The sequence below is a fragment of the Acuticoccus sediminis genome (assembly GCF_003258595.1).
GTDB lineage: Bacteria > Pseudomonadota > Alphaproteobacteria > Rhizobiales > Amorphaceae > Acuticoccus > Acuticoccus sediminis.
In genome coordinates this window covers 169454-277081 of the sequence record NZ_QHHQ01000009.1, presented here as the reverse complement: position 1 = coordinate 277081, position 107628 = coordinate 169454, and the positions used below count along the sequence as shown (strand labels likewise).

Here is a 107628-nt window from a genome sequence, read left to right as displayed (position 1 = left end):
GGTCAGCTTCTTCGCCGTGGCGGCGCTCGCGGAGCGCTTCGCCATCACGTGGGAGCCGGCGGGGACGACAGCATGATCTTGCACCGCAGAATCCTGTCGATCCTTGCCGTCGCCGCCGGCCTCGTCGCGCTGTGGTGGGCGACCCTCGTCGCATTCGAGATCCCGCCGTACCTGATGCCCAGCCCCGGCTCGGTGTTCGCCGCGTTCTGGACGGACGGGTGGACCTTGATCGTCATGGCGTGGACCACCGTCAGCTCCACCGTCGTGGGGCTGCTCGTCGCCGCGCTGTGCGCTGCCGCCATGGCGGTGGTCTTTGTCCAATCGCACCTCGTCGCCCAGGCGGCGATGCCCCTCCTCATCGTCATTCGCTCCACCCCCGTTGCCGCGATCGCCCCGCTGATGATGCTGATGCTCGGCCGCGGCATGGGGACGAGCGTGTTCGTGGTCGTGCTCGTGTCGTTCTTCCCGATCCTCATCAACGTGATGCGCGGGCTGCGTTCCGCCGATGCCCAATCGCTGGAGCTTCTGCGGGTCTATGGCGCCAGCCGCTGGCAGATGATCTGCATGCTACGCGCGCCCTATGCGCTGCCGTATCTCTTCACCGGCCTGCGCATCGCGGGGGGGACGGCCATTCTCGGCGCGCTCCTGTCAGAGTGGATCACGGGGAACAGGGGGCTCGGTCTTCTCATCCTCGATAGCGCCGAGATGCGCGAGATCGACGTCCTGTGGGCCGCGATCATCGTGTCGGTGATCATCGCCCTGTCCCTGTTTGCACTGACGTCTGCCGCCGAGCGGGCCGTGCTGCACTGGAAGACGTGAATGCTCTTTCTCGGTGAACGCGACGTCGAGGCTCTTCTCGACGACGAGCTGGCGATGACGACGAGCGACGAGGCCTTCGTACTCGCCGCTGGCGGTGGCGTGCGTGCGCGGAGTGCGCTTCGCGTGCCGGGGCGTTACGGCGCGCTCCTCCTCGCGAGCGCACACGACGGGGCTGGCCTCTCCGTTAAGAGCAACATCCACGTCCACCCGGCCGGTGGAGGGCCGCGCCGCAGTGAATCGCTGCTGTCGCTCTGGAGCCTCGAAACCGGGGAGGTTGAGGCGCTCATCGCCGCGCGCATCTTCAACGACTGGCGCACGGCCGGCGGACTTGCGGCGGGCGCGCGGCGTCTGGTTCGCGGCGCACCTGCAAGGCTCGTGGTGTTCGGGACCGGCAAGATTGCCGGCCCCACGGCGCGGGCCTTCGCGCACGCCTTTCCCTCGCTCGAGCGGATCACGATCGCCGGCCGGACTGCCAGGAAGGCGGACCTGTTCGCCGCGCGCCTTTCAGGCGACAGTGCATTCGCCGGGCGCGAGGTTGTCGGCGTGGGGCCCGACGCCGCGCGGCGCGCAGTTGCGGAGGCGTCCGTAATCGTCACGGTCACGTCGGCGTCGGAGCCGGTCGTCTTTGGCGAGGATGTTCCCTCCGGATCGCTCGTCATTCTCGCCGGCGCCAATCGGCCGGACGCCCGCGAGGCGGACGACGCCCTCATCCGGCGCGCCGAGATCTACTGCGACACCGTCGAGAACGTCTTCGAGAAGGCGGGCGACCTCGGACGTGCCCGCGACAGCGGGGCGCTCGGTGCCGACATCGCTATTCGGCCCGTCGGAGCGGCGCCGGGGGAGCGCGCCCCGGCAGACTCGTCCGCGCCGTGGGCGCCGGACATCGTCGTCTTCAAGTCGATCGGCCTCGGCGAACAGGACCTCCTGCTCGCACGGGCGCTGGTCCGCCGCGCCGTCGCACGCGGGACGGGCCTCTGGATCGATGCGGAAACCGGCGTGCACCAACAACTCTCCGCTGCACGCGGCCTCGATGCCAAGGGCGAGACGAGCCACACGCCGAGCGACGTTCCAACGGAGGCCCCATGACTGCACCTCTCGTCATCCGCGGGGCTGTCGTCCTGCAGGAGGCCCGCGCACCGTTCCGGGACGCGGCGATGGACATCCTCGTCGAGGGCGGGCGGATCGTCTCCATCGCCCCGACCGGCGCCGAGCACCCGCACGGCGTACAGATCGTCGACGGCACCGGTCGGCTCGCGACGGCGGGTCTCGTCAACGCCCACACGCATTCGCAGTCAGCCGCGATGGCGGGCTTTGCCGATGCAGTCAGCCATCCGGCCTTCATGTGGCTGACTCAGGCGCACACGGCTGGACGCCCCGCCGAGGAGATCCGCGTCGCGACCTTGCTGACAGCGCTCCACATGATCCGCTCGGGATCGACCGCCGCCATCGACCACTTCCCAGGCCAGCGTTTTACGGCCGACGACATCGACGCCGTCGCGGGGGCGTGGGCGGAAAGCGGATTGCGGGTCGTCCTCGGGCTGCGCTTCTTCGACGGTGCATTCTCCGACATCATGCCGTCCGGCGCCGCCATTCCCGCGTCGCTGCGGGCAGCGGTGGAGGGGAACACGCTGCTGCAGCCACAGCCGCTCGCCGAACTTCGCGAGCTGATCCCCGCGGCCGTGGACAAGTGGGATGGGCGCGCGGACCGGATCAGAATCTTTCCCGCGCCGTCCAACCCGATGCGCTGCTCGGACGAGGCCATCCTGTTCTGCACCGAACTCGCGGAAAGCCGCGATCTCGGTATTCACACGCACCTTCTCGAGACCGCGAAGCAGGCGAGCGGCGCGCAGGCGCAGTACGGGTGCAGCATGGTCTCCCACCTCGACCGGCTGGGGGTTCTCTCCGACCGTTGGTCCTGCGCGCACACGATATGGGTCGACGAGGCGGACATCGCCGTTCTTGCCGCCCGTGGCGCGATCGTCGTCCACAACCCCGAGAGCAACAGCCGGCTCGGTGCAGGTGTGGCGCCGATCCCGGATCTGCTGAAGGCCGGTGTAACGGTCGCGCTCGGAACCGACGGCGCCGGTGCGAACGATAACATGGACATGCACCTCGCGATGCGCGCGGCGGCGGTGCTGCATCGCCCTCAGATCCCGTCGCCGGCCGACTGGATCACGGCGGCGGATGCGATGGCGATGGCGACCACCGGTGGGGCGGCCGCGATCCGTCGACCCGGCCTCGGGCGCCTGCAGCCCGGAGCAGACGCCGACATCGTCCTCTATCGGCTCGACGCCCCGTGGTGGGCGCAGATCAACGATCCCGTCGCCCAGCTCGCCTTCGCGGAGACCGGCGGATCGGTAGACACGGTGGTCGTGGGCGGCGAGGTCGTGATGGAGGCGGGCCGAGTGCTCGTCTTCGACGAGGCCAGCGTGCTCGCCGAGGCGCGCGCCATGGCGAAGCGGCTCCGCAGCCGCAACGCCGATCTCTTCCGCGTGGCCGAACTCATCGCGACAGGGGTGAACTGAATGGCCCGCCCGAGCGTCGACACCATCCTGCGCGACGCCCGGATCGTGTCCTCCGCTGCCGTGCGCGAAGGCTCGATCGCGATCGCCGAGGGCCGCATCGTGGAGATTGGGCCCGACGGTGCCATGCCCGCCGCGCGCGAGGAGATCGGGCTCGACGGCGCGACGGTCATCCCCGGTGCGATCGACGTGCACGTCCATCTCCGCGACCCCGGCTTCCCCCACAAGGAGGACTGGGCGACGGGGACGGCCGCCGCCGCATGTGGCGGCGTCACGACCGTGTTCGACATGCCGAACACGAACCCGCCAACCTCCAGCGTCGCCGCAGTCCGCGACAAGATCGCCCGCGCCGAAGAGGTCGCGCATGTCGACTTCGGTGTCTACGGCAACGTGTGCGACACGAACCTCGACGCGCTTGAACCGATGATCGCCGCCGGGGCCGTCGCCTTCAAGATCTACATGGGAAGCGAAAACACCCTCGTGCCGGCGCCAAGCGACGACACCATCCTGTCGGCGCTGGAGATCTTCGGCCGGCATGGGCTGCGGACGACCGTGCATGCGGAGAACCAGTCGATCCTGGCCGGGCGCGGCCGGCGGCTGAAGGCGGCCGGGCGCAGCGATGCCGCAGCGCACCTCGAACAGCACATCGACCTTGCCGAGGTGGAGGCGATCGGGCGCGTCGCACTCTTCTCCCGCGCGGCCGGCGCGCCCGTGCACATCGCCCACGTCAGCAGCGCGCAGTCACTGCCGGTGCTTGCCGCCGCGAAGCGCGACGGCACGGACCTCTCGTGCGAGACCTGCCCGCACTACGTCACCCTGTCGGTCGCGGACGGCGCGCGGCTCGGTGACAACTTTATGCGCGTCAAGCCGCCGGTCCGGGGGCCCGAGCATCGCGCCCCGTTGCGCCGCGCACTGTTCGGCGGGGCGATTGACGTCCTATCCACCGACCACGCGCCGCACCGTCCCGAGGAGAAGACCCGGCCGAGCATTTGGGATTGCGCGCCGGGATTTCCGGGGGTGGAGACCTCGATGCGGTTGATGCTGACGGCGGTCGCAAGCGGTGAGCTGACCCTCGGACGCTACGTCGAGATGGCCGCCGAGGCACCGGCGCGGCTATTCGGACTGGCCCCCCGCAAGGGCCATATCGATGTCGGATCGGACGCAGATATCGTCGTGCTGGACCTTGCGCGACACAACCGGATCGACGCAGCGCTCCTTCACTCACGCGGCAACGCGACCCCGTTTCATGGGATTGAGACCATCGGACTTCCGGTCCGGACCATGGTGCGCGGGCGCACGGTCATGTGTGAGGGACGGATCGTCAGTGCCGCGAGCGGCGCTTGCGTGAGGGGTCGTGACTAGCAGGGCGAAGAACGGCTTGGCTCCTGTCAGATTGGGGCAATCAATCGTGTTTGATCCCGGATCTTGAAATTGCAGAGGAGATCGACCCGTCCACAGTTTACCGTGCGGATGACCCGGTCCTGAGTCGGAAAGCCGTCGGTGAGCGGCAATCATACGGTAATTTGTCTGCAGTTTCCGGCTCGTCCCCAATATCCGGGAAAGCGGCGCAGACACCTTCGGCGAACGCTGATCGCGGGTCGACGACGGGACGGAATGATAACGCCGGCCCCGACCATGACAACACCTCGCGAGCCGCAACCCACACGCATCAAATCTGCAACATGGAACAGGCCATAAACGTCATTAAAGATAAATTACTGTCGAAAACTGCCTTTATTGCAGAAGTCGATGTCGCTATCGAAAAGATCGACATCGCCGATTGGCTGTTCAATCTTCCGGAAGCCGAGTATAAGCGCTGCTGCTCGCCCGACCACATCGGCGCCGGAACGACCGCGACCGATGGTGGCCGGCACGACAGGCCGCGGGGGACGACCAAATCTCGCGAGAGACGCCGTCTTTTGCGGCGAGTATCGTCCGCACGGCGCTAGGTCAGCCTGATCCGGTCTGACCGCACCGCGTTCCGGTGGCCGTCGGGACACCGTCCGTCCACCGGCCAGGTCCCGACCGCACACCACACGGCTACTCTTGGCACAGACCGGCGGATCAAGGCGCAGACCCTCTTCCAATTTCAGATACTCGTAGGGCCGCCGGTGCTTCCGGATCGGCAATGGCGATTCGTCAAGAGTTCATTAATTGTTTCCGCCGCCCATGCATGGGTGAACGCCGTAATTCAAATTCAACGGGCATGATCCGATTTCGCGAGACGGAGCTTTATGCGCCCGTGAAGGGCTATCTGGAGCGTCAGGGTTTCGCCGTGAAAGGCGAGATTGCTGACGCCGATGTCGTGGCCTGTCGTGGCGATGACCCTCCCGTCATTGTCGAGCTGAAGGGGGGATTTTCGCTATCGCTCCTGCAGCAGGCTGTGGCACGGCTAGTCATTACAGATGCCGTGTATGTCTGCGTTCCATGGCGATCTGGCCGTGTCGCCTGGCGCTCACTCAACGATAACCTTAAGCTCTGCCGCCGGTTAGGCCTCGGGGTAATGACGGTGCGCCTGAGCGATGGACTCGTGGAGGTGCATTGCGATCCCGGCCCCTATAAGCCCCGGAAGTCACCCGCGCGGCAAGGGCGTCTCCTCCGTGAGTTCGCCCGGCGACGAGGCGATCCGGCCCGGGGCGGTGCGACGCGGTCAGAGCAAGTCACCGCCTACCGTCAGGACGCAATTTCCATCGCGGCCTACCTGACCACGGCCGGTCCGAGTAAGGGGGCGGCTGTCGCCCGCGCGACCGGTATCCAGGCGGCAACGCGGATAATGCGCGATGACCATTACGGCTGGTTCGAGCGTGTGAGGGTGGGAACCTACACACTTTCCGAAGCCGGGCTCGCGGGGCTGGCGCGGTATGACGCCACCCCGATGCTGCCACCGGTCCATGCTGTGGGCCGACCCGAGCCTATAGCTTCTCAGAAGCCGCCCGAGCCGAGCGACTCCGGGAGTCTGCTTCGGTAACCCGAGGCCGGCGCAGCTCACGTCCGGAAATGGCTCGATCCGGTCGCTCGGGGCCGTTCGGCTAGTGATGACCCGGTCCTCACCCATAGCCGCAGCGACCGCCGACACTTAGGCTGGTGCGCCTCGACCTCGCGTTAGGGACTCGAGGAGAGTGCGGCTCACGACGACGACCCCGGCGAAGGCGGGCCTCACCACCCGTCCGCATGTCGCCGTCTCGGTGGTGGACGGCGGCTCCGTATCGAGCCGTGACAACACCTTACCGAGGTCGCGCCGCTCCTTCAGGACGGCACGGTTGTCCGCATCGTGGATCCGGTTCGCCGTTTTCACGATCTGGTTCACGTTCCGTGCGATGCCCGCGATCTGCCCCTGAAGGTCCTTGAGGACGGAGAGCGTCTCGGCATCGGCTTCCAGAAACTCGTCGATCCGACGCGCTGCGATCCCGAGCGCGCAGTTCCGCTTGAGCCCCGCGGTCATCCCGACCAACCTCTCGGTGATGGAGTACCATGAAGCAATCCGGACGCTCCAGTACGTCACAGAGGTCCACAAGGCCGCCCGGATGGACGACGCCTCTGGCCTTCTGATCAACCGCATTTCCGACCAAGACTCTCTCGCACGGAGCAGGAGAACCTCGACACCCTCTCCACGATGCCGCTCTTCGAGACGGCGCTCCCGCCGCGCCGCGCCTACGCCGATATCAAGGCGCTCGGGCGCTCCACCTTCGTCATCGCCACCTGATGACCCGGCCGGAAAAGAGGGGCATGGCCAATCACATCCGGATGGTCCTGACCGAAGCGTGCAAGTTCGCGGCAAAGCTGCTGGACGCCGCCAATGCCAGCGCCCGGGCAGCCCGAGGATGGGCATCAAGTTGCCAGGACAGGTGCCGATCCAGCCTCACATCAGAGTTCCATAATACCGCTTATACGACCGGCGAGCGTGACGAGCCGGGATCCTTGGCACGGGCGCTAGTCCAGCCGCGCCGCTCCACCGCCGAGCCGCTCCACCCGGTTCGGTGGGCCGATCCGGCGGCGTTCGCCGCGTGCCGGCCCAGAGCGCCGCGAGAGTGCGGCCTCGCCGCCGCGCGTCAGCCCTTGCCGGTGAGCCAGGCGATGGTGGCGGTCGGGCCGGCGGTCTGGGGGCCGGTGGGGAGTTCGTCGCGCTCGAACAGGTCCTCGATGACCTCGAGCGTGCGCGTATAATGCCGCGTCAGGCAGTCGCTCGCCTCCTCGGGCGTGCCGTGCAGCACCGTCTTCATCAGCGTCTCGTGCTCGGCGAGGCCGTCGCGCGGGGCCTTCCGGAAGGCGTTCGAGAACGAGATGTAGCGCGCCGCGTGGTCGGCGAGGATGTCGCAGAAGTCGAGCAGCCAGGGCGAGCCGCAATTGGCGATGAGCGCCCGGTGGAAGTTGCGGTGGGCGTCCTCCCACCCCTCCCGCATCGCCGCCGTGTCGACGTCGGCACCGGAGACCCGCGCCAGGCGGTGGAAGGCGACGACGATCGTCTCCTCCCACCGGTCGTCGCGGTTGCGCATCGATTCCTGCAGGACGTTGCCCTCCAGGAAGCAGCGCGTGCGGGCGAGGATGCGCCAGTCGTCCAGCGCCACGGGAGGCACCGTGTAGCCGCGCTGCTCGTGCCGCTCGACCAGGCGCTCGGACGACAGGCGCGACAGCGCCTCGCGGACCGCGTTGCTGCCGACGTCGTACTTGGTCGCGATCCCGTCGATCCTGAGCTTCGCACCCGGGGCATACGCGCCGTGGATGATGTCGGCGCGCAGCTTCTGGTAGATCGTCGTCGCGCGCGTGGTCTTTTCCGTCTGTGACATTCTCGGCCGGATCCCGGGTCGTTACGTCCTCGCCCGCCCGTGCGACGAGCGATGCCAGAACACGAACTTGTACTGCATCCAGGACACGATGCCGAACATCAACAGCCCCAGCAGGCTGAGGTAGATGATCAGCGAGAACACCCGGGGCGTGTCGAGCTGGGAGGCGGCGACGCGGATCAGCTCGCCGAAGCCGCGCCCGCCGCCGAGGAACTCGCCCGCGATCGCGCCGGAGACGACGCCGATGGCGGCGATCTTGAGACCGGTGAAGAAGTGCGGCAGGCCGGTCGGGATCTTGAGCTGCAGCAGCGTCTGCCAGCGCGAGGCGCCGATGCTGCGGAAGAGCATCCGGGCGTTCTCGTCCGCCGCGTGGAGGCCCGCCGCGGTGCTGACGACGATCGGGAACACGGCGATGAACGCGGCGAGCGCGACCTTCGAGGCGATGCCGAACCCCAGCCACGCGACGAACAGCGGGGCGAAGGCGAGCTTGGGCATCGTGTCGATGGCGACGATGTAGGGCATCACCGCCCGCTCGCCGATCGACGTCTCGCCCACCAGGACGCCGAGCGTCACGCCGATGCCGACGGCCCAGACGAAGCCCCAGAACACCTCCTGCGTCGTGATCCAGAGCGCCGGCAGCGTGTAGCCGCCGGAGACGAGGTTCTGGCCGACGAAGACGACGTCCTTCAAGGTCGCGACCGGGCTCGGCAGGATCAGCGGGGAGACGATGCCGATCGCCGTCACCACGAACCAGACGCCGAAGAAGGCCGCGAGCAGGAGGCTCATCGCGAGCCAGCGCGGCACACGGGAGCCGAGCGAGACGTGCTCGGTCCACACGGTGTCCTCCAGCCCCTCGGCGGCGAGGCTCTCCTCGACGACGGGCTCGGCGGGCGACAGCTCGCTCACAGGAAGGCTCCCTTGTCGAGGAGGTTGCGGATCTCGCTGACGTAGGCGCCGAACGCCGGCAGCGTCGCCATCTCGAGCGTGCGCGGGCGCGGCAGGTCGATGGCGATGGAGCGCGCGATGCGCCCCGGACGCGCAGACATCACGTGAACGACGTCCGACAGGATGACCGCCTCGGCGATGGAATGGGTCACGAGGAAGGCGGAGGCGCTGCGCTCCAGGCAGATGCGCTGAAGCTCCATGTTCATGAAGTCGCGAGTGATTTCGTCGAGGGCGCTGAACGGCTCGTCGAGCAGCAGCATCCGCGGCTCGGTGACGAGCATGCGGCAGATGGCGGCTCGCTGCGCCATGCCGCCGGAGAGCTGGGCGGGATAGGCGCTCTCGAACCCCTTGAGGCCGACCAGCTCCATCAGCGCCGCCGCGCGGCTCCGGGCGGCGGCCGCGGCACGCTTGCCCTCGCGGATCTGGATCGGCAGGAGGATGTTCTGCAGGGTCGTGCGCCAGGGAAAGAGTGTCGCCTGCTGGAACATCATGCCGATGTCCGGCCGCGCGCCCGTCACCGGCGTCCCGGAGAGGATGACCCTCCCCTTCGACGGCGGCGTCAGCCCGGCCATGATCTTCAGGAGCGTGGACTTGCCGCAGCCGGACGAACCGATGACGGAGTGAAACTCGCCTTCACGCACCGTGAGGCTCACGCCCTCCAGGGCGCGAACCTCGCCGGCGGCGTAGGTCTTGGCGACGTTGGTCAGCTCGTAGACGGGCTTTGGCCGGGTCCCTGACCCGGCCATCGCGGCAGCGGTTGGCATCAATCGGCGTTCCAGGCTTCGATGAGCTCGTTGGAGTAGGCCGCTTCGAGGTTCTCCAGCGGCGCGTCGAGGTCGCCGGCGGCGACGAGCGTGTCGTGCCACTGCTGCCAGGCCTCCGGCGCCTGGTAGCCGAACCCCTTCTCCGGATCGAGCGGGCTCGTCAGGCGGAAGTAGACGTCGAGCAGCGCGTCGGCGAATTCCATGTCCTCGAGCTGCTGCGGGTTGCCGAGCTTGGCGTTCTCGAGCGTCGCCTGACGGTTGGCGGGGTCCATGCCGAACTTCATGCCCTTCACCAGCGCACGGCCGAAGCGGGTCAGGACGTCCTTGTTGTCCTCGTAGAATCCGGTCGTCACCGCGTAGCCGTTGCCGAAGTAGGACTGGAACTTCGTCGGCGTCAGGATGCGCAGCGGCACGCCGCGCAGCTGAAGCGTCGCGACGCCCGCCGTGTCCGACGCGTAGGCGTCGATGGAGCCCTGCATGAAGCCGGCGACGGCCATGCCGCCCTCGCCGACAGTCAGGAAGGTGTAGTCGTCGCCCTCGGTCATCCCGGCGTCGTCCAGGATCGAACGGACGAAGGCGACCTCGGCGCCGTCCGCGGTCCCGACGCCGATGATCTTGCCCTTCAGGTCGCTCGGCGCCTCGTACGAGGAGGATTCCGGCACCACGAGGTTGAACTGGCTGCGGGCGAAGTAGTTGTAGATGTAGACGATGTCCGCGCCGTTCTCGACCGCGTTGAGGACCGGGCCGGGGCCGGGATGGCCGAGTTCCGCCTGCCCGGACAGCAGCGCCTGGATCACCTGCGAGGAGCCGTTGACGCTCTGCGGCGTGATCTCGAGACCTTCGGCCTCGAAGTATCCCTCACCCATCGCGTTGTAGAGGCCGAAATAACCGAGACCGCCCGGGCTCGGGAGCGCGAGTGTCAGCTTTGTCAGGTCTTGCGCGACGCCCGACGACGTCGTGCTGAAGACCAGCGGCAATGCCGCGGCGAATGCGAAAATAGTGCGACGTCCCAACATTCAGCGCCCCCTCGGCTGTCGTGCTTGCAACCAGCATGCATCGCCGGGCAGGCCTGTCAACAAAAATGCATTATCAATCCGATGGGATAAAAAAATGCAGATTATTCTGGACGCGCTCGGTTCGATGGATATTCTGTCGCCAGCTTGGACTAGGACTGACGATGACACCCGATGGTACGCTGGCCGTTGCGGCCCCCGTTCGCCCGACGCTGCCGATCGTGGGGACGAGCGACCGGTTCCCGGTGCGCCGGATCTACTGCGTCGGCCGCAACTACGTGGCGCACGTGCGCGAGATGGGCGGCGACGAGACGCGCGACTTTCCGCTGATCTTCCAGAAGCCTGCCGACGCCGTCGTCCAGGATGGCGGAACGGTCCCCTACCCGCCCGGCACCGACAACCTCCACTACGAGCTCGAGCTGATGGTGGCGATGAAATCAGGCGGGTACATGATCCCGGTCGAGGAGGCCGTGTCGCACGTCTTCGGCTACGGCATCTGCCTCGACATGACGCGCCGGACGGTCCTCGGATCGCCGGACGCCCCGCGCCTGCCGTGGGAGCTGAAGAAGTCGTTCGACCATTCCGCGCCCTGCGGCCCGGTCTACCCGGTGGAGCAGGTCGGCCATCCGAGCAGCGGCTCCATCCGCCTCGAGGTCGACGGTGCGGTCCGGCAGGACTCCGACCTCGGCCTGATGATCTGGAAGACGCCGGAAATCATCGCCACGCTGTCGCGCTTCTATTCGCTGGAGCCGGGCGACATCATCATGACGGGGACACCGTCCGGCGTCGGCCCGGTCCTGCCCGGCAACGTGCTCGTCGGAACGATCGATACGCTCGGCAGCCTCACCATCACGATCGGCGAGCCCGCGGTCGCGGCCGCCTGACGGACCGCCGCGCGGCCGGCGCCCGGCGGCGCCGGCCTCCGGAGCCGGCGTGGCGGGTCAGATGGGGACCGCGAAGGTCTGCTTGACGATCTCGCTGGGAACGTCCGTCTTCACGTTCTGGATGCCGTTCCTGCGGGTCAGGTGCGTGGACTGGAACCGGCGGTAGTCGTCGAGGTTGCCGACGACGACGCGCAGCAGCGCGTCGCTCTCGCCCAGCATGATGTAGCACTCCACCACCTCCGGCAGGCGGCGCATGGCCTCGATGAAGAGGTCGATCGTCTCCGCGTCCTGCGCCACGAGCGAGACGCGCGCGAACAGCGACAGGCCGAGGCCGACCCTGGTCTGGTCGACGACGGCGACGTAGCGGCTGATGACCCCCGCCTCCTCCAGCAACCGGACGCGGCGCAGGCATGGCGACGGCGAGAGGCCGACACGCCGGGCCAGCTCGTTGTTCTGCAGGCGCCCGTCGCGCTGCAGCTCGCGAATGATGCGCTTGTCAATATCGTCCAGCTTCATGGCATTCGCTTCAGGTTCTGCCGCTCCCGGTGGAATTTCCTGCCAATGGTAGTCGCCATGGCGGCATCAACGCAAACCGATTGCGCCCCGGCGGTGCTAGCGTCCTCGCACCAGTTCACACGAGGGCGCCATGGATCTCGGATGGCTCAGCGGTCTGCTCGGGTTTGCCTTCGCCATGGCGGTGACGCCCGGGCCGAACAACACGATCGTCACCGCCTCCGGCTCGACCCACGGAATGGCGCGAACGCTGCCGCTGGCGGGCGGCATCGCGTCCGGCGTCGCCGCGATCATGCTCGTCGCGGCGGCTTTCGGCACCTCGGTTGCCGGAGACACGCGCGTCGGGGCCGCGCTCAAATGGATCGGCGTCGCCTACCTCCTCTGGCTGGCATGGAAGATCGCCAGCGCCGAGCCATCGCCGCCCCCCGCGGGCGTTACCGCCGACGACGGGGCGAGCCGGGCCGAGGTGCGTGACGGCAGGACGGTCGGCGCCGCGCCACTCTCGTTCGCGCAGGGCGCCGCGCTGCAGTTCGTGAACCCCAAGCTGTGGGTGATGGTGAGCGGCGCGGTCGTCACCTACGGGCAGGTCAGCGGCGCGAGCGGGCATCTGACCATCGCGGTCGTCTTCGCCCTCGTCTTCGGCGCGATGACGTTCCTCGGCACGCTCGTCTGGGCCGCGCTCGGCGCGTCCGTCGGCCGCATCCTGACGTCGCGGCGCGCGCTCCGGCGCTTCAACGCCGTCATGGCGGCCTTCCTCCTCCTCTCCCTCATCCCGATCGTCTTCGAATAGCGGGCGCCGGTCCCGCGAAACGCGATGGCGAAGGGCCGGCAGGGCCTCGAAAGTCGAAGTTCGTCCAAGTCAGAAGCCCATCCTTCCATGCGAACGTGTCCGACTCCTCCGGCGCATCACGCCAGATTCGCCGTCGCTCGAAGAACATCGGGCCGTCCCTGCACCGCGCAGTGGAGGCCGCATTCAACAGGCATGCGGTGCTGGGGTCGTAGCGGAAAAGTTCGTCCGGATCGCGGCGGCATAGCAAGCGGCCCATCTCGTATCGGACCACTGACCGACGACGATGGTGGCACTGAACGACAGTACAACCCCGATGAGCGCCTTCATCTCTTCAGACAAGGCACCGCTCATCCGGGCGGCCCCGATCGTCGTTCCGGGCCAGCATGACCGCGCGCGACGGTCCGGCGCAAGGGCGCCGCCGGTGCGGCCGGCCGTCGTGACCGAGAAACCCGGTACCCGAGCTGCCGCGACCATCCCGACCGCGACGGTCATTCCTCAGTCGGGAGAGGCGCCGTCGCGGGGACGGTGACGCCCCGAGGATGCCGTTCCGGGACGGTCGTCCGAGCATCCCACGACGCCCTCGTGAGCAGCTCACGAGGGCTCGCATGTGCAACTTATGTCGCCATGAGGCGCACGCGTTGAAGGCGCTGCCGGAGAGATTGGATGCAAAGCGCTCCCGCGCTTTGAAAGAAATCGCGCATCTCTTGGGAGGAAAACGAGAGAAACCGGAAGGCGGCTTCGATGGGTAAACTTTCAGCATGGCGCGCGTCGATCCCGCCTTGAGCAGCTTACGACGGCTTACTAACCTGCTCAGAGCGCAATGCGAGGCACACCCATGGCCCCTCCCTCAGATCGCGAACGAACCGGCCGCGTGTCGGTGCTCGACGGCTCGCTGAAAGCCGACCGCGCCTACGAGGTGATCCGCCAGGATATCGTCGCCTGCCGCATCCACCCCGGCGCCACCTTCAGCGAGTCGGAGCTGATGGCGCGGTACGACATCGGCAAGGCCACGGTTCGCGTCGCCCTGCAGCGTCTCGCCCACACCGGGCTCGTCACCCCGATCCCGCGTCAGGGCTACCGCGTCGCCCCGGTCACCCTGCGGGACGTGGAGGAGGTGTTCGCCCTTCGCATCGTGCTCGAGCCGTACGCGGCGCGCTGTGCGGCGGGGAAGGTCAACCGCGGCCAGCTCGAGCGTCTGGAGCGCAACTGCCGCGTCCGCAGCTCGGACGACATCGGCAACCAGATCGACTTCTTCCTCGAGGCGAACCGCTCCTTCCACATGGCCATCGCCGTGGCGAGCGGGAACCAGCGCCTCGTCAACACCCTGTCCGGCCTGCTCGACGAGATGACCCGCCTCGTGGCGCTCGGCTTCGGCGTGCAGGGGGTGAGGCCCAACATCGAGAACGACCACACCCTCCTGATCGAGTACCTCTCGGCCGGCGACGCCGACAACGCCGAGATCATCGCCCGGCGCCACGTCGAGACGTTCCGCGAGATGACCATCGCCAAGGTGATGGCGAGCCTCGCCGAGCTGCCGGAGATCGCCACCGCCAACATCGCGCCGCTGGCCGGGCGGAGCGGCTCGTGAGCATCGCCATCTGCCTCAGCAAGGTGAGCAAGTGGTTCGCCCGGCCGAACCGCGAGCCGCTGCACGTCCTGTCCGACATCTCCTTCGAGGTGCCGAGGAACAGCTCGGTCGCGATCGTCGGCGCCTCGGGCTGCGGCAAGAGCACCCTTCTCAACATCATCGCCGGGCTGCTGCCGCCCGACGAGGGCGAGGTGCTCGTCGACGGCAGCCAGCCGCGGAACGTGCCGGCCGCCGCCGTCACCTACATGTTTCAGGACGACCGGCTGCTGCCCTGGCGCAGCACCGCCAGCAATGTCCACTTCGGCCTCGAGACCACCACGCTCGGCAAGGCCGAGCGGCAGGCGCGGGTCGCCGAGACGCTGGAACTCGTCGGCCTCGCCGACTTCGCCGACGCCTACCCGCACGAGCTGTCGGGCGGCATGCGCAGCCGCGCCGCCCTCGCCCGCAGTCTCGTCGCCCGTCCGTCGATCATGCTGATGGACGAGCCGTTCTCCAAGCTCGACCCGACCACCCGCAGCCAGATGCACAAGGAAGTCGTGCGCATCGCCCGCGAGTTCTCGATGACGGTCGTCTTCGTCACCCACGACGCCGAGGAGGCGGTCGTCCTCGCCGACAAGGTCATCGTCCTGAAGCCGCGTCCCGGCCGCAAGGAGACCGAGCTCAAGGTCGACATGCCGTTCCCGCGCGATCCCGTCGCCGCCGACGTCACCGAGACCGTCCGGTCCCTGCGCCAGATCATCTGACCCTGGCCGCTCCCAGCGTCCGCCACGAGGCCCCATGTCCGCCATCACCGCCACGTCCGACTCCAAGGCGAAGCCGCGCCTTGCGCCGCTCCTGGCCACGGAAGCGGGACGCAAAGTCGCCCGGCGTCTTCTCCTGCTCGCGCTGTTCTTCGCCGCCTGGCAGTGGGGCGCGCAGGAGATGCCGGCGTTCATCCTGCCGTCGCCCCACCGGGTGTGGGACGTCTGGCTGCGGCTGATCCAGAAACCGACCTTCTGGGACGACCTCTACACCACGTCCGCCCGCGTCGTCGTCGGCTTCCTGATCGCCGCCGGGGTCGGCACCCTGCTCGGCCTGCTGATGGGCGTCAGCCGGTTCTTCGGCGACTTCCTGGAACCGGCGGTCGTCGTCATCAACACCGTCTCGTCGACGATCTGGGCGATCTTCGCGCTGCTGTGGTTCGGTCTCTCGGAGGCGACGGTCGTCTTCGTCGTCTTCATGACCGCGATGCCGCTGATCCTCACCAGCGTGTTCGAAGGCACGCGGCAGGTGAACGCGGACTACGTCGAGCTCGCGCGTTCCTTCCGCATGACGCGCGGGCAGATCCTGAAGAAGATCTACCTCCCGACGATCCTGCCGCAGTTCTTCTCCGGCGCCCGGCTCGCCTTCGGCTTCTCGGCCCGCGTCGTCCTGATCGCCGAGACGCTGGGCGCCTCGTCCGGCATCGGCTACCGCCTGCGCCAGGCCGCCGATCTGGTCCAGACGGACCAGGTGTTCGCCTGGACCCTCACCCTCGTCGTCATCATCCTCGTCATCGAGTACGGCGTCCTCAAACCGCTCGAAACCCGCCTGTTCGCCTGGAAAAAAGCGGTCGCCGACTGACGCTCCCTGCCCGTCTCACGTCAACACCGGAGAACCGTCCGATGCATCGACTGACTACTCTTGCCGCCTCCGTTCTCGCCCTCGCGGGCGTCGCCGCCGCGCCGGCATCCGCAGAGCCCCTCAAGGTCGGCTACTGGAGCTCGGGCGTCAGCCTCGGCTTCGGCACCTTCCTGCAGACGAAGAAGTTCCTCGAGGACCAGGGCTTCGAGGTCGAGTACGTGACCTTCCCCGACGTCAACGCGCCGACGAAGGCGCTCGTCGTCGGCGGCATCGACTTCGCCATCGGCGCCAGCGCGGGCTCCTCGCTCTCCGCGACGGCCGACGGGCTGCCGGTGTCGATCATCCTCGCCACCCAGGTCGCCGACCTCTACTTCGCGGTCGCGCCGGATTCGGAGATCACCTCGCTCTCCGAGCTCGCCGGCAAGCGCGTCGGCGGGTCGCCGGCGGGCAGCGCCACGGCCTCCATCACCGCCGCGATTCTCGACCAGAACTACGACATCGCGCCGGACGACTACGAGGCGGTGCCGGGCAACGACTCCCTGCTCGCCCAGCTCCTCGTCCAGGGCGAGATCGACGCCGCGGCGCTGCGCTCGGTCAGCCTTGCCCTCGTCGCCGACGCCAACCTCAAGACCATCGGCTCCTTCCGCGAGGAGTGGGGCAAGATCACCGGCGAGGACGCGGCCCCGGTCCTCGGCATCGGCCTCATCCGCGACGAGTGGCTGGAGGAGCACGGCGAGGACGCGGCCGCGCGCATCGTGACCGCCATGCGCAGCGCCTACGAGTACGGCTCGGCCCACAAGGACGAGGTGGCGACGGCGCTGATGGAGGCGGCCAACATCTCCCAGGAGACCGCCGACGCCTACGCCGCGCTGTGGGACGACATCTACTCGGTCACCATGACGCCGGCGACCGTCGAGTCGCTCCGCACCGAGTTCGAGGTCTTCAAGAGCGTCGGGACCGTCTCCGGCGAGTTCGGCGCCGACAAGGTGCTGACCGGCCCCTTCGAGGCCTCCAAGGCCGCCGACTGAGCCGCCGGCCGCTATCCGTCCGAGCCCGATCCACGATCATCACAACCACGAAGAAGGAACACCGTGGTCAACACCATGAAAGCCCTTGTGCTCGCCGAGCACGGGGGCATCGAAAACCTCGCCGTCGTCACCGACAAGCCGGTCCCGACCGCTGACGAGGGCCATGTCGTCATCCGCGTGCGCGCCTCGTCGTTCAACTACCACGACGTGTTCACCGTGCGCGGCATGCCGGGCATCAAGGTCCCGCTGCCCGTCATTCCCGGCCTCGACATGGCCGGCGAGATCGCCGAGATCGGCGCCGGCGTCACCGGCTGGTCGGTCGGTGACCGCGTGCTCGTCAACCCCCTCAACAAGAAGAAGGGGCTGATGGGCGAGATGCTCGACGGCGGCATGGCCGAATATTGCCGCGTCGCCGCCGATCAGCTCATCAAGATGCCGGACGCCGTGACCTTCGAGGAAGCGGCCTCGCTCCCCGTCGCCTACGGCACCGCGCACCGCATGCTGATCACCCACAACACGGTGAAGGCGGGCGACAAGGTGCTGATCCTCGGCGCCTCGGGCGGCGTCGGCACCGGCTGTGTGATGCTCGCCAAGCATCTCGGCGCCGAGGTCATCGCCTGCGCCGGCTCGGCCGAGAAGATCGAGCGCCTCAAGGAGCTCGGCGCCGACGAAGGCGTCAACTACCGTGAGGAAGAGTTCCAGAAGTGGGCGATTGCCAAGTACGGCAAGCCGCAGCGCCGCAGCTACGAGGGCGGCGTCGACGTCGTCATCAACTTCACCGGCGGCGACACCTGGGTGCCCTCGCTGAAGTGCATCAAGCGCGGCGGCAAGATCCTCACCTGCGGCGCGACCGCCGGCTTCGACCCGAAGGAGGACCTGCGCTACATCTGGAGCTTCGAGCTGCAGGTGATCGGCTCCAACTCCTTCTACGACGACAACCTGTCCGCCCTCATGGACCTCATCGCCGAAGGGGCGCTGAAGGTCGTGATCGACAAGGTGCTCCCGCTCGAGGAGGCCGCCTCCGGTCTCGCGATGATCGAGAACCGCGAGGTGCTCGGCAAGATCGTGGTGACGCCGTGAGCGAGGCACTGGACAAGGGCGCCGTCGAGGCGCTGCTGCGCAAGGGGCCGTTCCACGAATGGCTCGGCCTCACCGTCGCCGACGTCGGCGAGGGGACGATCGAGATCCATGCCAGGTGGCGGCCGGAATGGGTGGTCAACACCGCCGGCGGCTACGTGCACGGCGGGATCCTGGCGACCCTCGTCGACCTCACCGCCGACTGGGCGCTGGTCTCCAAGACCGGCAAGGGCGTGCCGACCATCGACATGCGGGTGGACTACCACGCGCCGGCGATGGAGGGCGACCTCAAGGCCGTCGGCAAGGTCGTCAAGCTCGGCCGCACCTTCTCGGTGTGCGAGGCCCAGGTGTTCAACATGGACGGCAAGCTGCTCGCCTCCGGCCGCGGCACCTACATGATGCCGCAGCAGAAGTAAGCCGCGATGGACACGCTCGACCACATCGTGATCAACACGCTCATGGGGATGGACGCTGCGGCGTCCATCTTCGCGGACCTCGGCTTCCAGCTCACCGCGCGCGGTTACCACTCGCTCGGATCGATCAACCATCTCGCGATGGTGCCGGGGTCCTATCTGGAGCTGGTCGGCGTGCCCGCGAGCGGCAAGCAGCGCCAGGAGGTGCTGGAGAGCCCGCTCGGTCTCTCCGGCCTCGTCTTCAAGAGCGCAGATTCCGACGCGACCTATTACCGCCTCACGGCGGCGGGCTTCGCGCCGCAACCGCCGCTCTCCTTCTCCCGCCCGGTCGAGATCGACGGCGAGACGGTGGAGGCGAAGTTCCGCACCGTGCGCCTGACCGGCGCCGAGTTCCCCGCCGGCCGGGTCTATTTCTGCGAGCACCTGACCCCGCAGTACGTCTGGCGGGACGAGTGGCTCGTCCACGACAACGGTTTCGTCTCGATCGACGAGATCGTCGTCGAGAGCACCGACCTCGACGCCGACGCAGCCCGCTATGCCGCGCTGTGCGGCACGACCGCGAGCGTTGACGGCGAGGCGCGCGTGGTGGCGCTGCCGGGCCTGGCGATCCGCCTCGTCGCCGGCGAGCGCCCCCGCTTTGCCGGCGCGACGCTCGGCTTTACGTCGCTCGACGTGCTGAAGGCGCGGGCGTCCGCCTCCCCCGAGGTCGCGTGGAGCGACGACGGCCCCGGCCGCGCCACCCTCGGCATCGCCTCGCTCGACCTCACACTCACCGCGAGGGTCGCCGGATGACGACAAATCTCGGCATGATCTCGTGCGAGGCGGGTGCGCCCGACAAGCCCGCCTTCATCGGCTCGTGGCCGGACGGCACCGAGCGCGTCATGACCTACGCGGCGCTGAACCGGATGGCGGACGCCTTCGCCCGCGGCCTCGTCGCCCATGGTGTGGCGCGCGGAGAGCGCATCGGCATCCTGTCGGCCAATCGGCCCGATTACGTCGCCGCCATCCTCGGCGCGATGCGGGCCGGCGTCGTGCCGGTGCCGATCAATTTCAAGTTTCCCCCTGCGACCATCGCCTACATCGTCGCCGACAGCGCGGTGCGCGTCCTCGTCTGCGACGAGCCGCGCCGCGCGAGCGCCCCGGCGACCGACGCCGTGGTCCTGACCTTCGAAGGCGAGGGCGACGGCACCTTCGCGTCCTGGCTCGACGAGGGACCGTTCGACGCGGTGGACCCGGCCGCCGACGACCCGGCGCTGATCCTCTACACCTCCGGCTCCACCGGCCGGCCGAAGGGGGTGCTGCTCTCGCACGCCTCGCACCTGTGGGTCGCACACGTGCGCGTGCCGGAATACCGCCTTAACGACGAGCGCGTGCTGATCGCCGCCCCGCTCTATCACATGAACGCCCTCGCGCTCTCCTTCCTGGTGTGCGCCTCCGGATCGACGGCGATCCTGCTGCCGCAGTTCCAGGCGGCCCACTACATCGAGGCGATCACCCGGTACCGCTGCACCTGGCTCACCGCCGTGCCGCCGATGATCGCGATGATGCTGCGCGAGAAGGAGGCGCTGGCGGCGGCGGACCTGTCCAGCGTCCACAGCATCCGGATGGGGTCGGCGCCGGTGAACGAGGCGCTCGCGCAGACGACCGCGGCGCTCCTGCCCAACGCCCACGTCATCAACGCCTACGGCACCACGGAGGGCGGGCCGATCGGCTTCGGCGCGCACCCGGACGGCCGGCCGACCCCGAGCGGCTCGGTCGGCTACCCGCATCCCGAGGTCGAGGTGAGGCTCGTCGGCGAGAACGCGCCCGAGCGGGGCACGCTGCAGCTCAGGAGCCCCGGCCAGATGCTCGGCTACCTGAACCGTCCGGACGTCGCCTCGCCCGTCACCGCCGACGGCTTCTACGACACCGGCGACGTCTTCCGCCGTGACGGGGACGGCTTCTACTACTTCGTCGGGCGCGTCGACGACATGTTCGTCTCGGGCGGGGAGAACATCTACCCGAGCGAGGTGGAGCACGTGATCGAGGAGGCGCCGGGCGTGGCGCAGGCCTGCGTGGTGCCGGTGAACGACGACATCAAGGGCACCAAGCCGGTGGCCTTCGTGATCCGCAAGGCCGGTTCCGACGTCACCGAGGACGAGATCAAGGCCTTCGTCCTCGCCAACGCGCCGGCCTACCAGCACCCGCGCCGGGTCTGGTTCGTGGACCGCCTGCCGCTGACGACGACCAACAAGATCGACCGCAACGCCCTGATGGCCCGCGCCACCGAGGCGATGGCAGAACCGGAGGGCGCCGGCAGCTCCTGAGCCGCCCGCCGCCCGTGGCGGATCGGACCGGGGTGTGGCGGAACGCGATTCCGCCTTGCCGTTGCCGACGCGGGGCGACCAATATCGCCGCATGAGCGACGATGACCAACCTCCGCGGATTCGCATCCGTGTCGTCTTCGGCCCGGACGAGATGATGGGGCCCGGCAAGGCCGAGCTCCTCGAGCGGATCCGCGCCACCGGCTCGATCGCCGCCGCCGGCCGCGAGATGGGCATGAGCTACAAGCGCGCCTGGCAGCTCGTCGAGACGCTCAACACGATGTTCAGCGCGCCCGTGGTCGAGAGCACCCGGGGCGGCGCGCGCGGCGGCGGCGCCCGCCTCACCGACGCCGGCGAGGCCGTCCTCGACACCTATCGCGCCTTCGAGGACGAGGCCTACCGCGCCGGCCGCGAGCACGTCGAACGGCTCCAGTCGATGCTGAGGGATATTCCCGGCGGAAAATAACGCTTGCGTGCAGAGAGCATCGTCCGCGATATTCCCGCCGAAACATATCGTTCGTCTGGGAGTTCGCTTCATGTCTCAGCATGCTGCAGGTCGCGTGCGCGCCGCCCTTGCCGCGGCGCTCGTCTTCGGGGCCGCCGGAATGCCGCTCGCGGCCCACGCCGACGAGATCACCGTGTTCGCGGCCGCGAGCCTCACCAACGCCCTCGCCGAGATCGAGAAGCGCTTCGAGGCCGAGACCGGCCACGACCTCGTCATCTCGCTCGCCGGCTCGTCGGCGCTGGCCCGGCAGATCCAGCAGGGTGCGCCGGCCGACATCTTCATCTCGGCCAACCCCAACTGGATGGACGTCGTCGAGGCGGACGGCCTGATCGAGCCGGACTCGCGCTTCGATCTCCTGCGCAACTCCATCGTCCTCATCGCCAGCGGCACCGACGCCGAGAAGGTCGACATCGGCCCCGATCTCGACCTCTCCGGGCTCCTCGGCGACGGGCGGCTCGCGATGGCGCTCGTCGACGCGGTGCCCGCCGGCGTCTACGGCAAGGCGGCGCTGGAGAGCCTCGGCCTGTGGGACGGCGTCGAGACCAAGGTCGCCCAGGCCGACAACGTGCGCGCGGCGCTCGCGCTCGTCGCCACCGGCGAGGCGCCCTACGGCATCGTCTACGCGACGGACGCGGCGGCGGAGGACGACGTGACGGTCGTCGGCACCTTCCCGGACGACAGCCACCCGCCGATCGTCTACCCCGCCGCCGACCTCGCCAACCGCGACTTCCCGGCGGAGGCGGAGTTCCTCGACTACCTGCGCGGTCCGGAGGCGCGCGAGGCGTTCGAGCGCCAGGGCTTCGTGGTCATCGAGCAATAGCTCGCGCTGAATGGACTGGCTCGGCCCCGCGGAGTGGAAGGCGGTCGCGCTTTCCCTGCGCGTTTCGTTCATGGCGATGCTGGTCAGCCTGCCGCTCGGCATCCTGATCGCCTACGCGCTGGCGCGCTGGTCGTTCCCGGGCAAGCAGGTGCTGAACGGTGTCGTCCATCTGCCGCTGATCCTGCCGCCGGTGGTGACGGGCTACCTCCTGCTCCTGACGTTCGGCACGAAGGGTCCGGTCGGCAGCCTGCTCGCCGAGGCCGGCATCGTCTTCGCGTTCAACTGGACCGGGGCGGCGCTGGCAGCCGGCGTGATGGCGTTTCCGCTGATGGTTCGGGCGATCCGGCTGTCCGTCGAGGCGGTGGACCCGAAGCTCGAACAGGCGAGCGAGACGCTGGGGGCCTCGCCGCTCTGGGTCTTCCTCACCATCACGCTGCCGATGATCCTGCCGGGGATCATCGCCGGGGCGATCCTCTCGTTCGCGAAGGCGATGGGCGAGTTCGGCGCGACGATCACCTTCGTCTCCAACATCCCGGGTCAGACGCGGACGATCCCCTCGGCGATCTACGCCTTCCTGCAGGTGCCGGGCGGCGAGGCGTCGGCGATGAAGCTCGTCCTCGTCTCCGTCGGCGTCGCGATGGCGGCGCTGCTTCTGTCGGAACTGATCGCCCAGCGGGTGGCGAAGCGCGTCGGAGGTCAATGATGCTCGATATCGAAGTGCGTCACGCTTTCGGGGGCTTCGCCCTCGACGTCCGGTTCGAGGCCTCGCCCGGCGCGACGGTTCTCTTCGGCCGCTCCGGCTCGGGCAAGACGACGATCGTCAACGCGGTCGCGGGCCTGCTGAAGCCGGACGCGGGGCGGATCGCGGCGGGAGACTGGGTGCTGTTCGATTCCGCGCGCGGCATCAACCTGCAGCCGCGGCACCGGCGCATCGGCTACATCTTCCAGGAGGGGCGGCTCTTCCCGCATCTCACCGTGCGGCAGAACCTCCTCTACGGGGCATGGTTCGCACCGAAGGACGCGCCGCGCGAGGACATGGCGAGGGTGGTCGACCTGCTGGGCGTCGGCCATCTTCTCGACCGGCGGCCGGGCGCGCTCTCGGGCGGCGAGAAGCAGCGCGTCGCGATCGGGCGCGCGCTCCTCTCGGCGCCCCGGCTGATCCTCGCCGACGAGCCGCTCGCCGCTCTCGACGAGGCCCGCAAGGCGGAGATCCTGCCCTATTTCGAGCGGCTGCGGGACGAGGTGGCGGTGCCGATCCTCTATGTCAGCCACTCGGCCGCCGAGGTCGCGCGGCTGGCGACGACGGTGGTGATGCTGGAACAGGGGCGCGTCGCCCGTCAGGGATCGGCCGCGGAGGTGCTGGGCTCGGCGCAAGTTGCCGCCCTGCCCGGTCCGGAGGCGCTGTCTCCCGCCCCCTTCGCGGCCCAGCCCCGCTTCGCCTGACGGCGGCAGGAGGCGCCCGGCGGGCGTCAGTGCCGGCTCAGCACGTCGTCGAGCATCTCGATCAGGAAGTCCGCTTCGCGCGGGCCGAAGACCAGTGGCGGACGGATCTTCAGGACGTTCGCCTTCGGGCCGGTGGCGCCGATGAGGACGCGCTTCTCGCGCAGGCCGTTGACGATCCGGGCTGCGCCCGCCGCGTCCGCCCCCGCCTCGCCCACGATGTCGATGCCGATGAAGAGCCCCGCGCCGCGGATCTCGCCGATCGCGGCGTGCTCCCCGGCGAGCTCGGCAAGATCCAACCGCAACCGTTCGCTGGTGGTCTTCGCGTTCTCGATGAGGCCCTCGTCCTCGATCACGCCGAGGACGGCGAGCCCGACCGCGCAGGACACGGGATTGCCGCCGAAGGTGTCGAAGTCGCGCGCCGACTGGCCGAAGGCGTCCACCGGGCCGTGGCGGCCGAACAGCGCCGCCACGGGATGGCCGTTGCCCATGGACTTGCCCGCCGTAACGAGGTCCGGGACGACGCGGTGGCGGGAAAAGCCCCACATCCCTGCGCCGGTCCGCCCGAGGCCGGCCTGCACCTCGTCGGCGATGAAGACGGCACCCGCCTCGCGCGCCGCGTCGACCGCCGCCGCCAGGAAGCCGGGCGGATCGGCGCAGACCCCGTCCGAGGCGAAGATCGTGTCGCAGATGAACGCCGCCGGGCGGACGCCGTTGCGGGCGAGGTCGGCGAATGCCGCGCGCACCGCTGCCGCGAAGGCGTCCGCATCCCCGCCGACAGGCGCGGGTACGGTCCGGACATCGGCGCCCAGCGGCACGCCCGGGCCGAGCGATGGCGAGAAGGCGGCGACGTCCGCCGTCGTCCCGTGGCACGCCGTCTCGGTGACGACGACGCCGGTCCCGCCGGTCGCGTGCCGGGCGATGCGCACGGCGAGGTCGTTCGCCTCGCTCCCGGTGCAGGTGAACACCGCGCGGTCGATGGCCGCCGGCAGCGTGGTGAGGAGCCGCTCGGCGTAGTCGACGACCTCGCCGCCGAGGTCGCCCGTGTGGGTGTCGGGGGCACCCGCCTGCCGCGCCAGCGCGCCGACGACCCGCGGATGGCAGTGCCCGACGGAGGCGACGCTGTTGCAGGCGTCGAGGTGGCCGTTGCCGGCGGCGTCGTAGAGGATGCAGCCCTGGCCGCGCACCGGGCGGAACGGCCGCTCGTAGGACAGGCGGGAGGCGCCGCCGGGGAGCCGCTCGCGCCGCTCCAGGAGCGCCGCGCTCTCCGGGCCGAGGGTCACGTCGTCCGAGGGGACGTCGGCGTTCGGCATGCCGGCGGCGGGAGGTTTCATCGCGGGACCGTCGATAGAAGGAGGGAAAGGCGGGGTGACGTCCCCGCGGGCTGCGGGCGTTCGAGGCTGCGGGCGATGCCCGGCACGGTTCGAATGATAGCGCCCTCGCCGCTCCGGTGAACCCTCGCGTTTCGGGCCATCAACCGTCAATCCGCCGGTCCCGGCACGCCGCGCCCGCGTGCATGGCCCTTCGGTGCGATACCAGCACCGGCGGCCACGCGCCCGGGATCACCGCTGCGCCGTGACGCGACATTGACCGGGGCGAGGGTCTCACTTACGGCCCCTCGGTCGACCTCGGACCGGCGGGCACGCCTCTCGGGACCGTGGTCGTCGTCCTCGCGGGCCGTCGCCGACGCGCCCGCCGGCGCTCCCCGGCCGCGGGCGAGCCCGTCCCGCTCCCCCGCGGCCCCCTGCGTCCGGCACGGGGCCCGCCAATCGAAGTCTGGCACCTCTTCATGACCGGCACGCCCCTCCTGATCGACTGCGACCCCGGTGTCGACGATGCGATCGCCATCTTCCTGGCGCTGGCATCGCCCGAACTCGACCTGCAGGCCGTCACGACCGTCGCCGGCAACCGTCCCATCGAGCAGGTGACGCGAAACGCGCGCGGCCTCCTGTCGCTGGCCGGCCGCAGCGACATTCCGGTCCATCAGGGCTGCCACGGCGGCCTCCTGCCCCGCACGGTCCGCTGGTCCAGCGCCCACGGCGACGACGGGCTCGGTGGTCTGGCGCTGCCGGACGAGGGCGCGCCGGTGGCGCCCGGCCACGCGGTGGACGTTCTCGTCGCGCGCATCATGGCGGCGGCGCCCGGCACCGTGACGCTCGCCGCGATCGGCCCGCTGACCAACGTCGCGATGGCGTTCGCGATGGAGCCGTCGCTGCCCTCGCTGCTGAAGCGGCTCGTCATCATGGGCGGTTCGGTCGGCGCGCCGGGCAACATCACGCCGATGGCGGAGTTCAACTTCATGCACGACCCGGTCGCGGCGCATATCGTGCTGACGAGCGGCGCCCCGATCGACCTCTTCGGCCTGAACCTGACACGCCAGGTGCTGGTCTCGGCGGATGTCCTCGAGGATTTCGCGCGGGCCGGCACGCCGTGCACCCAGGCCGCTCGGACGATGCTGGCGGCCTACGCGACCCGCGACTCCGCGATCCACGACCCGTGCGTGATCGCGATGCTCCTCGCCCCGGATCTCTTCACCTCGCACCCCGCCCGCGTCGTCGTCGACTACCGTCCCGGGCCGACCGAAGGCGCCTCGCTCGTCGATCCCACGAACGCGGAGGGCGCGCCGACGGTGAACGTCGTCGACACGGCCGATGCCGGCCGCGTCCTTTCGCTGTTCGTGGAGCGGATCTCGCGCCTCGGGGCGCGGTAGTCCCGGGCCTCCCGGGGCGCCTCTACTCGGCCGCTTGCGCGCGCTGCGGGTCGTCCCTGACGACGACCGTGTCGAGCACGGGGAAGATCTCCGAGGCCGGCATGCCGACGCGCCGGGCGTGCTCGCGGATCGCGTCGGGGCCGGTCGCCTCGTAGATGCAGACCGTGCCGACGCGCCCGTCCGGCTCGCGCACCACGTAGGAACGAATCCAGCGCACGTCGCCCGCCATCTCGTTGCCGACGCGGGTCGATGTTTCCGCGGCCCTCGCGAGCTCGGGCAGGTCCGGCCAGGCGCCGGCGCGGCGAATGACATAAAGCTCCATGACAACCTCTCCTTCTGAAAAATCGGTGGGACGTCGCCCGGTCCGGACGGCGCCCGGTATCGAGACGTCACGCGCGGGGCGCGCCCGCCGTCATCGCTTGAGCGGGACGGTGTAGACCGTGGCGTTGCCCTTGAGGCAGACGTCGCCGGCCTCGTTGCGCACGCTGGTCGCGATGGTGCAGATCGGCTTGTCCGGGCGCACCGTCAGGATCTCGACCCGCCCCGTGATGCGCTCGTCCACGCCGACCGCCTTGAGGAACGACCAGTTGACCTCGAGGAAGACGGTGCCCGGTCCCGGCAGGTCTTCCGCCACGATGGCGTTGAGGATCCCGGAGGTGACGCCGCCCTGCACGATCAGCTTGCCGAACATGCTGCCGCGGGCGAGCGCCTCGTCGTAGTGGAGCGGGTTGCGGTCGCCGGTGATCTCGGTGAACGCCTCGATGTCGCGCATCGAGGTGCGGTGGGAGCGCTCGGCGACCGCGCCGACCTCGGGCCGCCCGGCGATCACGCCGGCCCAGCCGTCCTTGATGATTTCGTCTACCATGGTGCCTCTCCTTGTCTGCGCCGCGCCGGGTGCGTGCCCGCGCGGTCTCGATCGAGGCGCGGCGCCGCTACGGGCCGCGCCGTGCCGGGCCGCCGTCGCGGCCGTGGCGTCAGGCCGGCAGCGCCGCGCCGGCCTCCGGGCCGGGCGCCGGGAGCGTGCCGTGCCGTCGCCGGAGCATCTCGACCTCGCCCTTCATCGCCGCGTTCACGGTCATGTGGAGCGCCTTCAGCCGGTCGAAGCTCCAGTCGAGCGAGGCGATCTCGTCGGTCGCCTCGAGGAAGGGGAGCGAGTGCGCGTCCCGCTCGTCCTGATAGGCGGCGAGCGCCTGCGGCGTGCCGGCGGCGACCGCCTCGGCCAAAAGCTCCGCGTCGCGCAGCGCGTCGGTGATGCCGTGGGCGGTGATCGGGTCCTTGAAGTACCCCGCGTCGCCCACCAGCGCCCACCCGTCGCCGAACGCCTGGCGCAGGTGCCCCGTCTTGCCGCCGAACGCACGGACCTTGCCGTCCATGACCGCGCCCGACAGGCGCTCGCGCAGAGCGGGCGCCCGCGTCGCGATGAGGTGACGATAACTCTCTTCGGGCGTTCCCTGAAGGGACTGGAAGCGCGCCGAGGGGATCGCGACGAAGACGCAGGCGGCTGCATCGTTCGTGGGGATGACCCCGGTCGCGAAGCCGCGGTCGTAGCCCCACTCGTACCCGCCCCAAGTGACCCCCTTCCAGTACGCGAAGAGGACGGCGGTCGCGTGGCCGCCTTCGTGGATCGTGCGCGCCATCACGCTCCGCGCGACCCCCGAGGCGACGCCGTCGGCGCCGATCACGATGCCGGCCCGCACCCGCTCCTGGGTCCCGTCCGGCCGGCGGATGACGGCGCCTTCGACGCGCCCCCCCTCGCTGCGCACCAGTCCGGCAAGCGCGGCGCCGAACTCGATCCGGGCGCCGGCCCCGCCGGCCGCGTCCGCCAGCAGGGCGTCGAGCACCGTCCGGCGCGGGGCGGCGAGCGCGTCGATCCCGTCGACGGGCTTCGTCGGGATGGTGATCCGCTCCTCGCCGTAGGCGAACGTCGCCGACGGCACCGGCGGGGTCCCCGCGGCGCGCAGCCGGTCGAGGAGGCCCCAGTGGTGGAGCTGCATGACGCCGCCCCGCATCAGCGCGTGCGTCGACAGGGCGTCGGACCCGTAGGCCCGCTTCTCGACGACGCGGACCGAGAGGCCCTTGCGGGCGAGAAGCATCGCCGTCGCGGCACCAGCGCACCGTCCGCCGACGATCAGCGCGTCACACCGGGACGGCGCTGCATGGAATGTGGTGGTCATGACAGCCTCCAGTCATGCTGCCTGCCGCCGGTCGAGCTCGCCCCGCAGGATGTCTGCGAGGTCGCGCGCGTCCGGACCGGCGCCGTCGATGAGATGAGACTTCCGGCGGCGCAGGAACGGCAGGCCCATCACGAAGAGGCCCGGCGCCACGACGCCGCCGTCGTGCCGGATCTCCCCCTTCCGGTCGAAGACGGGGAGATCCACGAACGAATGGTCGGGGCGGACCCCGGTCGCCCACAGGACGGTGCGCACGCCCTCCGCCGCGAAATCGAGCGACAGGCGCGGCGCCGCGGGGACGCGCGTCGCCGGCAGGGCATAGGCCGGGGCCACCAGCGCCGTGAGGTCGTGCGTCTCGACCCAGGCATCGATGGCCGCCAGCAGGCGGTTCATCTTCAGGTCGGCCGACGCGCACATGTTGGCGAGGCTGCCGGCGAACTGCGCCCGCCCGTCGCACACGCCGGCGAGACGCCCGACGATCTCGACGCCGATGTCCTGCAGCGCGTTGAGATCGAGCGCCTCCACGCGGTCGTGCCCCTGGAGCTGCATCGACGGTGCCCGCCGCACCCTGGCGACGTCGTCCACCTCGTCAATGGTGACGTCGAGCAGGCCGAGGAGATGCAGCCACGCGTCGATGTCCGCGCCGCGATAATGCCGGGGCCCGCGGGTGTGATGCCCGACGGCGAGAATGACGTCCCGGCCCGAGCGCTGGATCTCCTGCGCGATCTGCACGCCCGAGGCCGACGCACCGACGACGAGCACCCTGCCCCGCGGCAGATCGCAGGCCCGCTTGTAGTCGAGCGCGCTGAGCTGGACGAGGTCGCGCGGAAGGCTCGCCGCGAAGAGCGGGCGCTTCGCCGTGACGGCGGGTCCCGTCGCCAGCACGACCGCGTCGCTCGCGATCATGCCGTGCGAGGTCTCCACCAGGTAGCCACCGCCCCCCGGGCGGACGGCGAGGACGTCCACGCCGGTCTCGATCGGCAGGTCCTCCGCGGCCACGAAGCGGTCGAACGCGTCGACGAGTTCGCGCGCGGACATGTAGCCGTTCTGCTCCGGGCCGGCGTACGGGTGTCCCGGTAGGCCGTTCATCCAGTTGGGGGTGATGAGACGCAGGCTGTCCCAGCGCTGACGCCGCCAGCTGTTGGCCACCTCGCCGCGCTCCAGGACGACATGGTCCACGCCGCGGGCGTTGAGCTCGCGGCTCATGGAGAGCCCGGCCTGACCCGCTCCGACGATTACAGCGTTCACCATTCTCACGACGCTCGTTCCTTCCATTCGGGGCGCGGCGCGCCGTGCGCGCATCGCGTGCGCGGGCGGGCCGACACCTTGGATCCGGGGGAGCCGGGGTGCGAGCGCGTCGCACCCTCGGCCCTGCGTTCAGTGGTTCCGCCGCAGCGGGTGGCCCGCGAGGGCGCACTCCACGTCATGGCGGGTGAGTCCGATGTCCCTCAGCTCGTGGTCGCTGAAGGCGGCCAGGTGCCGATAGTCACGCTGGTTGGCGCGGCGGCGGAGACAGGTCGCCACGGCACCGCGAAGCGAGCGCCAGGGACGGCCGAGCGAGGGGGACGGCAGTTGCGTTTGGTCCAGCACCGTCATGACGACGTACTCCCGAAGGTCGGTGGTGCCGCCCGCGTCAGGCGACGGTGACCACCACGTTCGTTGGGTTGGTGATCAGGTCGAAGACGGCGGACCGTCTCTGCGCCTGCGCGACGATCCCTGCGATCTCGTCCGGCGTGCCGTCGGCGTCGATCTCGAAGCGGACCCTCACGGCGCTGAAGCCGTTGCGCACATCCGCGTCGATCCCGAGGATCCCGTAGAGGTCCATGTCGCCTTCGACGATGGCCTTCGCCGAGTGGAGCTGCACGCCGCGGTTCTGCGCGACCGATGCGACGCCCGCCATCAGGCAGCTCCCCAGCGCCGACAGCACGATCTCGACCGGGGTCGGGGCGCTGTCGGAGGCGGCGAACACTTCCGGGTGATCGGCCTCGACGGCGAAGGCGGTCTTGCGGGTCTGCTCCTCACCCAGCCCGTGGAAGTCTTTGATTACTGAACGACTGTGAACGCCGTCCAGCCAAGAGCATTCGGCGCGCCAGGTGAAATGGGCGGCGGCGGGCGCCTCCTCCAGCGCCTTTCGAGCATTGAGAAGTGCCGCGACGTTCACGCCATTGTTAGCAATTTCTACTTTTGCGTGATCCATGTTAATTTGTCCTTTTTGTTGGCGAATATTCATATGCCGGCTCCTGCGGCGCCTGTTACATACGGAGTGCATGGGATGGTCGTGAGCGCGAAACCGGTCGAAAGCAGTCGAAACGTGCCACCTTCTTCGGTGGTCTCCGCCGAGAAATCCGGCATCATCGACGCCTATCTTCTCTGCCTGCCCGAGAGCTCGGGCTCTTCGCTCTATGGAATGCTGGAGATCCTCGCGGTGACGGGGACGGCCTGGCGCACCGCCTCTCGCGCCGAACCGGGCCGCGCGCTCATCCGCCCCCACGTCGTCAGTCCGACGGGCGAGCCGTATACCGGCCTGCACGGCATCCCCATCCGGCCGGACCTCGCCTTCCGGGACGTCACGGCGCCGGAGGTCGTGATCATCACCGACCTCTGGCTGACGCCGGACGACGCGATCACCGACCGGCACGAGGAGGCGAAGGCCTGGCTGCGGTCCTGCTTCGAGGCGGGGAGCACGATCTATTCGGCCTGCTCGGGCTCGGTTCTGCTGGCGGCGGCCGGGCTCCTCGACGGGCGGATCGCGACGTCGCACTGGGGGCTGGAGGATCTCTTCCGCCGGAGCTTCCCGCTGGTGCGGTTCGAAGTGGGGTCGACCCTGTGCCTGTCGGATCCGACCGGCCGGCTCGTCACCTCAGGCGGGGCGAGCTCCTGGCACGACCTCGCGATCCACATCATCTCGCGCCACACCAGTCCGGGCGAGGCGCTCGACATCGCCAAGTTCTTCCTGATGAAGTGGCACTCGGAGGGGCAGCTTCCCTACTCGGCGCTGGTGCGCCGGCTGCCGCACGCGGACGGCGTCGTGCGCCGGGCAGAGGCCTGGCTCGCCGAGAACTACGCCCAGCCGGACCCCGTCGCGGCGGTGGTGAAGGTGTGCGGCATCGCCGAGCGGAGCCTGAAACGGCGCTTCAAGGATGCCACCGGCACCAGCCTCCTGTGCTACGCGCAGAACCTGCGGATCGAGGCGGCCAAGCGCATCCTCGAGACGGACGACCGGCCGGTCGAGTCGATCGCGACGGCGGTCGGTTACGGCAACCAGACCTTCTTCCGCGAGGTCTTCAAGCGCAGCACCGGACTGACGCCGGCCGCCTACCGGAGGATGTTTCGCCCCTTCGTCAACGCGGCATAGGACGCGGCGCTGCGGCCGTGGGGCGCGCCGCGCCGGCCGGTCACGGGGCGCCGCGCCGGGCGCCTCACGACAACCGGGCGAGGCCCTCCGCCAGCACCGCCACGGCGGCCTCGAAGTCCACCATCTCCATCGCCTCGTCCGGATTGTGGCTGCCGTTCTGGTTGCGCACGAAGAGCATCGCGCTCGGGATGCCGGCGCCGGCGAAGGTCGCTGCGTCGTGGCCCGCGCCGCTCGCCATCGAGAACGACGGCAGCCCCAGCGACTGCTGCGCCGCGCCGAAAGCCGCGCGCAGCGTCGCGTCCATCTCCGCCGGCGTCGAGCCCGTGAGGGGGCCGGGGTCGACGGTGACGCCGTGGGCCGCCTCCACCTCGGCGAAGCGCCGGTGAACGAGGCCGAGCATGCGCTCCAGCGTCTCCTCCTCGTGGCTGCGGATGTCGATCGCGAGGCGCACCTCGCCGGCGATCTTGGAGAAGGCGTGCTCGGCCGGATCGGTGGAGAACATGCCGACGGTGAAGGTCATGTCCCGCCCCTCCGCCTCGAGCGCCAGCCAGTCGGCCTGAAGGCGCATGACGAGGTCGGCGGCGCCGATCAGCGCGTCGGCGCGGTAGGCGCGCGGCACCGCTCCCGAATGGGCGTACTGGCCGAGGACGCGCGCCTCCCGGTAGCGCCGGCTGCCGCGGATCCCGGTGACGACGCCGACGGGCGCATCCTCGGCGATGAGGACCGGCCCCTGCTCGATGTGGAGTTCGACGTAGGCGCGCACGCTGGCGGGATCGACCTGCGGCGTCCCGGCCCGCACGGTCTCCGGATCGAAGCCGAGCTCGGCCATGTGGTCGGCGAGGGTGCGGCCGCTGTCGGCGCGGGTAAGGTCCAGCGTCTCGGGCGGCAGCAGGCCGAGGGCGAGCTTTGACCCGGGGTATGACACCGGGAACCACGTGCTCTCCTCCGCCCGCAGCGCCATGACGACGAGGTCGTCACGCAGGGCATAGCCCGCCTTCTTCCACCCCGCGGCGACGGCGAGGCCGGCGAGGACGCCTGCGGCGCCGTCGAAGTTGCCGCCCATCGGCACCGAATCGAGATGCGAGCCGACGATGATCGCCCTTCCCGTCTCGTCCGTGCCGGGGAGCGTGAGGTAGAGGTTGCCGCCGGCGTCGGTGCGGGCGGAAAGGCCGACGGCAGTGCCGGCGTCGCGCACGAGATCGTGGGCGAACTGCTCGCCCGCGCCGTAGGCGGTGCGCGTGACGCCGCGCCGGTCGGCGGTCTTCTCGGCGAGCTCGTCGAACAGGCGTGCGGCGAGGGCGGTGTCGGCGGGCGGCGGCCCGTTGCCGGCGGCGCTCACCGTGCGCCCTCCGGGACGGGAGACGCGTCGTACGGGCGCCCGGCGCGGTCTGTGATGGATTGGCGCGCGGTCGGCACGGCAACGTCGAACTCAGCCACGAAAACTCCTCGTCGGACGACAGGCTCCTGGGGTGACGGCCGAAGCATGGGCGAACCGCGCGAAGGCCACAAGCGCTCGGCGGCGCCCGGTCCGGCCGCGGCCGCATGGTGCGTGCAACTGCGGTGCCGACCTCCCGGTCCCGCGCGCCGCCGGCCGGAGCGGAAACGCGCGCGCGTCATTGCTCCGGCGCGGCAGGCCCGGTAGATCGGCGGCTGCCGGCCGCGTCGTCGCGGGCGGCGTCGCCCTGCCCGCGCGCAGGTCCCGACGGGTCGGAGCCGTGCGAGGCGGCCGGCCGGTCCGGCCGGCGCGTTCCCGCCATCCCGCCCGTCCCAACGGAAGACCTGCACACTCGATGACCTTCACGATCCCCCTTGTCGCGCGCGGCAACGTCGACGCCTGGACCGCGGCGCTGAGCACGGCGATGCCAGAGGCCCGCATCGTCCCCTTCGCCGACACCACCGAGGCGGAGCGGGCGTCCGCCGTCGTCGCCATCGCCGCCAATCCGGATCCGGCCGAGCTGGCGCAGCTTCCGAACCTCGTCTGGGTGCAGAGCCTCTGGGCGGGGGTGGAGCGGATGGTTGCCGAGCTTCCGCGCGGGCTGACGGTGGTGCGGCTCGTCGACCCGCAGCTCGCCGAGACCATGGCCGAGGCGGTCCTCGCCTTCACGCTCTACCTCTTCCGGGAGGTGCCGCACTATCGCCGCGCGCAGGAGGCCAGGCGCTGGGACCCGCTGCTCCTGCGCCTTCCCGACGAGATGCCGGTCGGCATCCTCGGACTGGGCAACCTGGGGCGCGCGGCGGCCCGCCGGCTGATGGCCCAGGGCTTCCCGGTCCTCGGCTGGAACCGCACGAGCCGCCCGATGGAGGGCGTCGAGACGTTCTGGGGCGCGGACGGCCTCGACGCCATGCTGGAACGCACCAAGGTGGCGGTCGTTCTGCTGCCGCTGACGCCGGAGACGCGCGGCCTCGTCGATGCCGCGGCGCTGGCGCGCCTTCCCGAAGGGGCCTCGCTCATCAACTTCGCGCGCGGGCCCATCGTCGACACCGGCGCGCTGATCGCGGCGCTCGACACGGGCCGCCTCTCCCACGCGGTCCTCGACGTGTTCGACGAGGAGCCGCTGCCGGCGGAGAGCCCGCTGTGGTCCCACCCGGGGATCACCGTGCTGCCCCACGTCTCGGCCCCGACGCACCGGGCCACGGCGGCGGCGATCGTCGCGACGAACATCCGCGCCTTCCGCGAGAGCGGCACCATCCCCGAGGCGGTGGACCGGATGCGCGGCTACTGAACAGCGTCGCGGGGGCCGGCGCTTTCGGACCGCCCCCCGCGAGCACCTTTGCCGCGGGGCGGCGTTACTGCGCCGTCATCCCGATCGCCTTGAGCTGCTCGCCGATCGTCTCGCGGCCCTCGACGACGAACTTGCGGTAGTCCTCGCCGGACATGAAGTCCGGGTCCATGCCGAGGTTCTTGAACTGCGCCTGCACTTCGGGGTCGCTCATCGCCTTGGAGAAGGCGGTCTGGAGGATCTCGATCTTGCCGGGATCCGTGCCCGCCGGAGCGGACAGGCCGGACCAGCTGTCGATCGCGATCTCGTAGCCGAGGTCCTGCAGGGTCGGCACGTCGGGCAGCTCGAACCAGCGCACCGGGCTCAGGGAGGCCAGCATCCGCATCTCGCCCGACTTCACGTGCTTGACGATGTCGGTCGGGTTCTGCGCCGTCGCGTCGACCTCGCCGGCGAGGAGCGCCACCGCGGAGTCGTTGCCGCTCGGATAGGGGATCCAGTCGAACCGGCCGCCGGTCGCCTCGGCGAGCTGGTGCAGCGCGATGTTGTTCGGCGGTCCCGAGGCGCTGATCGTCACCTTGCCATCCTTCGCCTTGGCGACGAAGTCCTCGAACGTCTCGAACTCGGAGTCGGCGCGCACGGCGAGGCCGTAGCGGTAGCGCCCGGTGCCGGCGAGGAAGGCGAAGTCCTCGAGCTTGTAGGGGACTTCGCGCATGTTGGGCTGGATCGCCATGGGCGAGAAGCTCGTCACGCCGATCGTGTAGCCGTCGTTGCGCGAGTTGGCGAGGACGGTGGGGCCGACGGTCCCGGCGCCGCCGGCGCGGTTCACCACCTTGAGCGGCACGCCGAGGTGCTGCTCGGCCGCCTTGGCGAGCGTGCGGGTGGAGAGGTCGGTCGCACCGCCGGCACCGTAGTTCACGATGACGGTGATCTCCTTCGCCGGATAGTCCTCCGCCGAGGCGGTTCCGGCCGCGCACAGGATGGCCGACGCGGCCAGCGCGAAGAATGCCGAGCGCTTCATGATTTCCTCCAGTATGTGTTGGGCCCCGTCGCGGGGCCGTTTCAGACCGAGCCGAGGCCCGGAAGGGTCAGTCCGAGCAGTTCCACCGCGACGACGCGGATCGCGAGCGCCGTCCCGAGCGAGACGAGTGCGAGGGGGAGCGGCCGGTAGACGCCGCAGATGACCGCGAACGCGCCCGTCGCGAGCACGGTCGCCGCCGTGAAGCCGGCGAGCGGCGCGAGCAGCGCGAACGCGCACCCGCCCGCGAGGACGCCGACGACGCGCCCCATGCCGGTCCAGTCGACCTCGACCGCCGGGACCTTGCCGCGCTTGGCGATGCCGCCGATCAGGATGCCGGCGCCGATCACCGCGAGGAGCGCGGCGAGGATCTTCGGGTAGAGGCGCGCGTGGGAGCTGAAGCCGGCGACCTCCTGGACCTGCGCGTCGACGACGCCGAGGAGGCCGGCGGCGCCGATGACGACCAGGACGGCGCCCGACAGGATGTCGCCCCTGGCGGCTGCGTTGGCGAGCTTCATGACGCCCTCCCCGTCTCGGTGGCCACCTCGCCCTCCTCCGCCCGCAGCGCCCCGCGCTGGCGCAGGACCAGCGCCACGGAGACCGCGACGAAGATCCACAGCCCGATGGCGAGCGGTGAGCCGACGAAGACGCTGAAGTCACCGTCCGACAGGCGCAGCGCGCGGCGCAGGTTCTCCTCCATGAGCGGCGCCAGGATGAAGCCGATGAGGAGCGGCGCGCGCGGGAAGCCGAGCTTGGTCATGACGTAGCCGATGAGGCCGAACACCAGCATCACCCACACGTCGAACATCGACTGGTTCAGCCCGTAGGCGCCGACGATGCACAGCATGAGGACGACCGGCATGAGGAACCGCGTCGGCGTGCGGGCGACGCGGGAGAACGCCGGCAGCATCGCCCTCGCGACCACGAAGAGGACGAGGTTGGCGACGATCAGCCCCGCGAAGAGCCCGTAGACCACGTCCGGCGCTTCCTTGAAGATCAGTGGTCCCGGCGACAAGCCGTGGATGAGGAAGGCGCCGACGAGGATCGCCGCCATCGTGTCCCCGGGGATGCCGAGGCCGAGGAGCGGGATGAGGTTGGCGCCGCTGACGGCGTTGTTGCCGGCCTCCGCCCCCGCGATCCCTTCGAGCGAGCCCTTGCCAAACTCCTCCTTGCGCCTCGAGGTGCGCCACGCCGCGTCGTAGCCGAGGAAGGCGCCGAGCGTCGGGCCGAGGCCGGGGATGATGCCGACGAGACCGCCGATCACGGCGCCCAGCGCGATCGGCCTCGCGATCAGCCGGGCGTCCTTGCCGGTGATGCGCCTGTCGTCCCGGGTCGCGGCCTTGGGCAGGGCGCGGATGCCGGCCCCGTGCCCAGACTCGATCTGCACCAGGATCTCCGAGAGCGTCAGCAGGCCGATCAGCATCGGCACGAGCTCGATCCCGCCGTAGAAGTCGATGACGCCGAAGGAGAAGCGCGGCACGCCCGACATCGGGTCGAGGCCGATGAGCGCGACGGCGGCGCCCAGGATCGCCGAGGCAACGCCCTTCCACAGCGAGCGGCCCGAGACCGCGGCCACCACCGTGAGGCCGAGGATCGCGACGATCATGTACTCCACCGCGCCGAAGGCGAGCGCGATCCGGGCGAGCTGCACGGCGAGGAGGATGAGCAGCACGTCGGTCGCGAGGTCGGCGATGACGGAGGAGACGAGCGCAACCTTGAGCGCCTTCTCCGACTGTCCCTTGCGGGCGAGCGCGTAGCCGTCCTGCACCGTCGCGGCGCTCGCCGGCGTGCCGGGGGCGGCCACCAGGATCGCGGCGATCGAGCCGCCGAAGATGCCGCCCTTGTAGGCGCCCAGCAGCATGAGCATGCTCGCCACCGGCGGCATGGTGAAGGTGAAGGGGATCACGATGGCGATCGCCATCGTCGCGGTGAGGCCGGGGATGGCGCCGAGGACGACCCCGAGGCCGACGCCGGCGGTCAGGTAGGCCATCGTCTCCAGCGCGAAGATCTGGGCGAAGCCCTGGACGAGCGGCTCCATCAGGGCGCGCCGCGTCCCGGCAGGGGGCCGCCGGGCGGCCGTGTCGTCGTCTCGCTCATTCGCTCCTCCCAAGCGTTTCTGTGTGGGTTTGGACCCGCCTCCGGCCGCGCTGTTCCCGCGCGTTCCCTTCGGACGGGTGTCAGGCGTTGAAGGGCAGCCTCAGGCCGGGGCGGCTCCATGGCATGCGCACGAGCTGGCCGGTGGAGGACAGCGTGATGTAGGCGGTCGTCATGTCCTCGCCGCCGAAGGCGATGTTGGTGGCGTAGGCGTCCGGCATCGGCACCTCCTCCACCACGCTCCCGTCCGGCGCGAAGACGACGATGGCGCCGGTGTAGATCTGCGCCACGGCGACGCTCCCGTCCGCCTCGACCGCGAGGGAATCGAAGCCGCGCAGTCCGGTCGGCGAGGCGGCGAGATGGCCGCCGTGCCGGGCGCCGGGCCGCACCTCGACAGCGACCTCTCCGGGGCCCACGATCGAGAAGGCCCAGAGGCGCGCGGTGAAGGTCTCCACCGTCCAGAGCGTCGTCTCGTCCGGCGAGAGGCCGATGCCGTTGGGGCTGTGGATCGGGAACACGACCTCCTTGAGGCCGGAGCCGTCGACGCGGCCGTAGCAGAGGGCGCCGAGGTCCATCTCGCGGTGGCGCACCTTGCCGTGGTCGGTGATCCAGAAGCCGCCGTCGGAATCGAAGACGATGTCGTTCGGCCCCTTCAGCGGCGCCTGGTCGCTCGCGGTGTAGAGCGTCGTGACCGCGCCGGTCGCGAGGTCGACCCGCTGGATGCTGCCGGTCACGTAGTCGTCGGCCTGACCGGCCGGGCGCAGGCCCGCCGCGTCCTCGGTCCAGCGGAAGCCGCCGTTGTTGCACACGTAGAGCGCGCCGTCCGGGCCGATCGCTGCCCCGTTCGGGCCGCCGCCGGTTTCGGCCACGGTCGACCGGGTGCCGTCGCCCGCGATGCGGGTGACACGGCCGGCGCCGATCTCCACCACCAGCACCGAGCCGTCCGCCATGACGACCGGGCCTTCGGGGAATCGCAGCCCGGTGGCGAGGATTTCCATCTTCGAGACGCTCACGTCAGCTCCTGGGCAGGAAGGGGCGCGTCCCACAGGGCGCGCGATTTGGCGAAGGAGAGCTCGGCGAAGGAGACGTCCATCGAGGTCCGCACGTCGATCACCGCCGGGCGGCCCGAGCACGTCGCCTCGAGGGCGCCGGCGATGGCCTCGGCGAGCTCGTTCTTGTCGTGCGCGCTGGTTCCGAAGCAGCCCATCCCCGCGGCGATCGCCGCGTAGTCCATTCGGGCGAACTGGGTGGCGAAGGGGCCGCGCGAATGCTGCGACCAGCCGAGCGCGTCGTTGTTCATGACGACCACGATGATCGGCAGGTCCGCCTCCACCGCGGTGATGAGGCCGTTCATCGTCATCGCGAAGCCGCCGTCGCCGCAGAACGCGACCACCGGGGCGTCCGGCGCGAGGAGCTTGCGGGCGAGCGCGGAGGGGATCGCGTAGCCCATCGGCCCGGCCCCCGCCGCCTGGATGAACCGCTCGACGCCGCGCGAGCGCAGGTAGTGGAGCATGAAGATGCGGTTCTCGCCCGCGTCGCAGGTGTAGATCGCCTCGTCCGGCAGGCTCTCCTGCATGCCGGCGATGATCTCGTGCGGGTGGAGCCCGCCGGACGTGGCGTCGGAGGCGGGGAGCGGCACGGTGCGGGGAACGTTCCCGGCGATGGTGCTGCGGACCGGAGCGCGGTCCCAGGCGTCGGCGATCGCGCCGAGGAGGTCGGCAGCGTCCCCCGGCAGCGTCGCCGTCGCGGGGAAGGTCCAGGAGAGGTTGCGCGGCTCGATGTCGATCTGGACGAGCGTCTGCCGGCGCGGGTCGATCAGCGCCGGGTCGGCGTTGGCGGTGTCCGACGCCGACATCTTGGTCCCGACCGCGAGGATGAGGTCGGCCGAGCCGACCGCGCGGTTGGCCGACGGGTTGCCGTAGGCGCCGTAGACGCCGAGGCTCGCGGCGTCCGTCTCGTCGAACACGCCCTTGCCGGAGGGGGACGTGACGACGGGCATCCCGGTTACCGCCGCGAGGCGGGCGAGCGCGGCCTGCGCGCCGGCGATCCTGACGCCGTTGCCGGCGAGGATCAGCGGCCGCTCTGCTCCGCGCAGGAGGGCGAGCGTCGTGCCGATGTCGGGCCGGCCGAGCGCCGGAGCGGCGACGAAGGGGGCGGCGGGGTAGATCTTCGGCAGCGCGTCGCCGCCGGCGAGGCCGTCGAGCGCGCGGATGCCGTAGATCATCGCCACCGGCCCCGGCTGCCCGGCGAGGGCGTGCTTCACCGCAAGCTGCGTGGCGACGACGGCCGCGTTCGGCGCATCGGCGGTGAACACTTCCTTGGTGATCGCGCCGAAGGCCTGCCGCGCGTCCCAGTTGCCGTACTCGCCCGTTCCGGACTGGTACGGGGCGTGGAGCGAGAAGGCGGGCGTGTCGGAGAAATCCGTCAGGAGGAGGAGCGGGCTCGAGGACAGGTGCGCCTCGATCGTGCCGAGGAGGCCGTTGCCGAGGATCCACGGGCCCTGACCGAGGACGACGCCGGGAACGCCCGTCATCCGGCCGATCGTCTCGGCCATCACCGCGCCGAGGCTCTCCTCGCGCACGAGGACGGTGCGGATCGCGTCCTGCCGCTTCTCCAGTGCGCCGAAGATGCGCCCGGTGTGCCCCCCGGAGAGGCCGAAGACGTAACGGACCCCCGCGGCGACGAGCACGTCGACGATGGCGTCGGCCGTGGGGACGGGGGTCGGGTAGAGGGGCTCGAACGGCACGCGGTGCTCCGGTTCTTCAGGTGGATTTCGAACCCCGGAGGTTCCTGAGGATCTCCCCGGCCGCGCCGGTGATGTCTTGCTGGATCGCGTCGCGGGCCATGTCGCCGTTGCGCGTCCTCAGGCCTTCCAGGACGTCGAGATGGCCGTGGCGGCTCTCGCTGTAGGCGGGCATTTGGCGGTTCTGGTAGAGCACGTTCATGAGCGGCCCCATGTGCAGCCACAGGCCCTCGACGATGCGGATCAGCCGCTTCGAGCCGCTGAGCTCGCACAGCCCGCGGTGGAACTTCTCGTTCCAGATCAGCGCTCCGCGGAAGTCGCCCGCCGCCTTGGCGCGGATGAGCGCGTCGTGGACCTCCTCGAGGGCGCGGACGTCGGCCTCCGTGGCGCGCGCGGCGGCGAGGCTCGCCCCCTCCCCCTCGATGAGGACGCGCAGGCGGCGCACCTCGTCGTAGTCGTCGGCGTCGAGCTCCGGGACGGCGAAAGAGCGCCCGGCCGTCTGCGTCAGCGCGCCGTCGGCGACGAGCTGCATCAGCGCCTCGCGCACGGGGGTCGGGCTGACGCCGAGAACGTCGGCGAGGTCGCGGATCTTCAGCTTCGCGCCGGGCAGGAAGCCGCCGGTCATCAGCCCTCGCTTCAGCTCGGCATAGACCTCCTGCGCCAGGTTCTTCTGCGCCAGCGAGCGGAGGCCGCGACGGGCCGCGTCGTCCTCGGAGTGTAAGGGATCGGTCAGGTTCATTCCCACGCTCTCGATGTTCCACCGCCCCCTTTGTCGGCCACGACGTGCGGTTGCGCACCCCCTGCCCGGGGTGCTTCAACGAATTTCCGTCACTTGATATATCGTATATCGTATAGTAGCAAGGCGGCAAAATAGAACGGGAGGAACGGGCATGCTCGAGACCGAAGGCGCGCGGCGTCAGGAAACGGTTGCGGTCAATCTGGCGAATTCGCTGAAGCGCCACGGGGTCGAGGTCCTGTTCGGGCAGAGCCTGCCGAGCGCCCTGCACCTCGTCGCCCCGGACTTCGGGCTGAAGCAGGTCAACTACCGGACCGAGAACGCCGGCGGCACGATGGCGGACGGCTACGCCCGCATCGCCAACAAGATCGGCGTCGTCACGGCGCAGAACGGTCCGGCGGCCACGCTGCTCGTCCCCCCGCTCAGCGAGGCGATGAAGGCGTCAGTGCCGATTCTGGCGATTTGTCAGGAGGTTGACCGCGCCTCGACCGACCGGAACGCGTTCCAGGAGTTCGACCACATGGGCCTCTTCGCGTCGTGCACGAAGTGGTGCCGGCGCGTCGACACCGCCTCCCGGATCGAGGACTACGTCGACATGGCGATCGTCGCGGCGACGACCGGGCGGCCCGGTCCCGTCGCGCTCCTCTTCCCGGCCGACCTCCTCAACGAGGCGCAGCGCATAGCGCGCTCGCGCATCAACGAGTACGGGACCTTCCCGCTCGACCGGGTCGCGCCCGACCCCGAGCGCGTCCAGCTGGCGGCGCGGATGATCGCCGAGGCCGAGCATCCGGTGCTGATCGCAGGCGGCGGCGTGCATCTTTCCAAGGCGTGCGACGCGCTCACGGCCCTGCAGGAGGCGGCCGCGCTCCCCGTCGGCACCACCAACATGGGCAAGGGGGCGGTCTCCGAGCTGCACCCGCTCTCCCTCGGCGTCCTCGCCAACGCGCTGGCCGTGGGCTCGCCCGGCCGGCCCATGCGGCCCATCCTGGAGGACGCGGACCTGCTCGTCCTCGTCGGCACCCGCACCAACCAGAACGGCACCGACAGCTGGAAGCTCTACCCGGAGGCCGCGCGCGTCATCCACATCGACATCGACGGCATGGAGGTCGGCCGCAACTACGAGGCCGAGCGGCTCGTCGGCGACGCCAGGCTGGCGCTGATCGCGCTTACCGAAGCGCTCCGGTCGCAGGACCTCTCCCGGCGGCACGCGGGCCGGGCCGCGCTGGAGGCACGCATCGCCAGGGCGCGGGCCGAAGGGCAGGCCGGCGCACGGCCGCACCGTACCTCGGACGCCGCGCCGCTTCGCCCCGAGCGCGTCATGGCGGAGATCGACCGGCGCATCGGGCCGGACACCATCGTCGCGGCGGACGCCAGCTACTCCTCGCTATGGGTGACGAACTTCCTCACCGCGACCGAGGCGGGCCAGCGCTTCCTGACGCCGCGCGGCCTCGCGGGCCTCGGCTGGGGCCTGCCGCTCGCCCTCGGCGCGAAGGCGGCCGAGCCGGGCAAGCGGGTCGTCACCGTGGTCGGCGACGGCGGCTTCGCCCATTCCTGGCAGGAGCTGGAGACGGCCCGCCGCATGGGACTCGACGTCACCGTGGTGCTCCTCAACAACGGGATTCTCGGCTTCCAGAAGCACGCCGAGCTCGTGAAGTTCGGCGCCCACACCGGTGCGATCGACTTCAGCCCGGTGGACCACGCCGCCATCGCCGACGCCACCGGCGGCCACGGCGTCAGGGTGGAGACGCCCGACGCGCTCGCCGCGGCGCTCGACAAGGCGTTCGCCTCCGAGGGCGTCCACCTCATCGAGGTGATCACCGATCCGGACGCGCACCCGCCGATCACGGTCTTCGAAGGCCACATCTGACGGCGCGGCCATGGAGCTCTTCCTGCAACTCTTCGTGTCGGGGATCCTGCTGGGGGGCGTCTACGCCCTCGCGGCCCTCGGCCTCAACCTGATCTTCGGCGTCGCGAAGGTCGTGAACTTCGCCCACGGCGAGTTCCTGATGCTCGGCATGTATGCCGGCTTCTGGCTGATGACGCTGACGGGGGTGAACCCCTACTTCGGCGCGCCGCTGATCGCGCTCGTGTTCTTCGGGCTCGGGATGCTCTTCTACCTCGGCATCATGCGGTTCACGATCTACAAGCCCGAGCTGACTCAGGTGTTCGCGACGCTGGGCCTCTCGATCGCGCTGCAGAACCTCGCGCTCGTCCTCTTCTCGGCGGACTACCGCACCATCCAGACGATGCCGGACGGTTACTCGTCCCTCGGCATCGGCCCGCTGCACGTCGCGACGGACCGGGTGATCGCCTTCGGCTTCGCGATGGTGATCTTCGCCGGCGTCATCCTGTTCCTGCGCCGCACCTACACCGGTCGCGCCATCGAGGCGATCTCGCAGGACCTGATGGCCGCGCGGCTGATGGGCATCGACTCGCAGAAGATCTTCACCATCACCTTCGGCCTCGGCATCGCGATCACCGGCCTCGCCGGCGGCGTCCTCGTGCCGTCGTTCTACGCCTTCCCCTCCATCGGCTCGTTCTTCGTGCTGATCGCCTTCGTGGTCGTCGTCCTCGGCGGTCTCGGCAGCGTCACCGGCACGATCGTCGGCGGGCTGGTGCTCGGCGTCATCGAGTCGGTGTTCGGCTACTTCAGCCCGGACCTCAAGGAAGCGACGCACTTCGTGCTCCTCATCCTGCTGCTCGCCATCCGCCCGCAGGGCCTCCTCGGCGTCAGGGGTGCGGAGAAGGAGACCCTCAAATGAGCCGCCTCCTCGCCTACATCGCGCTGCGCCCGAGCGATGCGCTCTGGGCCGTCGCGATCGGCCTCGTCGCCTTCGTGCTGCCGTTCGCGATCACGAACGGGTACTACATCAACCTCTTCATCCTGGTGTGCCTCTACGCGGGCATGGCATCGGCCTGGAACATCCTCGGCGGCATGGCGGGGCAGTTCTCGCTCGGCCACACGGCGTTCTTCGGCACCGGCGCGTACACATCGACCCTCCTTTACGTCTACGGCGGCGTGTCGCCGTGGCTGGGGCTGGTCGCCGGCGGCCTCCTCTCCATGCTCTTCGCGGTGATCATCGCGCTGCCGGCGTTCCGGATGCGGGGCGTCTTCTTCGCGATGGCGACACTGGCGTTCGGCGAGACGATCCGCATCGTGCTGATCTTCTCGCGCAAGTTCGTCGACATGCCCTACGGCGTCGCCATCAACTGGGAGCCGGGCTTCGCGCGGATGATCTTCAGCGACGCGTCATCGTACGCGCTGCTGGCGTCGAGCTTCATGGTGCTCGTCACGCTGGTCGCATTCGTCATCTCCCGCAGCTACGTCGGCGCCTACCTCCGGGCGATCCGAGACAGCGAGGAGGCGGCGGTCGCCTCGGGTGTGCCGATGCGGCGCTACAAGATGCTGGCGCTGCTGGTGTCGGCCTTCTTCACCTCGGCGGGCGGAACGCTGCTCGCGCAGTACGTCCTCTACATCGAGCCGACGACGGTCTTCAACATCGGCTTCTCGGTCGACCTGCCGCTGATGACCCTGCTCGGCGGCGTCGGCACCGTCGCGGGGCCGCTCCTCGGCGCGGCGATCGCCCTGCCACTGCGCGACATCCTTCTGGAGCTCTTCGGCAGCGCCGCGGCCGGGATGCATCTCGTGGTCTACGGCGTCGTCCTCATCGTCATCGTGATCGTGCTGCCGGAGGGGCTCATCGGCGGCGTCCAGAAGCTGGCGCGCGCCGTCCGCCGCCCCCGCGGCGAGCGCGCCCGGGCCGGCGAAGCGTCGGCCTCCGCCGAACAGGGGGGCGACGGCGATGCTTGAGATCCAGTCCGTCACCATGCGCTTCGGCGGCCTGACCGCCGTCGACAACGTGACGCTCTCGGTTCGCGAGGGCGAGATCCTCGGGCTGATCGGCCCGAACGGCGCGGGCAAGACGACGCTCTTCAACGTCGTCGCCGGCACCTTCGCGCCGAGCGAAGGCACCGTCACCTTCCAGGGCTCGCGGATCGACGGCATGCGGCCGGAGGCGACCACCGCGCTCGGCCTCGTGCGCACCTTCCAGATCCCGCAGGTCTTCCACTCGATGACGGTGCGCGACAGCATCATGGTCGGTGCCTTCCTGCGCGACCGCCGCCGCGCCCATGCGGCGGCGGAGGCCGAGCGCGTCGCCCGTGCGGTGGACCTTACCCGCCGTCTCGACGCGCCGACCACCGCGCTCACCACGGCCGAGCGCAAGCGGCTGGAGGTGGCCCGGGCGCTGGCGACGCGGCCGTCCATGATCCTCCTCGACGAGGTCATGGCCGGGCTCAACCACACCGAGGTCAACCTCATGCTCAAGCTGGTCCAGTCGCTGCGCGACGAGGGCCTCACCGTCCTCTTCGTGGAGCACAACCTCATGGCGGTGATGAAGATCTGCGACCGGATCGCGGTGCTGGACCACGGCGTGAAGATTGCCGACGGCCCGCCCCGGGAGGTGATGGACAACCCGGAGGTCATCGAGGCCTACCTCGGCAAGCCGACCTCGGAGGCCGACGACGCGCAGGGGCAGGCCGGCCATGCTTGACGTCACCAACCTTCACGCCGGCTACGGCGACGCGCAGGTGCTCTTCGGCATCGACCTCAAGGTGGCGGCCGGCGAGGTCGTCGCGATCGTCGGCTCCAACGGCGTCGGCAAGACGACGCTCCTGCGCGCGCTCTCCGGCATCGTCACTCCCAGCAAGGGTCACGTGCGCCTCCACGGCGAGGACGTGACCGGCCTCAGGACGCACGACCTGGTGGAGCGCGGCATCGTCATGGTGCCGGAGGGGCGGCGGCTCTTCACCCGCATGTCGGTGCACCGCAACCTGACGATCGCCGCCTACTCGAAGCGGGCGCGGCCGCATCTCGCCGAGCGTCTGGCGGAGGTCTACGACCTCTTCCCGGTGCTGAAGGAGCGGGCGGACCAGCTCGGCGGCACGCTGTCCGGCGGGCAGCAGCAGATGGTGGCGATCGCGCGCGGCCTCGTCGCGACGCCGGAGGTCCTGCTCCTCGACGAGGTCTCCCTCGGCCTCGCGCCGATCATGGTGACGCGGGTCTACGAGTCGATCCGCAAGATCCGCGACCGCGGGGTCACGCTCGTCCTCGTGGAGCAGAACGTCAGTCAAGCGCTGTCGGTCGCCGACCGCGCGTACGTCATTCAGCACGGTCGCGTCGTGCTGTCAGGCAGCGGCACAGAATTCCAGAACAACGAAGAGGTGCGCCGCGCCTACCTTGGTCTTGGATCAGAGGAGGAAACACTATGACAATCAATCGCAGACACTTCGGAAAACTGGCACTGGCCGCGGGCGCGTCGACTCTGGCCGCCCCCTGGATCGGCCGGGCGCGCGCCGCGGACGCCGCGCGGCTCGGCGTCCTCCTGCCGCTGTCGGGCCCCCTCGCCTCACTCGGCAACGACGTGATGCGCGGCTTCGAGCTTGCCAAGCAGCTCACCGAGGAGGACGGCGGCGGCCTCGGCGGCAAGGTGGACCTCGTCACCGTCGACGTCCCCTCCTCCACCGAAGCGACCTCGCAGGCGACGCGCCTCATCACTTCCGAGCGCGTGCCCCTCATCCTGGGCTCCTACGCCTCGTCCATCTCGTTCGCGGCGAGCCAGGTGGCCGAGCGCAACCGCGTCGTCTACTTCGAGCAGGGCGCGGTCGCCGACGACATCACCCAGCGCGGCTTCAAGTATCTCTTCCGCTTCATCTATCCGGCGTCCGAGCTCGGCGGCGGCGCGGCCAACTTCACCCTCGACAAGGTGCTGCCGGCGATCGGCATGGAGGCCGCCGACGTCAAGGTCGCCCTCCTCTACGAGGACAGCTTCTACGGCACGGCCGTCGGCGAGTCGGCGAAGAAGGTGTTCGCGGACGCCGGCGTGAACGTCGTCGACGCCACCTCCTACAGCTACAAGACCACTGACCTGTCGCCCATCGTCCAGCGCTACAAGCAGCTTCAGCCGGACGTCATCGTGGCCTGCCAGTACACCCCGGACGGTATCCTTTTCTGGCGTCAGGCGCGCGAGGCGAACCTCGACGTCAAGGCGATGGTCGGCAACGGCGGCGCCCACAACGTCAACGAGTTCGCCGAGGCGCTGGGCAACGACGTCAACGGCGTCCTCAATGCCGGCACGTCCGTCTACATCAACCCCGAGGGCCTGACGCCGGAGACCGCGACGCTCTTCGAGCGCTTCCACCAGGAGTACGAGAAGCGCTTCAGCCGCAAGCCCTCGGCGCACTCGGGTATGGGCTTCAACGCCATGTGGATCGTCCTCAACGACGTCCTCCCCGCGGCGGGCGACATGGACGCCGAGGCGATCCGCGAGGCGGCGCTCGCGCTCGACAAGCCGGTCGGCTCCAGCATCGTCGGCTGGGGCACCAAGTTCGATCCGCAGACGCAGAACAACACCCGCGCCTTCCCCACCTTCGACCAGTGGCAGAACCAGGGGATCAAGACCGTCGCGCCGGACGATCTCGCGATCTCGAGCATCAAGGGCCTGCCTCTGCCGGGCTGGGGCGATCGCGGCTCGATCTGAGGCCGCTCGGGCGGGCGCGGGCCCCCTTGTCCGCGCTCGCCCCCGCCTCGCCCCACGCAACGAAAGCTGGACGAATGCTCGCCTACAGGAAGATCACACCGGGGCCCGGCCTTGCGCTCGAGGACGCCCCGCCGCCGCGCCGGCCCGGCCCCCACGAAGTCGCCGTCCGGGTCGAGGCGGTCGGCATCTGCGGCTCGGACGTCCACGTCCTCGACTGGAGCGGCGGGTACGACTTCATGATTCCGCACCTGCCGGTCACGCTGGGCCATGAATTCGCCGGCGTCGTCACGGAGGTCGGCCCGGAGGTCACGCGCGCGCGCGCGGGCGACCGGGTGACCGTCTGGCCGTCGAGCCCGTGCGGCCGGTGCGCCGCCTGCGCGCGCGGCGACGGGCAGAACTGCGAGAACAAGCGCACCCTCGGCCTCTACGCCGACGGTGCCTTCGCCGCCCATGTCGTGGTGCGCGAAGGCGGCCTCTTCCCCCTCGCCGACCACGTCGACTTCGAGGTCGCCGCGCTCACCGAGCCGCTGTGCGTCGGACGCCGCGCGGTGGAGGTCGGCGAGGTGAAGGCCGGGGACCGCGTGGTGGTGCTGGGGCCCGGCACCATCGGCCAGGCCATCGCCGTCGCGGCGCGCGACAAGGGCGCGGCGGTGGCGATCGCTGGCTTCAACGACGCGCTTCGGCTCGATGTCTGCCGCCGCCTCGGCTTCGAGGCGACCTGCGACTTCGCCGCCGAGGGCGCCCATGCGGCGTTCCTGCGCGCCGAGGCGGGGGCTGACGTCGTGCTGGAAGCCTCGGGACAGGCGGTCAGCGTGGCGGACGGGCTGGCGCTCCTGCGCAAGGAGGGCGTGCTGGTCCTCACCGGCATCCACCACGAGACGATCACCTTCGAGCCGGTCGATTTCGTGCGCCGCAAGCTGCAGATCCGCGCCTCGCACGGGTCGCGGCCGGAGGACTGGGCGGCGGTGGTCCGGCGCATCGCCGACGACCCCGAGGCACTTCGCCCGATGATCACCCACCGCGAGCCGCTCGCCAACATCGCCCAGGCCTTCGCCCGGGCCAAGAACAAGGAAGCGAACAAGGTCATGATCTTCCCGCAGGACGAGGCGCCGCGATGAGCGCGCCCCGCACCGCCCTCGTGACCGGCGCGGCGCGCGGCATCGGCGCCGAAATCGCCCGGCGCCTCGTCGCCGAGGGCCACCACGTCATCCTCGCAGACATCCTCCCCGAGGTCGAGGCGCGCGCCGACGAGATCGCCGCCGCCGGTGGCCGCACCAGCGCCGTCACGGTGGACCTGTCCGACCTTGCGTCGATCGCACCGTTCATGGCCGCGCTCGTCGAGCGGCATGGCGCGATCGACATCGTCGTCAACAACGCCGGCATCTCGCCCAAGCACGACGGCAAGCGCGCGCCGGTCCAGGAGACGGCGCTCGCCGAATGGCAGTCGGTGCTCGACGTCAACCTGACCGCGCCGTTCCTCATCTGCAAGGCGGCCGTGCCGGGAATGCGGGCGAAGGGCTGGGGGCGGATCGTCAACATGTCCTCCCAGGCCGCGCGCACGAAATCGACCGTCGCCGGCTCGCACTACGCCGCCTCGAAGGCCGGGCTCGTCGCCTTCTCGCGCACGCTCGCCGGCGAGGTCGGCCACGACGGCGTCACCGTCAACTGCATCGCGCCGGGGCGGATCGAGACGCCGATGGCCGCGACCGCCGGCGCCGCGGTGAACACCGCCTACGTCGCCTCGATCCCGGTCGGCCGCATCGGCACGACCGAAGACGTGGCCGAGGCCGTCGCCTACCTCGCGTCCGACGGCGCCGGTTTCGTCACCGGCATCGTCCTGGACGTGAACGGCGGGCACTTCATGGGATGAGCGGAACAGCGATGACGATGCAATGCGTAAGGGCCGAGCCGTTCGGCGGCCCGGAAGTCCTGAAGGTCCTCGAGGCGCCGCGTCCGGAGCCGGGTGAAGGCGAAGTCCTCATCCGCGTGGAGGCCGCGGGCGTCAACCGCCCCGACATCGTCCAGCGTCTGGGCAACTACCCGCCGCCGCCGGGAGTGACGGACATCCTCGGCCTCGAGGTCGCCGGCGAGGTGGTCGCGATCGGCGCCGCGGTCGACGGCTTCGCGGTCGGCGACCGGGTCTGCGCCCTCGTCGCGGGCGGCGGCTACGCGCAGTACGTCGCGGCGCCCGCCGTCCAGGTGCTGCCGATCCCGGGCGGGCTCAGCGCGGTCGAGGCCGCGGCGATCCCCGAGACCTACTTCACCGTCTGGGCCAACGTCTTCCTGCTCGGCCGCCTCGCCGCCGGCGAGACGCTCCTTGTCCATGGCGGCGCGTCGGGCATCGGCACCACCGCCATCGCGCTGGCGGCGGCGATGGGCGCGCGCGTCCTCGCGACGGTGCGCGACGAGCGGAAGGCCGCCCTCTGCCGCTCGCTGGGGGCGGAGGTCGCCATCGACTACACCACGGAGAACTTCGCCGACCGCGTCCTCGAGGCGACCGGCGGCAAGGGCGTCGACGTGGTCCTCGACATGCGCGGCGGGCCGTTCTTCCCGGAGAACCTGCGCTGCCTCGCCTACCGCGGGCGGATGGTCTCGATCGCGTCGCTGGCCGGGCGCGTCGCCGAGCTCGACATCTCCCTCATGATGCGCAAGCAGGCGACGATCACCGGCTCCACGCTTCGCGCCCGCCCGGTCGCCGAGAAGGGCGCCATCGCCGCGGCGCTGCGGGAGCACGTCTGGCCGCTGTTCGAGCGCGGCGCGGTGCGCCCCGTGGTCGACCGCACCTTCCCCCTCGCCGAAGCCTCCGAGGCGCATCGCCTGATCGAGGCCAACAAGGTCAACGGCAAGGTGGTGCTGGAGCTGCCCTGATCCGAATGGTCGGAAAGGGAGGCCGCCGGCGGGGCAAAACGTGGCAAGAGCGGCGCCAATGTGGCGGCCGCCGCGGCATTTTCCCGTTCGGCCGGGAGGGCTTGGATTCGGGCGGCGCGATCCCTCTATAAGAGCGAGCCGCCCCGGGATCCGGCGCGGTGTTCGAAGGTCACGTTCCAAGGGGAACCGGCGCGGGCGATCGCGGCCCGGTCGGCACCTGGACCGCGCTCACTGTGGAGTCCTCTCGTCATGACCGAAACGCTCGACGTCCAGCCTGCGTCGGCAGGTTGGACGGATTTCAGACGACAGCTCGCCTCCCTGTCCCGCGCGTTCCTGGACTCGACGGTGCGCCAGCACGTGACGCTGATCGTCGCAGGCCTCGTCGCCGTCGTCCTCCTCACCGCCTACGGTCAGATCCAGCTCAACGCCTGGAACCAGCCCTTCTACGACGCCCTGTCGCAGAAGAACTTCAACCAGTTCGTCCACCAGCTCGGCGTCTTCGCGGTCATCGTGGTGGGACTGCTGGTCCTCAACGTCTCCCAGAGCTGGCTCAACCTGATGCTGAAGCTGAAGCTTCGGGAGGGGCTCGTCCAGGAGCTGTTCGAGCAGTGGCTGAAGCCCGGCCGCGCCTTCCGCATTGCCGGCGCTGGCGAGATCGGCACCAACCCCGACCAGCGCATCCACGAGGACGCGCGCCACCTGACGGAGCTGTCGACCGACCTCGGCGTCGGCCTCTTCCAGGCCAGCATGCTGCTGGTCAGCTTCATCGGCGTGCTCTGGGTGCTGTCGGAGAGCGTCGTGTTCAACGTGAACGGCGAGAGCTTCACCGTGCCCGGCTACATGGTGTGGTGCGCGCTGTTCTACGCGACCACGGCGTCCTTCGTCAGCTACCTAGTCGGGCGGCCGCTCTTCACCCTCAACGCCGACCGCTACGCCCAGGAGGCGGAGTTCCGCGTCGCACTGGTGCGCCTCAACGAGCATATCGACGACGTCACCCTGGCGCGCGGCGAAGGGGACGAGCGGGTCCGCCTCAGCCGCGAGCTGTCGCGCGTCCTCGCCATGATGCGCCGGATCGTCACCGCGCAGACCCGCCTCACCTGGATCACCGCCGGCTACGGCTGGTTCACGCTGATCGCGCCGATCCTTGTCGCCGCGCCGGGCTATTTCGGCGGTGACCTCTCGTTCGGCCAGCTGATGATGGTGGTCGGCGCCTTCAACCAGGTGCAGCAGTCCCTGCGCTGGTCGATCGACAACTTCTCCACCATCGCCGACTGGCGGGCCACCTTCGGCCGCGTCGCCACCTTCCGGCAGGCGGTGATCGCGATGGACCTGCTGGAGGACAACGACCTCGACCAGATCGAGGTCGTGAAGTCGACCGACCGGCGGATGGTGGTCGACGGGCTCAGGATCACGACGCCGAGCGGGAGCATCGCGCTCGACGAGACGCACGTCGAGGTCGGCCCGGGCGAGCATGTGGAGATTGTCGCCCCGCCGGGCTCCGGCGGGCACTTCGTCTTCCAGGCGCTCGCCGGGCTCTGGCCCGCGGGCTGCGGCCGGGTCGAGCTGCCGGCCAACGCCGACATCGCGTTCATGCCCCGCCGGCCCTATACGCCGCCCGAGGCGCTGGGCTCCGTCCTCGCGTACCCGCACCCCCGCGCCAAGTTCAGCGACGGCGAGCTGGCGGCGGTGCTGGAGAAGGTCGGCCTCAACCGCCTCATCCCGTCGCTCGACCGCACCGCGCGCTGGGACCGCGAGCTCGCCCACGAGGAGCTGCAGGCGATCGCCTTTGCCCGTGTCCTGCTGCAGCGCCCGGACTGGATCGTCATCGACCAGGCATTGAGGGGGCTGCCCGACCGCGGCGGCAAGTCGGTGCTCGACACCCTGCAGAGCGAGCTGCCGGACGCGGCGATCCTGCACATCGGCCGGTGCGACCGGAGCGGCTTCTTCAACCGCAGCGTCCACCTGATCCGCGACCCCGGCGGCCCCTGCCTCCCGGCGCCGGAGAAGCTTCCCGCCAAGTCGGGCGAGAGCCGAAAGGCGCCGGCGACGGCGACCTGAGGGGGTCCCCGTTCGCCATCGCAAAAGCCCCGCATCGGCGCATTCCGTGCGCTGGTGCGGCCGCGCCGGAATGGGATTGAAAATTTGTTCAAATGAACGAACAATAGGATTCGTCAGCTCGCCACCCCGTTTCCGGCCCGGTCGTTCGCCTTGCCCACGAAGTCGTCCACCAACCGCCGCCTGCTCCAGACGGCCGTCGACCACTTCGGAATGAAGGGGGTCGAGGGGGTGCGCACGCGCGACATCGCCCGCGAGGCGGACACCGTGATGTCCTCGATCACCTACCACTACGGCGGCAAGGACGGGCTCCACCTCGCCGCCGCCCACTACGTCGCCGACCGCCTGGTCGAGTTCCTCGGCCCCGTCTTGGACCGCGCCGCCCGGACGGAGGCCCGCGGCCGCGAGGCGGCGCGCGACGAGATCTGCGACATCGCCGGCGTCATCCTCAATTTCTTCCTCAGCCCGGAGAGCGCGTCGCTGTCGCGCTTCATCGTGCGCGAGCAGATGGCCCCCGGCGAGGCGTTCCGGATCCTGCAGGAGCGCGTCTTCGGGCGGATGGGCCAGCACCTGCGCACCCTCGTCGCCGAGGCCGGGCACCCGGGCTGGGACGACGACCGCATCAACGTCACCACCGTGACGATCGTCGGTCAGCTCCTCGTCTTCCGGGTCGCCCACGCCTCCGTCATGTCGCTGACCGGCTGGGACGCCGTGACGCCGCAGCGCGCCGCGACCATCCGTAGAGTCACCCAGACCAACATCCGCGCCCTGCTCGCGGCCGAGGATCCTTCATGAAGAAAGTCGCCATCATCATGCTTCTCCTGGTGGCGGCGATCGGCGCCGCCGGCTGGGCGTTCAAGACCGGCGTGTTCCGCAATGGCGACGGCGACGCCCTGACCCTCTACGGCAACGTCGACGTGCGCACCGTGGACGTCGCCTTCCGCGTCGGCGGGCGGATCGCGGAGATGCCCATCGACGAGGGGGCGCGGGTCACGCCCGGCGAGGTTCTGGCGCGGCTCGACCCCGTGCCGCTGCAACAGGCGCTGGCGGCGGCGAAGGCCGAGGTGGCGGTCGCCCAGGCCGCGCATGACAAGTCGCTCGCCGGCAACCGGCCGCAGGAGATCGCCCAGGCCGCCGCGCTCGTCGACCAGCGCAAGGCGACCGCCAAGCAGGCCGAGCTGACCTTCAGCCGTGCCAGCCGCCTCGTCAGAACCAACGCGGTCAGCCAGGCCGAGGCCGATTCCGCCGAGGCGAGCTACCGCGAGGCCGAGGCCCTCCTCGCCTCGGCCGAGGAGGCGCTGTCGCTGATGAAGGCCGGCAGCCGCGCCGAGGACATCGCCGCCACCGAGGCTTCGCTTGCCGCCGCCCTCGCCGCCCAGGACCAGGCGCAGACGGCCCTCGACGATGCCGTCCTCACCGCCGTCCAGGAGGGCTTCGTGATGACGCGGGCGCGCGAGCCGGGCGAGATCGTCGCCGCCGGCGGCACGGTCTTCACAATCGCCATCGACCGGCCGGTGCGGGTGCGCGCCTACGTCTCCGAACCCGACCTCGGGCGCGTCCACCCCGGCGCGACCGTCTACGTCACCACCGACAGCACCGACCACGTCTACTCCGGCACGATCGGCTTCATCTCGCCGACGGCCGAGTTCACGCCGAAGTCGGTGCAGACGCCGAGCCTGCGCACCGACCTCGTGTTCCGGATGCGCATCATCGTGTCGGACCCGGACATGGCGCTGCGCCAGGGGATGCCCGTCACCGTCACGGTGCCGGCCGCCGAAGCGGGTCCGGACGCTTGAGCGCCGCCGGCGAGGAGCACCGCGCATCCGGCGCGACGGCCACGCTGGACGGCGTCACCCGCCGCTTCGGCAAGGGCGGCCCGCCGGCTCTCGACGCGATCTCGCTGCAGATCCGCCCGGGCCGCATGACCGGCCTCGTCGGCCCAGACGGTGCGGGCAAGACGACGCTCATCCGCCTCCTCGCCGGACTGCTCGATCCCGACGAGGGCAGCGTCACCGTGCTGGGCCGGCCCGCGACCGGCGCCGACCATACGAAGGTCGGCTACATGCCGCAGCGCTTCGGCCTCTACGAGGATCTCAGCGTCATCGAGAACCTCACCCTCTACGCCGACCTGCGCGGCCTTCCGGCGGGCGAGCGGGGCCGGCGCTTCGCCGAGCTCCTGCGCTTCACCGACCTCGCCCCCTTCACGGCGCGCCTCGCGGGGCGGCTGTCGGGCGGGATGAAGCAGAAGCTGGGGCTCGCCTGCGCGCTGGTGGTGACGCCGCGCCTCCTGCTGCTCGACGAGCCGGGCGTCGGCGTCGACCCGGTGTCGCGCCGCGAGCTCTGGGCGATGGTTAAGAACCTCACCGGCGAGGGAATCGCCGTCCTCTGGTCGACCGCCTACCTCGACGAGGCCGAGAAGTGCGACGAGGTCTACCTCCTCAACGAGGGGCGGATGATCCACGCCGGCCCGCCGGACCGCCTCACCGATGAGGTCGCCGGGCGCTGCTTCCGCGTGCGCGCCGAGGGCGCGGAGCGGCGCCGGATCCTGGCCCGCGTGATGGATGACCCAGCGGTGCGCGACGCGACCATCCAGGGTGCCTCAGTGCGGCTTCTGATGGGCCGTGACGCGGCGCCGCCCGAGGGCGGCGAACCGATCCCGCCGCGCTTCGAGGATGCGTTCGTGGACCGCCTCGGCGGCGGCCCCAAGGGTGAGAGCGCGCTCGCGGCCGGCTACCGGACGATCCCCGAGAGCGACCGCCCCGCCATCGAGGCGAAGACCCTCACCAAGCGCTTCGGCGACTTCACCGCCGCCCGGGACGTCAGCTTCTCGGTCCCGCGCGGCGAGATCTTCGGGCTTCTCGGTCCCAACGGGGCCGGCAAGTCGACGACGTTCAAGATGCTTTGCGGCCTCCTCACGCCGACGTCCGGAGAGGGGACGGTCGCCGGCCACGACCTGCGCCACGCACGGGCCGCGGCGCGCCAGTCGCTCGGCTACATGGCGCAGAAGTTCTCCCTCTATGGCGACCTCAGCGTGGCGCAGAACCTCGACTTCTTCGCCGGCGTCTACGGTCTCGCGGGGCGGGCGCGGCGGGAGGCGATCGGGCGGATGGTGGAGATCTTCCGCCTCGGCCCCTACCTGCGGCAGAACGCCGGCGGCCTCCCGCTCGGCTTCAAGCAGCGCCTCTCCCTCGCCTCGGCGGTCATGCACGAGCCGCCGGTGCTCTTCCTCGACGAGCCGACGTCCGGCGTCGACCCCATCGTGCGGCGCGAGTTCTGGAACCACATCAACGGGCTGGTGGACAAGGGCGTGACCGTCCTCGTCACCACCCACTTCATGGAGGAGGCGGAGTACTGCGACCGCATCCTCGTCATCTACCGCGCGGAACAGATCGCCCAGGGAAGCCCTGACGAGCTGAAGGCGGGGGCGGCGACGCCGGAGCGCCCGGACCCCACGCTCGAGGAGGCGTTCATCGCCCTCATCGAGACGCGTGACGCGACGCGGGAGGCGGCATGAACGGCCGCCGCTTCCTCGCCCTCCTGCTCAAGGAGAGCCGGCAGATCCTGCGCGATCCGTCCACCTTCCTGATCGCCTTCGTGCTGCCGCTGGTGCTCCTGTTCCTGTTCGGCACGGCGGTCTCGCTCGACATCCGCAAGGTGAAGGTCGGCGTCGCGCTGCAGGACAACAGCCAGATCGCCGAGAGCCTCGCGATGGCCTACGTCAACTCGCGCTGGTTCGACGTGACCCTCGCGCGCGACTTCCAGTCCCTCGAGGGCGAGCTCGTCGCCGGGCGGGTGCGCGGCATCATCGTCATCCCGCAGGAGTTCGGCGCCCACGTGGGCTCGGACGACACCGCCGCCGAGATCCAGATCATCACCGACGGCTCGCAGCCGAACGCCGCCGCCTTCGTCGCCAACTACGCCGAGGGCGTCGAGGGGCAGTGGGCCAGGGGGATGGCGCAGGACCGGGGTGTCGACGTCGACGCGCCGATCACGCTCGAGCCGCGTTTCTGGTTCAACCCGGAGCTCACCAGCCGCGTCTTCCTCATCCCCGGCTCCATCGCGATCGTCATGGCGATGATCGGCACGCTCCTCACCGCCCTCGTCGTCGCGCGCGAGTGGGAGCGCGGCACCATGGAGGCGATGCTCGCCACGCCGGTCGCGATGGTCGAATTCCTCGCCTCCAAGGTGATCCCCTACTTCGTCCTGGGTCTCGGCTCGGTCGCGCTCTGCACGGCGCTCGCGATCTTCGTCTTCGACGTCCCGTTCCGGGGCTCGGTCGTCGGCCTTCTCGTCCTGTGCGCGTCCTTCCTCGTGCCCGCGCTCGGCCAGGGGCTCCTCATCTCGGCGGTGACGAAGAACCAGTTCGTGGCGAGCCAGGTCGCGCTGCTGACCGCGTTCATGCCGTCGATGGTGCTGTCGGGCTTCATCTTCGAGATCAAGTCGATGCCGCTCGTGATCCAGGCGATCACCTACGTCGTCCCGGCCCGCTACCTCGTCCCCTCGCTGCAGACGGTGTTCACCGTCGGCGACATCTGGCCGATGTTCCTGCACGCCAGCGCGGTGCTGCTCGGCTTCGGCCTCGTGTTCTTCGCCCTGGCGGTGCGCGTCACCCACCGGAGGGTGGCGTGATGCTGAACCGCCTCGTCGCGATGATGGTCAAGGAGTTCTGGGCGATCCTGCGCGATCCGCGGGCGCGGATCATCTTGATCATGCCGCCGCTGACGCAGCTCTTCATCCTCGGCTTCGCGACCACGCTGGAGGTGAAGAACATCGCCATCGGCATCTACGATCGCGACCAGGGCGCGATGAGCATCGAGATGGCCCAGCGCATCGCCGGCAGCCCCAACGTTACGGCGGTCCTGCCGATCACCAGCCAGCAGGAGATGCGCGAGGCGATCGACCGGCAGACGGTGATCGCCGTCGTCACCTTCGAGCACGGCTTCAGCGCCGACATCGCGGCCGGGCGCCCGGCGCTGGTGCAGGCGGTGTTCGACGGTCGCAAGTCGAACGCGGCGCAGATCGTCGCCGGCTACCTCACCACGATCGCCGCCGGGCTGGGGGCGGAGATCGCGCCGACCACCATGCAGCCGGGCACGGTCGTGACGCACTGGTTCAACCCGAACCTTCTGTACCTGTGGTTCACGATGCCGGGGCTCATCGTCGTGCTGACGACCATATCCGGCCTCGGCCTCACCGCGCAGTCGGTGGCGCGCGAGCGCGAGCTGGGGAGCTTCGACCAGCTCATGGTCTCGCCCCTCCACGTGTCGGAGATCCTGATCGGCAAGGTGGTGCCGCCGGTCGTCGTCGGCGTCATCAACGCCAGCTTCTACCTGGTGGTGATCTCGACCGCGTTCGGCGTCCCGCTGACGGGATCGGTGCCGTTCTTCTACCTCTCGCTGGTGCTCTACCTGCTGGCCCTCGCGGGAGTCGGCATGCTGGTCTCCTCCGCGTCGGAGACGCAGCAGCAGGCCTTCCTCGGCATGTTCCTGGTCGCGGTCCCGGCGATCCTCCTGTCCGGCTACGCGAGCCCGGTGGAGAACATGCCGATCTGGCTGCAGATCATCGCGCAGGGCGACCCGACCAAGCACTTCATGGTCGTCAGCCAGGGCGTCTTCCTGAAGGACATGGCGATCGCTGACCTCTGGGCGAACACCTGGCCGCTCGGGGTCATCGCGCTCGTCACCCTCGGCGCCTCGTCCATCCTCTTCCGCGCCCGCATGGAGTAGCGGTACCGTGCGTCCCCCCCAGCAGTGGGACGTCAGGGGTTGGGCAGGGGCGCGTCCGCCGCGGCGACGGTCCTGGGGGCGGAGCCGGCGACGTCGCTCCTCGCCGGATGCGCGGTGTCCACCCGCGCGACGACGGACATGCCGGGGGCGAGGCGCTCGGCCAGCGGCTGGCCCGGGTCGATCGCGATGCGCACCGGAAGGCGCTGGGCGACCTTGATGAAGTTGCCGGTCGCGTTGCTGGAGGAGAGGACCGAGAACTCCGACCCGGTCGCCGGCGAGAAGCGCTCGATCGTCCCGCTCAGCTCGGCGTCGCCGAGCGCGTCGACGGTGAAGCTCACCGGCAGACCCGGCGTCATTCCGCCGACCTGCGTCTCCTTGAAGTTGGCGACGACCCAGATGTCCTCCGCCACCAGCGTCGTGAGGCGAGTGCCGCTCGTCACGTACTGACCGACGCGCGCGGACACCTCGCCGAGGCGCCCGTTGACCGGCGCGGTGATGACGGTGTTGTCGAGGTCGATCTGCGCGAGCCTGACGGAGGCCTGCGCGTTGGCGACCTCTGCCTCCAGCGAGCGGCGGTTGGTGGCGATCGCCGCGAGGTTCTGCCGGGCCTGATCCGCCTCGGCCTTGGCCTGATCGCGCGTGGCGCGGGCCTGGTCGCGGGCGAGCCCCTGCTCGTCGGCCTCGCGTTTCGTCGCGACACCGCGGCTCTGCAGCTTGTCGATCCGGCCGAGGTTGGCCTCGGCGACCTTCAGCGTCGCCTCGGCGGAGGCGACGCCCGCGTCGGCGGAGCGGATCTTCGCCTCGGCGACGATGCGGTCCTGCTTGTTGCCGGCGAGGGCGGCGCGCCGCTCGGCGAGCGTGGCCTCGGCCTGGGCGAGCCGCTGGCGGTAGATGTCGTCGTCGATGCGCACCAGGACGTCGCCGGCGTGCACCGGCTGGAAGTCGGTGACCGCGACCTCTGCGATCTGCCCCGCGAGCTGTGGCGCGAGGGTCGTCACGCGTCCCCTCACGTAGGCGTCCTCCGTCACCTTCATGGTCGAGGTGAACGGGGGCAGCTTCCAGGCGTAGAGGACCGCGACCACCCCGGCTATGCCGAGGGCGACCGCGAAGAGCGTTGCGATATGGCGTGTGGCGCGGGCGAGCATGTCGAACCTTCAGGCAGCTTGGGCGGCGGCCGACAGTTCCCGCCGCGCCTTCGCGCGGGCGCGGAGCCAGTCGGACGTGACGTGGATGAGGAGGGCGAGGAGCGCGGCGGCGGCGAGCACGGCGACGGCGAGGAACGCGTCGTTGTAGGCAAGGACGGACGCCTCGGTCTTCACGGTGCCGGAGAGGCTGGAGAGTCCCTGCGCGCTCATCGCGGCCTTGTCGGTCAGCACCGAGCCGTAGGCGCCGCCGAGCGTGGAGAGGCGCTCGGTGATGGCGGGATCCGTCATCGTCAGCGTCTCCGAGAGGCGCGTGACGTGGAACGCGTTGCGCAGCGTGACGAAGGTCTGGAAGATCGCCGAGCCGAGCACCCCGCCGAGCTTCTGCGTCGTCAGGAAGACGATGATGAACGAGAGCAGGTACTGCCGCCCCTTGGCGAGCGCGCTGGTGATCCCGGTGAGCGCGGCCGGGGGCAGGAAGATCGCTGAGGCGAACCCCAGCATCGCCTGGCTGGCGTACAGCTGCTCCGGCCGCGTCTGGCTGGTCGCGCCGCTGTCCATCAGCGCTCCGGCGATGATCAGGAGCAGCGCCACCACGTGGAAGGCCGGAACGCGGTTCGGCTTCAGCAGGAACGCGCAGGTGATGCCGCCCGCCAGCGTCGCCGCGAGGACGACGACGAACATCGTCTGCATCTGCTCGTTGCCGAGCCCGAGTGCGCGGAAGAGGCCCGGTGCGCCCGACGTCTGCTCCGCGAGCACGATGCGGAAGAGCAGCAGCGCCCCTGAGAAATGGAGGATCGGCGGACTCGTCAGCCAGCGGATGTCGATGAGCGGATCCTTGCGGTTCAGCTCGATCGACGCCGCCAGCGCGAGCACGGCGACGGAGAGGGCGAGGAGCCATCCGAGCCACGGCGCCTCGAGCCACCAGTAGAGGTTGCCGAGCGTGAGGACGACGGCCGCCGCGCCCATCCCGATGGCGATCAGGAGGTAGCTGATGATGTCGAGCGAATGGATCACCCTCTCGCGCGGGGGCGAGGAGAGCGGCAGCATGTAGATGAGCCCGAAGCCGATCATCGCGAGCGCCACCTCCAGCGCCGTCAGGCCGTGCCAGAGGCCGACGTCGAGGAGGTGCGGCGAGACGAGCTGCGTGAACGGCGTGCCGAGGAAGAGGAGCGTCATCGCCAGCGAGAGCCCGACGGTCATCTTCCGCTGCGGCGGCAGCGGCTCCAGCATGTAGAGGAAGGCGAGCGTCGTCATGGGCGCGGCGGCCATGCCGCTCATGAAACGCACGGCGATCGCGGTGTGGAGGTCGCCGGCCGCATAGTTCAGGAACGAGGCGAGCAGGAAGCCGAGGATCGACAGCTCGGCGAAGTTGCGCAGCCCGTATTGCGCGCGGATTTTGACGAGCGCGAGCGTCAGCGAGACGTTGGGCGCGAGGTAGGCGGCGACGAGCCATGTCACCTCGGCCCGCGTCGCGCCGAAGCTGCCCTGAAGCTGTTGCGCATTCGCGGAAATGACGGCCTGGCCGAAGCCCTGCGACAGGGCGAGGACCATGGAGGCGGCGAAATAGCCCGCCGCCCGCAGCGGGTGCATCGGGACGAATGCCGGCGCCGCGGCGGGGGCGGCCTCGGCCGGCGCCGTCTCCCCGCTCGCCGCATTGGCGGAAGGGGCGGTCGATGGGGCGGCCGTGCCGCCAATGGCGGGCTCGCCCCCGGGCTCGGCCCCCTCGTCCGGACCGTCCGCCCGGCGGTCGGCCGACGCGTCGGCCCGGTCGGCCGGAGGGGCCGGAGGGGCCGTGTCGGCTTGCCGCTCGTTGTCCTGCGGCGGGTCGAACCTCTGTGCCGCGTTCTGGTGGAGGGCCATGGCTCAGGCCGCCATGTTCGCGAGCATCCTGACGAGCACGCGCCGGGTGGCCTCGATATCGGCCGGGTCCACGCCGTCGAGCACGTCGCGGCGGACCTCGTGGGTGAGGTCGAGCATGGCCTTGGCCTGGCTCTCGGCGGCGTCGGTGAGGACGATCCGGCGCACGCGGCGGTCGCCGTCCATCACCCTGCGCTCGACGAGACCGCACCGCTCGAGCCCGTCGATGATGCGCGCCATGGTGGGGCGCTCGACCTCCATCGCGTCGGCGAGCTCGCTCTGGGTGGGCGGCTCGGTCGCGCGGGCGAGGAGGATCACCGCCCGTGCCCGGGTCAGCGTGAAGCCGGCCTCGCGGACCCGCGAATCGAACAGATTCGTCACCTTGCGGGTCACGACGACCATTTGCTGGACGATCGATTCGGGGTCGGGCTGAGACATGGCGGCAGGGGCCTCGGAAAAAAGATGCATAGCTAACTGATGATCTACCAACTAATGGTATGCGTCAGAACTTGCAACAGTCACCCTGCCCCTCGGCGCGGGGCTCAGGCATGCATCTGGGCGGGGGAACTCAACCGCCGCGGCGGTTGGCCGACGTCGCGGGGATCCGTGCAGGACAGCCGCGACCGGCCCGCCGCGGCCGGACCGGTCGGATCCGTTCGATTTGAGATGGAACGGCGGCCCGCTCCCGGCAGTCCCGGGGGCCGCGATGTGCCGGGCGCCGTGGCCGGGCGGCCGCCGGAGCGCTCTCCCCCGCAGGGGCCGCGCTCACTGTCGGGGCGGCACGCGCAGGGACGCGCGTCCCTGCCGGGTCCGGCTGCGCGGGAACTCGCCGGCGCGGGGGTTCGCTGGCGTCAGCGGACGGGGCCGAGGGGGGCGTGGCGGTTCACGTCCTTGTAGAGGAGGTAGCGGAAACGCGTCGGTCCGCCGGCGTAGCAGGCCTGCGGGCAGAAGGCGCGCAGCCACATGAAGTCGCCGGCCTCGACCTCCACCCAGTCGCGGTTGAGCCGGTACACGGCCTTCCCCTCGAGCACGTAGAGGCCATGCTCCATGACGTGCGTCTCCTCGAACGGGATGACGCCGCCCGGCTCGAAGGTGACGATGTTGACGTGCATGTCGTAGCGCAGGTCGTCCGTGTCGATGAAGCATGTCGCGAACCAGCGGTCGTCGGGCGTCGATGTCGGCTTCAGCGGCTGCTCGGCGTCGCTGGTGACGATCGGCTCGGGCAGGCCGAGGCCCTCGGCCGGCTGCCAGCGCTTGCGGATCCACTGGAAGCGCACCGGCTCCTGTCCGTCGTTGTGGACCTTCCAGTCGGCGCCCGGCGGGACGTAGGCGAAGCCGCCCGGCGCCAGCGTGTGACGCTCCGCGCCGATGGTCAGCCGGAGGCTGCCGGACAGGACGAAGATCGCCGCCTGCGCCTCGGGATCGGGCTCCGGCTTCTCCGATCCGCCGCCGGGTGCAACCTCCATGATGTATTGCGAGAACGTCTCCGCGAAGCCGCTCAGCGGCCGCGCCAGCACCCACAGGCGCGTCGCGCTCCAGCCCGGCAGCCGGCTCGTCACGATATCGCGCATCACGCCCCGGGGGATGACGGCGTAGGCTTCGGTGAAGACGGCCCGGCCGGTGTGCAGCTCGGTCTGGCCCGGCAGCCCGCCGTCGGGCGCGCGATAGGTGAAGTCGGTCACAGCCTCATCGTCCTTGCGAGCGCGCGGACAGCCCGCGCGGTTGGTCGGCCTCGGTATCGCGACTGGCGGCAAATGTCAGCACCGGCGGGCGCGGGTCCGCAGGACGGCGCCTCGGACGCGCAGAGTGCGGTCCATTGTCAGCGCGCAACAGCATGGAGATGTTGTTGCCTTGGGACAATGGCGGGTGGCGCGACCCCACAGGGACGGGGAACGCGCGCTCGCCTCAATCGAAGGCAGACATTGTCTATTATTTCGCATTCCATCGGGGCGGCCGGCATCCAATAGTCGACGCCCTGACGAGTCGGCGACGATTTTGAAATCCGCAACCTTCGATGTGAACGCACGGGACATGGGACAGTCTGCGCCCGTCGGCGGCCCGCCATTGCGCCGGCGCAACGGGCGTTGCCGATGCTGCGGTGTCCCATCCTCGTGACGGGGCGTGAGCCGCGCCGGACCGCCTTGTGCGGCGGACGGCACGGCGCCCGCCCCGGGTCGAAACGCTGCGGTGCGATCGCCCGGCGCGCGCCCTCCCGCCCAACGACAACGCAAGGACCATCCATGAAAGCCCACCTGCTCGCGGCGGTCGCCCTCGTCGCGCTGACCGGCGCTGCGACGGCGCAAGAGAAGACCATCCGGTTCGCGCACGATTCCAATCCGGACATCTACGACAACCCGAACCACGCCTGCGCCACGGTGTTCGCCAACATCGTCAACACGGACACCAACGGGGAGATCACCGTCGAGCTCTATCCGGGCGGGCAGATCGGCACGATTACCGAGGCGGTGCAGATGGTGCGCGACGGCATCGTCGAGATGACCAACGCCTCCACCGGCTCGCTGGCGCCCTACTACGCCAACATCGACGTCCTGAACCTGCCGTTCGCGTTCGCCAACAACGGCGCGACCAACGAGGTGTTCGACGGCGAGTTCGGCCGCGCGCTGAAGGCCGACATGGAGGAGAAGCTCGGCGACGTCGTCGTGCTCGGCTACCCGGACACCGGCGGCCTCTTCGCGATCACGAACTCCAAGAAGGAGATCGCGACGCTCGAGGACATGAAGGGCGTCCGGCTGCGCACGATGACGCTCCCATCCCACCAGGCGATCATGAACGCGCTCGGCATGGAGGCGTACCCGCTCGCCTTCTCGGAGGTCTATTCCGGGCTGCAGACCGGGGTGATCGACGGCCAGATGAACCCGATCCCCATCATCGTGACCGCCAACCTCGACGAGGTGCAGGCGTACATGACGCTGACGAACCACCTCTATTCGCCGTTCACGCTGCTCATGAACAGGTCGTTCTACGACGAGCTGACCGACGCGCAGAAGGACATCGTCCACTACGCGGCGCAGTCGTGCGTCGACGCCTCGCGCGGGCTGTCGCGCATCATCGAGGCGTCGGACCGCGGCATCTCCGGCCTGAAGGGGCAGATGACGATCACCGCGCTGTCGCCCGACGACCGCCAGGCGATGCGCGAGGTGACCGGCGCGGCCTTCGACAAGCACATCGAGGAGACGCTCGGCCCGGACGCGGTCGCGCTCGTCGACCTCCTGAAGGCGGAGACCGAGAAGGCGAACGCCACGCGCTTCATGGTCGACCCGGAGTAACGGACGCGCCCCCGCCGTTCCCCACGGCGCGGAAGACATCGCCTAACATTTGATGGCGACCCCCACGAACCGGCGGACCATGGTGCGGCCTCGGCACAGACGAGGCAGAGCACCATGGCCGACAAGGAACGGATCGCGTGGCTCGACGTCGCCAAGGGCACGTCGATCCTGCTGGTCGTCACTCTCCACGCGACGCACTACCTGCGGGAATACGATCTCGCATCCTACGGTTTCGTGCAGATCAACAATCTGTTCGCCCCGATCCGGATGCCGCTGTTCTTCGCGGTGTCGGGGCTTCTGGGGACGCGCGCGGTCACGCGCCGCTGGTCGGAGCTGCTGACCAGCCGCCTCGTCATCTTCGCCTACCTCTTCGCGCTGTGGACGTTCATCCGCTGGGCCTACTTCGGCAACGTGCAGACCAACGTCCTGACGCCGGAGGAGGGCAGCACCTACGCCGAGCTGCTGGTCGCCTGGGTGCGGCCGAACACCGGGATCTGGTTCATCTGGGCGCTGGCGATCTTCTTCTTCCTGGGCAAGCTGCTCTACAGGGTGCGCCACCTCGCCCTCCCCGTCTTCGCCGTCCTCGCCTTCCTGACCTTCGGGCATGTGATCGAGATCGACGCGTTCTCGCAGCGCAACCTCGTCTGGTACGCACCGTTCTTCCTCGGCGGCGCCTGGTACGGGCACCACATCCTCCGCGCGGTGACGGAGCGGCCGCTGGCGGTGGGCATCCTCGGCGGGGCGGTGTTCGCGGCGCTCAGCATCGCGGTCGCCTCCCTCGAGGGGCTGGCCTTCGGGGCGGGGCGGCTCGTCCTGTCGGTCGCAGGACTCGCGGTCGGCGCGGCGGTGTCGATCGCGCTGGCGGCGTTCCTGCCGTCGCGGACCGCGCTGACGTACCTCGGGCGCAACACGCTGCCGATCTACGTGGCGCACGTCATGATCGTCGCCGCCCTCGCCGCCGTCCTCGCGGTCACGACGGAGAATGTGCCGCTGGTGCGCTACTGGGGGGTGCCGTTCATCGTGGCGGTGACCGTCGTCCTGGCACTCGGCCTCAAGGCGGCGGTGGACGCGGCCGGGCTCCGGTGGGCCTACGCCCCGCCCGTGCTGCCGAGGCGCGCGGCGGTCGCGGTCGGCACGGCCTGACGGCACGCCGCGGCGGCGCGGCGCGTCAGAGCGGCTTGAGCAGGAGGCTCGTCTCGCTGTTCACCACGCCGGGGATCTCACGCACCTGGCGCAGGACGCGGTCGAAGTCGCCCAGCGTCCCGGTGCGGATCTCGGCGACGAGGTCCCATGTGCCGTTCGTGGAGTGCAGCGAGGCGATGTCCGGGATCGCGCGGAGCGCCTCGACGACGACGCGCGACATGCTGCCGTTCAGCTCCACCATCATGATCGCCCGAACGCCCGGCGCCTCGTCGACGTCCGTCATGACGGTGAACTTGCGGATCCGGCCGCGCTCCACCAGCCGCTCGAGGCGCTGCTTCACGGTGGTGCGCGAGAGGGACAGGCGGTGCGCCAGCTCGGTGAGCGAGAGGCGCGCGTTGTCCTTCAGCAGCGCGAGGAGGCGCCGGTCGGTCTCGCCGAGATCGCTCACGGCCGGACCTGCGAAACGAAGCCCCGGGCCGCCGATCCGTGCAAGGATCGGGGTCCGGCCGGCGATCTTGCAGGCTTACGTCCGGCGCGGCGCGGGCGCATCCTGAGGCGGTCGCCTGGGACGGCGCGCGCATCGCCGCGCTGCGCATCGTCCGGCCTCCGCCAACCGATGGACGAACCATGACCGCGCCCGCCCCTGCCGATCTCGCCCCCTCCCGCCTCGCGATGGTGCCGTTCGTGAGCGTCGCCAACATGCTGCGCCTCGTCGCCGAGGTCGGTGTCGAGACGGTCCTGACCGAGCTGGCCGACGCCATGGAGGAGGACTTCAGGCGCTGGCCGGACTTCGAGAAGGTGCCGCGGATCGCGAGCCATTCGGCCGGCGGGGTGATCGAGCTGATGCCCGCCTCGGACGGGCGCCTCTACGGCTTCAAGTACGTGAACGGGCATCCGAAGAACACGCGCACGGGGCACCAGACGGTGACGGCCTTCGGCGTCCTGTCGGACGTCGAGACCGGCTACCCGCTGCTCCTCAGCGAGATGACGGTGCTGACGGCACTGCGGACGGCCGCAGCGTCCGCGCTCGCCGCCCGCTACCTCGCGCCGAAGGGCGCGCGGACCATGGCGATGATCGGCAACGGGGCGCAGTGCGAGTTTCAGGCGCTCGCCTTCCGCACCATCGTCGGCATCGACACCGTGCGGCTCTACGACGTCAGCCCCGAGGCGACGGCGAAAGCGGCCCGCAACCTCGCGGCCCGGGGGCTGACGGTGGAGACCTGCCGGTCCGCCGAGGCGGCGGTCGAGGGGGCCGGGATCATCACCACCTGCACCGCCGACAAGCAGCGCGCGACGATCCTCTCCGACAACATGGTCGGCGCCGGGGTGCACATCAACGCGATCGGCGGGGACTGTCCCGGCAAGACGGAGCTTCATCCCGACATCCTGCTCCGCTCCTCGATCTTCACCGAGTTCACGCCGCAGACGCGGATCGAGGGCGAGCTGCAGTCGCTGCCCCCGGACCATCCGGCGACCGAGCTGTGGGAGGTGATCACCGGGGCGGCGCCGGGGCGGCGCGACGGGGCGGAGATCACGCTCTTCGACAGCGTCGGCTTCGCGGTCGAGGACTTCACGGCTCTGCGGTACATCCATGATCGGGTCGAGGGGTCGTCGCATGTCGAGATGCTGGATCTTCTCGCCGACCCGGACGATCCGCGAGACCTGTTCGGCATGATCGTGCGGGCCGGCGCGTCCGCGGCGCCGAGGCCGCCGGGCCAGGGCGGCCCGGCCGGTCACTCCGGGCCTGCGGCCGCGCCGGGCCGATAACCGGCTACCGGGTCGGGCTGGCGCGGCTCGATCCCGCGCCGGCCTGCGCCGGGCTCGACGCGCCGGCACGGCGCAGCTCGTCCGCCATCTCGAGCGCCATCGGCACCAGACTCTCCAGCCGGTCGTCCTCGAAGTAGACGGTGGCGCCGTTGATGCTGCAGGCGAGACGGGTGGTGTCGTTGAACGGGAAGGTGGAGGCGACGCCGCACGTGCCGATGCTGCACTCGTCGAAGTCGAAGGCGTAGTTCTCGAGCCGGGCGGTGTCGAGCTCGCGGAGGATCGCTTCGCGCGACTTGGGATAGCCGGGCGGCAGGACGTCGAGGTAGTCGAGCCAGCCGTCCGGATCGGTCTGGCCGATGAGGGCCTTGCCGACGGCGGTCATCACGGCGGGCGTGCGCTGGCCGACGAACGAGTCGATCTGAAGCTGGCGGGTGCCGGCGATGCGGTCGACGATCACGATGTCGGTCCCGTCGAGGATCGCGAGGTGGATCGTGTCGCTGGTGATGCCGGCGTAGCGCACGAGGATGCCGTGCAGCGCGTCGACGAAATGCAGGCTGCGCTTCTTCTGTTCGCCGAGCTCGAGGAGGCGGAAGCCGAGGCCGTAGTGCTTCTGATCGAAGTAGAGATAATTGTGCTCGACCAGCGTCGACAAAAGCCGGTGGGTCGTGCTCCGGGACATGCCCGATAATTTTGCAATGTCGCCTAAACTGTAGGCTCCGGATGCAACGACGTCGATCAACTTGATCGCCTTGCCGATGACCATGCTCATTGTTGTTTCCGCTCCCTCCCGCACAGGCGCGCTTCGTCAGGCATGACCCGGTTTGGGGCGCATGCGCAAGGGACCTGTGCGCAATACATGGGCATGCTGTCGAGATCTCGTCACCTATATCCCAATAGTTGGGATGACTATCTCGACTATTGACATATTCTCCGGGGTGATGCAACGATCAGGACCGTCGGCGAGAGATGATCTCACCGGCCGACCCAGATCTTGCGCCATGCGGGGCCGCCACGGGAGCGTTGTTTGCGCGCGAATGGCCCCACTTCAATCGAATAAAGGAGGGCGTGCCGATGCGCGCCAAGATCTTCTCACGTGAGGAGCACATCACTCGTCTTTTGGGCTCCGCGTACGATCGCGAGCTCACGTTTCCTCATATCTTCAAAGACAGTAAGCGCAGCATCCATCCCGTTCTGATTGAAGTGAACGGCAGAAAGCATGTTGTCGTCGGAGATTTCGATTCTGCAGCGCACCAGGCGGCCAAGCAGAACATACCGTTCTCGACCTTCGGGCGCTATTTCAGCTGGAACCATCCCGCGGGCGCGGTGCCGCCCAGCTTCGCCGAGGCGGTGTGGGCCGCCGCCGGCTCCGACGGCCTCGAGGTCGAGGCGGACATGCCCGTCGGCCGTGTCGACCAGCTCGCCGCCAAGGGGGACGTCGCCGTCTTCGGCGAGGTCGCCGATCCGCCGGTCCACCTCTACGCCAAGTCCCGCGCCGAGCTCGAGGCGGTATGGGCCAGCACCCGCGACGCGGACGTGCCGCGCCTGACGCCGTTCGTCTCGGGCCTGCGCTTCGGCGAGACGCTCGTCGCGGCGATGAGCGCCGCCCCCCTCGGCTTCGAGGTGCTGGACGCCCTCGCCGAGAAGGCCGGCCTCGACGCGATCCTCGTCACCGCCGCGTTCGACGCGGAGATGTTCACCGGCCTGACGCGCCAGACGCTCGGCGACCACGGCGCCACCGCGCTCTACGTGCGCGGGGCGGCGGACATTCTCGTCCTGTCGCCGCTGCCGATCGAGCGGGCCGACTTCCGCCCGCTCGGCACCGCGGCGTGCGCCGCCGATGCGGTCGCGGCGCACGCCAAGGGCGCCATCGGCTTCCAGCGCGGCAACATGTCGATCGGCGCCTACCGCCGGTTCGAGGCCGCCGGCGTCCGCTTCACCGACGCCACCATGACGCTGCGCCGCTTCTTCGACGAGCGGGCCGGCACGGACCTCCTCTACTTCATCACCGCCGCCAACGCCGTCCTCGCAGGCATCGAACACGCCAACGCCTACATCCGCCGGACCGTGGCAGGCGGCACCCTCACCGAGCGGGACGTCGCGGCGGTCTACCACCAGGGCGTGGACGATTTCGCCGCCGGCATCGGCATGCAGGACCGCATTCACTCCTACTTCGACATCATCCACCCCGGCGAGCGGACGCTGCTGCCGGCGATGGCGGGCGACTACCCGGTGCTGCCCGGGCACAAGACGATCAAGTACGACATGGGACTGCTGGTGACCGACTCCACCGGCGTCGTGCGCGGCTGCTCCGACATCGCGCGCACCCTGTCGTTCGACGTCGACCTGCAGGCCGCGCACGATCGACTGCGCGCGCTGCTGGTGGACGAGCTCATCCCGTCCTTGATGCCCGGGATGACGGGGGAGGAGGCTCACGCGCGCGGCGTCGCGGTGCTGCGCCCGGTGGTCGACGAGATGAAGCGCATCGGAATGCTTCATCCGGAGATGACCATCGAAGGCTATACGCGTGACTGCGGGCACACGTTGCAGCGCCAGACCTTGGCGACCGTGCATTTCATGCCGGGGGATACGGGGACATTCCACGCCGGGATGTTGGGCTGCACGGAATTCGTCTGGCCGATCGATGACAAGATCATCGCCTGTGAGGACGGATACTACGTGACGCCCGAGGGCGCCATTCCCTTCACCATCTGACGCTCATCTCAAAGGAGACCTGGATGACCCGTCTACTGCCGGCACTTCGTGTCATGAAGTGCTCCGCCATCGCGTTGCTGGTCGGTACGGCCGCCCTCCCCGGGGCCGCGCTCGCCCAGGGTGGTGACCATGTGATCGACTTCGCGCTGGGCGCGCCCGTCCTGACGCTCGACCCGGGTGTCGCCGCCGGCACCCAGGCACAGACCGCCCGCGTGCAGATCATGGAAGGCCTCGTCCAGCTCAACGCCGAGACGAGCGAGATCGAGCCGCTGCTCGCTGAGAGCTGGGAAGTCGCGGACGACGGCGTCACCTGGACGTTCCACCTGCGCGAGGGCGTCAGGTTCCACGACGGCTCGCCGCTCACCGCGGACGACGTGGTCGCCTCCATCGGCCGCATCATCGACCCCGCGTCCGGCATGGGCCGCGCCAACGACCTGCGCCAGATCACCGAGATCGCCGCCCTCGACGACAGCACGGTGAAGATCGTCACCGCCGCGCCGTCCGGCACTCTGCTGCGCGTTCTGGCGCTCGACTCGGCCTCGATCCTCTCCACCGCCGCGATCGAGGAGTATGGCGATCAGATCGGCTGGCACCCCGTCGGCACGGGTCCGTTCAAGTACGAGTCGCACGTCGCCGAGCAGTCCATCACGTTCGTGCGCAACGATGACTACTGGGGCAAGGTGCCCGAGGCCGACGGCGTCAAGTTCATCACCGTCCCCGAGGCCTCGACGCGGCTCACCATGCTGGAGACCGGCGAGGCCGACATCATCGTCGACGTGCCCGGCGCGGACGTCGAGCGCCTGCGCGAAACGGACGGCATCTCCCTCATCGAGAAGCCGAACACCCGCCTCGGCCACGTCGGCATGAACGTTTCCAGGGCGCCGCTGAACGACGTGAAGGTCCGCCAGGCGATCAACTTCGCGATCAACCGCGAGGCGATCGTGAAGGGCGTGCTGCGCGGCGTCGGCGTGCCGGCCGACTCCATCATCGCCCCGACCGTCGCCGGCTACGTCCCGCAGGACATGTACGGCTACGACCCGCAGAAGGCGCGCGACCTTCTCGCCGAGGCCGGCTATCCGAACGGCTTCGACATCACGATGTGGACGCCGCAGGGCCGCTACTACATGGACCGCGAGACGATGATCGCGGTGCAGGCGCTGCTCGGCCAGGTCGGCATCCGTGCCAACGTCGAGGTGGTCGACTGGTCGACCTACCTCTCCGCGCTGCGCGAGCCGGTCGACGGCAACAAGAGCCAGCTCTACTGGCTGGGCTGGGAGTCCGGCACCGCCGACATCCAGGTGATCCTCGACACCGTCTTCGACGGCAGCCGCATGCCCCCGAACGGCTGGAACACCATGTTCTACAAGAACGACAAGGTGGATGAGCTGCGCGCGGCGATGTCCCGGGAGGTCGACCCCGACAAGCGCCAGGACATGGCGGCCGAAGTGCAGAAGATCATCATGACGGACGCGCCCTGGGCTCCGGTCTACAGCTACGTGCAGGTCAGCGGTTACAACTCCGACATCGACGGCATCGAGTATCTCCCGACCGACGTCTACCGGCTGAAGAACGTCACCTTCAAGTAAGGCCGCGGGCGGGGTCCGCCGCGGCCCCGCCCGCCTCACCCGAAGAGGTGCCCCCATGGACATCCTGGCCTTCGCCCTGCGGCGGGTCGTCAACGCCGTCCTCGTGCTCCTGGCGCTGAGCGTCCTCGTCTTCTCGATCCTCCAGTTCGTGCCGGGCGACCCTGCGGTGACGGTGGCGGGCATGGGTGCGTCGGAGGCCGACATCGCCGCGATCCGCGCCCAGCTCGGCCTCGACCAGCCGCTCTACGTCCAGTTCCTCACCTGGTTCTGGGGCATCCTCCACGGCGACTGGGGCGTCTCGATCGTCTCCAAGGAGCCCGTGCTGCCGATCCTGATGGACCGGTTCGCGATGACGCTCCTGCTCGCCACGGCCGGCATCCTCTTCGCCGCCGTCGTCGGCATCGCGCTCGGCGTGAACGCGGCGCTGCGGGCCAACACGGGGGCGGACCTGGTCCTCTCCGTGATCGCGCTCCTCGGCGTCTCGGCGCCGATCTTCTGGATCGGCCTCCTCCTCCAGCTCCTGTTCTCGATCAAGCTCGGCCTGCTGCCGGCGACGGGGGCGGGAAACCTCTGGCACCTCGTCCTGCCGGCGATCGCGATCGGCGGCAACTCGGTCGGCATCATCATGCGCATGACGCGCTCCAGCCTCCTCGAGGTGCTGAAGCAGGACTTCGTGCGCACGGCGCGCGCCAAGGGGCTGCCGCGCCACACCATCGTCTACAAGCACGCGCTGCGGAACGCCTTCATCCCCGTCCTCACGGTGATCGGCGTGCAGTTCGCCTACCTGATGGGCGGCGCGGTCCTCATCGAGACCGTGTTCGTCTGGCCGGGGATCGGCAAGCTCCTCGCCGACTCCGTCTTCCGCCGGGACTTCCCGATGGTCCAGGGCGCGATCCTGACGATCGGCTTCTTCTTCGTCCTCGTGAACACCCTCGTCGACCTCGCCTACAGCTTCGTCGACCCGCGCATCAGGCTGAGCTGATGACGTCCGCATCTCCCCGGACCGGCGTCCACGCCCCCGCCGCCCCGCGCCGCCGCCGCGCGCTCAGGAAATTCCTGCGCAGCCGCACCGGCGTCGCCGGCATCATCATCGTGTCGCTCTATCTCGTGGTCGCGCTGTTCGCGCCGTGGCTGGCGCCGAACGACCCGAACGCGATCGACCTCCTCAACGTGTCGACGCCGCCGTCGGCCGAGCACTGGATGGGAACCGACAACTTCGGCCGCGACATCCTGAGCCGCGTCGTCTACGGCGCGCGCACCTCGCTGCTTCTGGGCTTCTGCGTGGTCGGCATCGCGAGTGTCGCGGGCGTCTTCTTCGGGGCCCTCGCGGGTTATCATCGCGGGCGGTTCGACCGCGTCATCGTCTTCCTCACCGACGTGATGATGACGATGCCGACGATCATCGTCGCGCTCGCCATCATCACCATCCTCGGCGCGGGGCTCGTCTCGACCATCGTGGCGATCGCGATCGCCGCCGTCCCGCGCCTCATCCGCATCTCGCGCAGCGCGGTGATGCAGGTGCGCGAGCTGGAGTTCGTGCAGAGCACGAAGGCGCTCGGCGCGCCGGACTCCTTCATCATCGTACGGCACGTGGTGCCGAACTCGCTCGCCCCGGTCATCGTCCAGGCCTCGCTCTTGATGGCCGAGGCGGTGCTCGTCGGGGCGGGCCTCGGATTTCTCGGCCTCGGCGTCGCCCCGCCCCTCGCGGAGTGGGGCCAGATGCTGGCCGAAGGGCGCGGCTACCTTCGCAGCGCCGCCTTCATCTCGGTGTTCCCGGGCCTCGCCATCATCGGCCTGGTGCTCGGCCTCAACCTCCTCGGTGACGGCCTCCGGGACACCTTCGACGTCAGAACGCAATAGGAGCGCGACAGTGCAAGAAGAATACGCGGGGCGGGTGCAGCGAGTGCGCGAACTCGCCGGCATGCGGGGCCTGGAAGGCGTCGTCGTCGTCGGCCGCGCGCCGGACCGCAACGGTGACATGCTCTACCTCACCGGGCACGTCCCCATGCTCGCCGGCCACCCGAGCCGCTTCGGCGTGCGGGGGCGCGGCCTCGGCCTGCTGTTCGTGCCGACCGATGCCAGGCAGGGCCTGCACCTCGCCGTCACGACCCCGTTCCACACCGGCGGCCATGGCGTCACCGACACGGTCGTGAATCCCAACATCGTCAAGGGGATCACCGAGATCCTGCAGGCGGCGGGGATGTCCTGCACCAACGTCGGCATCGTCGGCATGGACGTCATCTCGGCGATGACCTACCGCGAGCTCGAACGGTACAATCCGACGATCACCTTCAGCCAGGCCGACGACATGGTCATGAACCTGCGCGCGGTGAAGTCGGAGGCCGAGATGGAGGCGCTGCGCGTCGGCTCCGGATGGGCCGACGAGGTGGGCGACCTCGTGCGCAAGCTGATCAAGCCGGGCGTCACCGAGCGGCAGATGGCGGAGTTCGTCATCGCCGAGATGACGAAGCGCGGCGCGACCAACGGATTCGCGACCTGCCAGTCCGGCGTCACCCGCTCGGGCGAGCCGTTCATGGCCCCGCCCTTCTCCGACCGCGTGATGGAGGACGGCGACCTCGTCCACATGGAGATCAACGGCCGCAACAAGGGCTACATGATCGACATCTGCCGTTCGACCGTCGTTGGCGAGCCGAACGACGCGGCCGTGCATCTCCTCGAGACGGTCAACACAATGCTCGAGGTGTCGATCGCGGCCATCAGGCCGGGCGTCCTCGCCGAGGATCTCGAGAAAATCGCCAACGATGTCGCCGTCGAAGCGGGCTACAAGGCGAACTTCGCGTTCGGCTACGGCGGCGCGGGCACGTACCTCGGCCACGGCATCGGCCTCGGTGTCGACGAGCCGCCGGCGATCTGCCTCGGCGAGAAGACCTACATCCGCGCGGGCATGGTGCTCACCATCGAGCCGGGCCTCTACCGCACGCCCGCCGGCGGCGCGCGCATCGAGGACGAGGTCCACGTCACCGAGACGGGCTGCGAGGTCATGACGAAGCTCGAGCGCCGCTGGTGGGCCGCCTGACCATGGCGGACACCGACACCAGGGCGGAGCTTGGCGAGATCCTCGCCAGGCTCGTGAGCGTGAAGAGCCTTTCCGGCGAGGAGGGCGACGTGCAGCGCGTCATCGCCGACTGGCTGACGGCCGAGGGCATCGACGCGCGGATCGTCCCCGCCGAGGGCGGCCTCACGAACGTCGTCGCCGAGATCGAGGGCGCCGCCGAAGGGCCGACGCTCTGGATCGGTGGCCATTGCGACACCGTCTCGCCGTCCGCCGACTACACGTTCGACCCGTTCGCCGCCGAAATCAGGGGCGGTCGCCTCTACGGTGTCGGAGCGATGGACATGAAGGCGGGCCTCGCGACCGCGATGCACACCGTGCGCGCGCTGCACCGCCGCCGCGACGCGTGGGGCGGCAAGGTGATCTTCGCCGCGCTCGCCGACGAGGAGGCGTACTCGCGCGGCGCCAACGGCTTCGTCGCGACCGCCGGGCCGATCGACGGTGCGATCATGTGCGAGCCGCATTTCGCGCGCCCCTCGATCGGCGCCATCGGCAAGGTGAACCTCAAGGTGGTCGTCACCGGGGTCTCGGCGCACGGCTCGCTCCCCCACAAGGGCGTCAGCGCCGTCACGGAGGCGGCGCGGCTGCTCGTCGCGATCGACCGGTTCGAGCGCAAGCCCCACCCCGTCTACGGCAGGGCGACGCACTGCGTCCTCAACGTGACGTCGGGCGAGGGCCGCTACGAGATCCGCGTGCCGGACCACTGCGAGTTCATGATCAACTGGCACTTCATGCCGAACGAGACGGCCGAGGAGGCCGTCGCGGCGATCGAGGGCCTTGCCACCGGCCTCGCCTCGAAGGCGCGCGTCAGGGTGACGATCGAGCCGCCGCGTTACGACAGCTTCGAACTCGCCGGGGACCACCCCTTCGTCACCGCCTTCGCCGCGAGCTTCGCGCGGGTGACGGGGGCGGCACCGGACTACGAGTTCTGCTTCGGCGTCTCCGACGCCAACATCTTCAACGGCGCCGGTATCCCGACGCTGCTCTACGGCCCGAGCGGGGCGAACATGCACGCCGCGGACGAATGGGCCGATCTCGACCAGATGGTGACGGCGCGCGCCGTCTACATGGACCTGGCCGACAACCTCCTCTTCAAGACAACGCAAAGGGCCATGTCATGAGCCTCGTCCCGGGTCGGCTTCCTCACGCCATCGCCGAGGTGATGAAGCACGTCACCCACATGAACGACGCCACCCCGTACCGCAAAAGCGGCTCCGGCCAGGACACGCGCGCGGGCCAGTACGTCGTCGACACGATGACGTCGTTCGGCCTCGACGCCTACCTGCAGACGTTCGAGACCTACGACAGCGACCTCGGCGAGGCGAAGCTCGAGATCGTCTCGCCCGAGCACCGATCGATGAAGGCGCTCGCCTGCGCCCACATCGAGGCGACGCCCGAGGGCGGCTACAGCAGCGAGCTCGTCGACGTCGGCCCGGGCGGCCTGTCGGACTACGAGGGCAAGGACGTGCGCGGCAAGATCGTGCTCGCGGAAGTGTCCTACGCGCCGTCGACGCCGGAGAAGGCGCGCATCGCGGCGATGAAGGGTGCCGCCGGCATCCTCCTGATGAACTGGGGCCTCGACGACGGCGAGGACATTCCCTGGCGCGGCCTCAAGTCGGTCTGGGGCAACCCGACGCCGGAGACCTGGAAGGACATCCCGCGCCTCTTCGGCATCTCCATCTCCCGTCGCGACGGCATCGCCATTCGCGAGATGATGAAGGCCGGCCCCGTCACCGTTAAGGCCGAGGTCACCTCGATCCGCGAGTGGCGCGAGCTGAAGCAGCCGATCTGCTGGCTGCGGGCACCGGAATACTCGCCGGAGCGCGACCAGTTCATCATCGTGTCCGGCCACATCGACAGCTGGAATCCGGGCCTCACCGACAACATCACCGGCGACGCCGTGATGATGGAGATCGCCCGCGTCCTCGCGGAGCGACGCGACACGCTCCGCCGCTCGGTCGTGTTCTGCTTCTGGAACGGCCACGAGGTCGCGGAGGCCGCCGGCTCGACCTATTTCGTCGACAGCCACTGGGAGCAGATCAACCGGAACGCGGTCGCCTACCTCAACATCGACTCGGTGGGCATGAAGGACACCAATGAGTTCCACGCCGACACCTGCCCGGAGCTGTCCACCTACGTGACCGAGGCGGCGAACACGGTGATCGGCGACGAGGTGCCGGTGGTGATCGGCCGGCTCGACCGGTTCGGCGACCAGTCCTTCTTCGGCGTCGGCGTCTCCGCCTTCACGGGGCGGCACGGCTTCTCGCCCGACATCGTGAAGAAGTACAACGGCGCGACGATCGGCTGGTACAACCACACCGAACACGACACGATCGAGATCCTCGACACCTCGGTCCTGGAGCGCGACCTCGACTACTGGACCCGCGCGGTCGCCGGCCTCGCCACCGCGACCGTCCTGCCGCAGCGCTTCTCGCCGCGCGTCGCCGACCTCAAGGCCCGCTTCGCCAGGATGCTGGACGGCAAGAAGGACCCGGCCGAGCTCACCCGCATCACCGCCGGCCTCGACATGCTGGAGGGCGATGTGGCCTGGCTCGACGCGCACCTCGACGCGCTGGCGGCCGGCAACGCGCCGGACGCGGCGGTCGCACGGGCCAACGCGCTGTCGCTGCGCCTCACCCGGCAGCTGACGTTCATCACGGGCTCGGCCTGCGGCAAGTACGGGCAGGACAGCTACGGCGTGTCGACCCTGCACCAGCCGGTGCCGCTGCTCGCCTCGCTGAACGACTTCGACGCCGCCGCTCCCGCGAGCCTCGAGGCGAAGCTCCTGACCACGAAGCTGATCCGCCTGCGCCAGACGGTGACGGACGCCATCGAGGCGGCGCACGCGATGATCGGCGACCTCAAGTCCAGCGTCTGACGGAGACCGCGATGACCCAGCCGGTGCTCAAGGTCGAGAATCTGACGACGTCGTTCCGCGTCGACGGGACGTTGAGCCCGGTCGTCTCCGGGGTGTCCTTCGAGATCGCCCCGCGCGAGACGCTCGCCATCGTCGGCGAGTCGGGGTCCGGCAAGAGCGTGACGGCGCTCTCCATCATGCGCCTCGTCGGCGGGGACGACGGGGCGCGCCTCGACGGGCGGATCCTGCTGGGCGGCCGCGACCTGCTGACGCTGTCCGAGCGGGACATGCAGGCGGTCCGCGGCGCCGAGGTGGCGATGATCTTCCAGGAGCCGATGACGAGCCTCAACCCCATCATGACGGTGGGCGAGCAGCTCTCGGAGGCGATCCTCAACCACCGGCGGGTGAGCCGGCGGGAGGCGCGCGCGGAGGCGATCAGCCTTCTCAACAAGGTGCGCATCCCCGCCGCCGCGAGCCGCTATGCGGACTACCCGCACCAGATGTCGGGCGGCATGCGGCAGCGCGTGATGATCGCCATGGCGCTCGCCTGCCGGCCGAAGCTCCTGATCGCCGACGAACCGACGACCGCGCTCGACGTGACCGTGCAGGCGCAGATCCTCGACCTCATCAAGGCGCTTCAGGACGAGGAGGGGATGGGCGTCCTCTTCATCACCCACGACATGGGCGTCGTGGCCGAGATCGCCGACCGCACCGTCGTCATGTACCGCGGCGAGATGATCGAGGCCGGCGACACCCCGACGCTCTTCGCCGCCCCGCGCGAACCTTACACGCGCGCCCTCCTCGCCGCCGTGCCACGGCTCGGCTCGATGTCGGGCGAGCCGCTGCCGCGCCGCTTCCCGCTCGTCGACCCTGTGACCGGCGAGACACGGCCGGCGCCGGAGACGCGCGCCACCGTCGACCGCACCGTGCCGCCCGTGCTCGACGTCCAGAACCTCACCACCCGGTTCGACGTCAAGGGCGGCTTCCCCCGCCGCGTCACCGGGCGCGTCCACGCGGTGGAGAATGTCTCGTTCCAGCTCCACGCCGGAGAGACGCTGTCGATCGTCGGCGAGTCGGGCTGCGGCAAGTCCACGGCCGGCCGGTCGATCCTGCGGATGGTTGAGCCGGCGGCGGGATCGGTGGTGACGGGAGACGTCGACATCCTGACCGTGGGGCCGCAGATGCTTCGGCGGCAGCGGCGCGACATGCAGATGATCTTCCAGGACCCGTTCGCGAGTCTCGACCCGCGGCTGCCCGTTGGGGCGGCGATTGCCGAGCCGATGCTGGTCCACGGCGTCGGCACCGCCAAGGCACGCGCGGCGCGGGTGACGGAGCTCCTGGAGCGCGTCGGCCTCTCGCCGGCGATGGCCGAACGCTTCCCGCACGAGTTCTCGGGCGGGCAACGGCAGCGGATCTGCATCGCGCGGGCGCTGGCGCTTCGGCCGCGCTTCATCATCGCCGACGAGAGCGTCTCGGCGCTCGACGTCTCCATCAAGGCGCAGGTGGTGAACCTTCTCATCGACCTGCAGGAGGAGATGGGTCTCGCCTTCCTCTTCATCTCGCACGACATGGCCGTGGTGGAGCGCATCAGCCACCGCGTCGCCGTGATGTACCTCGGCGAGATCGTCGAGATCGGGCCCCGCGCCTCGGTGTTCGAGAACCCGCAACATCCCTACACACAACGCCTGATCGCGGCCGTTCCCGTGCCCGATCCGGCGCGGCGGCGCATGCGGCGGCCGGTCTCGGACGAGGAGATCGGCAGTCCGATGCGACCGCCCGACCATGTCGCGCCGACCCGGACCTACCGCCAGGTCTCGCCGGGCCATCTGGTGCAGGAATGGGACGAGGCCTGGCAGCAGGGAGGCGTACGCCATGCCGCATGACCGAGGGGCCGGCCGGCCGGTCGTCTACATCCTCAACGCCTCCAGCCGCACCGACACCGGGATCACCGAGGACCTCGCCCTCAGCGCTGCCTGGCTCAACGCGAGCGGCGCCTGCCGGGTGGAGGCGGTCACGCTGACGGACGGTCCGAACGGCATCGTCGGCGCGGTCGACAGCGCGCGTGCGGCGCCGGCGGTCCTGGGGTTCATCGCGCGGGAGGCGGAGAAGGCCGAGACGGGCGGTTTCGTCGTCGCCTGCTTCACCGACCCCGGCGTCTACCCGGCGCGCGAGCTCACCGGCAAGCCGGTAGTGGGCATCGGCGAGGCGGGCTTCTACGCCGCCCTCGCGATGGGCGACCGGATCGGCACCATCGGCGTCTCCGCGGGGCATGGCCCGCACCGGATGGCGCGGCATCTCGGTGTGCAGGACCGCATCGCCGGGCACCGCGGCCTCGGCCTCGACTACTCCGACCTGCAGCGGCCGGACGTCGTCACCGCGCGGATGATCGAGGCGGGGACGGCGCTGCGGGACGAGGCCGGGGCGGAGGCGCTCCTGTTCGCCGGTGCGGGCCTCGCCCGCTACGTCGCGCCGCTCCAGGACGCGACGGGCCTGCCCGTGGTGGACCCGACGCAGGCCGCCCTCGGCATCGTCGCCGCCCAGATCATGCAGGCGGCCTACGCCACCGCCGTTTCCTGACGCCGGACCGGATCCGAGCCGTCGTCCCTGCCGTCGGTCCGAACGCCCCCGCTACAGAGCATTGGAGCTCTCGTGCTCATCCAACGGACACCGAGCGATCTGTCCTTCGCTCGGTGTCACTGCACCACCCGGCCTTGCAAGGACCGACCGGGCACGGCGGCCAGAGCCACGGAGCGGCAGAGCGGACGGCCCGATGAAACCCTCGAGGCACGCCGCAATGGCCGAGTGGATTGCAGATCCGGGCCCTAACTCTCCATCCGGTCCGGAAAGCCCCCTTCGAAGGCCAGCTCCGCGAGCGGTTTGCGATCACTCGGCGTTTCACGCGCCGCCAGCTTCTCCGGCAACAGCGACTTGTCGCCCTGGCGGCCGATCGCGTAGGCGGCTTCCACCCGGAAATGCTCGGGAACCGCGAGGTCTTGGCGGATGCGGTCGAGCTCGATGCCCAGCATCCCGTGCGCCTGCCAGCCCATGCTGGTCGCTTGCAGCATGAAGCTCGCCGCCGCAGCGCCGGAATCGTAGGAGTGGCTGTGCGAGACCCTGGCCTCACCGTCCTGCCCCTTCATCAGCGAGTCCGAGACGACGAACACCAGCGCCGCGGCGCTCTGCGCCCACACACGGTTGAACGGCATCAGCAAGTCGAGGAAGCGCGCCCAATGCTCGGTGCCGCGGCGCGCCCAGACGAACCGCCAAGGCTGAAGATTGTAAGACGATGGCGCCCACCGTGCCGCCTCCAGGATCGTCAGGAGCTCGCCTTCGCCGATCGTCTCGTCGGTGAATGCGCGAGGTGACCACCGCTGCAGGAAGAGCGGGGAGACGGGGTGATCGGCGGTCCGCATGTTGGCGCGGGTCTGGGTAGCCGTGGTCATGCTGGTCTGAGGGCTCCGTCGTTGAGACCGGGGAAACGTTGCGGGAGCTTCGGCGGCGGAGGCCCACACCATACCGCGGCGGCAGGCACGCCGGGCGCGACGCTTCGGCCGTGCGGGTCGTTCCGGTCCGAGCAGCCGACACCGTCAAAGCAGCGAATAGGTGACGCCGCCGATCGCTGAAACGGCGGCGAACATCGTCAGGAGAAAGCGCAGGTTCGCCCCCAGCGCGAGACTGCGGCGCGGAACGCCGAACAAGGTCGACGCGGTCAGGAGCGCGATCGAGGCCGGGCTGAGCATCGAGCCGAAACACCATCCCGTCAGTATCAGGGCGATGAAGATGAGCTCGTCGCTCTGCGAGAAGGGCCCGAGTTGCACGAACGCCGAGATGCAGATGCTGGCCGGCAGGATCATGTGGATCCCCGCCATGGGGAGCAGCGCGACGAGCATCGCGCCGGCCATCAACATCAGAAAAGGCGGCCGCCCCTCGGCGACCGCGGCGCGGAGGAGATCGGACAGCATCGGGACGTCGAGCATCAGGCCCGCGAGAACCACCGAGACGGTGAAGAGCATGAACTCGTCGCCGAGCCGGTCGAGCGACGTCCAGGTCTGCCGGGCGGCGCCCGCGGCTGCCGCCGGCCCCATCGTCGCCACCCACCCCGCCCCGAAGATCGTGATGATGAGGATGCAGGCCATGATGGCGCCGAGATGGAGGACGGCCGAAACCAGCACCGTCATCAAAGTCAGCAGCGTGAGCGGAACCCCGACGGCCGCGACCGCGGTCGCCATCTCCCGCAGCGAACGCGGGCTGATGTGGAACTGGCCGAGGAGAAGCCCGCTCAGGATCGCCGCACCGGAGACGGCGAGACCGACGGCGCTGATCTTCCAGAGCGCGAGGTGGGGGATCGAGGCGTTGACCGTCGCCATCGCGACCGTGAACGGCGACCACAGCACGATGAGCGAAAAGCCGCGCATCGAAAACTGGGCCGCACGCAACCGCGCGTCGGACTGCGCGCGCCGCATGATGGGGGCGAAGATGCTCATCACTCCCAGCGTCAGCACCGAGCCCAGCACGTGACTGACGAGGAGGATGCCGCCGTCGCGATCGCGCGCGGCGATGGCCTCGAAGCGGTCTTGCACGTCGGTCAGGCGCGGGTGCATCTCCACGACGGCGCGCAGCAACAGCAGGCATTCGAGGAACGCGGCGAGGCGCGTCGCCTGGGCGAGCCGGTCGACCGCGCGCCACGGGTCCGCGCCGGCGGCGACGGCACCGGCGCACAAGACGGCCGCGACGCCCGTGATCACCAGGGTCCAGTGCCGCAGGTTCAGCACCGACAGGACGAGGAAGCAGACGAGGGCCACCTGCGAGACCGTCTCGACCAGCGCGGACGGGGCGAGGATGACGGTGAGCTCGCAGGCCCACATCAGGAGCGCCAGGCCGCGCAGCGCGGTGATGCGCGCGGCCGTCACGACGGGGGACGCACCCGCCAGCGTGACGCGGGCCTCACCCACGCCGCCGACCGACCGTGGAGCCACTCCGGCGCTCTTCAGAAGGCGAGCAGGTTTTCGCGGAAGGTGCCGGGCTCGTATGCCTTTCGCGTCAGGCCGCGTTGCTTCAGGGCCGGTGCGAGGCCCTCGGCGATTTCGGCGACGGTGCGGCGGGTGATGGTGTTGGTGATCAGGAAGCCATCGCCGCCGATCTCCTCCATCGCCTCACCCATCTTGGCGGCGACGGTGTCGGGCGAGCCGACGAGCTCGATCGATTCCACTGGCGTGAACTTCGTCAGCTCGCGCAGCGTCGCGCCCTTTGAGAGGATCTCCTTCATGCCGCTCTGATGACCGTTGATCTTCGGCAGGAGGTCGTCCGGCAGCGGCTCGTCGAGCTCGAACTGACCGAAATCGATGCCCGACATGTAGCTCATCCGCTCCACGCGTGCCTCCCAATCCTCGGCCTCCTTCTTGCGCTGACGGTCGCGGCGATCGAACGCTTCCTCGTCGGTTTCAGCGAGGATCGGGGCGATGAGGAACAGCACCTTGGCGCTGTCGGCGGGGCGCTGGTTGCGCACGAGGCGCTCCGTGATCTCGGCGCGGTAGCCCTTCATGGCCTCGATGCCGAGCTTGGAGGCGACGATCGTGTCGGCATACTTGGTGGCGAAGGCCATGCCCGCCGGCGAGCCGCCGGCCTGGCAGATCACCGGCTTGCGCTGCGGACCGGGCGCCGTATTCAGCGGCCCACGGCACTTGTAGTACTTGCCGACGAAGTCGATCGTATGGACCTTGTTGTGGTCCGCATAGACGCCGGTCTCCGGGTCCGCGACGATGGCGTCCGGCTCCCAGGAGTTCCACAGGGCCTCGACCACCTCCATCCACTCGTCGGCCATCCGATACCGCTCGTCGTGCTCGTAGTGCTTCTCCAGGCCGTAGTTCTGCGCCGAGCGATGGGAGCTCGCCGTCACGAGGTTGAGGCCCACCCGGCCCTTCGTGAGATGATCCAGGGTCGCGCCGAGACGTGCGGCGGAGAACGGCGGGATGAACGGTGTCGCGATGGTGCCGATGATGCCGATATTCTGGGTCGCGTGGGCGATCAGCGGAATGAGCGGCATCGGATCGGACTTGGGCACGGAATAGGCGCGCCGGAGCGGAAACTCGGCGCTGCCCTTGTAGGTGTCGTGCACGAGGAGCGAGTCCTCGATCATCATGTAGTCGAATGACGCGCGCTCGAGCTGCTTCGCCATGTCGATGTACGGGTCCGGCTGCATCCACTCCATGTGCGTGACGCCGGACCAGGGCGCCCCCCAGCCTTGAACACCGAAGCCTTGCTTGAGGAACCATCCCATATGGAACATATGCGCGCCCTGACGTTGCCGCACGCGTCAATGCGCGAGTGTTCGCACATGGACTACTTGCAAGCTGGGGTTTCAGTACGTCTCTTCCAGCATCTGATGAGAGAAAGCAGGCTGGCGAGTGACGTCAGGTTCAGTATTGAGGCGTCCGATGTCAACGCAGTGCAATAGTCAATACATGCCCAAAGGGCGTGGCCCATGCGCAGAATCCCCGCACCGAACCGGTCTGACCACCCATGACCCGCCGGCGCCCGGTCGCGTCAACGCCGATCGGCGGACGCTGGGGCCTGCCCCCCGCGCTGCGGCAGCAGGCCCAGGGCGGTGTTGCACTCCACGTTGCGCACGAACTCCTCGATATGCGCGATCATCAGCCGCCGGGCGCGAACCGGGTCGCCGTCCGCGACGGCAGCGACCATCGTTTTGTGGCTGGCGAGGATGTCCTCGCGATGGCGCACCGCGAGACGCGTGACGTCGTTCCGCTCCTCGTCGACGCCGCGCAGTATGATCTCCAGCCACACCACGTAGATCGGACTTCCCGAGGCCCGGGCGAGCTGGCGATGGAAGAAGAGATCGGCCTGCTTGAACGCGGTCGGATTGGAAATTGCCCGCTCCATCATCGCGTTGAACATGCGCAACGCATCGATGTCGCTCTCCGTCGCACGCTGCGCGGCGAGCTCGATGATGCGCCCCTCGACGAGAATGCGCGCCTCCGCGAGGTCGGACAGAGCGAGATTGGAGATGCCGGCGGAAAGCGCCTCCGCCTGGCCGAGCGAGGCCTCACCCTCCCCCACCGACGGATCCAGCACGAAGGCGCCGCGGCCGGCCTGGACCCGGACGAGCCCCGCGTCCTCCAGCATCCGCAACGCTTCGCGGACCACCGGACGGCTCGCCTCGAAGCGGACCGCCAGCGGGCGCTCGCCCGGCAGTCGTGCCCCCGGCTCCCAAAAGCCCTTGCGGATTTCCTGGGCCAGTCGCTCCGCCACGATGTTCCGAAGGTTCGCCATCCGCGTCGTCCTTCCGTCCGGTCGGCTCGCATCTGCGCCTGCTCCCTGCAAGGCGACGGCCACAATGGCCCCCGAACCGGTTCGACATACGGTCAGACCAGTTTGATCCCGGCGGTGCTCAGCGTTTGCATTCGATGGCGCGTCGCTTTGCTCATACAATATGCTTTACAGATCGCCGCGCGCTTATAACATCGCACCTCAACAACTCGGCCGCGAATACAATATTCCGCCGTCGGATTGTTTGAACACAATTGGTCACGACGCAAGTGTTCCCTTTGGAAAGGGCTGCGACGGCGAACGCGATGTCCGCCGCGCGAGAGCGAACTGTGCCCGCCCCCATCCGCCGAACGATCCGGAGCCAGGATGACCGAAGCCACCATTGATCCGTTCGAATTCGAGCTCTTCAAAAACGCGATCCTGACCGTCGCGGACGAGATGGCGCTCACCGTTCATCGCACGACTTACTCCAATGTCCTGCGCGACAACCTCGACTACTCGACCGCATTCTTCGATGCCAAAGGTCAAATGGTGGCGCAGGGCTTTTCCCTGCCGGGCCACCTGGGGTCCATGCCGACCGCCCTCGCCGCGGTGCTGTCACGCTTCGGCGGGACCATCAAGGAGGGCGACATCTTCGCCCTCAACGATCCGTTCGACGGCGGCATGCACCTGCCGGACATCTTCATCTTCCAGCCGATCTTCATCGACGGAACGCTGATGGCGTTCGCCGGCTCGATCTCGCATCACACCGACGTCGGCGGCCGCGTCGCCGGATCGAACGCCTCGGATTCGACCGAGACCTATCAGGAAGGTCTGCGCGTGCCGGTCATGCGCATCTACGACGGCGGCGTGAAGAACGAGACCTTCTTCATGTTCGTGGAGAAGAACGTGCGCGTTCCGGCCAAGGTGGCCGGCGACCTGCGCGCTCAGCTCTCGGCCTGCCACATCGCCGAGGTCGCGTTCAAGGACCTCTGCGCGCAGTACGGCACGGCGAAGGTCGCCACCTACATGGCGGAGCTCCTCGACTATTCCGAGCGACTCACCCGCGCCGAGATCGCCAAGCTGCCGGACGGCGAGTTCGAGTTCGAGGACTTCATCGACGACGACGGAATCGACGAGGGCAAGCCGATCCGCCTCAGGGTGCGGATCGAAAAGGCCGGCGACTCGATCCTGTTCGACTGGACCGGTTCCGCGCCGCAGGTGAAGGGCGCGCTCAATTGCACGACGTCGTTCACCAAGTCCGTGTCCTATTGCGGCCTCATGTCCGTGCTGGAAAACGCGATCCCCAACAACGAGGGCGTCTTCCGGGTCGCCAAGGTCGTCGCGCCGGAGGGCACGATCACCAACTGCGTGCTGCCCGCCGCCACCGCCGCACGCGGTCTCACCGGCTTCCGGATGACCGACGTCGTCTTCGGCGCCTTCGCCAAGATGCTGCCGGACAAGGTGTATGCGGCGTCCGACGGCGGCAACACGAACATCTCCATCGGCGGCTACTATGCCGACCACTCGCCCTTCATCTACTGCGACTTCACCTCGGCGGCTTGGGGTGGCCGGCCGTGGGAGGACGGCATCGACGGCAACTCGCACATCTTCGCCAACATGGCCTCGCAGTCCATCGAGGTGACGGAAGCCGAGCAGCCGGTGCGCATCGACGCCTACGAGTTCATGACGGACCGCGGCGGCGTCGGGCAATATCGCGGCGGCGCTCCCTATCGGCGGTCCTACACCTTCCTCGAGGACGAGGCGACGATCTCGGTCCGCTCCGACCGTCGCGAATACCGCGCCTACGGTCTCTACGGCGGCGGGCCGGGCTATCCCTCGATGAATTACCTCACCCGCGAGGCGGGCAAGCCGACGCTCCTTCCCTCCAAGTTCACGACGACGCTGCACAAGGGCGACCACTTCGTCCACGAGGTGTCCGGCCCCGGCGGCTGGGGCGATCCGCTGGAGCGCGACACCGCGCGGTTGGTCAGGGACGTGCGCAACGGCTTCGTCTCGCCGCAGTCGGCCCGTGACGAATACGGCCTGGTGTTCGACGACGCGACGCTCGAGGTCGATGAGGCGGCCACCGCCGCGCGGCGCCGCGAACTCGCCGCCGCCCGCGGCTGGAGCGAGGTGCCCTTCATGCTGCGCGAGCCGTCGCAGGCGCTCAAGGAGGCGGCCGAATAGGCCGCCCCACTGTCCTTTCCCCACGGAATTCTGGAGCGATAGACCATGAGCGGTTATCGGGTCGGCGTCGACATCGGCGGCACATTCACCGACATCGTCCTCCTCGGCGACACGGGCGAGATCCTCACCAGAAAGGTGTCGTCCACCGTCGACAACTATGCCCGCGCGATCTCCGACGGTCTCGCCGCGACCTTCGCCGAGGCCGGCATTGCCCCCTCCGAGATCGAGGAGGTGCTGCACGGCACCACGGTCGCCTCCAACGCGATCCTGGAGCTGAAGGGCGCCAGGACGGGCCTCATCACGACCCGCGGCTTCCGCGATCTCCTCGAGCTGCGGCTCCTTCGCATGCCGCGGCTCTACGATCTCGGCTGGGTCAAGCCGCCGATGCTGGTGGAGCGCTTCCTGCGCATGGAGGTCACCGAACGCATCGGCGCGGACGGCTCCGTCGTCACGCCGCTCGACGAGGCGGAGGTGGCGGACGCCGTCGACCGGCTGGTCGGGGAAGGGGTCGAGGCGATTTCGGTCTGCCTGCTCCACTCCTATGCCAACCCGGCGCACGAGATGCGTGTCAAGGAGATCGTCGCGGAGCGCGCACCCGGCATGGTGCTGTCCGTCTCCTCGGAGGTGCTCCCCGAGATCAAGGAATACGAGCGGACCTCGACCACCGTGATCAACGCCTACGTCAAGCCGGTGGTCGGCTCCTACCTCAAGTCGCTGATCGGCGACCTCGACCGCATCGAGGTGAAGGCGCCGCTGCTCCTGATGCAGTCGAACGGAGGCCTCACGACCGCCGAGGTCGCCGCCGAGTTGCCTATGAACATCGTCGAATCCGGGCCCGCCGCGGGGGTCGTCGGCGCACAGCAGCTCGCGCGCCGCGTCGGCTTCGACAAGGTCATCTCCTTCGACATGGGCGGCACCACCGCCAAGGCCTCGCTGGTGGAGGACGGCGACGTGACCCGCGCCGAGGAATATTCCGTCGGCGGCGGGATCATGATCGGCTCGCGGCTGATGTCGGGGGCGGGCTACGCGCTGAAGGTCCCGGCGATCGACCTCGCCGAGGTCGGGGCGGGCGGCGGCTCCATCATCTCCATCGACGCCGGCGGCGTGCCTCAGGTGGGGCCCCAGAGCGCCGGCTCCTTCCCGGGACCGGTGTGCTATGACCTCGGCGGCACCGAGCCCACCGTGACCGACGCCAACGTCGTCCTCGGCTATATCAATCCCGGGCATCTGGCCGGCGGATCGGTGAAGCTGCGGTCGGACAAGTCCAAAGCGGCCCTCACCGAAAAGGTCGCCGAGCCGTTGGGCCTCTCGCCCGAGCGCGCGGCCTACGGGGCCCACCTCGTCGCCGCCTCGAACATGATCCGGGCGATCAAGGCCGTCTCCTCCGAGCGGGGACGCGATCCGCGCGAATACGCGCTCGTCGCCTTCGGTGGCAACGGGCCGTTGTTCGCGGCCGGCATGGCGCGCTCGCTGATGGTGGCCAAGGTGATCGTGCCGCCGCAAGCCGGGGTCTTCTCGTCCGTCGGCCTCCTCTACTGCGACGTCGAATACCACTTCCCCAAGACCTTCCGGCAGCTCGTCGGCGACATCGACCCCTCGGCGCTCAGGGAGGCCACCGCTGCGCTCGAGGCGCAGGCGCGCGACCGCCTCGCCGCGGACGGCTTCAGCGGCGACGCGGTGGAGCTCAAGTGGACCGCCAAGCTGCACTACCGCGGGCAGGCCTATGAGCTCGCGGTGCCGCTGCCGGCGATCGGGCCGGGTTTCGCCGCCGCCGCAGCGGAGGCCTACGGCGCCGAGCACGAGCGCACCTACGGCCACCGCGCCGGCGACGACGAGCCCGTGGAGCTCGTCTCCCTCAACCTCGCCGCCCGCGGTCTGCTCGAAGCGGCCCGCAGCATCGCCAAACAGGACCTTGCGATTGGCCTCGCCGAACCGACCACGCGCCGCGCCTATTTCGGCCCCGACTACGGCTGGATGGAGACGCCGATCCTCAAGCGCGGCCATCTCGCCACGCCGTATGCGGGGCCGGTGATCGTCGAAGAATACGACTGCACGTGCGTCGTTCCGCCGGGCATGACCGCCGCGCTCGACGAGTTCGGCGACATCATCATCGACACCGGCGTCAACGCCTGACCGTGCTCCCGCCCCGCCAGGATCGGCGGAGCGTGAGAAGGACGCCGGGTTGGACCGGACCGGTTTGCCCGGATCGATCAGACCGATTGCGACGGGCCAGAGCGGCCGACCCGGGCCCGTAAGAGCCGGGCCGCTACAGGTCGAAGACGCTCGGCTGCCCCCGCGGCGGTCGGCCCCGAGAGCCGCGACGGCGTCCACCCAGAGGCGCCGCGCCCGACTGGGACAAACGCCCGACGGAACTTCGCAACTCGAGAGGCTGGGAGCCGTCCGATGACACAAAAGTTCGATCCGCGTCGCCGCGCCATCCTGAAGGCCGCCATTGCGGGCGGAGCTGGCGCCGCCATCTCGCCGTTTCTCGGCAGTCCACTCTCGTTCGCCCAATCCGGTGGCACCGTGACCCTCGCCATCCCCGGCGTGCCGGTGACCCTCGACCCGGTGAACCAGATCAGTCACGACTGGATGGTCACATCGCAGGCGATCTTCGAGAACCTCATCGAGTTCGACGTCGACGGCGAGTATAAGCCGCAGCTCGCTGCCGCCATGCCCGCGCTGTCGGACGACAAGCGCACCTACACCTTCGAGCTGCGCGACGACGTCGTCTTCCAGAACGGCGAGCCCTTCACGGCCGAGGACGTGAAATACTCCTTCGACTGGCTGCTCGACCCCGACAACAAGGCGATGCGCCGGCCGGTCTTCGCGCGGATCCAGGAGGTCAACATCCTCTCGCCGACGAAGGTGGAGTTCCGCCTGTCGGAGCCCTACGGGCCGTGGCTCGCCTTCATGACCAAGTGCATGGGCATCTTCCAGAAGGGCTCGCGCGAGGCGAACGGCCCGGACTTCTTCCGGACCGCGCCGGTCGGCGTCGGCACGGGCCCCGGCATCTTCGAAGAGTGGCGCCCGAACGAGTATATCAGCCTCGTGCGCAACGATAAGTACTACCGGGACGGGCTGCCGGCCTGGGATCGGCTTGTGGTGCGCCAGATCAACGAAGAGTCGACCCGCGTCGCCTACCTGATGTCCGGTCAGGTCGACCTCATCTCGGCGCCGCCGCCCAAGGACTTCGATCGGCTGTCCGCCATGCCGATGCTGGAAGGCGCCAAGCGCCCGACGCTGGGCGGCTGGTTCGCCATGAACATCGACAACACGAAGGCCCCGTTCGACGACCCGAACGTGCGCCGCGCGGTGTCGTGCGCCATCGATCGCGAATCCATCGCCACCAACGTCTACTACGACCTCCTCTCCCCGGCGGCGCTCCCCGCCCCGAAGGACGCCTGGTGGTACAACGCCGATGCCGATGCCGCCGCGTCCTACGACATCGAGCGCGCACAGGAATTCATGGCGAAGTCGAAATATGCCGACGGCGCCACGTTCAGCCTGATGGTGCCCTCCGAGCCCTACCTTCTCGACGTGCGAGACGCCGCGCTGGTCATCCAGTCCCAGCTCGCCGAGATCGGCCTGACGATGAACCTCGAGGTGGTCGAGTTCCAGGTGATGATCCAGAACGCGATCAAGGGGACCGCCAACACCATGTTCGTGAACATGTCGCCGGGCGAGCCGACCTATCACCTTCAGAACTCGCTGACGCCGGGGCAAATCCTCTCCAAGTCCGTGAAGTATGACGGCCCGGACATGGTCGCGCTCCTCAAGCAGGGCTTCGCCGAGCCGGAGCAGGAGAAGCAGAAGGAGATCTACCTGAAGCTCCAGGACGTGCTTTTGCGTGACATGCCGCTGATCTGGATCGGCTTCGTCTACGCCGCCAACATCTGGCGCAAAGGCAAGCCGAAGGACTTCACCGTCAACCAGGGGCTGACGATCGTCGCGAACGAGATCGTCATCTAGATCCCGTGGCCATGCACCCACTCGGCCGGGCCGGGCACGCCGGCCGCCGCCTATCCGCGCACGCGCGGCCCTGCCGCGAGCCTGACGAGGCGCCCGACCGCGCCCGGTGCCACCGGAGGATGCCATGCTCCGCCTAATCGTCGACCGGATCCTGTTCTCGCTCGCGACCCTCCTCTTCGTGGGTCTCGTGCTCTTCGTGCTGACACGGCAGGTGCCGGGTTCGCCGGCCATCGCCGCCCTCGGCGCGGAGGCGACGGAGGCCCAGCTCGCCGACTTCAACGCGGAGCACGGCCTCGATCAGCCCGTGCTTGTCCAGTACGGCAACTGGCTCGTCAGCGTGGCGCAGGGCAATTTCGGCCGCTCCTTCGTGACGGGACGCGACATGAACGAGCTCCTCGCGTCCACCTTGCCGATCACGCTGGAACTAGTCCTCGTCGCGTTCGTCTTCGCCGTCGTCGTGGCGATCCCGCTGGGGGTGATCTCCGCGCTCGCGGAGGGCAAGCTCGCCGACCATCTGGCGCGGATCATCTCGGTGATCGGCGTCTCGGTGCCGGGCTTCTGGCTCGGCCTCCTCCTCATTCGCTACCCGGCGGTGGAATGGGGTTGGTTCCCGCCCGGCGGCTACGTGCCGATGTCGGATGGAATCGGCGCGCACTTCAACTCCATCGCCCTGCCCGCCTTCGCCCTCGGCATCTACTACGTCGCCATCCTGTCGCGGATGACACGCTCCGGCATGATCGAGGTGCTGTCGTCCGACTATATCCGGACGGGCCGGGCGCTCGGCATCGGCCGCGTCCGCCTCCTCTGGTACGCGCTGAAGAATGCGCTCGTCCCGGTCGTCAGTGTCGGCGCGATGTCGTTCGGGTACATGTTCGGCTGGGCGCTGATCATCGAGTACCTCTTCTACATCCCGGGCATGTCCTCGGCGCTCCTCACCGCAGTCGGACAGCGCGATTACCTGACAATGCAGGCGATCGTCTATGTCTTCACGATCATCTTCATCATCTCCAATGCCGGAGCGGACATCCTCAATCGCGCCCTCAACCCGAAGCTCGCGAGTCTCTGAGCCATGGCCCTCACCGAACGCCCTTCGCTTTCGCCCTTCGCTCCGATGGTCGGCGTCCTGTCCCGTTCGGCCCGGCTGATCGGCGCCAACGGAACGACCACGGCCGGTGGCATCATCGTCCTCCTCGTCCTCGCCGCCGCGGTGTTCGCGCCGCTCGTCGCCCCCTACGACCCGGTGCAGGTCGTCATCCAGGACAAGCTGCAGCCGCCGTCCGCCCTGCACTGGCTCGGCACCGACCAGGCCGGCCGCGACATCTTCAGCCGCCTCGTCTGGGGCACGCGCGCGTCGCTGACAGTCAGCCTCTTCGCCGTCGCGATCGGGCTCTTCTGCGGCGTCGTCGTGGGGCTCTTCGCGGCCCACGTCTCGGGCACCCTGCTCGAGCAGATCATCATGCGCATCATCGACGCCATCGCCTCGATCCCGCTCCTCATCTGGGCGATCGCGGTGATCGGCATCGTCGGCGTCGCACCGGTGATGGTGGGCCCGTTCGAGCTGCGCAACACGCACAAGCTCATGCTCGTGATCGGGCTTCTCTATACGCCGACGCTCGCGCGCATCACCCACGCGGTGGCGCAAGGCGAGATGGTCTCCGAATACGTGAAGGCGCGCCGCGTCCAGGGCGCGTCGAGCATCTCCATCATGGTCGGCGACGTCCTGCCCAACTCGATGTCGCCCCTCATCGTGCAGGCGACGCTGCTCGTCGCCATCGGCATCGTGGTGGAGGCGTCGGTCAGCTTCGTCGGGCTCGGTGTGCAGCCGCCGACCCCCTCCTGGGGGGCCATGCTGGCGGACGCCCGCTCCTACGTCTTCTCGGGCGAATGGTGGATGCCACTGTTCCCGGGCCTCGCGATCTCGCTCACCGTCATCGGCTTCAACCTCCTCGGCGACGGTCTGCGCGACATTCTCGACCCGCGCCGTGCCACCGGGGGACTTCTCCAATGACCGCCGCACCGCTTCTCGAGGTCTCGGACCTTCGCGTCTCATTCCCCACCGCCGGCCGCTGGGCCGATGCGGTCCGCGGGGTCTCCTTCTCGGTCGCACCGGGGAGGCGGTCGGGCTCGTGGGCGAATCGGGGTCGGGCAAGTCCGTCTCGGCGTTCTCCATCATGGGCCTCCTCGCCCGGCCGGGACGCGTCAGCGGCGGCTCCATCCGCTTCGAGGGCCAGGAGCTGACCGCCCTCTCCGAGCGGTCGATGGCCGCGATCCGGGGGCGCGAAATCTCCATGGTGTTCCAGGACCCGCTGTCGTCGCTGAACCCCGCGTTCACGGTCGGCCAACAGCTCGTCGACACCATCCGCGCCCACCGGCCCGGCATCGGCCGGCGCGAGGCCCGCGAGCGGGCCGCCGACGCGCTTTCCATGGTGGGCATCGCCGACCCAGGCGCGCGCCTCGGCGCCTACCCGCACGAGTTCTCCGGCGGCATGCGCCAGCGTGTGATGATCGCCCTCGCGATTTCCAGCAAGCCGAAGCTCCTCATCGCCGACGAACCCACCACCGCGCTCGATGTGACCGTGCAGGCCCAGGTCGTCGAACTTCTGGAGACGCTGCGCGAGGAAATGGGGCTCGCGATCCTCTTCATCTCCCACAACCTCGACCTCGTCGCCGAGCTCTGCGACCGCGTCCTGGTGATGTACGCCGGTTCGGTCGTCGAGGAGGGGCCGGTGGAAGCGCTCTTCCGCAGCCCCGAGCATCCCTACACGCGGCTTCTGCAGCGCTGCATCCCCCGGATCGACCGGGCCGAGCCGTTGTGGAGCATCGAAGGCGCGCCGCCTCCGCTCGGCACCCGCATCCCCGGCTGCGCGTTCGCGGACCGGTGCCCCGAGGTCATGGACAAGTGCCGCACGGCCCGCCCCCTCCCGCATGGAACCGCCTCCCATGCCGTCAGCTGCTGGGTGACCCCATGACCACCACGACGACGACCGGCACCCTGGCCCCCGAGGGCCGCGGCGCCGACAAGGGCCGCCAGCCGGCACGCACATCGCTGCCCGAGCCGATGCTGGACCTCGTGCGCATCCGCAAGGACTTCGTGCTCGGGGGCGGGCTCGTCGGGCGCATCACCGGCACGCGCCGCGTGTTCCAGGCGCTCCGCGACGTCTCCCTCTCGGTGCGCAAAGGCGAGATCGTGAGCCTGGTGGGCGAGAGCGGGTCGGGCAAGTCCACCCTCGCGCAGGTCGCCGTGCGCCTGCTCGACGTCGACGGCGGCGATGTCGCCTATCGCGGCGAAGGCGTCACGCACCGCAAGGGAAAGGCGCTGAAGCCGTTCCGCGAAAAGGTGCAGATGGTCTTCCAGGACACCGGCTCGTCCTTCAACCCACGCAAGACCATCGGCCGCGCCCTCGACGAGACATTGCGCCTGCGCGGCGTCCCGCGCGACCGCCGCCAGCCCCTCTCGGTCGCCCTGCTGGAGCGCGTCGGCCTCGGCGACTTCGTGCGCAAGCGCTATCCGCATCAGCTCTCGGGCGGTCAGCGCCAGCGCGCCGCGATCGCCCGCAGCCTCGCGATGAACCCGGAGTTCCTGGTGGCCGACGAACCGGTCGCCTCGCTCGACGTCTCGCTTCAGGCGCAGATCGTCAACCTCTTGATAAGGTTGCGCGACGAGCTGGGGCTGACCCTCCTCTTCATCAGCCACGACCTCGCCCTGGTGAGCCAGATCTCGAACCGCGTCGCGGTGATGTATGCCGGCCGTATCGTCGAGGAAGGGCCGCCCGACACGGTCCTGAAGCATCCCGCCCACCCCTACACTCGCGCCCTGATCGACGCGATCCCCAAGGGGCTCGACGGACGTCGGCGGGGCCTCGCCCGGCGTGACGGCGTCAAACCCGACCGCTCCCTCCCGTCCGCCGGATGCCGGTTCGCGCCCCGCTGCCCGCTCGCCATGGCGATCTGCCGCGACGTGGAGCCCGCCAGCGTGACGATCACCCAGGGGCACCGCACCGAGTGCCACCTTGTGGACGAGGCGAAGGGATATCCGCCCCAGCAGCGCCCCACCCGGTGACCCCTCCGCTCCCACGATCCGAAAGTTCGCCATGAGCTTCCTGCGCCCCGCCACCATCACCATCGATCTCGACGCGCTGGCCCACAATGTCGGCCTCTATCGGCGCGTGGCCGGGTCTTCGACCTTCTTCGCCGTGATCAAGGGCGACGGGTACGGGATCGGGATCGTTGCCGCGGCCCGCACCTGCCTCGCCGCGGGGGCGGACGCCGTCGCACTCGGCAATCCGGACGACGTGGCGGCGTTGCGCCAGGCCGGCATCGACGCGCCGATGCTGCTCTACGCCTCGACCCTGCCGCAGGACGCGGCGGACGTCGCCGCCCTCGGCGTGATGCCCACCATCCACGATCGAGCGAGCCTCGACGCGTTCGCCGCCACGGGGCGCCGGCTCGACGTGTGGGTGAAGGTGGACTGCGGGCTCGGCCGGCTCGGCTTCGCCAGAGGCACCTGGCACGAGGCGTTCGCCGCCCTTGCCGAGGCGAAGACCCTGCGGCTCGCGGGCGTCTACACCCATGTGCGCGACACCCACGACCCCGTCGCCCTCGCCGAGCAAGGCGGCCTCTTCAACGTCGCCTGCGCGGCCGCGAGCGGGGCCGGGTTCTCCGGTTTCTCACGGATGCTCGCATCGAGCCGCGTCGTGCTGGAGCGTCCGGAGTTCCACTTCGACGCCATCAATCCGGGCAAGGGCATGTACGGCTACGGCGATCCGGACTGGGCCTACGCGGACGAAATCCGCCCGGTCGTCGCCAAGGTTGCCGGGCGCGTCATCCAGGTGAAGACGCACCCCGCCGGCACGGTCTTCTACGGCGACAGCGCGCCGCTCGACGTTCCCCGCGTCTCCGCCGTCGTGCCGATGGGCCATTGCGACGGCTTCAATCACCGCCCGCCCTGCGGCGAGGTGATCGTCGCCGGGCGCCGGTGCCCGATCGTCGCCCGGCGCGGCATCGAGCACACGGTCGTCGACGTGACCGGCGTCGATGCCGCGGTCGGCGACGAGGCCGTCTTCATCGGCAGCCAGGGCGCCGAGACGATCACCCTCGCCGAGGTCGCCGCCGTCCTCGGCGTTCACCCGCCCGAACTCATCGCCCGAATCGCCCGCATGGCGCCGCGCGAATACCTCCCCGCCTCCGCCGCTGCCGCCCGGCAAGCCGCGGAATGACATCGGCCGGCCCCGCCGGCTCAGACCTCTTGGAGCTCCAGACATGGCCGAACCCGCCGCCGCCCTGCCGAACGACACCGTGGAGAGCCGCTTCGTCGCAATGACACCGGGCTCCGGCCGTCTGTTCGAACAGGCCCGCTCCCTCTTCCCGAGCGGCATCACGCACGATTCGCGGCATCTCGCCCCCTATCCCCTCGCGGTCGGGCGCGCCAGCGGACCGCGCAAGTGGGACGTCGACGGCAACGAATATGTCGACTACATCGGCGGTCACGGGGCGCTGCTGCTGGGCCATGCCGACCCGGACGTCACCGCCGCGATGATGGCGCAAATCCCGAACGGCACGCACTATGGATCCAGCCATCCCGCCGAAGTCGCCTGGGGCGCGCTGATCCGCGAGCTCATGCCCGCCGCCGAGCGCGTGCGCTTCACCAACTCCGGTACCGAGGCCACCCTGCTCGCCCTGCGCCTCGCCCGCGCCTATACCGGCAAGCCGCGCTTCCTGCGCTTCGCCGGCCATTTCCACGGCTGGCACGACGCGGCGTCCGTCGGCCACCTGTCGCACTTCGATTCCACCTCACCCATCGGCGTGCTGCCGGGCATCGCGCAGAACGTCGTCGTCGCGCCGCCCAACGATGCCGCGCGGGTGGAAGAGCTTCTCGCTACCGACGACGGCATTGCCGCGGTGATCGTCGAGCCCACCGGGCAGACCTTCGGCCGCGTCCCCATCGCGCCGGAGTTCCTGCGCACGCTGCGCGAGCTCACCACGCGCTACGGCGTCCTCCTGATGTTCGACGAGGTCATTACCGGTTTCCGCGTCTCGCCCGGCGGCGCGCAGGTCGCCTTCGGCGTCGATCCGGACCTCACCTCGCTCGCCAAGGTGGTCGCCGGCGGCATGCCCGGCGCGGCCATCACCGGCCGCAAGGACATCCTCGACTTCCTGGACTTCGAAGTAACGGCCGCGCGCGGCGGCGAGAAGATCCGCCATCAGGGCACCTTCAACGCCAACCCGGTCGCCGCAGCCGCGGGCGTCGCGGCGCTGACCAAGATCCGCGACACCGGCGCGTGCGAGCGCGCGAGCGCCACCGCAGCGGAGATCCGCGACGGGCTGAACGCGGTCTTCGCCGCCGAGGGCGTGCCGTGGGCCGCCTATGGCACCTCGTCGGCCTTCCACCTCTTCCTCAACGGCAGGAACCTTCCCATCGACCCGCTCGACTTCGAGCCTGCCGCCTACTCACCGGACGAACTGCGCAGCAACGATCCCGGTGTCGTCAACGCCCTGCGGCTGGCGATGATGTGCGAGGGCGTCGATCTCGCGGGCTGGCCGGGCGGCATCGTCTCCGCTACGCACGGTCCTGCGGAGGTGACGGCGACCGTGGCCGCCGCCCGCCGGTCCATCGCGGCTCTGCGCAGCGACGGCCTCCTTGCCTGAGCCTTCACCCTCGCGGCGGCGCGATTTCCTCCGCCCAGCGCCGCACGAACTGATTTCGGAGCACGAACGATGACCGAGTCCGCATTCGACACCGTAGGCCCCGCCGAATTCAAGAAGGTCGCCGGACGCTGGGCGAGCGGGTGCGCGGTGATCTCGTCCGTCGGCTCGGACGGACATTTCCACGGGGTGACCATGTCGGCCGTCACGTCGCTGTCGCTCGACCCGATGCAGTTCCTCGTCTGCCTCGCCCATTCCAGCCGCACGTTCACGGCCGTTACCGAGAGCCAGCGCTTCGCGATCAACATGCTGGCCGCCGGCCAGCAGGACCTCGCGATGCACTTCGCCAGCCGCCACGACGACAAGTTCGATAGCGTGCCGCACGTCCTTCACGACAAGGTGCCGGTGATCAGCGGCGCGCTCGGCTACGTGGTCTGCAAGGCGGCACGCATTCTGGACGGCGGGGACCACGCGATCATCATCGGCGACGTCGCCCACCTCGGCATTTCCGAAGGTGAACCCCTACTGTACTACGCTGGCCGCTTCGGTCACTTCGTCCACGGCGCCAGAACGTCGGCCCCCGCATTGGCGGGGGCCGACTGAGCGCGACGCGGATGGCTTTGATCGCCCGACGGTTGGAGAAGAACCCGTCAGGCGTGAGTGTGTCCCGACGGCCCGCGAAGTCGCGTGCGGTCTCGCAGCTGGCGAGACTGGCGGCGCGCAGGGCGGAGGGCGCTGGCCGTCCTCAACTCTGACGGTGCGGGACGCAGGACGGAGGGCCGTCGGCGAAGAAGGTCGACGGTACGTGGCGTGCCTCGGTGATGATGACGTTCCGGTCGTCGTCCCAGGCCACCTCCCGCTCCCAGACCAGCGATCCGTCCGGAGCGATCTCCAGAACTCGGCCACGCTCGGCCTCGGTCACGAGGACGTTGCCGTTGGGCAGCGTCTGGTGCTTGCCGCGCTGCCAGGTGTAGAAGCGGGCGTCGTCGCGCAGCGGCACGGCGTCGGTCACGTCACCGGTCGCAGGGTCGACGCGGCGGATGCGCGAGCGGCCGAGTCCGGTCGAGTTGTCGAATACCGTTATCGTGCCGTCGGGTTCGAAGTCCGGGTCGTGCTGGCGATGCCACGGGCCATGACGATACCAGCGCAGCCGCCCTTCGTCGGGCTCGATGACCGCGACCAGATTGAGTTCGCGCAGCGAGATCAGAAGATCGCCTTCCTCGAACATCGGGAAGGCGGGCGCCAGATCGGCGGTCAGGGGCTCGACGTCGTTGGCGTGGAACGGATCGGCACTGAACTGCAACCCGGCTGCGTTCTCGGTGGACGCGTGCATCCCGAAGACGCCCTGCTGACCGCCGCCGGCGTTCAGGATCCGAGTGCGAAGCGGCAGGTCACGGACGACCTCGCCCGTGTTTTCGTCGACCGCCACGATGTCGTCACCGCGCCAGCTCCAGAGCAAACCCTTGTCGTCGCGCGTGATGGAGTGGTGGAACCCGCCGGAGGTGATCCACATTGGCTCGCCGCAGGCATCGATCCGTGCCATCGCGTTGCCGACATCGAAGGTGACGACGAGCGAACCGTCCTCCAGCACCTCCATGCCGTGCAGCATCACGTTCTGGGGTGGATTGCCCTCGGGATCCAGGCGTTCGTAGAAGACCGGCCAGCGATGGACCTGCTTGCCGGCCGCGTCGTAGAGGGTCACGGCGTGAAAGGACTCGTCCTGCGCCGGATTCAGGCCTGCGACGAGGACGTATCCCTCCGCCACCGCGTCCGGCGCGACGACGCGGTACCCGCGTTCGGATCCGGCCGTGGGCCCCTTTGCGTAGGCTTCGACCAGGTGGCGGTTCGGCTCCAGCTTCAGGTCGTTCTTCCAGTGGGCGGAGAGGTCGCGCACCGTCGTCTCCGCGAGGGCGATTTGTGGGCTTGGAAACCAGTCGAGACGCGCCGCGAGGACGCCGTAGACTGTCGCAAGGACGATTCCGGACAACGCGAACACGAAGGGTCCGCGGTTCTGTCCACCGCTACGTGCCATCAGTTTTCCTCGAGAACCGGTATGTCGCGCAGGGCGCGCGCTTTCATTTCGTTGTGGACGCGCTCGGCGCGGGCGATGAGCGGCCCGGGGGCTGCCGGCGGATCCGCCGGCGGCCTCGGCTGCAGGCGTTGCGCCTCACTGGCGAGGAGGTCGGGACGAGTGACATCCAGTCGTTCAGCCAGCACGGGCAGGAGCTGGCCGGGCCGGGCCGACAGCTCGTCGTGGTCGACGAGGAGCACCGACGCGCCGGAGGCGAGCACCGCCTCGTAGGCGTCGCACCAGTATTCCAGCCAGAAGTCCGGGGAGGACGCCCTGGCGGCGTCGGGTGAGCGCCCCGCGAAGGCTATGGGTTTCAGCGTGGCGCCGAACTCGAAGTGTCCGAGGTCGGCCATGTAGCGGCGCGCGAAGGGATCGCGCGCGTGAAGCTCGCTGAAACGCTCGTGCTGGCGCATCAATGACCCGACGTGGGCGAAGGGATGGCGAAACGGCACGACGATGGACGCGTCGGGAAAGAGCCGCTCGATCAGCGCCAGGCGCGCGATGTTGGCGTTGTTCTTCGACAGGTAACGCGTCGCACCCTCGGTGCCGGCGACGATCTTCGCCATGTGCCGCTCGAAGAACGGAGCGAACCCCGCCTTGTCGGCCCCGCGCGCCCAGGGCCGGATCGAGCCGCCGCGATAGTGCTCCGGCCAGAACGCCTTCCAGAGCACCTCCTCGAAGGCTTCGGGGCTGTCGAGGCTGAAGGCGATGCCGTCGCCGTGAGCCCGCTCGCTCGCGCGGCCCGCCTGCCGAAAGCCGCGCGACAGGCGCTGCCACAGGACCGGCGCCAGGACGAAGGGCATATGGCGATAGGTGGCCGAGGCGAATTCCGGCAGCGCCGCCAGAACCTCGAGAAGGATCGTCGTTCCCGCCCGTGGAAGGGATGTCACGAAGACGGGGCGGCGAACCGGTACGCTTTCTCCCGCAAACATCCGGTTCTCGATATCGCCGAGCATCCGCTGTGTGTCGAGCGAGGAGAAGGCGATGCGATGGAGCAGCCGGTCGAGCGCGCCGTAAGGAGCGCCAATGCTGTCGTCACTCTTCATTGCGCATCGATTTTGCGTGTGCGGCGGGGCGACTGGCGCAGCAGGAGCCACACGAGAAGCATGCCGATCGACGAGACCAGGATGAAAGGCCAGCCGGAGCCGACTTCGACGGCCTCGGCGAGGCGGTAGAGCCCGAACGCGGATCCGAGCACGACGACGGCAGCCGCGGCGGCGACGGCGCCGACGCACACGGCCGTGATGGCCAGGAAGCTGCCGAACAGCCGCACGGCCGCGATGCGGATGCGGCGTTCCTTCTCGTCGTCGTCGATGTCGCGCGAGCGCATGACCGCCGCGGCGCCGCCGGCCGTGCTCGCCGCGTCCCGAGCGAGCCCCGCGGCACCGGCGAAGTGCAGCACCGCGACGAACGCCAGGATGCTCGCGGTGAGCATGACGACGATCACTGCGCCGACCCGCGGCCGTCGAGGTCGTCAGCCTCACCGGAGGGACCGGCCGCGCGAGAACCCCTGCCGCGGAGAAGCCGCTTAACCGGGTACCAGACGAACCCGACGATGGCGAAGAGCACGGCCGCGAAGAGCGCGATCACGGTACCGATCGCCGTCAGCCCCGCACCCGGGCCGACGTAGGCGTGCGCCAGGTCGGGCAGCAGCGTCGCGGCAGCGGCAAAGGCGCACACAAGCGTGCCGTTCGCGGCAACACTGTGGCGACGGGATGTGGACGGATCAAATTCTCCGGCGGCCTGGCCTTGCAAGCGTGTCATATGAACTTCCTCCTGCGCGCACACTCTCACCGCGGAAGCGCAGTGGGGCTTTATGTGCTGGTATTCTCGGCCTGCCTGGCTGCGATCGCGGCCAGTACGCTCGCCGAGTCGTGGGCGGGGATGTCTCCGATCTCAGACATTTTCGCGTCGAGCTTCGCCAACATATGGCGGACAACATTGGCTTTTTCAGGGTTATCGAAAACGTTGCACAGCTCGAACGGATCGGCGACGCAGTCGAACAGCTCCCACTCCGGAGGTTCGTCGCCGGCATGCGCACCGGGTTGGCCGAGTGGGTCGTTGTACCAGTAGATGAGCTTGTGACGTTGATCGCGCACGCCGTAGTGCGCGAAGGCGTTATGAATATCGTCCTTGTGCATCCAGTAGCGATGGTAGGCGACATCCTGCCAGTCGGCCGGCACCCGACCTTCGAGAACCGGCCGCAGGCTGCGCCCCTGCATGTAGGACGGGACCGAGACCCCCGCGTAGTCGAGGAAGGTCGGCGCAAAGTCGACGTTGGTCGCGATCGCATTGCCGATCCCCCGGCCGAAGGCCGCCGGATAGCGGATCAGGCAGGGCATCTGGAGCGACTCCTCGTAGATGAACCGCTTGTCGAACCAGCCGTGCTCGCCGAGAAAGAAACCCTGGTCGGACGTATAGACGACGATGGTATTCTCCGCGTCGCCTCTCTCCTCCAGAAGGTCGAGAAGCCGGCCAACGCTCTCGTCGATGGCAACGATCGTCCTGAGGTACCGCTTGATGTATCGCTGGTACTTGAAGCGATCGAGCTCCTCGACCGTCGCAAAGGTAAAAGGCTCTCCGGTATTGCGATCGTAGAGTGTCAGACCCGTCGGGTCGGTGGGCACCTTCCCGTGGTCCGGCCGGCCGGAGTTCTCGTACCAGTAGTGGGCCAGCCCCTCCGGCTCGACGAGGCCGAGATCCTGGTAGGTCATGTCGACGCGAACCCGCATCCGCGCCTCCCGCGCGGCCCTCGCGCGATTGGCATAGTCGTCGTCGAAGGTCGCGGGCATCGAGATCGTTTCGGAGGCGAAGAGTTCGGCATGCCGCGGAGCCGGCGAGAAGCTGCGGTGCGGCGCCTTGTGATGGCACATCAGGAAGAAGGGCCGCTTCCGGTCACGCGCCGTGAGCCAGTCGACGCAGAGATCGGTGATCACGTCGGTGACATATCCGGGAAAATGGCGACCGCCCTGTCGCGTGACCATGCGAGGGTCGAAGTAGTCACCTTGCCCGGGCAGGACGCACCAATCGTCGAAGCCGGCCGGCTCGTGTCGCGGGCCTTCGCCGAGGTGCCACTTGCCGAATATCGCGGTCGCATATCCACGCGCCTGCAGCGCCTTCGCAACGTTGGGCCAGCGATTGTCGAGCAGGGTCTCGAGGGTCGTCACGCCGTTGACGTGGTTGTAGGTGCCCGTGAGGATCGAGGCGCGGCTTGGCGTGCAGATTGAGTTCGTCACGTAGCAGTGGTCGAGCCGCATTCCCTCCAGGGCGATACGATCGATATTCGGTGTCTCGAGGAGACCGGACCCGTATGCGCCGATCGCCTTGGCCGCATGGTCGTCCGCCATGATGAACAGGATATTCGGGCGCTGGTCCATCGGATGTTCCTGGGGACGCCAGATGCCGCAACGTCTATTCGGCATCCTTCTCGTCCTCGCCGGATGATTTCATCCAACTAGTGCGGCAACGTCCCAGGTCGAAACTTGACCAATGCGGCGATTTCGCACACGAGACTGCGACCGCGGCGGCGCAGACGCGCCATGACATCGGCGACGGGGTCGACATTGTCGACCAGACCATCGTGCTTTCGCGTTCGGGCACGCCTCATGCGCGCACCGTGACCATCTCGAGACGCGCGCTTCACCCTGTACGCCTGTCCGTCGCGCCACGTCCGACGCGCCGGCCGGCCGCGTCGGAGAGCGGTCAGGAGGCGACCGCCGGCTTCACCAGTTCGAGCGCCTGTTGCGCGACCGCAGGACCGGCCTCGCCGCCACCGGCGACCTGGACCGTCGGGAACGCGAACCTGATGCCGTTCTCGTCGAACGCCTTCTTGATCATCGCGAGGGCCTTGCGCCGGATGACGAACTGCTCGCCGGGACGCGTCTTCATCTTGCAGCGGAGCTCGACGGCATAGTCTCCGAGCCGGTCGACACCCTGCATCTTCAGGGTCTCGAGGATGTTCTGGGCGAACTCGGGTTCATTCAACAGCTCCTGCCCGATCTGCCGGACGAGCTTCTTCGCCCGCTCGATATCGGAATCGTAGGTGACGCTGATGTTGAACTTCTCGATCACCCAGTCGCGACTCATGTTCTCGACGGCGCCGAGCTCGCTGAACGGAATGACGAAGATCGGCCCGTTCTGGTGCCGCAACCGGATCGAGCGGAGGCTGAACCCCTCGACCGTTCCCTTGTAGGACCCGCTCTGGATGTACTCGCCGACCCGGAAGGCGTCGTCGACGAGGTAGAACATTCCCGCGATGATGTCCTTCACGAGGTTCTGCGCGCCGAAACCGACGGCGACGCCGACAACGCCCGCGCCCGCGATCAGCGGCCCGATCTGGACGCCGAGCGCCGCGAGCGCCATCAGCGCCGCGAACACGAAGATGACGATGAAGACGACGTTGCGGAAGATCGGGATCAGCGTCCGCATGCGCGCGTCCCGGATGGCCGCGGCGGTGCCCGGCTGGGCGATCGAGGCGGCGGAGAGCTCGGCGTTGAGGCCGGTCTTGACGAGTTGCCAGACGAAATCGGCGACGAGGAGGACGACGACGCTCGTGAGCACACCGCTCATCAGGCGGGAGAGCGGCGTCTCGACGCTCGTCATGCGGGCAATGTCGACGCCGCCCACATGCGCCAGCCAGAACGCGGCGGCGACGATGAGGAGGGCTCTCACGCCGCGGTCGACCGTCACCTCGAGGAGCGCACGCCGGGCGGTTGGCGGCGCGGCCGCATCCGGCGGCGTGAGGAGGCGCGAGATCGTCGCGTGGGCGAAGGCGATCGCTCGGGGAAGAACGACCGCCAGCAGCGCGAGCCAGAACGCCCCCCGCATGCCGGCGACCCACAGGAGCCAGACCACGAGCACGAAGATCGTGAGAAGGACACCGACGACCGGCCGCCGCCAGGACGGCGCGAGGGCTTCGGAACGGCGGGGCGGCCGACGCCAGACCGCGGCGAGAGCGATCGCCAGGAGCCCCAGCGCGAGAGCATCGGCCGCGAAATGCCGCACGTCCGTGCTGAACTCGAAGAACAGCATGATCCGCGTGAGGACCGAGCCCCAGACGAGATAGAGGACGAAGGCGGTCGTGTATCGCTGCCAGAACCCGATGGCGTTGCGCGCGGCGGATCGGGGGTCGCGATCGCCCGCAGCGGCGGCGTTGCCCTGCGCCGACGCGAAGAGCGCGCGCATAACCGCGAGCGCCAGCCGGGTGAGGACGATGGCGAGGAGGACGTTGAGCGCGAGTTCCTTGAGGAGCGGCGGCCACTCGATGGCGAGGAACGGCCCGATGCTGGCGGCGGCGAAGACGGCGACCGAAAGCAGCGAGACCATGAGGCGCACACCGGAACCGTCGACGCGTTCAGCGCCGCCGGGCCCTGCCGCTCCGGCCGATACCCGCCGGCGGCCGAGCAGGGCGCGCCTCAGCAGCAACTCGGCTCCCGCCCCGAGGCCCAGTGAGAGGAGAAAGAGCGCGAGCGTGCTGCCGGGTGGATATTGCGCGCGCTCGCGTCGGAACTCGTCGGCCGCGCGCGCCGCTTCGACGGGTACACGGGGCGCCGCCACGGCCATCGCTCGCAGATGCTCTCGCGCGTGGTCGACGTGCCGGGCGATGTCGGACGCAACGCGCTGCTCCTCGCTCTCCGCCGAGGCCGGCTGGGCCGCCTCGGGCGCGCCGGCGGCCTGGGCCTCATGGAGCCATGCCGCCACCGCGGGATCCTGCAAAAGCCGAATAAGCTCCTGCACCGGCGGAGGGGGCGGGCCCGTGGGTTCCGGAACGGCGGCGACCACCGAGCCAATGGCAGCGCATGAAAAGACGAAAAGGAGGACAAGCCTGAAAACGCTCATCGACTTCACCAAACTGACCCAGAGTCAGGCAACGGCGAAAGGAAAATGCCGGGCGCGACGCGGTGGGATCCGCACCGCAAACGCCCGCGTGCCGACACCGCAAACGGCGGTGTCATGGGTACGGATCCGCGTGGCCTTTCGGGGCAGCTCGTCGGTTCGCGCTATGGGCAAGTTATCCGCCGCGCCGGTCCGAAACGCAAGCTTGCGGTACTGCCTCACAACGGATCCGGTGCGCGGCCGGCGATCGAAGGCTCGCCCCTGAGCCGCCGGCGGCAGCCCGTCCCCGCCTCTCAGGACAGCCCGGCGAAGTGGACGAGCGCCCCCGCGACGGCCGCGCCGCCGAGGACCGCGAAGAGAGACACGCGCATCACGAAAACCGCCACCAGCGCGCCGGCCGCGAAGACGGCAGCGATCGGATCGAGGCTCGTGAGGACCGGGACTTCCGTGTCGAGGCCCATCGCGGTCACACGGCGCGTCTCCTCGAAGAGGACGTGCATGGAGAACCACAGCGCCAGATTGAGAACCACGCCGACGACCGCCGCGGTGATCGCCCCGAGCGCCGCCGACAGCGTCCTGTTGCTGCGCAATCGCTCCATGAACGGACCGCCGGCAAAGACCCAGAGGAAGCACGGGACGAACGTCACCCATGTCGTGAGGACGCCGCCCAGCACCCCGGCCACGAGCGGTGGCAGGCCGCCGGGGTCCCGGTAGGCGCCGAGGAAGCCGACGAACTGGGTCACCATGATCAGCGGCCCCGGCGTCGTCTCGGCGAGGCCGAGCCCGTCCAGCATCTCGCCGGGCTGCAGCCAGCCATAGGTGCCGACGGCCTCCTGCGCGACGTAGGCGAGCACCGCATAGGCGCCCCCGAAGGTGACGACGGCCATCGTCGAGAAGAACACCGCGATTTCGCTGAAGACGTTCTTCGGGCCGAGCGCCGCGAGGAGAAGCAGCGTCGGCCCGAGCCACAGGGCGAGCAGGATCGCCGCCCCTGTCGCCGCCTGGCGCCCGCTCGGCCGGGCGTGCGCCGGAACGCCGGTGCCGAGCGCCGTCAGCGCATCGTCGACCCGCGGCCCGCGCGTCGCACCGTGCCCGCCGCCCCCGGCGGCAGGCCCCGCCCGCGCGAGGACGATGCCTGCGACTGCCGCCGCCGCGATGATCAGCGGAAACGGCACGCCGAAGGCGAAGATCGCGACGAAGGCCAGCGCCGCGATCGCGACCATCGCCGGCCCCTTGAGCGCCCGGCGCCCGATCCGCACCACCGCCTGAAGGACGATCGCGAGCACCGCCGCCTTGAGGCCGTCGAACAGCCCGGCGACAGGGCCGACATTGCCGTAGAGCGCGTAGACGACCGACAGCGCCATGATCGTCACGGCACCGGGCAGGACGAAGAGGATGCCGGCGACGAGGCCGCCGATCGTGCGATGCATCAGCCAGCCGACGTAGGTCGCGAGCTGCTGCGCCTCGGGACCGGGCAGGAGCATGCAGAAGTTGAGCGCGTGCAGGAAGCGGTCGTCGCCGATCCAGCGCTTCTCCTCGACCAGGATGCGATGCATGACCGCGATCTGTCCCGCCGGTCCGCCGAAGGAGAGGAGCGCGATCCGCGTCCATACGGGCAGCGCCTCGGCGAGTGTGGGGAAGGTTCCCGGCGCGCGCGGCACCGCCTCGCTCTCGACCGCGCTCATGCCG

97 protein-coding genes and 2 pseudogenes (1 of these 99 running past the window's edge) are annotated in these 107628 nt (G+C 69.5%); 60 read left to right on the top strand and 39 right to left on the bottom strand.

Going from position 1 to position 107628, the window contains the following annotated elements:
* Nucleotides 1-72: 72 nt before the first annotated feature.
* The 6 genes and pseudogenes from DLJ53_RS30165 to DLJ53_RS30140 all read left to right on the top strand — a co-directional run bounded on the left by DLJ53_RS30165 (nt 73) and on the right by DLJ53_RS30140 (nt 6309).
* Nucleotides 73-819 (top strand): ABC transporter permease, encoded by a 747-nt coding sequence (locus DLJ53_RS30165; RefSeq protein ID WP_111352025.1) that lies wholly within the window; start codon nt 73-75, stop codon nt 817-819.
* The gene (locus tag DLJ53_RS30160) at nt 820-1905 is read left to right on the top strand and encodes an ornithine cyclodeaminase family protein (protein WP_111352024.1); all 1086 of its coding nucleotides are present in this window, start codon (nt 820-822) and stop codon (nt 1903-1905) included. It abuts the gene before it with no gap.
* A gap of 68 nt (nt 1906-1973) precedes the next feature.
* Complete coding sequence (locus DLJ53_RS30155; RefSeq protein ID WP_162409700.1) at nt 1974-3344, top strand: amidohydrolase family protein; 1371 nt, start codon at nt 1974-1976, stop codon at nt 3342-3344.
* Nucleotides 3345-4703 carry a dihydroorotase gene (locus DLJ53_RS30150; RefSeq protein ID WP_111352022.1) on the top strand — a complete coding sequence of 453 codons (1359 nt, stop codon included), beginning with the start codon at nt 3345-3347 and terminating at the stop codon, nt 4701-4703.
* A gap of 320 nt (nt 4704-5023) precedes the next feature.
* A pseudogene (locus tag DLJ53_RS36730) lies at nt 5024-5212 on the top strand (hypothetical protein); the annotation flags it as partial.
* 257 nt (nt 5213-5469) lie between these two features.
* Nucleotides 5470-6309 (top strand): DUF2161 domain-containing phosphodiesterase, encoded by an 840-nt coding sequence (locus tag DLJ53_RS30140; RefSeq protein WP_244935193.1) that lies wholly within the window; start codon nt 5470-5472, stop codon nt 6307-6309.
* 108 nt (nt 6310-6417) lie between these two features.
* Here DLJ53_RS30140 and DLJ53_RS35365 read toward each other — a convergent pair whose 3' ends face one another.
* The 5 genes from DLJ53_RS35365 to DLJ53_RS30115 all read right to left on the bottom strand — a co-directional run bounded on the left by DLJ53_RS35365 (nt 6418) and on the right by DLJ53_RS30115 (nt 10847).
* A complete protein-coding gene (locus tag DLJ53_RS35365; RefSeq protein ID WP_280525532.1) occupies nt 6418-6900 on the bottom strand; it encodes a DNA mobilization endonuclease VirD1/MobC family subunit in 483 nt (160 codons plus the stop codon).
* A gap of 490 nt (nt 6901-7390) precedes the next feature.
* Entirely contained in the window at nt 7391-8125 is a 735-nt protein-coding gene (locus DLJ53_RS30130; RefSeq protein WP_111352018.1) for a GntR family transcriptional regulator, read from the bottom strand.
* A 21-nt stretch (nt 8126-8146) separates the two neighbouring features.
* Nucleotides 8147-9028 (bottom strand): ABC transporter permease, encoded by an 882-nt coding sequence (locus DLJ53_RS30125; RefSeq protein WP_226582603.1) that lies wholly within the window; start codon nt 9026-9028, stop codon nt 8147-8149.
* Nucleotides 9025-9831: an ABC transporter ATP-binding protein gene (locus DLJ53_RS30120; protein ID WP_111352017.1), complete on the bottom strand. Its 807-nt coding sequence runs from the start codon at nt 9829-9831 to the stop codon at nt 9025-9027. Before DLJ53_RS30120 ends, DLJ53_RS30125 begins: the two co-directional genes overlap by 4 nt.
* Nucleotides 9831-10847, bottom strand: coding sequence for an ABC transporter substrate-binding protein (locus tag DLJ53_RS30115; RefSeq protein ID WP_111352016.1), 1017 nt, complete (start codon nt 10845-10847; stop codon nt 9831-9833). Before DLJ53_RS30115 ends, DLJ53_RS30120 begins: the two co-directional genes overlap by 1 nt.
* A 161-nt stretch (nt 10848-11008) precedes the next feature.
* On the opposite strand from DLJ53_RS30115, the gene DLJ53_RS30110 reads away from it, so the two are divergent.
* Complete coding sequence (locus DLJ53_RS30110; protein WP_111352015.1) at nt 11009-11728, top strand: fumarylacetoacetate hydrolase family protein; 720 nt, start codon at nt 11009-11011, stop codon at nt 11726-11728.
* 57 nt (nt 11729-11785) lie between these two features.
* On the opposite strand, the gene DLJ53_RS30105 is transcribed toward DLJ53_RS30110, so the two are convergent.
* Nucleotides 11786-12244 carry an Lrp/AsnC family transcriptional regulator gene (locus tag DLJ53_RS30105; protein WP_111352014.1) on the bottom strand — a complete coding sequence of 153 codons (459 nt, stop codon included), beginning with the start codon at nt 12242-12244 and terminating at the stop codon, nt 11786-11788.
* 130 nt (nt 12245-12374) lie between these two features.
* Here DLJ53_RS30105 and DLJ53_RS30100 point away from each other — a divergent pair, with 130 nt between their 5' ends.
* Nucleotides 12375-13031, top strand: a complete 657-nt coding sequence (locus DLJ53_RS30100) for a LysE family translocator (RefSeq protein WP_111352013.1) — start codon at nt 12375-12377, stop codon at nt 13029-13031.
* Nucleotides 13032-13214: 183 nt separating this feature from the next.
* Here the strand turns inward: DLJ53_RS30100 and DLJ53_RS34910 are convergent, their stop codons facing one another.
* On the bottom strand, nt 13215-13523 hold the full coding sequence (locus DLJ53_RS34910; protein ID WP_146620139.1) for a hypothetical protein: 309 nt from the start codon (nt 13521-13523) through the stop codon (nt 13215-13217).
* Nucleotides 13524-13866: 343 nt separating this feature from the next.
* Between DLJ53_RS34910 and DLJ53_RS30095 the strand changes: the two genes are divergently transcribed.
* The 12 genes and pseudogenes from DLJ53_RS30095 to modC all read left to right on the top strand — a co-directional run.
* Nucleotides 13867-14619 (top strand): GntR family transcriptional regulator, encoded by a 753-nt coding sequence (locus DLJ53_RS30095; RefSeq protein ID WP_111352012.1) that lies wholly within the window; start codon nt 13867-13869, stop codon nt 14617-14619.
* Complete coding sequence (locus DLJ53_RS30090; RefSeq protein WP_111352011.1) at nt 14616-15362, top strand: ABC transporter ATP-binding protein; 747 nt, start codon at nt 14616-14618, stop codon at nt 15360-15362. Before DLJ53_RS30095 ends, DLJ53_RS30090 begins: the two co-directional genes overlap by 4 nt.
* 34 nt (nt 15363-15396) lie before the next feature.
* Nucleotides 15397-16221, top strand: coding sequence for an ABC transporter permease (locus tag DLJ53_RS30085; protein ID WP_111352010.1), 825 nt, complete (start codon nt 15397-15399; stop codon nt 16219-16221).
* A 41-nt stretch (nt 16222-16262) separates the two neighbouring features.
* Nucleotides 16263-17249, top strand: coding sequence for an ABC transporter substrate-binding protein (locus DLJ53_RS30080; RefSeq protein ID WP_111352009.1), 987 nt, complete (start codon nt 16263-16265; stop codon nt 17247-17249).
* Between the two features lie 75 nt (nt 17250-17324).
* Complete coding sequence (locus DLJ53_RS30075) at nt 17325-18329, top strand: zinc-binding dehydrogenase (protein WP_211100705.1); 1005 nt, start codon at nt 17325-17327, stop codon at nt 18327-18329.
* Nucleotides 18326-18742, top strand: coding sequence for a PaaI family thioesterase (locus tag DLJ53_RS30070; protein WP_111352007.1), 417 nt, complete (start codon nt 18326-18328; stop codon nt 18740-18742). The genes DLJ53_RS30075 and DLJ53_RS30070 overlap by 4 nt, the downstream gene beginning before the upstream one ends.
* Before the next feature lie 6 nt (nt 18743-18748).
* Nucleotides 18749-19531: a VOC family protein gene (locus tag DLJ53_RS30065; RefSeq protein WP_111352006.1), complete on the top strand. Its 783-nt coding sequence runs from the start codon at nt 18749-18751 to the stop codon at nt 19529-19531.
* Nucleotides 19528-21045 carry a class I adenylate-forming enzyme family protein gene (locus DLJ53_RS30060; protein ID WP_111352005.1) on the top strand — a complete coding sequence of 506 codons (1518 nt, stop codon included), beginning with the start codon at nt 19528-19530 and terminating at the stop codon, nt 21043-21045. Before DLJ53_RS30065 ends, DLJ53_RS30060 begins: the two co-directional genes overlap by 4 nt.
* Before the next feature lie 91 nt (nt 21046-21136).
* A complete protein-coding gene (locus tag DLJ53_RS30055; protein WP_111352004.1) occupies nt 21137-21508 on the top strand; it encodes a winged helix-turn-helix domain-containing protein in 372 nt (123 codons plus the stop codon).
* Nucleotides 21509-21578: 70 nt separating this feature from the next.
* Complete coding sequence (gene modA / locus DLJ53_RS30050; protein WP_111352003.1) at nt 21579-22367, top strand: molybdate ABC transporter substrate-binding protein; 789 nt, start codon at nt 21579-21581, stop codon at nt 22365-22367.
* Nucleotides 22368-22377: 10 nt separating this feature from the next.
* Complete coding sequence (gene modB, locus DLJ53_RS30045) at nt 22378-23070, top strand: molybdate ABC transporter permease subunit (RefSeq protein ID WP_111352002.1); 693 nt, start codon at nt 22378-22380, stop codon at nt 23068-23070.
* Nucleotides 23067-23744: pseudogene (modC, locus tag DLJ53_RS30040) on the top strand (molybdenum ABC transporter ATP-binding protein); the annotation flags it as partial. The gene modB and the pseudogene modC, both read left to right, overlap by 4 nt.
* Nucleotides 23745-23836: 92 nt before the next feature.
* Here the strand turns inward: modC and DLJ53_RS30035 are convergent.
* A complete protein-coding gene (locus tag DLJ53_RS30035; protein WP_244935192.1) occupies nt 23837-25141 on the bottom strand; it encodes an aspartate aminotransferase family protein in 1305 nt (434 codons plus the stop codon).
* Nucleotides 25142-25596: 455 nt separating this feature from the next.
* Here DLJ53_RS30035 and DLJ53_RS30030 point away from each other — a divergent pair, with 455 nt between their 5' ends.
* The gene (locus DLJ53_RS30030) at nt 25597-26517 is read left to right on the top strand and encodes a nucleoside hydrolase (RefSeq protein ID WP_111352000.1); all 921 of its coding nucleotides are present in this window, start codon (nt 25597-25599) and stop codon (nt 26515-26517) included.
* A 22-nt stretch (nt 26518-26539) separates the two neighbouring features.
* Here DLJ53_RS30030 and DLJ53_RS30025 read toward each other — a convergent pair whose 3' ends face one another.
* The 6 genes from DLJ53_RS30025 to DLJ53_RS30000 form a co-directional block, all read right to left on the bottom strand.
* The gene (locus DLJ53_RS30025) at nt 26540-26839 is read right to left on the bottom strand and encodes a DUF4242 domain-containing protein (protein WP_111351999.1); all 300 of its coding nucleotides are present in this window, start codon (nt 26837-26839) and stop codon (nt 26540-26542) included.
* A 90-nt stretch (nt 26840-26929) separates the two neighbouring features.
* A complete protein-coding gene (locus tag DLJ53_RS30020; protein WP_111351998.1) occupies nt 26930-27382 on the bottom strand; it encodes a MaoC family dehydratase in 453 nt (150 codons plus the stop codon).
* Nucleotides 27383-27491: 109 nt separating this feature from the next.
* Nucleotides 27492-28691, bottom strand: a complete 1200-nt coding sequence (locus DLJ53_RS30015) for an FAD-dependent oxidoreductase (protein ID WP_111351997.1) — start codon at nt 28689-28691, stop codon at nt 27492-27494.
* Between the two features lie 12 nt (nt 28692-28703).
* Complete coding sequence (locus DLJ53_RS30010) at nt 28704-29939, bottom strand: NAD(P)-binding domain-containing protein (protein ID WP_111351996.1); 1236 nt, start codon at nt 29937-29939, stop codon at nt 28704-28706.
* Nucleotides 29940-30065: 126 nt separating this feature from the next.
* A complete protein-coding gene (locus tag DLJ53_RS30005; RefSeq protein WP_111351995.1) occupies nt 30066-30284 on the bottom strand; it encodes a DUF1127 domain-containing protein in 219 nt (72 codons plus the stop codon).
* A 37-nt stretch (nt 30285-30321) separates the two neighbouring features.
* Nucleotides 30322-30918 carry an OsmC family protein gene (locus DLJ53_RS30000; protein ID WP_202913432.1) on the bottom strand — a complete coding sequence of 199 codons (597 nt, stop codon included), beginning with the start codon at nt 30916-30918 and terminating at the stop codon, nt 30322-30324.
* An 81-nt stretch (nt 30919-30999) separates the two neighbouring features.
* Here DLJ53_RS30000 and DLJ53_RS29995 point away from each other — a divergent pair, with 81 nt between their 5' ends.
* Nucleotides 31000-32043, top strand: coding sequence for a GlxA family transcriptional regulator (locus DLJ53_RS29995; RefSeq protein WP_202913431.1), 1044 nt, complete (start codon nt 31000-31002; stop codon nt 32041-32043).
* 64 nt (nt 32044-32107) lie between these two features.
* Here the strand turns inward: DLJ53_RS29995 and DLJ53_RS29990 are convergent, their stop codons facing one another.
* Complete coding sequence (locus DLJ53_RS29990; protein WP_111351992.1) at nt 32108-33382, bottom strand: Zn-dependent hydrolase; 1275 nt, start codon at nt 33380-33382, stop codon at nt 32108-32110.
* 451 nt (nt 33383-33833) lie between these two features.
* On the opposite strand from DLJ53_RS29990, the gene DLJ53_RS29985 reads away from it, so the two are divergent.
* Nucleotides 33834-34766, top strand: coding sequence for a 2-hydroxyacid dehydrogenase (locus tag DLJ53_RS29985; RefSeq protein ID WP_111351991.1), 933 nt, complete (start codon nt 33834-33836; stop codon nt 34764-34766).
* 64 nt (nt 34767-34830) lie between these two features.
* Here DLJ53_RS29985 and DLJ53_RS29980 read toward each other — a convergent pair whose 3' ends face one another.
* The 6 genes from DLJ53_RS29980 to DLJ53_RS29955 form a co-directional block, all read right to left on the bottom strand.
* Nucleotides 34831-35781, bottom strand: a complete 951-nt coding sequence (locus DLJ53_RS29980) for a Bug family tripartite tricarboxylate transporter substrate binding protein (protein ID WP_111351990.1) — start codon at nt 35779-35781, stop codon at nt 34831-34833.
* A gap of 41 nt (nt 35782-35822) precedes the next feature.
* Nucleotides 35823-36296 (bottom strand): tripartite tricarboxylate transporter TctB family protein, encoded by a 474-nt coding sequence (locus DLJ53_RS29975; RefSeq protein ID WP_111351989.1) that lies wholly within the window; start codon nt 36294-36296, stop codon nt 35823-35825.
* Nucleotides 36293-37816, bottom strand: a complete 1524-nt coding sequence (locus tag DLJ53_RS29970) for a tripartite tricarboxylate transporter permease (protein ID WP_111351988.1) — start codon at nt 37814-37816, stop codon at nt 36293-36295. Before DLJ53_RS29970 ends, DLJ53_RS29975 begins: the two co-directional genes overlap by 4 nt.
* 139 nt (nt 37817-37955) lie before the next feature.
* Entirely contained in the window at nt 37956-38870 is a 915-nt protein-coding gene (locus DLJ53_RS29965; protein WP_111352043.1) for an SMP-30/gluconolactonase/LRE family protein, read from the bottom strand.
* A gap of 11 nt (nt 38871-38881) precedes the next feature.
* Nucleotides 38882-40618 carry a thiamine pyrophosphate-binding protein gene (locus DLJ53_RS29960; RefSeq protein WP_111351987.1) on the bottom strand — a complete coding sequence of 579 codons (1737 nt, stop codon included), beginning with the start codon at nt 40616-40618 and terminating at the stop codon, nt 38882-38884.
* Nucleotides 40619-40634: 16 nt separating this feature from the next.
* Nucleotides 40635-41354, bottom strand: a complete 720-nt coding sequence (locus DLJ53_RS29955; protein WP_111351986.1) for a GntR family transcriptional regulator — start codon at nt 41352-41354, stop codon at nt 40635-40637.
* Nucleotides 41355-41505: 151 nt separating this feature from the next.
* On the opposite strand from DLJ53_RS29955, the gene DLJ53_RS29950 reads away from it, so the two are divergent.
* The 15 genes from DLJ53_RS29950 (at nt 41506) to DLJ53_RS29880 (ending at nt 58539) form a co-directional block, all read left to right on the top strand.
* Nucleotides 41506-43218, top strand: a complete 1713-nt coding sequence (locus DLJ53_RS29950) for an acetolactate synthase catalytic subunit (RefSeq protein WP_111351985.1) — start codon at nt 41506-41508, stop codon at nt 43216-43218.
* Nucleotides 43219-43228: 10 nt separating this feature from the next.
* Nucleotides 43229-44113 carry a branched-chain amino acid ABC transporter permease gene (locus DLJ53_RS29945; protein WP_111351984.1) on the top strand — a complete coding sequence of 295 codons (885 nt, stop codon included), beginning with the start codon at nt 43229-43231 and terminating at the stop codon, nt 44111-44113.
* Nucleotides 44110-45162, top strand: a complete 1053-nt coding sequence (locus DLJ53_RS29940; protein ID WP_111351983.1) for a branched-chain amino acid ABC transporter permease — start codon at nt 44110-44112, stop codon at nt 45160-45162. The genes DLJ53_RS29945 and DLJ53_RS29940 overlap by 4 nt, the downstream gene beginning before the upstream one ends.
* Nucleotides 45155-45904, top strand: a complete 750-nt coding sequence (locus DLJ53_RS29935) for an ABC transporter ATP-binding protein (protein ID WP_111351982.1) — start codon at nt 45155-45157, stop codon at nt 45902-45904. The genes DLJ53_RS29940 and DLJ53_RS29935 overlap by 8 nt, the downstream gene beginning before the upstream one ends.
* Nucleotides 45897-46622 carry an ABC transporter ATP-binding protein gene (locus DLJ53_RS29930; RefSeq protein WP_111351981.1) on the top strand — a complete coding sequence of 242 codons (726 nt, stop codon included), beginning with the start codon at nt 45897-45899 and terminating at the stop codon, nt 46620-46622. Before DLJ53_RS29935 ends, DLJ53_RS29930 begins: the two co-directional genes overlap by 8 nt.
* Nucleotides 46619-47890 (top strand): ABC transporter substrate-binding protein, encoded by a 1272-nt coding sequence (locus DLJ53_RS29925; RefSeq protein WP_111351980.1) that lies wholly within the window; start codon nt 46619-46621, stop codon nt 47888-47890. The genes DLJ53_RS29930 and DLJ53_RS29925 overlap by 4 nt, the downstream gene beginning before the upstream one ends.
* Nucleotides 47891-47964: 74 nt before the next feature.
* Nucleotides 47965-49008 carry a zinc-dependent alcohol dehydrogenase gene (locus DLJ53_RS29920; protein WP_111351979.1) on the top strand — a complete coding sequence of 348 codons (1044 nt, stop codon included), beginning with the start codon at nt 47965-47967 and terminating at the stop codon, nt 49006-49008.
* A complete protein-coding gene (locus DLJ53_RS29915) occupies nt 49005-49760 on the top strand; it encodes an SDR family oxidoreductase (RefSeq protein WP_111351978.1) in 756 nt (251 codons plus the stop codon). Before DLJ53_RS29920 ends, DLJ53_RS29915 begins: the two co-directional genes overlap by 4 nt.
* Before the next feature lie 11 nt (nt 49761-49771).
* Nucleotides 49772-50758, top strand: coding sequence for an NAD(P)H-quinone oxidoreductase (locus tag DLJ53_RS29910; RefSeq protein WP_202913429.1), 987 nt, complete (start codon nt 49772-49774; stop codon nt 50756-50758).
* 249 nt (nt 50759-51007) lie between these two features.
* On the top strand, nt 51008-52816 hold the full coding sequence (locus tag DLJ53_RS29905) for an ABC transporter ATP-binding protein/permease (RefSeq protein ID WP_111351977.1): 1809 nt from the start codon (nt 51008-51010) through the stop codon (nt 52814-52816).
* Between the two features lie 150 nt (nt 52817-52966).
* The gene (locus tag DLJ53_RS29900) at nt 52967-53608 is read left to right on the top strand and encodes a CerR family C-terminal domain-containing protein (RefSeq protein ID WP_111351976.1); all 642 of its coding nucleotides are present in this window, start codon (nt 52967-52969) and stop codon (nt 53606-53608) included.
* Nucleotides 53605-54609: a secretion protein HlyD gene (hlyD, locus tag DLJ53_RS29895; RefSeq protein ID WP_111351975.1), complete on the top strand. Its 1005-nt coding sequence runs from the start codon at nt 53605-53607 to the stop codon at nt 54607-54609. Before DLJ53_RS29900 ends, hlyD begins: the two co-directional genes overlap by 4 nt.
* Nucleotides 54606-56327, top strand: coding sequence for an ATP-binding cassette domain-containing protein (locus tag DLJ53_RS29890; protein WP_111351974.1), 1722 nt, complete (start codon nt 54606-54608; stop codon nt 56325-56327). The genes hlyD and DLJ53_RS29890 overlap by 4 nt, the downstream gene beginning before the upstream one ends.
* Nucleotides 56324-57442, top strand: a complete 1119-nt coding sequence (locus DLJ53_RS29885) for an ABC transporter permease (protein ID WP_111351973.1) — start codon at nt 56324-56326, stop codon at nt 57440-57442. Before DLJ53_RS29890 ends, DLJ53_RS29885 begins: the two co-directional genes overlap by 4 nt.
* Nucleotides 57442-58539, top strand: coding sequence for an ABC transporter permease (locus DLJ53_RS29880; protein WP_111351972.1), 1098 nt, complete (start codon nt 57442-57444; stop codon nt 58537-58539). The genes DLJ53_RS29885 and DLJ53_RS29880 overlap by 1 nt, the downstream gene beginning before the upstream one ends.
* Nucleotides 58540-58571: 32 nt before the next feature.
* On the opposite strand, the gene DLJ53_RS29875 is transcribed toward DLJ53_RS29880, so the two are convergent.
* From DLJ53_RS29875 to DLJ53_RS29860, 4 genes are all read right to left on the bottom strand, one after another.
* Nucleotides 58572-59684: an HlyD family secretion protein gene (locus DLJ53_RS29875; RefSeq protein ID WP_111351971.1), complete on the bottom strand. Its 1113-nt coding sequence runs from the start codon at nt 59682-59684 to the stop codon at nt 58572-58574.
* Between the two features lie 9 nt (nt 59685-59693).
* The gene (locus DLJ53_RS29870; RefSeq protein WP_425320978.1) at nt 59694-61274 is read right to left on the bottom strand and encodes an MFS transporter; all 1581 of its coding nucleotides are present in this window, start codon (nt 61272-61274) and stop codon (nt 59694-59696) included.
* A 273-nt stretch (nt 61275-61547) separates the two neighbouring features.
* Nucleotides 61548-61979, bottom strand: coding sequence for a MarR family winged helix-turn-helix transcriptional regulator (locus DLJ53_RS29865; RefSeq protein ID WP_162409695.1), 432 nt, complete (start codon nt 61977-61979; stop codon nt 61548-61550).
* Nucleotides 61980-62392: 413 nt separating this feature from the next.
* The gene (locus DLJ53_RS29860; protein ID WP_111351968.1) at nt 62393-63223 is read right to left on the bottom strand and encodes a bifunctional allantoicase/(S)-ureidoglycine aminohydrolase; all 831 of its coding nucleotides are present in this window, start codon (nt 63221-63223) and stop codon (nt 62393-62395) included.
* Nucleotides 63224-63781: 558 nt separating this feature from the next.
* Here DLJ53_RS29860 and DLJ53_RS29855 point away from each other — a divergent pair.
* Together DLJ53_RS29855 and DLJ53_RS29850 are read left to right on the top strand one after the other, a co-directional pair.
* Nucleotides 63782-64828, top strand: coding sequence for a TRAP transporter substrate-binding protein (locus DLJ53_RS29855; protein WP_111351966.1), 1047 nt, complete (start codon nt 63782-63784; stop codon nt 64826-64828).
* 114 nt (nt 64829-64942) lie between these two features.
* A complete protein-coding gene (locus DLJ53_RS29850; RefSeq protein WP_111351964.1) occupies nt 64943-65971 on the top strand; it encodes an acyltransferase family protein in 1029 nt (342 codons plus the stop codon).
* 25 nt (nt 65972-65996) lie between these two features.
* Here the strand turns inward: DLJ53_RS29850 and DLJ53_RS29845 are convergent, their stop codons facing one another.
* Nucleotides 65997-66419 (bottom strand): Lrp/AsnC family transcriptional regulator, encoded by a 423-nt coding sequence (locus tag DLJ53_RS29845; protein WP_111351962.1) that lies wholly within the window; start codon nt 66417-66419, stop codon nt 65997-65999.
* Nucleotides 66420-66598: 179 nt separating this feature from the next.
* Here DLJ53_RS29845 and DLJ53_RS29840 point away from each other — a divergent pair, with 179 nt between their 5' ends.
* Nucleotides 66599-67738 (top strand): ornithine cyclodeaminase, encoded by a 1140-nt coding sequence (locus DLJ53_RS29840; RefSeq protein WP_111351961.1) that lies wholly within the window; start codon nt 66599-66601, stop codon nt 67736-67738.
* Between the two features lie 4 nt (nt 67739-67742).
* Here the strand turns inward: DLJ53_RS29840 and DLJ53_RS29835 are convergent, their stop codons facing one another.
* Nucleotides 67743-68507 (bottom strand): IclR family transcriptional regulator, encoded by a 765-nt coding sequence (locus tag DLJ53_RS29835; protein WP_111351959.1) that lies wholly within the window; start codon nt 68505-68507, stop codon nt 67743-67745.
* 431 nt (nt 68508-68938) lie between these two features.
* On the opposite strand from DLJ53_RS29835, the gene DLJ53_RS29830 reads away from it, so the two are divergent.
* From DLJ53_RS29830 to DLJ53_RS29790, 9 genes are read left to right on the top strand one after another with little or no spacing between them, the layout of a single operon-like run.
* A complete protein-coding gene (locus tag DLJ53_RS29830; RefSeq protein ID WP_211100703.1) occupies nt 68939-70450 on the top strand; it encodes a M24 family metallopeptidase in 1512 nt (503 codons plus the stop codon).
* Nucleotides 70451-70473: 23 nt separating this feature from the next.
* Nucleotides 70474-72036: an ABC transporter substrate-binding protein gene (locus DLJ53_RS29825; RefSeq protein ID WP_111351955.1), complete on the top strand. Its 1563-nt coding sequence runs from the start codon at nt 70474-70476 to the stop codon at nt 72034-72036.
* Between the two features lie 55 nt (nt 72037-72091).
* Complete coding sequence (locus DLJ53_RS29820; protein WP_202913426.1) at nt 72092-73018, top strand: ABC transporter permease; 927 nt, start codon at nt 72092-72094, stop codon at nt 73016-73018.
* The gene (locus tag DLJ53_RS29815; protein ID WP_111351954.1) at nt 73018-73896 is read left to right on the top strand and encodes an ABC transporter permease; all 879 of its coding nucleotides are present in this window, start codon (nt 73018-73020) and stop codon (nt 73894-73896) included. Before DLJ53_RS29820 ends, DLJ53_RS29815 begins: the two co-directional genes overlap by 1 nt.
* A gap of 10 nt (nt 73897-73906) precedes the next feature.
* Nucleotides 73907-75073 carry a M24 family metallopeptidase gene (locus DLJ53_RS29810; RefSeq protein ID WP_146620137.1) on the top strand — a complete coding sequence of 389 codons (1167 nt, stop codon included), beginning with the start codon at nt 73907-73909 and terminating at the stop codon, nt 75071-75073.
* Nucleotides 75061-76230, top strand: a complete 1170-nt coding sequence (locus DLJ53_RS29805) for a M20 family metallopeptidase (protein WP_202913425.1) — start codon at nt 75061-75063, stop codon at nt 76228-76230. Before DLJ53_RS29810 ends, DLJ53_RS29805 begins: the two co-directional genes overlap by 13 nt.
* The gene (locus DLJ53_RS29800; protein WP_111351950.1) at nt 76227-77987 is read left to right on the top strand and encodes a M28 family peptidase; all 1761 of its coding nucleotides are present in this window, start codon (nt 76227-76229) and stop codon (nt 77985-77987) included. Before DLJ53_RS29805 ends, DLJ53_RS29800 begins: the two co-directional genes overlap by 4 nt.
* A gap of 11 nt (nt 77988-77998) precedes the next feature.
* Nucleotides 77999-79849: an ABC transporter ATP-binding protein gene (locus DLJ53_RS29795; RefSeq protein ID WP_111351948.1), complete on the top strand. Its 1851-nt coding sequence runs from the start codon at nt 77999-78001 to the stop codon at nt 79847-79849.
* Nucleotides 79839-80543 carry an aspartate/glutamate racemase family protein gene (locus DLJ53_RS29790; protein WP_111351947.1) on the top strand — a complete coding sequence of 235 codons (705 nt, stop codon included), beginning with the start codon at nt 79839-79841 and terminating at the stop codon, nt 80541-80543. Before DLJ53_RS29795 ends, DLJ53_RS29790 begins: the two co-directional genes overlap by 11 nt.
* Nucleotides 80544-80788: 245 nt before the next feature.
* Here DLJ53_RS29790 and DLJ53_RS29785 read toward each other — a convergent pair whose 3' ends face one another.
* The 4 genes from DLJ53_RS29785 to DLJ53_RS29770 all read right to left on the bottom strand — a co-directional run bounded on the left by DLJ53_RS29785 (nt 80789) and on the right by DLJ53_RS29770 (nt 85253).
* On the bottom strand, nt 80789-81409 hold the full coding sequence (locus tag DLJ53_RS29785) for a nitroreductase family protein (protein ID WP_111351945.1): 621 nt from the start codon (nt 81407-81409) through the stop codon (nt 80789-80791).
* 144 nt (nt 81410-81553) lie between these two features.
* Entirely contained in the window at nt 81554-82942 is a 1389-nt protein-coding gene (locus DLJ53_RS29780; RefSeq protein WP_146620136.1) for a hypothetical protein, read from the bottom strand.
* 11 nt (nt 82943-82953) lie between these two features.
* Nucleotides 82954-84252, bottom strand: coding sequence for an NtaA/DmoA family FMN-dependent monooxygenase (locus tag DLJ53_RS29775; protein WP_111351941.1), 1299 nt, complete (start codon nt 84250-84252; stop codon nt 82954-82956).
* A gap of 257 nt (nt 84253-84509) precedes the next feature.
* The gene (locus tag DLJ53_RS29770; protein WP_111351939.1) at nt 84510-85253 is read right to left on the bottom strand and encodes a FadR/GntR family transcriptional regulator; all 744 of its coding nucleotides are present in this window, start codon (nt 85251-85253) and stop codon (nt 84510-84512) included.
* A gap of 363 nt (nt 85254-85616) precedes the next feature.
* Here DLJ53_RS29770 and DLJ53_RS29765 point away from each other — a divergent pair, with 363 nt between their 5' ends.
* The 10 genes from DLJ53_RS29765 to DLJ53_RS29720 all read left to right on the top strand — a co-directional run bounded on the left by DLJ53_RS29765 (nt 85617) and on the right by DLJ53_RS29720 (nt 98636).
* Nucleotides 85617-87419 carry a hydantoinase B/oxoprolinase family protein gene (locus DLJ53_RS29765; RefSeq protein WP_111351938.1) on the top strand — a complete coding sequence of 601 codons (1803 nt, stop codon included), beginning with the start codon at nt 85617-85619 and terminating at the stop codon, nt 87417-87419.
* A gap of 45 nt (nt 87420-87464) precedes the next feature.
* Entirely contained in the window at nt 87465-89552 is a 2088-nt protein-coding gene (locus DLJ53_RS29760) for a hydantoinase/oxoprolinase family protein (RefSeq protein ID WP_111351936.1), read from the top strand.
* 270 nt (nt 89553-89822) lie between these two features.
* A complete protein-coding gene (locus tag DLJ53_RS29755; protein WP_111351934.1) occupies nt 89823-91391 on the top strand; it encodes an ABC transporter substrate-binding protein in 1569 nt (522 codons plus the stop codon).
* Between the two features lie 124 nt (nt 91392-91515).
* Nucleotides 91516-92457: an ABC transporter permease gene (locus DLJ53_RS29750; protein WP_111351932.1), complete on the top strand. Its 942-nt coding sequence runs from the start codon at nt 91516-91518 to the stop codon at nt 92455-92457.
* A gap of 3 nt (nt 92458-92460) precedes the next feature.
* On the top strand, nt 92461-93399 hold the full coding sequence (locus tag DLJ53_RS29745) for an ABC transporter permease (RefSeq protein WP_111351931.1): 939 nt from the start codon (nt 92461-92463) through the stop codon (nt 93397-93399).
* Nucleotides 93400-93517: 118 nt separating this feature from the next.
* Nucleotides 93518-94360, top strand: coding sequence for an ABC transporter ATP-binding protein (locus DLJ53_RS29740; RefSeq protein WP_244935191.1), 843 nt, complete (start codon nt 93518-93520; stop codon nt 94358-94360).
* Nucleotides 94357-95451 (top strand): ABC transporter ATP-binding protein, encoded by a 1095-nt coding sequence (locus tag DLJ53_RS29735; RefSeq protein WP_111351927.1) that lies wholly within the window; start codon nt 94357-94359, stop codon nt 95449-95451. Before DLJ53_RS29740 ends, DLJ53_RS29735 begins: the two co-directional genes overlap by 4 nt.
* 31 nt (nt 95452-95482) lie before the next feature.
* Entirely contained in the window at nt 95483-96607 is a 1125-nt protein-coding gene (gene alr, locus DLJ53_RS29730; protein ID WP_111351925.1) for an alanine racemase, read from the top strand.
* Nucleotides 96608-96650: 43 nt separating this feature from the next.
* Nucleotides 96651-98036 carry an aspartate aminotransferase family protein gene (locus DLJ53_RS29725; RefSeq protein WP_111351923.1) on the top strand — a complete coding sequence of 462 codons (1386 nt, stop codon included), beginning with the start codon at nt 96651-96653 and terminating at the stop codon, nt 98034-98036.
* 69 nt (nt 98037-98105) lie between these two features.
* On the top strand, nt 98106-98636 hold the full coding sequence (locus tag DLJ53_RS29720) for a flavin reductase family protein (protein WP_111351921.1): 531 nt from the start codon (nt 98106-98108) through the stop codon (nt 98634-98636).
* A gap of 142 nt (nt 98637-98778) precedes the next feature.
* On the opposite strand, the gene DLJ53_RS29715 is transcribed toward DLJ53_RS29720, so the two are convergent.
* The 8 genes from DLJ53_RS29715 to DLJ53_RS29680 form a co-directional block, all read right to left on the bottom strand.
* On the bottom strand, nt 98779-100065 hold the full coding sequence (locus tag DLJ53_RS29715) for an arylsulfotransferase family protein (protein WP_111351919.1): 1287 nt from the start codon (nt 100063-100065) through the stop codon (nt 98779-98781).
* Nucleotides 100065-101150, bottom strand: a complete 1086-nt coding sequence (locus DLJ53_RS29710; protein WP_111351917.1) for a sulfotransferase — start codon at nt 101148-101150, stop codon at nt 100065-100067. Before DLJ53_RS29710 ends, DLJ53_RS29715 begins: the two co-directional genes overlap by 1 nt.
* Nucleotides 101147-101551 carry a hypothetical protein gene (locus tag DLJ53_RS29705; protein WP_111351915.1) on the bottom strand — a complete coding sequence of 135 codons (405 nt, stop codon included), beginning with the start codon at nt 101549-101551 and terminating at the stop codon, nt 101147-101149. The genes DLJ53_RS29710 and DLJ53_RS29705 overlap by 4 nt, the downstream gene beginning before the upstream one ends.
* Nucleotides 101548-101868, bottom strand: a complete 321-nt coding sequence (locus tag DLJ53_RS29700; protein WP_211100702.1) for a hypothetical protein — start codon at nt 101866-101868, stop codon at nt 101548-101550. Before DLJ53_RS29700 ends, DLJ53_RS29705 begins: the two co-directional genes overlap by 4 nt.
* A gap of 50 nt (nt 101869-101918) precedes the next feature.
* On the bottom strand, nt 101919-103481 hold the full coding sequence (locus DLJ53_RS29695; RefSeq protein ID WP_111351911.1) for a sulfatase family protein: 1563 nt from the start codon (nt 103479-103481) through the stop codon (nt 101919-101921).
* A 325-nt stretch (nt 103482-103806) separates the two neighbouring features.
* Nucleotides 103807-105804 (bottom strand): mechanosensitive ion channel family protein, encoded by a 1998-nt coding sequence (locus tag DLJ53_RS29690; RefSeq protein ID WP_162409693.1) that lies wholly within the window; start codon nt 105802-105804, stop codon nt 103807-103809.
* Nucleotides 105805-106232: 428 nt separating this feature from the next.
* The gene (gene chrA, locus DLJ53_RS29685) at nt 106233-107624 is read right to left on the bottom strand and encodes a chromate efflux transporter (RefSeq protein WP_111351907.1); all 1392 of its coding nucleotides are present in this window, start codon (nt 107622-107624) and stop codon (nt 106233-106235) included.
* Nucleotides 107621-107628 carry the final stretch of a chromate resistance protein ChrB domain-containing protein gene (locus tag DLJ53_RS29680; RefSeq protein ID WP_111351905.1) on the bottom strand. The gene runs 814 nt beyond the window's last position, so only the last 8 of its 822 coding nucleotides appear in the window; the start codon falls outside the window, past its right edge; it ends in the stop codon at nt 107621-107623. The genes chrA and DLJ53_RS29680 overlap by 4 nt, the downstream gene beginning before the upstream one ends.

Coding starts and splice junctions, on each gene's coding strand:
- DLJ53_RS30095 (WP_111352012.1), top strand. CDS start 13,867: ATGGCCCCTCCCTCAGATCGCGAACGAACCGGCCGCGTGTCGGTGCTC.
- DLJ53_RS30155 (WP_162409700.1), top strand. CDS start 1,974: ATGGACATCCTCGTCGAGGGCGGGCGGATCGTCTCCATCGCCCCGACC.
- chrA (WP_111351907.1), bottom strand. CDS start 107,624: ATGAGCGCGGTCGAGAGCGAGGCGGTGCCGCGCGCGCCGGGAACCTTC.
- DLJ53_RS29720 (WP_111351921.1), top strand. CDS start 98,106: ATGACCGAGTCCGCATTCGACACCGTAGGCCCCGCCGAATTCAAGAAG.
- DLJ53_RS29815 (WP_111351954.1), top strand. CDS start 73,018: ATGACGTCCGCATCTCCCCGGACCGGCGTCCACGCCCCCGCCGCCCCG.
- DLJ53_RS30120 (WP_111352017.1), bottom strand. CDS start 9,831: ATGCCAACCGCTGCCGCGATGGCCGGGTCAGGGACCCGGCCAAAGCCC.
- DLJ53_RS30075 (WP_211100705.1), top strand. CDS start 17,325: ATGAAAGCCCTTGTGCTCGCCGAGCACGGGGGCATCGAAAACCTCGCC.
- DLJ53_RS29925 (WP_111351980.1), top strand. CDS start 46,619: ATGACAATCAATCGCAGACACTTCGGAAAACTGGCACTGGCCGCGGGC.
- DLJ53_RS29930 (WP_111351981.1), top strand. CDS start 45,897: ATGCTTGACGTCACCAACCTTCACGCCGGCTACGGCGACGCGCAGGTG.
- DLJ53_RS29850 (WP_111351964.1), top strand. CDS start 64,943: ATGGCCGACAAGGAACGGATCGCGTGGCTCGACGTCGCCAAGGGCACG.
- DLJ53_RS29735 (WP_111351927.1), top strand. CDS start 94,357: ATGACCACCACGACGACGACCGGCACCCTGGCCCCCGAGGGCCGCGGC.
- DLJ53_RS30100 (WP_111352013.1), top strand. CDS start 12,375: ATGGATCTCGGATGGCTCAGCGGTCTGCTCGGGTTTGCCTTCGCCATG.
- DLJ53_RS29875 (WP_111351971.1), bottom strand. CDS start 59,684: ATGCTCGCCCGCGCCACACGCCATATCGCAACGCTCTTCGCGGTCGCC.
- DLJ53_RS29770 (WP_111351939.1), bottom strand. CDS start 85,253: ATGGCGAACCTTCGGAACATCGTGGCGGAGCGACTGGCCCAGGAAATC.
- DLJ53_RS30160 (WP_111352024.1), top strand. CDS start 820: ATGCTCTTTCTCGGTGAACGCGACGTCGAGGCTCTTCTCGACGACGAG.
- DLJ53_RS29855 (WP_111351966.1), top strand. CDS start 63,782: ATGAAAGCCCACCTGCTCGCGGCGGTCGCCCTCGTCGCGCTGACCGGC.
- DLJ53_RS29800 (WP_111351950.1), top strand. CDS start 76,227: ATGAGCCTCGTCCCGGGTCGGCTTCCTCACGCCATCGCCGAGGTGATG.
- DLJ53_RS29905 (WP_111351977.1), top strand. CDS start 51,008: ATGACCGAAACGCTCGACGTCCAGCCTGCGTCGGCAGGTTGGACGGAT.
- DLJ53_RS35365 (WP_280525532.1), bottom strand. CDS start 6,900: ATGCGGTTGATCAGAAGGCCAGAGGCGTCGTCCATCCGGGCGGCCTTG.
- DLJ53_RS30000 (WP_202913432.1), bottom strand. CDS start 30,918: ATGAATATTCGCCAACAAAAAGGACAAATTAACATGGATCACGCAAAA.
- DLJ53_RS29710 (WP_111351917.1), bottom strand. CDS start 101,150: ATGAAGAGTGACGACAGCATTGGCGCTCCTTACGGCGCGCTCGACCGG.
- DLJ53_RS30060 (WP_111352005.1), top strand. CDS start 19,528: ATGACGACAAATCTCGGCATGATCTCGTGCGAGGCGGGTGCGCCCGAC.
- DLJ53_RS30105 (WP_111352014.1), bottom strand. CDS start 12,244: ATGAAGCTGGACGATATTGACAAGCGCATCATTCGCGAGCTGCAGCGC.
- DLJ53_RS30055 (WP_111352004.1), top strand. CDS start 21,137: ATGAGCGACGATGACCAACCTCCGCGGATTCGCATCCGTGTCGTCTTC.
- DLJ53_RS30130 (WP_111352018.1), bottom strand. CDS start 8,125: ATGTCACAGACGGAAAAGACCACGCGCGCGACGACGATCTACCAGAAG.
- DLJ53_RS30005 (WP_111351995.1), bottom strand. CDS start 30,284: ATGACGGTGCTGGACCAAACGCAACTGCCGTCCCCCTCGCTCGGCCGT.
- DLJ53_RS29985 (WP_111351991.1), top strand. CDS start 33,834: ATGACCTTCACGATCCCCCTTGTCGCGCGCGGCAACGTCGACGCCTGG.
- DLJ53_RS29840 (WP_111351961.1), top strand. CDS start 66,599: ATGACCGCGCCCGCCCCTGCCGATCTCGCCCCCTCCCGCCTCGCGATG.
- DLJ53_RS29870 (WP_425320978.1), bottom strand. CDS start 61,274: ATGCACCCGCTGCGGGCGGCGGGCTATTTCGCCGCCTCCATGGTCCTC.
- DLJ53_RS29835 (WP_111351959.1), bottom strand. CDS start 68,507: ATGAGCATGGTCATCGGCAAGGCGATCAAGTTGATCGACGTCGTTGCA.
- modB (WP_111352002.1), top strand. CDS start 22,378: ATGGACTGGCTCGGCCCCGCGGAGTGGAAGGCGGTCGCGCTTTCCCTG.
- DLJ53_RS29950 (WP_111351985.1), top strand. CDS start 41,506: ATGCTCGAGACCGAAGGCGCGCGGCGTCAGGAAACGGTTGCGGTCAAT.
- DLJ53_RS30085 (WP_111352010.1), top strand. CDS start 15,397: ATGTCCGCCATCACCGCCACGTCCGACTCCAAGGCGAAGCCGCGCCTT.
- DLJ53_RS29715 (WP_111351919.1), bottom strand. CDS start 100,065: ATGGCACGTAGCGGTGGACAGAACCGCGGACCCTTCGTGTTCGCGTTG.
- DLJ53_RS29920 (WP_111351979.1), top strand. CDS start 47,965: ATGCTCGCCTACAGGAAGATCACACCGGGGCCCGGCCTTGCGCTCGAG.
- DLJ53_RS30020 (WP_111351998.1), bottom strand. CDS start 27,382: ATGGTAGACGAAATCATCAAGGACGGCTGGGCCGGCGTGATCGCCGGG.
- DLJ53_RS30115 (WP_111352016.1), bottom strand. CDS start 10,847: ATGTTGGGACGTCGCACTATTTTCGCATTCGCCGCGGCATTGCCGCTG.
- DLJ53_RS30110 (WP_111352015.1), top strand. CDS start 11,009: ATGACACCCGATGGTACGCTGGCCGTTGCGGCCCCCGTTCGCCCGACG.
- DLJ53_RS29940 (WP_111351983.1), top strand. CDS start 44,110: ATGAGCCGCCTCCTCGCCTACATCGCGCTGCGCCCGAGCGATGCGCTC.
- DLJ53_RS29880 (WP_111351972.1), top strand. CDS start 57,442: ATGCTGAACCGCCTCGTCGCGATGATGGTCAAGGAGTTCTGGGCGATC.
- DLJ53_RS29915 (WP_111351978.1), top strand. CDS start 49,005: ATGAGCGCGCCCCGCACCGCCCTCGTGACCGGCGCGGCGCGCGGCATC.
- DLJ53_RS29745 (WP_111351931.1), top strand. CDS start 92,461: ATGGCCCTCACCGAACGCCCTTCGCTTTCGCCCTTCGCTCCGATGGTC.
- DLJ53_RS29980 (WP_111351990.1), bottom strand. CDS start 35,781: ATGAAGCGCTCGGCATTCTTCGCGCTGGCCGCGTCGGCCATCCTGTGC.
- DLJ53_RS30010 (WP_111351996.1), bottom strand. CDS start 29,939: ATGGTGAACGCTGTAATCGTCGGAGCGGGTCAGGCCGGGCTCTCCATG.
- DLJ53_RS29945 (WP_111351984.1), top strand. CDS start 43,229: ATGGAGCTCTTCCTGCAACTCTTCGTGTCGGGGATCCTGCTGGGGGGC.
- DLJ53_RS30025 (WP_111351999.1), bottom strand. CDS start 26,839: ATGGAGCTTTATGTCATTCGCCGCGCCGGCGCCTGGCCGGACCTGCCC.
- DLJ53_RS29825 (WP_111351955.1), top strand. CDS start 70,474: ATGACCCGTCTACTGCCGGCACTTCGTGTCATGAAGTGCTCCGCCATC.
- DLJ53_RS30035 (WP_244935192.1), bottom strand. CDS start 25,141: ATGAAACCTCCCGCCGCCGGCATGCCGAACGCCGACGTCCCCTCGGAC.
- DLJ53_RS30150 (WP_111352022.1), top strand. CDS start 3,345: ATGGCCCGCCCGAGCGTCGACACCATCCTGCGCGACGCCCGGATCGTG.
- DLJ53_RS29910 (WP_202913429.1), top strand. CDS start 49,772: ATGACGATGCAATGCGTAAGGGCCGAGCCGTTCGGCGGCCCGGAAGTC.
- DLJ53_RS30030 (WP_111352000.1), top strand. CDS start 25,597: ATGACCGGCACGCCCCTCCTGATCGACTGCGACCCCGGTGTCGACGAT.
- modA (WP_111352003.1), top strand. CDS start 21,579: ATGTCTCAGCATGCTGCAGGTCGCGTGCGCGCCGCCCTTGCCGCGGCG.
- DLJ53_RS29865 (WP_162409695.1), bottom strand. CDS start 61,979: ATGTCTCAGCCCGACCCCGAATCGATCGTCCAGCAAATGGTCGTCGTG.
- DLJ53_RS29775 (WP_111351941.1), bottom strand. CDS start 84,252: ATGTTCCATATGGGATGGTTCCTCAAGCAAGGCTTCGGTGTTCAAGGC.
- DLJ53_RS30165 (WP_111352025.1), top strand. CDS start 73: ATGATCTTGCACCGCAGAATCCTGTCGATCCTTGCCGTCGCCGCCGGC.
- DLJ53_RS29760 (WP_111351936.1), top strand. CDS start 87,465: ATGAGCGGTTATCGGGTCGGCGTCGACATCGGCGGCACATTCACCGAC.
- DLJ53_RS30080 (WP_111352009.1), top strand. CDS start 16,263: ATGCATCGACTGACTACTCTTGCCGCCTCCGTTCTCGCCCTCGCGGGC.
- DLJ53_RS29975 (WP_111351989.1), bottom strand. CDS start 36,296: ATGAAGCTCGCCAACGCAGCCGCCAGGGGCGACATCCTGTCGGGCGCC.
- DLJ53_RS29955 (WP_111351986.1), bottom strand. CDS start 41,354: ATGAACCTGACCGATCCCTTACACTCCGAGGACGACGCGGCCCGTCGC.
- DLJ53_RS29795 (WP_111351948.1), top strand. CDS start 77,999: ATGACCCAGCCGGTGCTCAAGGTCGAGAATCTGACGACGTCGTTCCGC.
- DLJ53_RS29755 (WP_111351934.1), top strand. CDS start 89,823: ATGACACAAAAGTTCGATCCGCGTCGCCGCGCCATCCTGAAGGCCGCC.
- DLJ53_RS29820 (WP_202913426.1), top strand. CDS start 72,092: ATGGACATCCTGGCCTTCGCCCTGCGGCGGGTCGTCAACGCCGTCCTC.
- DLJ53_RS30015 (WP_111351997.1), bottom strand. CDS start 28,691: ATGACCACCACATTCCATGCAGCGCCGTCCCGGTGTGACGCGCTGATC.
- DLJ53_RS29785 (WP_111351945.1), bottom strand. CDS start 81,409: ATGACCACGGCTACCCAGACCCGCGCCAACATGCGGACCGCCGATCAC.
- DLJ53_RS29935 (WP_111351982.1), top strand. CDS start 45,155: ATGCTTGAGATCCAGTCCGTCACCATGCGCTTCGGCGGCCTGACCGCC.
- alr (WP_111351925.1), top strand. CDS start 95,483: ATGAGCTTCCTGCGCCCCGCCACCATCACCATCGATCTCGACGCGCTG.
- DLJ53_RS29725 (WP_111351923.1), top strand. CDS start 96,651: ATGGCCGAACCCGCCGCCGCCCTGCCGAACGACACCGTGGAGAGCCGC.
- DLJ53_RS29765 (WP_111351938.1), top strand. CDS start 85,617: ATGACCGAAGCCACCATTGATCCGTTCGAATTCGAGCTCTTCAAAAAC.
- DLJ53_RS30065 (WP_111352006.1), top strand. CDS start 18,749: ATGGACACGCTCGACCACATCGTGATCAACACGCTCATGGGGATGGAC.
- DLJ53_RS29700 (WP_211100702.1), bottom strand. CDS start 101,868: ATGACACGCTTGCAAGGCCAGGCCGCCGGAGAATTTGATCCGTCCACA.
- DLJ53_RS29885 (WP_111351973.1), top strand. CDS start 56,324: ATGAACGGCCGCCGCTTCCTCGCCCTCCTGCTCAAGGAGAGCCGGCAG.
- DLJ53_RS29750 (WP_111351932.1), top strand. CDS start 91,516: ATGCTCCGCCTAATCGTCGACCGGATCCTGTTCTCGCTCGCGACCCTC.
- DLJ53_RS29695 (WP_111351911.1), bottom strand. CDS start 103,481: ATGGACCAGCGCCCGAATATCCTGTTCATCATGGCGGACGACCATGCG.
- hlyD (WP_111351975.1), top strand. CDS start 53,605: ATGAAGAAAGTCGCCATCATCATGCTTCTCCTGGTGGCGGCGATCGGC.
- DLJ53_RS29970 (WP_111351988.1), bottom strand. CDS start 37,816: ATGGAGCCGCTCGTCCAGGGCTTCGCCCAGATCTTCGCGCTGGAGACG.
- DLJ53_RS29965 (WP_111352043.1), bottom strand. CDS start 38,870: ATGGAAATCCTCGCCACCGGGCTGCGATTCCCCGAAGGCCCGGTCGTC.
- DLJ53_RS30140 (WP_244935193.1), top strand. CDS start 5,470: ATGGCGATTCGTCAAGAGTTCATTAATTGTTTCCGCCGCCCATGCATG.
- DLJ53_RS29790 (WP_111351947.1), top strand. CDS start 79,839: ATGCCGCATGACCGAGGGGCCGGCCGGCCGGTCGTCTACATCCTCAAC.
- DLJ53_RS34910 (WP_146620139.1), bottom strand. CDS start 13,523: ATGACCGTCGCGGTCGGGATGGTCGCGGCAGCTCGGGTACCGGGTTTC.